At 64.0% G+C, this 115,343-nt stretch carries 99 protein-coding genes, 1 tRNA gene and 1 other annotated feature (2 of these 101 only partly in view); of the genes, 41 read left to right on the plus strand and 59 right to left on the minus strand.

Annotated elements, in window-relative coordinates:
- Together ACSYDV_RS05200 and ACSYDV_RS05205 are read right to left on the minus strand one after the other, a co-directional pair.
- Positions 1-8, minus strand: the start of a protein-coding gene (locus ACSYDV_RS05200; protein WP_438322666.1) for a flagellin N-terminal helical domain-containing protein. Its footprint begins 841 nt before the window's first position; 8 of the gene's 849 nt are visible here — the first part of the coding sequence; it begins with the start codon at positions 6-8; its stop codon lies off the left edge, out of view.
- A 238-nt stretch (positions 9-246) separates the two neighbouring features.
- Positions 247-1,062, minus strand: coding sequence for a flagellin N-terminal helical domain-containing protein (locus tag ACSYDV_RS05205; protein WP_438322667.1), 816 nt, complete (start codon positions 1,060-1,062; stop codon positions 247-249).
- Positions 1,063-1,307: 245 nt separating this feature from the next.
- Here ACSYDV_RS05205 and fliE point away from each other — a divergent pair, with 245 nt between their 5' ends.
- From fliE to ACSYDV_RS05290, 17 genes are read left to right on the plus strand one after another with little or no spacing between them, the layout of a single operon-like run.
- Complete coding sequence (gene fliE / locus ACSYDV_RS05210) at positions 1,308-1,649, plus strand: flagellar hook-basal body complex protein FliE (RefSeq protein ID WP_438322668.1); 342 nt, start codon at positions 1,308-1,310, stop codon at positions 1,647-1,649.
- A gap of 4 nt (positions 1,650-1,653) precedes the next feature.
- Positions 1,654-3,300, plus strand: coding sequence for a flagellar basal-body MS-ring/collar protein FliF (fliF, locus tag ACSYDV_RS05215; RefSeq protein ID WP_438322669.1), 1,647 nt, complete (start codon positions 1,654-1,656; stop codon positions 3,298-3,300).
- Complete coding sequence (locus tag ACSYDV_RS05220) at positions 3,293-4,333, plus strand: flagellar motor switch protein FliG (protein WP_438322670.1); 1,041 nt, start codon at positions 3,293-3,295, stop codon at positions 4,331-4,333. Before fliF ends, ACSYDV_RS05220 begins: the two co-directional genes overlap by 8 nt.
- Positions 4,326-4,928 (plus strand): FliH/SctL family protein, encoded by a 603-nt coding sequence (locus tag ACSYDV_RS05225; RefSeq protein WP_438322671.1) that lies wholly within the window; start codon positions 4,326-4,328, stop codon positions 4,926-4,928. The genes ACSYDV_RS05220 and ACSYDV_RS05225 overlap by 8 nt, the downstream gene beginning before the upstream one ends.
- The gene (locus ACSYDV_RS05230) at positions 4,925-6,256 is read left to right on the plus strand and encodes a FliI/YscN family ATPase (RefSeq protein WP_438322672.1); all 1,332 of its coding nucleotides are present in this window, start codon (positions 4,925-4,927) and stop codon (positions 6,254-6,256) included. Before ACSYDV_RS05225 ends, ACSYDV_RS05230 begins: the two co-directional genes overlap by 4 nt.
- Positions 6,253-6,699 carry a hypothetical protein gene (locus ACSYDV_RS05235; RefSeq protein WP_438322673.1) on the plus strand — a complete coding sequence of 149 codons (447 nt, stop codon included), beginning with the start codon at positions 6,253-6,255 and terminating at the stop codon, positions 6,697-6,699. Before ACSYDV_RS05230 ends, ACSYDV_RS05235 begins: the two co-directional genes overlap by 4 nt.
- Positions 6,696-7,844: a flagellar hook-length control protein FliK gene (locus ACSYDV_RS05240; RefSeq protein ID WP_438322674.1), complete on the plus strand. Its 1,149-nt coding sequence runs from the start codon at positions 6,696-6,698 to the stop codon at positions 7,842-7,844. Before ACSYDV_RS05235 ends, ACSYDV_RS05240 begins: the two co-directional genes overlap by 4 nt.
- A 17-nt stretch (positions 7,845-7,861) precedes the next feature.
- Positions 7,862-8,467, plus strand: a complete 606-nt coding sequence (locus tag ACSYDV_RS05245) for a flagellar basal body-associated FliL family protein (RefSeq protein ID WP_438322675.1) — start codon at positions 7,862-7,864, stop codon at positions 8,465-8,467.
- A complete protein-coding gene (locus ACSYDV_RS05250) occupies positions 8,464-9,411 on the plus strand; it encodes a FliM/FliN family flagellar motor switch protein (RefSeq protein WP_438322676.1) in 948 nt (315 codons plus the stop codon). The genes ACSYDV_RS05245 and ACSYDV_RS05250 overlap by 4 nt, the downstream gene beginning before the upstream one ends.
- A complete protein-coding gene (gene fliN, locus ACSYDV_RS05255; RefSeq protein ID WP_438322677.1) occupies positions 9,404-9,742 on the plus strand; it encodes a flagellar motor switch protein FliN in 339 nt (112 codons plus the stop codon). Before ACSYDV_RS05250 ends, fliN begins: the two co-directional genes overlap by 8 nt.
- Positions 9,742-10,023, plus strand: coding sequence for a FliO/MopB family protein (locus ACSYDV_RS05260; RefSeq protein WP_438322678.1), 282 nt, complete (start codon positions 9,742-9,744; stop codon positions 10,021-10,023). Before fliN ends, ACSYDV_RS05260 begins: the two co-directional genes overlap by 1 nt.
- A complete protein-coding gene (gene fliP, locus ACSYDV_RS05265; RefSeq protein ID WP_438322680.1) occupies positions 10,013-10,798 on the plus strand; it encodes a flagellar type III secretion system pore protein FliP in 786 nt (261 codons plus the stop codon). The genes ACSYDV_RS05260 and fliP overlap by 11 nt, the downstream gene beginning before the upstream one ends.
- A gap of 4 nt (positions 10,799-10,802) precedes the next feature.
- Positions 10,803-11,072, plus strand: a complete 270-nt coding sequence (locus ACSYDV_RS05270; RefSeq protein ID WP_438322681.1) for a flagellar biosynthetic protein FliQ — start codon at positions 10,803-10,805, stop codon at positions 11,070-11,072.
- A 7-nt stretch (positions 11,073-11,079) separates the two neighbouring features.
- The gene (gene fliR, locus ACSYDV_RS05275) at positions 11,080-11,859 is read left to right on the plus strand and encodes a flagellar biosynthetic protein FliR (RefSeq protein WP_438322682.1); all 780 of its coding nucleotides are present in this window, start codon (positions 11,080-11,082) and stop codon (positions 11,857-11,859) included.
- Between the two features lie 3 nt (positions 11,860-11,862).
- On the plus strand, positions 11,863-13,002 hold the full coding sequence (locus ACSYDV_RS05280) for an EscU/YscU/HrcU family type III secretion system export apparatus switch protein (protein ID WP_438322683.1): 1,140 nt from the start codon (positions 11,863-11,865) through the stop codon (positions 13,000-13,002).
- Between the two features lie 53 nt (positions 13,003-13,055).
- Positions 13,056-14,429 (plus strand): flagellar filament capping protein FliD, encoded by a 1,374-nt coding sequence (fliD, locus tag ACSYDV_RS05285; protein ID WP_438322684.1) that lies wholly within the window; start codon positions 13,056-13,058, stop codon positions 14,427-14,429.
- Positions 14,430-14,440: 11 nt separating this feature from the next.
- The gene (locus tag ACSYDV_RS05290; RefSeq protein WP_438322685.1) at positions 14,441-14,830 is read left to right on the plus strand and encodes a flagellar export chaperone FliS; all 390 of its coding nucleotides are present in this window, start codon (positions 14,441-14,443) and stop codon (positions 14,828-14,830) included.
- Positions 14,831-15,022: 192 nt separating this feature from the next.
- Here ACSYDV_RS05290 and ACSYDV_RS05295 read toward each other — a convergent pair whose 3' ends face one another.
- The 14 genes from ACSYDV_RS05295 to ACSYDV_RS05360 form a co-directional block, all read right to left on the minus strand.
- A complete protein-coding gene (locus ACSYDV_RS05295; protein WP_438322686.1) occupies positions 15,023-16,114 on the minus strand; it encodes a sigma-54 interaction domain-containing protein in 1,092 nt (363 codons plus the stop codon).
- A gap of 162 nt (positions 16,115-16,276) precedes the next feature.
- Positions 16,277-17,140 (minus strand): flagellar motor protein MotB, encoded by an 864-nt coding sequence (locus ACSYDV_RS05300; protein ID WP_438322687.1) that lies wholly within the window; start codon positions 17,138-17,140, stop codon positions 16,277-16,279.
- Positions 17,140-18,003, minus strand: a complete 864-nt coding sequence (motA, locus tag ACSYDV_RS05305; protein WP_438322688.1) for a flagellar motor stator protein MotA — start codon at positions 18,001-18,003, stop codon at positions 17,140-17,142. Before motA ends, ACSYDV_RS05300 begins: the two co-directional genes overlap by 1 nt.
- 103 nt (positions 18,004-18,106) lie before the next feature.
- Positions 18,107-18,937 (minus strand): flagellin, encoded by an 831-nt coding sequence (locus ACSYDV_RS05310; RefSeq protein WP_438322689.1) that lies wholly within the window; start codon positions 18,935-18,937, stop codon positions 18,107-18,109.
- A 13-nt stretch (positions 18,938-18,950) separates the two neighbouring features.
- Positions 18,951-20,282 (minus strand): flagellar hook-associated protein FlgK, encoded by a 1,332-nt coding sequence (gene flgK, locus ACSYDV_RS05315; RefSeq protein WP_438322690.1) that lies wholly within the window; start codon positions 20,280-20,282, stop codon positions 18,951-18,953.
- Entirely contained in the window at positions 20,279-20,575 is a 297-nt protein-coding gene (locus ACSYDV_RS05320) for a rod-binding protein (protein ID WP_438322691.1), read from the minus strand. Before ACSYDV_RS05320 ends, flgK begins: the two co-directional genes overlap by 4 nt.
- Entirely contained in the window at positions 20,572-21,678 is a 1,107-nt protein-coding gene (locus tag ACSYDV_RS05325; protein ID WP_438322852.1) for a flagellar basal body P-ring protein FlgI, read from the minus strand. The genes ACSYDV_RS05320 and ACSYDV_RS05325 overlap by 4 nt, the downstream gene beginning before the upstream one ends.
- 16 nt (positions 21,679-21,694) lie before the next feature.
- Positions 21,695-22,363 (minus strand): flagellar basal body L-ring protein FlgH, encoded by a 669-nt coding sequence (locus ACSYDV_RS05330; RefSeq protein WP_438322692.1) that lies wholly within the window; start codon positions 22,361-22,363, stop codon positions 21,695-21,697.
- A complete protein-coding gene (gene flgG / locus ACSYDV_RS05335; protein ID WP_438322693.1) occupies positions 22,344-23,132 on the minus strand; it encodes a flagellar basal-body rod protein FlgG in 789 nt (262 codons plus the stop codon). The genes ACSYDV_RS05330 and flgG overlap by 20 nt, the downstream gene beginning before the upstream one ends.
- Before the next feature lie 12 nt (positions 23,133-23,144).
- Complete coding sequence (locus tag ACSYDV_RS05340) at positions 23,145-23,888, minus strand: flagellar basal body rod protein FlgF (RefSeq protein ID WP_438322694.1); 744 nt, start codon at positions 23,886-23,888, stop codon at positions 23,145-23,147.
- A gap of 35 nt (positions 23,889-23,923) precedes the next feature.
- A complete protein-coding gene (locus ACSYDV_RS05345) occupies positions 23,924-24,751 on the minus strand; it encodes a flagellar hook-basal body complex protein (protein ID WP_438322695.1) in 828 nt (275 codons plus the stop codon).
- 4 nt (positions 24,752-24,755) lie between these two features.
- Positions 24,756-25,070: a flagellar hook assembly protein FlgD gene (locus ACSYDV_RS05350; RefSeq protein ID WP_438322696.1), complete on the minus strand. Its 315-nt coding sequence runs from the start codon at positions 25,068-25,070 to the stop codon at positions 24,756-24,758.
- 1 nt (position 25,071) lies between these two features.
- Positions 25,072-25,479, minus strand: a complete 408-nt coding sequence (gene flgC, locus ACSYDV_RS05355) for a flagellar basal body rod protein FlgC (protein WP_438322697.1) — start codon at positions 25,477-25,479, stop codon at positions 25,072-25,074.
- 2 nt (positions 25,480-25,481) lie between these two features.
- Entirely contained in the window at positions 25,482-25,823 is a 342-nt protein-coding gene (locus tag ACSYDV_RS05360) for a flagellar basal body rod protein FlgB (protein ID WP_438322698.1), read from the minus strand.
- A gap of 298 nt (positions 25,824-26,121) precedes the next feature.
- Between ACSYDV_RS05360 and ACSYDV_RS05365 the strand changes: the two genes are divergently transcribed.
- The 6 genes from ACSYDV_RS05365 to ACSYDV_RS05390 all read left to right on the plus strand — a co-directional run bounded on the left by ACSYDV_RS05365 (position 26,122) and on the right by ACSYDV_RS05390 (position 31,201).
- Complete coding sequence (locus ACSYDV_RS05365; protein ID WP_438322699.1) at positions 26,122-26,640, plus strand: flagella basal body P-ring formation protein FlgA; 519 nt, start codon at positions 26,122-26,124, stop codon at positions 26,638-26,640.
- Positions 26,641-26,828: 188 nt separating this feature from the next.
- Positions 26,829-27,131 carry a flagellar biosynthesis anti-sigma factor FlgM gene (gene flgM / locus ACSYDV_RS05370; RefSeq protein WP_438322700.1) on the plus strand — a complete coding sequence of 101 codons (303 nt, stop codon included), beginning with the start codon at positions 26,829-26,831 and terminating at the stop codon, positions 27,129-27,131.
- Positions 27,131-27,436, plus strand: coding sequence for a hypothetical protein (locus ACSYDV_RS05375; RefSeq protein WP_438322702.1), 306 nt, complete (start codon positions 27,131-27,133; stop codon positions 27,434-27,436). Before flgM ends, ACSYDV_RS05375 begins: the two co-directional genes overlap by 1 nt.
- Before the next feature lie 78 nt (positions 27,437-27,514).
- Positions 27,515-28,345 (plus strand): transglycosylase SLT domain-containing protein, encoded by an 831-nt coding sequence (locus ACSYDV_RS05380; protein ID WP_438322703.1) that lies wholly within the window; start codon positions 27,515-27,517, stop codon positions 28,343-28,345.
- Complete coding sequence (gene flhA / locus ACSYDV_RS05385) at positions 28,342-30,465, plus strand: flagellar biosynthesis protein FlhA (RefSeq protein ID WP_438322704.1); 2,124 nt, start codon at positions 28,342-28,344, stop codon at positions 30,463-30,465. The genes ACSYDV_RS05380 and flhA overlap by 4 nt, the downstream gene beginning before the upstream one ends.
- Entirely contained in the window at positions 30,455-31,201 is a 747-nt protein-coding gene (locus ACSYDV_RS05390; protein ID WP_438322705.1) for a sigma-70 family RNA polymerase sigma factor, read from the plus strand. The genes flhA and ACSYDV_RS05390 overlap by 11 nt, the downstream gene beginning before the upstream one ends.
- Positions 31,202-31,249: 48 nt before the next feature.
- On the opposite strand, the gene ACSYDV_RS05395 is transcribed toward ACSYDV_RS05390, so the two are convergent.
- From ACSYDV_RS05395 to ACSYDV_RS05410, 4 genes are all read right to left on the minus strand, one after another.
- A complete protein-coding gene (locus tag ACSYDV_RS05395) occupies positions 31,250-31,765 on the minus strand; it encodes a MarR family winged helix-turn-helix transcriptional regulator (RefSeq protein WP_438322707.1) in 516 nt (171 codons plus the stop codon).
- A gap of 30 nt (positions 31,766-31,795) precedes the next feature.
- Positions 31,796-32,209: a hypothetical protein gene (locus tag ACSYDV_RS05400; protein WP_438322708.1), complete on the minus strand. Its 414-nt coding sequence runs from the start codon at positions 32,207-32,209 to the stop codon at positions 31,796-31,798.
- A gap of 28 nt (positions 32,210-32,237) precedes the next feature.
- Positions 32,238-32,618, minus strand: coding sequence for a hypothetical protein (locus tag ACSYDV_RS05405; RefSeq protein ID WP_438322709.1), 381 nt, complete (start codon positions 32,616-32,618; stop codon positions 32,238-32,240).
- A gap of 61 nt (positions 32,619-32,679) precedes the next feature.
- Positions 32,680-33,159 carry a response regulator transcription factor gene (locus ACSYDV_RS05410; RefSeq protein ID WP_438322710.1) on the minus strand — a complete coding sequence of 160 codons (480 nt, stop codon included), beginning with the start codon at positions 33,157-33,159 and terminating at the stop codon, positions 32,680-32,682.
- 399 nt (positions 33,160-33,558) lie between these two features.
- Here ACSYDV_RS05410 and ACSYDV_RS05415 point away from each other — a divergent pair, with 399 nt between their 5' ends.
- Genes ACSYDV_RS05415 through ACSYDV_RS05425 form a run of 3 tightly spaced genes read left to right on the plus strand, consistent with a single transcriptional unit; the run spans position 33,559 to position 37,765 of the window.
- Positions 33,559-35,241 (plus strand): MFS transporter, encoded by a 1,683-nt coding sequence (locus ACSYDV_RS05415; protein WP_438322711.1) that lies wholly within the window; start codon positions 33,559-33,561, stop codon positions 35,239-35,241.
- Complete coding sequence (locus ACSYDV_RS05420) at positions 35,238-36,398, plus strand: HlyD family secretion protein (protein WP_438322713.1); 1,161 nt, start codon at positions 35,238-35,240, stop codon at positions 36,396-36,398. Before ACSYDV_RS05415 ends, ACSYDV_RS05420 begins: the two co-directional genes overlap by 4 nt.
- Positions 36,395-37,765 (plus strand): efflux transporter outer membrane subunit, encoded by a 1,371-nt coding sequence (locus ACSYDV_RS05425; protein WP_438322714.1) that lies wholly within the window; start codon positions 36,395-36,397, stop codon positions 37,763-37,765. The genes ACSYDV_RS05420 and ACSYDV_RS05425 overlap by 4 nt, the downstream gene beginning before the upstream one ends.
- Positions 37,766-37,775: 10 nt before the next feature.
- On the opposite strand, the gene ACSYDV_RS05430 is transcribed toward ACSYDV_RS05425, so the two are convergent.
- The 10 genes from ACSYDV_RS05430 to ACSYDV_RS05475 form a co-directional block, all read right to left on the minus strand.
- On the minus strand, positions 37,776-39,857 hold the full coding sequence (locus ACSYDV_RS05430; RefSeq protein ID WP_438322715.1) for a beta-glucosidase family protein: 2,082 nt from the start codon (positions 39,855-39,857) through the stop codon (positions 37,776-37,778).
- Between the two features lie 12 nt (positions 39,858-39,869).
- Complete coding sequence (locus ACSYDV_RS05435; RefSeq protein WP_438322716.1) at positions 39,870-41,279, minus strand: MFS transporter; 1,410 nt, start codon at positions 41,277-41,279, stop codon at positions 39,870-39,872.
- Between the two features lie 77 nt (positions 41,280-41,356).
- Positions 41,357-42,016, minus strand: coding sequence for a TetR/AcrR family transcriptional regulator (locus ACSYDV_RS05440; protein WP_438322717.1), 660 nt, complete (start codon positions 42,014-42,016; stop codon positions 41,357-41,359).
- Positions 42,017-42,100: 84 nt separating this feature from the next.
- Entirely contained in the window at positions 42,101-43,477 is a 1,377-nt protein-coding gene (locus ACSYDV_RS05445) for a sulfatase family protein (protein WP_438322719.1), read from the minus strand.
- Positions 43,477-45,723 carry a TonB-dependent receptor gene (locus ACSYDV_RS05450; protein ID WP_438322721.1) on the minus strand — a complete coding sequence of 749 codons (2,247 nt, stop codon included), beginning with the start codon at positions 45,721-45,723 and terminating at the stop codon, positions 43,477-43,479. The genes ACSYDV_RS05445 and ACSYDV_RS05450 overlap by 1 nt, the downstream gene beginning before the upstream one ends.
- 141 nt (positions 45,724-45,864) lie before the next feature.
- Positions 45,865-47,442 carry an alkyl hydroperoxide reductase subunit F gene (gene ahpF, locus ACSYDV_RS05455; RefSeq protein ID WP_438322722.1) on the minus strand — a complete coding sequence of 526 codons (1,578 nt, stop codon included), beginning with the start codon at positions 47,440-47,442 and terminating at the stop codon, positions 45,865-45,867.
- A gap of 136 nt (positions 47,443-47,578) precedes the next feature.
- Positions 47,579-48,142, minus strand: coding sequence for an alkyl hydroperoxide reductase subunit C (gene ahpC / locus ACSYDV_RS05460; RefSeq protein WP_438322723.1), 564 nt, complete (start codon positions 48,140-48,142; stop codon positions 47,579-47,581).
- A 157-nt stretch (positions 48,143-48,299) separates the two neighbouring features.
- Positions 48,300-48,593 carry a hypothetical protein gene (locus ACSYDV_RS05465; protein ID WP_438322724.1) on the minus strand — a complete coding sequence of 98 codons (294 nt, stop codon included), beginning with the start codon at positions 48,591-48,593 and terminating at the stop codon, positions 48,300-48,302.
- A gap of 90 nt (positions 48,594-48,683) precedes the next feature.
- Entirely contained in the window at positions 48,684-49,985 is a 1,302-nt protein-coding gene (locus ACSYDV_RS05470; protein ID WP_438322725.1) for an Hsp70 family protein, read from the minus strand.
- A 136-nt stretch (positions 49,986-50,121) separates the two neighbouring features.
- Positions 50,122-50,406, minus strand: a complete 285-nt coding sequence (locus tag ACSYDV_RS05475) for a hypothetical protein (protein ID WP_438322726.1) — start codon at positions 50,404-50,406, stop codon at positions 50,122-50,124.
- Positions 50,407-50,514: 108 nt separating this feature from the next.
- Here ACSYDV_RS05475 and ACSYDV_RS05480 point away from each other — a divergent pair, with 108 nt between their 5' ends.
- A complete protein-coding gene (locus ACSYDV_RS05480) occupies positions 50,515-50,988 on the plus strand; it encodes an Lrp/AsnC ligand binding domain-containing protein (RefSeq protein WP_438322727.1) in 474 nt (157 codons plus the stop codon).
- 21 nt (positions 50,989-51,009) lie between these two features.
- Here the strand turns inward: ACSYDV_RS05480 and ACSYDV_RS05485 are convergent, their stop codons facing one another.
- The 4 genes from ACSYDV_RS05485 to ACSYDV_RS05500 all read right to left on the minus strand — a co-directional run bounded on the left by ACSYDV_RS05485 (position 51,010) and on the right by ACSYDV_RS05500 (position 58,357).
- Positions 51,010-52,413 (minus strand): amino acid permease, encoded by a 1,404-nt coding sequence (locus ACSYDV_RS05485; protein ID WP_438322728.1) that lies wholly within the window; start codon positions 52,411-52,413, stop codon positions 51,010-51,012.
- Positions 52,414-52,527: 114 nt separating this feature from the next.
- Entirely contained in the window at positions 52,528-54,159 is a 1,632-nt protein-coding gene (locus tag ACSYDV_RS05490) for an amidohydrolase family protein (RefSeq protein ID WP_438322729.1), read from the minus strand.
- A gap of 83 nt (positions 54,160-54,242) precedes the next feature.
- Positions 54,243-55,895: an amidohydrolase family protein gene (locus ACSYDV_RS05495; RefSeq protein WP_438322853.1), complete on the minus strand. Its 1,653-nt coding sequence runs from the start codon at positions 55,893-55,895 to the stop codon at positions 54,243-54,245.
- A gap of 137 nt (positions 55,896-56,032) precedes the next feature.
- Positions 56,033-58,357, minus strand: a complete 2,325-nt coding sequence (locus tag ACSYDV_RS05500) for a TonB-dependent receptor (protein ID WP_438322730.1) — start codon at positions 58,355-58,357, stop codon at positions 56,033-56,035.
- Positions 58,358-58,826: 469 nt separating this feature from the next.
- Between ACSYDV_RS05500 and ACSYDV_RS05505 the strand changes: the two genes are divergently transcribed.
- Genes ACSYDV_RS05505 through ACSYDV_RS05515 form a run of 3 tightly spaced genes read left to right on the plus strand, consistent with a single transcriptional unit; the run spans position 58,827 to position 61,376 of the window.
- The gene (locus ACSYDV_RS05505) at positions 58,827-59,387 is read left to right on the plus strand and encodes a peroxiredoxin (protein WP_438322731.1); all 561 of its coding nucleotides are present in this window, start codon (positions 58,827-58,829) and stop codon (positions 59,385-59,387) included.
- Between the two features lie 37 nt (positions 59,388-59,424).
- Positions 59,425-60,876: an amidohydrolase family protein gene (locus ACSYDV_RS05510; RefSeq protein ID WP_438322732.1), complete on the plus strand. Its 1,452-nt coding sequence runs from the start codon at positions 59,425-59,427 to the stop codon at positions 60,874-60,876.
- Between the two features lie 26 nt (positions 60,877-60,902).
- Entirely contained in the window at positions 60,903-61,376 is a 474-nt protein-coding gene (locus ACSYDV_RS05515) for a nucleoside deaminase (RefSeq protein ID WP_438322734.1), read from the plus strand.
- Between the two features lie 22 nt (positions 61,377-61,398).
- On the opposite strand, the gene ACSYDV_RS05520 is transcribed toward ACSYDV_RS05515, so the two are convergent.
- Positions 61,399-62,529 carry an acyl-CoA dehydrogenase family protein gene (locus ACSYDV_RS05520; protein ID WP_438322735.1) on the minus strand — a complete coding sequence of 377 codons (1,131 nt, stop codon included), beginning with the start codon at positions 62,527-62,529 and terminating at the stop codon, positions 61,399-61,401.
- A gap of 19 nt (positions 62,530-62,548) precedes the next feature.
- Positions 62,549-66,016: an indolepyruvate ferredoxin oxidoreductase family protein gene (locus ACSYDV_RS05525; protein WP_438322736.1), complete on the minus strand. Its 3,468-nt coding sequence runs from the start codon at positions 66,014-66,016 to the stop codon at positions 62,549-62,551.
- 211 nt (positions 66,017-66,227) lie between these two features.
- Here ACSYDV_RS05525 and ACSYDV_RS05530 point away from each other — a divergent pair, with 211 nt between their 5' ends.
- Complete coding sequence (locus tag ACSYDV_RS05530) at positions 66,228-66,707, plus strand: Lrp/AsnC family transcriptional regulator (protein WP_438322737.1); 480 nt, start codon at positions 66,228-66,230, stop codon at positions 66,705-66,707.
- An 89-nt stretch (positions 66,708-66,796) separates the two neighbouring features.
- Here ACSYDV_RS05530 and ACSYDV_RS05535 read toward each other — a convergent pair whose 3' ends face one another.
- Positions 66,797-73,426, minus strand: coding sequence for an autotransporter-associated beta strand repeat-containing protein (locus ACSYDV_RS05535; protein ID WP_438322739.1), 6,630 nt, complete (start codon positions 73,424-73,426; stop codon positions 66,797-66,799).
- A gap of 272 nt (positions 73,427-73,698) precedes the next feature.
- Positions 73,699-73,754 (plus strand) — a sequence feature (sul1 is cis-regulatory element that is thought to sense ions involved in sulfur or methionine metabolism; They are found in Alphaproteobacteria).
- An 88-nt stretch (positions 73,755-73,842) separates the two neighbouring features.
- On the opposite strand from ACSYDV_RS05535, the gene ACSYDV_RS05540 reads away from it, so the two are divergent.
- Positions 73,843-75,339, plus strand: a complete 1,497-nt coding sequence (locus tag ACSYDV_RS05540; protein ID WP_438322740.1) for a SulP family inorganic anion transporter — start codon at positions 73,843-73,845, stop codon at positions 75,337-75,339.
- A gap of 182 nt (positions 75,340-75,521) precedes the next feature.
- Here the strand turns inward: ACSYDV_RS05540 and ACSYDV_RS05545 are convergent, their stop codons facing one another.
- From ACSYDV_RS05545 to ACSYDV_RS05590, 10 genes are all read right to left on the minus strand, one after another.
- Positions 75,522-76,949 carry a UdgX family uracil-DNA binding protein gene (locus ACSYDV_RS05545; protein ID WP_438322741.1) on the minus strand — a complete coding sequence of 476 codons (1,428 nt, stop codon included), beginning with the start codon at positions 76,947-76,949 and terminating at the stop codon, positions 75,522-75,524.
- Positions 76,946-78,196, minus strand: coding sequence for a putative DNA modification/repair radical SAM protein (locus tag ACSYDV_RS05550; protein ID WP_438322742.1), 1,251 nt, complete (start codon positions 78,194-78,196; stop codon positions 76,946-76,948). Before ACSYDV_RS05550 ends, ACSYDV_RS05545 begins: the two co-directional genes overlap by 4 nt.
- A 232-nt stretch (positions 78,197-78,428) precedes the next feature.
- Positions 78,429-79,787 (minus strand): HlyD family type I secretion periplasmic adaptor subunit, encoded by a 1,359-nt coding sequence (locus tag ACSYDV_RS05555; protein ID WP_438322743.1) that lies wholly within the window; start codon positions 79,785-79,787, stop codon positions 78,429-78,431.
- Positions 79,784-81,538: a type I secretion system permease/ATPase gene (locus ACSYDV_RS05560; protein ID WP_438322745.1), complete on the minus strand. Its 1,755-nt coding sequence runs from the start codon at positions 81,536-81,538 to the stop codon at positions 79,784-79,786. The genes ACSYDV_RS05555 and ACSYDV_RS05560 overlap by 4 nt, the downstream gene beginning before the upstream one ends.
- 74 nt (positions 81,539-81,612) lie before the next feature.
- Positions 81,613-89,013, minus strand: a complete 7,401-nt coding sequence (locus ACSYDV_RS05565) for a peroxidase family protein (protein ID WP_438322746.1) — start codon at positions 89,011-89,013, stop codon at positions 81,613-81,615.
- Positions 89,014-89,341: 328 nt separating this feature from the next.
- The gene (locus tag ACSYDV_RS05570; RefSeq protein WP_438322748.1) at positions 89,342-90,025 is read right to left on the minus strand and encodes a LuxR C-terminal-related transcriptional regulator; all 684 of its coding nucleotides are present in this window, start codon (positions 90,023-90,025) and stop codon (positions 89,342-89,344) included.
- A 207-nt stretch (positions 90,026-90,232) separates the two neighbouring features.
- Positions 90,233-91,255 (minus strand): sensor histidine kinase, encoded by a 1,023-nt coding sequence (locus ACSYDV_RS05575; RefSeq protein WP_438322854.1) that lies wholly within the window; start codon positions 91,253-91,255, stop codon positions 90,233-90,235.
- A complete protein-coding gene (locus tag ACSYDV_RS05580) occupies positions 91,255-91,932 on the minus strand; it encodes a response regulator (protein WP_438322750.1) in 678 nt (225 codons plus the stop codon). Before ACSYDV_RS05580 ends, ACSYDV_RS05575 begins: the two co-directional genes overlap by 1 nt.
- Positions 91,933-92,261: 329 nt before the next feature.
- A complete protein-coding gene (locus ACSYDV_RS05585; RefSeq protein WP_438322752.1) occupies positions 92,262-92,456 on the minus strand; it encodes a hypothetical protein in 195 nt (64 codons plus the stop codon).
- Positions 92,429-92,989 (minus strand): ABC transporter substrate-binding protein, encoded by a 561-nt coding sequence (locus tag ACSYDV_RS05590; protein WP_438322855.1) that lies wholly within the window; start codon positions 92,987-92,989, stop codon positions 92,429-92,431. Before ACSYDV_RS05590 ends, ACSYDV_RS05585 begins: the two co-directional genes overlap by 28 nt.
- Positions 92,990-93,101: 112 nt before the next feature.
- Here ACSYDV_RS05590 and ACSYDV_RS05595 point away from each other — a divergent pair, with 112 nt between their 5' ends.
- Complete coding sequence (locus tag ACSYDV_RS05595; RefSeq protein ID WP_438322856.1) at positions 93,102-93,572, plus strand: energy-coupling factor ABC transporter permease; 471 nt, start codon at positions 93,102-93,104, stop codon at positions 93,570-93,572.
- Between the two features lie 227 nt (positions 93,573-93,799).
- Entirely contained in the window at positions 93,800-94,939 is a 1,140-nt protein-coding gene (locus ACSYDV_RS05600; RefSeq protein WP_438322753.1) for an NAD(P)/FAD-dependent oxidoreductase, read from the plus strand.
- Positions 94,940-95,151: 212 nt separating this feature from the next.
- Here ACSYDV_RS05600 and ACSYDV_RS05605 read toward each other — a convergent pair whose 3' ends face one another.
- The 7 genes from ACSYDV_RS05605 to ACSYDV_RS05635 all read right to left on the minus strand — a co-directional run bounded on the left by ACSYDV_RS05605 (position 95,152) and on the right by ACSYDV_RS05635 (position 102,166).
- On the minus strand, positions 95,152-96,909 hold the full coding sequence (locus ACSYDV_RS05605; RefSeq protein ID WP_438322754.1) for a tetratricopeptide repeat protein: 1,758 nt from the start codon (positions 96,907-96,909) through the stop codon (positions 95,152-95,154).
- A gap of 502 nt (positions 96,910-97,411) precedes the next feature.
- Complete coding sequence (locus ACSYDV_RS05610) at positions 97,412-97,867, minus strand: aconitase X swivel domain-containing protein (protein WP_438322755.1); 456 nt, start codon at positions 97,865-97,867, stop codon at positions 97,412-97,414.
- On the minus strand, positions 97,861-99,093 hold the full coding sequence (locus ACSYDV_RS05615; protein ID WP_438322756.1) for an aconitase X: 1,233 nt from the start codon (positions 99,091-99,093) through the stop codon (positions 97,861-97,863). Before ACSYDV_RS05615 ends, ACSYDV_RS05610 begins: the two co-directional genes overlap by 7 nt.
- Positions 99,090-100,019, minus strand: a complete 930-nt coding sequence (lhpI, locus tag ACSYDV_RS05620; RefSeq protein ID WP_438322757.1) for a bifunctional Delta(1)-pyrroline-2-carboxylate/Delta(1)-piperideine-2-carboxylate reductase — start codon at positions 100,017-100,019, stop codon at positions 99,090-99,092. The genes ACSYDV_RS05615 and lhpI overlap by 4 nt, the downstream gene beginning before the upstream one ends.
- Before the next feature lie 8 nt (positions 100,020-100,027).
- Positions 100,028-100,933, minus strand: a complete 906-nt coding sequence (locus tag ACSYDV_RS05625) for a beta-keto acid cleavage family enzyme (RefSeq protein ID WP_438322758.1) — start codon at positions 100,931-100,933, stop codon at positions 100,028-100,030.
- Entirely contained in the window at positions 100,930-101,688 is a 759-nt protein-coding gene (locus tag ACSYDV_RS05630) for an SDR family oxidoreductase (RefSeq protein ID WP_438322759.1), read from the minus strand. The genes ACSYDV_RS05625 and ACSYDV_RS05630 overlap by 4 nt, the downstream gene beginning before the upstream one ends.
- 16 nt (positions 101,689-101,704) lie before the next feature.
- Complete coding sequence (locus ACSYDV_RS05635) at positions 101,705-102,166, minus strand: acyl-CoA thioesterase (protein ID WP_438322760.1); 462 nt, start codon at positions 102,164-102,166, stop codon at positions 101,705-101,707.
- Between the two features lie 133 nt (positions 102,167-102,299).
- Here ACSYDV_RS05635 and ACSYDV_RS05640 point away from each other — a divergent pair, with 133 nt between their 5' ends.
- The 3 genes from ACSYDV_RS05640 to ACSYDV_RS05650 are packed head-to-tail and all read left to right on the plus strand — an operon-like array spanning position 102,300 to position 107,766.
- Positions 102,300-104,426, plus strand: a complete 2,127-nt coding sequence (locus ACSYDV_RS05640; protein WP_438322761.1) for a TonB-dependent receptor — start codon at positions 102,300-102,302, stop codon at positions 104,424-104,426.
- A 50-nt stretch (positions 104,427-104,476) separates the two neighbouring features.
- Positions 104,477-106,471 (plus strand): S9 family peptidase, encoded by a 1,995-nt coding sequence (locus ACSYDV_RS05645; protein ID WP_438322762.1) that lies wholly within the window; start codon positions 104,477-104,479, stop codon positions 106,469-106,471.
- Positions 106,468-107,766, plus strand: coding sequence for a spinster family MFS transporter (locus ACSYDV_RS05650; protein WP_438322763.1), 1,299 nt, complete (start codon positions 106,468-106,470; stop codon positions 107,764-107,766). Before ACSYDV_RS05645 ends, ACSYDV_RS05650 begins: the two co-directional genes overlap by 4 nt.
- 16 nt (positions 107,767-107,782) lie before the next feature.
- Here the strand turns inward: ACSYDV_RS05650 and ACSYDV_RS05655 are convergent, their stop codons facing one another.
- Positions 107,783-108,541, minus strand: coding sequence for a GntR family transcriptional regulator (locus ACSYDV_RS05655; RefSeq protein WP_438322764.1), 759 nt, complete (start codon positions 108,539-108,541; stop codon positions 107,783-107,785).
- 9 nt (positions 108,542-108,550) lie between these two features.
- Positions 108,551-109,747, minus strand: a complete 1,197-nt coding sequence (argE, locus tag ACSYDV_RS05660) for an acetylornithine deacetylase (protein ID WP_438322765.1) — start codon at positions 109,745-109,747, stop codon at positions 108,551-108,553.
- A gap of 491 nt (positions 109,748-110,238) precedes the next feature.
- Between argE and ACSYDV_RS05665 the strand changes: the two genes are divergently transcribed.
- Positions 110,239-111,075, plus strand: a complete 837-nt coding sequence (locus ACSYDV_RS05665; RefSeq protein WP_438322766.1) for a 23S rRNA (adenine(2030)-N(6))-methyltransferase RlmJ — start codon at positions 110,239-110,241, stop codon at positions 111,073-111,075.
- On the opposite strand, the gene ACSYDV_RS05670 is transcribed toward ACSYDV_RS05665, so the two are convergent.
- A complete protein-coding gene (locus tag ACSYDV_RS05670) occupies positions 111,072-111,392 on the minus strand; it encodes a hypothetical protein (protein ID WP_438322767.1) in 321 nt (106 codons plus the stop codon). The genes ACSYDV_RS05665 and ACSYDV_RS05670 overlap by 4 nt on opposite strands.
- 384 nt (positions 111,393-111,776) lie before the next feature.
- Positions 111,777-111,853: transfer RNA gene (locus tag ACSYDV_RS05675), tRNA-Arg, on the minus strand.
- Positions 111,854-111,999: 146 nt separating this feature from the next.
- Between ACSYDV_RS05675 and ACSYDV_RS05680 the strand changes: the two genes are divergently transcribed.
- Positions 112,000-113,031, plus strand: coding sequence for a YeiH family protein (locus tag ACSYDV_RS05680; protein ID WP_438322857.1), 1,032 nt, complete (start codon positions 112,000-112,002; stop codon positions 113,029-113,031).
- Between the two features lie 32 nt (positions 113,032-113,063).
- On the opposite strand, the gene ACSYDV_RS05685 is transcribed toward ACSYDV_RS05680, so the two are convergent.
- A complete protein-coding gene (locus ACSYDV_RS05685) occupies positions 113,064-113,855 on the minus strand; it encodes a zinc-ribbon domain-containing protein (protein WP_438322768.1) in 792 nt (263 codons plus the stop codon).
- Between the two features lie 171 nt (positions 113,856-114,026).
- Between ACSYDV_RS05685 and ftsE the strand changes: the two genes are divergently transcribed.
- Positions 114,027-114,764 carry a cell division ATP-binding protein FtsE gene (gene ftsE / locus ACSYDV_RS05690; protein ID WP_438322769.1) on the plus strand — a complete coding sequence of 246 codons (738 nt, stop codon included), beginning with the start codon at positions 114,027-114,029 and terminating at the stop codon, positions 114,762-114,764.
- Positions 114,765-114,771: 7 nt separating this feature from the next.
- On the plus strand, positions 114,772-115,343 hold the 5' portion of the coding sequence (locus ACSYDV_RS05695) for a cell division protein FtsX (RefSeq protein WP_438322770.1). 334 nt of this gene lie beyond the right edge of the window; only the first 572 of its 906 coding nucleotides appear in the window; it begins with the start codon at positions 114,772-114,774; its stop codon lies beyond the right edge, outside the window.

Below are 115,343 nucleotides of genomic sequence, written 5' to 3' on the forward strand. Positions count from 1 at the left end.
ACGGTCATGTTGTTCCTTTCCGGCCTCGATGGCCATTCCCGCGGCGTGCGACTGTATGAGCTTTACCCATCCATTAACGGCACGCGGCGGCGCCGCTTAAGCGGCACATAAAAAGCCGTGCTGCCCCTCCTCGCCCGAGCGCGAGAGGCCCTGTCCCCCAAAGACGCCCCGGTCGTGGGGGACCGGAGCGTCGGATCAGACTATTAAAGGGACCAGCCAATTATAGCCTGAGATGGGGTAGTCGGCTTAGCCGCGGAGCAGGTTCATCACGCCCTGCTGGCTCTGGTTCGCCTGAGCGAGCATCGCGGTCGATGCCTGCGACAGGATGCCGGCAGCTGCGAGCTTGGTCGATTCAGCCGAGAAATCGGCGTCTTCGATGCGCGACTTGGCGTCTGCCAGATTGGTGACGGTCGATGTCAGATTGTCGACAGTCGCTTCGAGGCGGTTCTGCTGCGCACCGAGGTTGGCACGCTGCGTCGCAACCGTCTGGATGCCCGTGTCGAGCAGACCCAAAGCGGTCCCGGCGCCCGCTGCCGTCGACAGGTCGACCGCGCCGACGCCGAGGCCGGCTGCGGTAAGGTTGCCGATCGCGATCGTCACGCTCTCACCCGAGTTGACACCCGTCTGAATGGCGATCGACGTGCCGCCCGACAGCAGGTTGGTGCCGTTGAAGGTCGTGCGGGTCGCGATATCGCCGATCTGTGCGATCAGTGCGGTCACTTCGGTCTGGATCGCGGTGCGATCGGTCGTGCCGTTGGTGCCGTTGGCCGACTGAACAGCCAGTTCACGCATGCGAACGAGGATGTTCGAGATATTGCCCATCGCGCCTTCGGCGGTCTGCGACAGCGAAATGCCGTCGTTGGCGTTACGCACGGCCTGATTGAGGCCGCGAACATTGGCGTCCATGCGGGTTGCGATGGCGAGGCCGGCGGCGTCGTCCTTCGCGCTGTTGATGCGCTTGCCGCTCGACAGGCGTTCCATCGCCTGCGACTGCATCTTGTTGGCAACGCGCGAGTTGTTCTGGGCGCGGAGCGCGCTCACGTTGGTGTTGATGACGGTCATAATGATCCTTTCCGGCCTCGATGGCCATTCCCGTAATGTGAGGGCTCGAGGAGCGGTCACGAGATCAGTAACGACGGACTGCGGCATCGCTTAAGTTTGCCCGTCAAAAAAATGCCGGGCACGCGTGAAAGCCGGATCAGCCCCACTAAAATCGTTGAAAATGCGCCATTAGAAATTCTGGCACGGCCTTTGCATTGTTCTTTGCGAGCGGCGAACAGCTGCACCTTAGAACGGATGAAAAGATAATGAGCACGATTGACCAGAGCCGGCTGTTATTGATGCGCAGTTCAATCCTCAATCAGAATGTGGCGCTGCAACGCGCCGCTGGCCGCGGCGCGGCGGGGGGCGGCGAAGGCGCCGAGGGCGCTCCCGATTTCAGCGTCGCGATCAACAACGCGCTGCAACAGGTCAACGCCCAGCAGAGCAAGGCGAGCGAGCTGACCGAATCCTATGAGCGCGGCGACACCCACGACATCGTCAGCGTGATGATCGAACGGCAGAAAGCCTCGCTCGGCTTTGAAACCACGCTGCAGGTGCGCAACAAGCTGCTCTCCGCCTACCGCGACATCATGAACATGCCGGTATAATCCGATGGCCGACGCACAAATGCTCACCCCGATCGATGCCGGACATGCGAACCGCATGCCCGGCACGACGTTCGGCGATCGCCTGGCGCCGCTGCGCCAGTTTGCGCAGCAGCCCGCGGTGCAGCGTGCGCTGCCCGCCATCGCCACCTCCACCGCGATCGGCATCGCGGCCCTCGCTTATTTCCTCAGCCAGTCGGCACCGCAGGCCCAGCTGTTCGCCGGACTGGCCGACGCCGACAAATCGGCGGTCGCCGACGCGCTCCAGACCTCGGGCATCGCGCATAGCATCGACCCGGTGACGGGCGCGCTGACGGTCGACGCCGACAAGCTCCATCAGGCACGCATCGCGCTCGCCGGACAGGGCCTGCCCAAGGCACAGCCCGATGGCGACAGCCTGATCGCGGCGCTGCCCATGGGGTCGAGCCGCGCGATCGAGGGCGAAACGCTCCGCGCCGCGCGCGAAGCCGAACTGTCGCGCACGATCGAAACCATCGACGCCGTGAAAAGCGCTCGCGTCCATGTCGCCGCCGCCGAACCCAGCCTGTTCGTCCGCGAGGACAAGCCCGCAACCGCATCGGTGATGCTGACGCTGCAGAACGGCCGCTCGCTCTCCGAAGGTCAGGTACAGGCGATCCGCTTCCTCGTCGCTTCGTCGGTTCCCGGCATGAACGCCGATCAGGTATCGGTGATCGACCAGCGCGGGGCCCTATTGTCCGACACCGCGACCTCGACCGACATGAAGGCTTTCCAGCTTCAGACCCAGATCGAGGATCGCTTCCGCCGCGCGCTCGATACCTTGCTCGGCCCGATGCTCGGCGCCGGCAATTACAGCGTCGAGGTTCACGCAGATGTCGACATGTCGGAAAGCCAGGCGACGCGCGAAAGCTTCCCCGAAAATGATCGCGCGCTGACCAGCGAACAGATCACGCGTCAGGTCAGCGGTCAGACGCCGCCGCCCGCCGTCGGCATCCCCGGCGCCTTGTCGAACCAGCCGCCGCAGGCGACGACGGTCAGCGCGACCGCCCCGGTTCCGGCGCCCGCCGGTGCCCCCGAAACCCAGAGCAACGAAAATGCCCAGCGCGCCTACGAAGTCGGCCGCGAGATTTCGGTAACGCACCAGCCGCAAGGCCGCGTCCGCCGCGTTTCGGTCGCGGTCGCGCTCAATCAGGGCACGAAGGCGCTGACGCAGGCCGACATGATGAAGATCGACAGCCTGGTAAAGGGCGCAGTCGGTTTCGACGTCGCGCGCGGCGATCAGGTCGCGATCAGCCAGCGCCCGTTTGCCAAGGTCGAGGATACCACCCCCGCCTTTTACGACGAACCCTGGTTCATGCCGCTGATCACGCAGGTCGGCGCGCTCCTCGCCGCACTGCTCGTCTTCCTTTTCATCGGCCGGCCGATGATCCGCGCTGCCAAGGCCCGTGCCGCCGCACGCGCCGAACAGACCGCCGCGATCGAGGAAACGCTGCTTACCGCAACCAGCGGCCGTCCCGCACTCGAGAATGGCCGCCGCGAAATCACCCTCGACATGATCGAGGCCGCGCCGAGCTATGAAGCCCGCGCAAACCTCGTCCGCGCCTTTGTCCGTCAGGACTCGGCCCGCGCCGCGCTGGTCGTTCGCCAGCTGATGCAGGAGGGCGCCCGTGCCTGACGCCGCCGACACCCTGTTGGGCGCAGCCGCCAAGCCCAAGCCCGCCATCGAAGGATCGGCCGCCGCCGCCATCCTGCTGATGCTGCTCGACGAAAGCGAAGCCGCGACGATCCTGAAGCAGCTCGCTCCCGAAGAAGTGCGCCACCTTGCCAAGGCGATGTTCGACACCGCCAATGCCAGCGAACATCAGATCGAGCAGGCGCTCGACCGCTTTGTTCTGCGCAGCCGCGACGTCAGCGCGCTCGCAATCGGCGCCGACACCCGCATCCGCACCGTAATACACGAGGCGGTCGGCAACGTCCGCGCCGACAATATCCTCGCCGCCGTTGCACCGCAGTCGAGCGCCGCGTCGCTGGAAATGCTGCGCTGGATGGACGTCGATGCGATCAGCGGCCTGCTCGCCAGCGAGCATCCGCAGGTCGGCGCGCTGATCCTGTCGGTGCTGATCCCCGATGTCGCCGCCCGTGCGATCGAAACGCTCGACGAGGTGCTGCAGGCCGATCTGGTGCTGCGCGCCGCACAGCTCACCTCGGTTCCCGCTGCGGCGATCGAGGATTTGGAATCGGTCCTCGCCAGCGCCAATGCCGACGGTCAGCGTGTCGTCAAGCAGGCGATCGGCGGTCCGGGCGACGTTGCCAAGATCATGAAGAAAATGCCCAAGCAGCTTTCGGAACGCACGATCCGCGCGCTCAAAAAGACCGACAAGCTGCTCGCACAGGCGATCGAGGAAGAAATGTTCATCTTCGAGAATCTCCGCGATCTCGACAAGAAGAGCCTCAGCACGGTGCTGCGCTCGGTCGAAGCCGCCGAACTCGCAATCGCGCTCAAGGGCACCGACGAAGAAATGGTCGACCTCTGCCTCGCCACCATGTCGCAGCGCGCATCGGAAACGATCCGCGACGAAATGGCCGAAATGACGATGGTCAAGCGCACCGACGTCGACGAAGCGCAAAAGGCGATCATGCTGGTCGTGCGCCAGATGGCGGCCGCGGGCGAAATCATGATCGCGGGCGGGGGCGACGACTATGTCTGATCGTTTCCCCGAAACCGGCTTCGCCGCCGGCGCGCTCGGTGATGCGATGGCCCGCAAGGGCGGCTTTCGTCCGCTGAACTTCGCGCCCGAGGCGCCCGAAGCCGATGTCGAGCATGACCTTGCCGACGCCGTCGTCGCGGACGATCCCTATGCCCTCGGCCTCGCCGAAGGCCAGCGGCTCGCCGAATCGGCTTACGCCGCCGAACGCCATCAGTTGCTCGCCTTGCTGGCAGGCACCGAAGCGCTGCAGGACGAACCGAGCGAAGAACTGGCACAGCTGATCGCCGAAACCGTCGAACGACTGGTCCGCCAGATCGTCGAGACCGCGCCGATCGACGCCGCCTGGCTGCAGGCGCAGGCCGAAACCGCCGCGGCGCTCGTCGCCGAAGCCGACAAGGCGCGCACCCTGTGGGTCAACCCCGCCGACGCTGCGCTGCTCGTCGATTGCCCGCTCCGCCTGCCGGTCGAAGCCGACGCGACGATGAAGCGCGGTACGGTGCGCATCGAAACCTCGGCAGGCTGGATCGAACATGGCCGCGCCGTTTATCTCGACGAACTGCGCGCCGCGCTCGGCGGTGCCGGAGACAATGCATGACCCGCCGCCTGTCCCTGTCGGCGCGTCAGCTGCTCGACCCGATCGACCTCACCGACGCCAGCCCGCGCCGCATCGGCACGCTCGTCTCGCACGAGGGCATCATGCTCGAAGTGTCGGGTTTTCCCCAACCGCTCGGCAGCAATGTCCGCATCAAGTCGGCGAACAATGAATATGTGAACGGCGAAGTCGTCGGCTTTCGCGGTCACCGCAGCCTTGTCCTGCCATTCGACGCCAATATGCCGCTCGTCACCGGCGCGCCGGTCGAACCGCATGGCGCATCGGGCATGGTCGCATGCGGAAAGGCACTGCTCGGCCGCATCATCGACGCGCAGGGCCATCCGCTCGACGGCCGCCCGCCGGTCAAATCGCAATTCCAGTGGCCGCTCGCCGGACGCAAGACCAACCCGCTGCGCCGCGGGCGCGTGACCAAGCCGCTCAACATGGGCGTCCGCGCGATCAACGGCCTGCTCACCGTCGGCGAAGGCCAGCGCGTCGCGATCATCGCGGGGTCAGGCGTCGGCAAGTCCGTGCTGATGGGCCAGATGATCGCCGGCACCGAATGCGACGTGATCGTCGTCGGCCTGATCGGCGAACGCAGCCGCGAGGTCAGCGATTTCGTCGAAACCAAGCTGCCGCCCGAGGTCCGCAAGAAAGCGGTCGTCGTCGCGGTTCCCGCCGACCATCCGCCACTGCTTCGCCTGCGCGCCGCGATGCGCGCGACCGCAATCGCCGAGGCGTTTCGCGCCGACGGCAAAAAGGTACTGCTGTTGATCGACAGCCTGACCCGCGTCGCGCATGCGCAGCGCGAGATCGGCCTGACGCTCGGCGAACCGCCGACGATGAAGGGCTATCCGCCCTCGGTCTTCGCGTTGATCCCCTCGCTCTGCGAGCGCGCAGGCATCGACCGCGAAACCGGCGGCTCGGTCACCGCGCTCTACACCGTCCTCGCCGATGGCGGCGATATCGACGATCCGGTCGTCGACAGCGCCCGCGCCATCGTCGACGGCCATATCATCCTGTCGCGCACCATGGCCGAACAGGGCGTCTATCCCGCAATCGACGTCGCGCGATCGCTGTCGCGCACGATGGTCGATTCGGTCGATGCCCCCCATGCCGCCGCCGCCGCCCGCTTTCGCCAGCTGTGGTCGGCCTATGAAGAGAATCGCGATCTGATGCTGATGGGCGCCTATGTCGCCGGCACCGATCCGGTGCTCGACGAAGCCATTTCCCGTCGCGCCGACCAGCTCGCTTTCGTTTCACAACCCGCCGCCGCGCAGGTCGATTTCCAGGCCTCGCGCCAGACACTGATTGAAGGATATACCGCATGAACGCCCGCACCGAACGCCGCAAACGGATCATTCGCGTGCGCTCCGTCGAACATCAGATGGCCGAAGCCAATCTCGCGCGCGCCAATGGCGAACTTGCGAGCCTGGTCGAACTCGCGCGGCGCCTCGAAACGCTGCGCGTCGATCTGGCCATGGCCAAGGGCGCGGTTGCCGCCGGCGCGCTCAACACGATCGGCGAGCTCGCGATGCGGCTCGACATCGCGCAGGAAAATCTGACCGCACCGCTCAGCAACGCCAGCGCGCGGCGCGACCATATGGGCGCGCTCGCCCAGAGCGCGCTGGCCAAGGAAGAATCGGCGGTCCGCCTGTATGAGCGCAGCCGCAAGGCGGCCGAAGTCGAACAGGAACGGCGCAGCGACGCCAACCGCCCGTATCGCTCGGGCGTCGGCATGCGCCTGCGCCTGATCGAAGGCGGCGCGGCATGATGAGCGCCCTGCCCCAGCCTGCGGCCTCTCCGGCCCTTGCGAACTTTCTCGCAGCGATCGGTCAGGCACCCGCCACCGGCAGCGAAGGCGGCAGCTTCAGCCAGCTGCTCGCCGCCACGCCCCAGCCAACGCTGGGCGATGGCCCGATTCCGGTCATCGCCAAGCCCGAAATGCCGCAGGGCGTCGAAGGCATAACCCTGCCCACCACCGAAGCGATCGACGTCGAAGTCACCGCAAAACCGGTTGTCGCGAAGGACGCCGTGCCCGCCGACACCGCGGCTGCGACCGCCGCCAGCCTGCTGATCGCGATCGCGGGTGCCGGTGCCGCTGTTCCGGGAGCGAAGCCTGCACCGACCCAGGCTGCGGGGACCGCGCCGGAGATCGAAGCCGAAGTCAGCGATGGGCCCAACGCCGAAATTGCCGCTCCGGTGGCGACCTGGTCGCCGATCGTCGCGGCGCCGCTCCCCGCCGGAAAGCCGGTCAAGCCGGCCAACGCCGACGTGGGCAAATCCACAGCCGAAGGCATGCCGTCGCCTGTTCCGGCCACCGCGAAACAGGTTCCCGCGCCGCTTCCGACCCTCGCCGTCCTTTCGGTCGAACCCCCGGCCGCCAAAGCCGCGCCCGCCGATGCAGGCGCATCGATGACGGTCCTGTTCACCCAGCCGGGTACGCAGGGCGCCACCCCGCTTGGTGAAGCGGTGCAACCTGCGATCGTCACCGAACGCACGCTCGACATCGGCTCCGACGACGCCTGGATCGAACAGCTGGCGCACGATATTGCAGCGACCAAATCGACGACGGGCGACGTCAGCTTTCGCCTGATGCCGCGCCACCTCGGCCGCCTCGACGTCGCGATGCAAATGGGCGACGAGGGCGTATCGCTGAAACTCGACACCCAGCATGAAGCAACCGCAGTCATCGTCACCGCCGCGCAGACCCGCCTGGTCGAGGATCTGCGTCAACAGGGCGTGCGTGTTGCCGGGGCCGAAGTCACCTGCACACCGGGCGAAACCGGCCGTCAGTCGCAGCAGGGCCAGGGCCGCAGCGCCGCTCAGGAAGCCGCCCATCTTATCGAAACCGCCACCGAACGCGCCGAGCCGCGTGACGAAGACCGCGCCGCCGACCGCCGCGGCCGCTTCGCCTGATCAGGAAAGATCCCGTCATGACCAAGGATAAAGTCGAAGCCGCGCCCAAGAAGGGCAAGTTCAAGAAGCTGATGCTGATCGTCATCGGCGCCGCAGTGCTGATCGGCGCCGGCGCCGGTGCGGGTATGTATTTCGGCGTCGGCATGGCGGCACAGCCCCCGAAGCCTGAGGATAATTATCCCAAGCTGGTGGAACGCAGCAGCAAGGACGAGGCACCCGCCGCCGCCGACAAGAATGAAGAGGCGCCGCTGAAAATCGGCACCGTCAAGGTCCCCAACGACCGTTTCAAGGTCGATCCGCGCAAATATGAAGTCACCTATTATCCAATCGCCGATGCCTTCACGACAAACCTTGCCGACGGGTCGGGTTTCCTGCAAATAGGCATCAGCCTTTCCACCTTTTATGATGGCAAGGTTATCAATAATATCAAACGGCAGGCGGTGCCGATCCGCTCGGTTGTGCTTATGGTACTCGCCGAACAGGATCCGGTTTTGCTCTCGACATCGCAAGGAAAACAGCGATTACAGCGTCAGCTGACCGGCGCAGTCAATGGGGTTCTGCGCGAAAAGGAAGGCTTTGGGGGTATCGATAATGTCTATTTCACGAGCCTGGTGGTCCAGTGAAAGCTGAGGCCAAACCGGTCAAGGCGGTCAAGGCACCGGCAGCGAAAAAGCTCGAGGCGTCGGATGCATCCGACGCCAAGGCGTCGCTGCTGCTTCGCAAGACGGAGGGCAGCTATGCCTTTCCGGCGCTTGATGCCATCGCCAACCAGTTTGGGCGCAGCCTGCGCGACCTGCTGCGTGCGCTCGGCGCGCCGGCCATTCAGGTCGAGCGCGCCGGCACCGAACAGATGAGCTTTGCCGACTGGGCCGCTGAAGCCGCGCCGGCGATCTTCTGGCGCTATCACGCCCCGCCGCTCAAGGGTCCCGTGCTGCTTTCCGCGGCGCGGCCGTTGATCCTTCAGCTCGTCGACATTTTCTATGGCGGCAAGGGCAAGCTTTCGGGCGAGCGCGAAGATCTGACCGATGCCGAGGAGCGCTTTGCGGCGCGGCTCGGCCGCGACATGGGAATCCAGCTCGCCGCCGCCTGGGGCGACAAGCTGCCGATCGAACCCGAACTCGACTGCGTCACCGGCGACAGTAGCAAGCTCGCGGCGGTGCGCGCCGACGATGAATTGCTCGTCCAGCGCTTCATATTGCGCGGTGCGCCATTCGAAGGACGCACCGTCCTGTGCGCCTATCCGCTTGCGGCGCTGCGCGGTATCGCCGGCGCCGAACCCGTTCCCGAAGTGCGCGAGACGCATTCGGCCGATCCCGTGTGGAGCGCGACGCTGAACAAGGCGCTGCGCGATATCCGCCTGCCCGTCCGCTCGGTTCTCGCACGGCCCGAAATCAGTCTTGTGAAATTGCTTGGGCTCGAAGTCGGCGACGTCATCCCCTTCACCATGCCGCGCCATGTGCCCGTGACCGTTGCGGGCCGCAACTTTGCCGTCGGCAGCATCGGCGAGGCCAATGGCAACGCCGCCATCATGATCGAACATATCGAAGAAGGACCGGACCATGACTGACACCAGCGAAGCCCCCGCGGCCGCGCGACGCGAACGCCGCGATAGCAAGGACATCGCAGCATCGCCCAATTTCGACCTGCTCGCCGGCGTCTCGCTGCGGGTGTCCGTCGAGGTCGGATCGACGTCGATGACCCTCGCCGAGCTGCTTGCCCTGTCCGAAGGCAGCGTGATCGAACTCGACCGCGCCGCCACCGACCTGCTGGACATCTACGCCAACGGTACGCTGATCGCGAAGGGCGAGATCGTCAGCGTCGACGGCCGCTATGGCATTCAGGTCGCCGAAGTCGTCGCCCCCGACCGTGGTCTGGGCGGCCTCGACCGGAGGAAGTAATGCTCGAATATATCCTCCGCCTCCTGATCCTGCTGCCGATGATCGGCGGACTGGCGTGGGGTAGCCTGTGGTTGTGGAAGCGGGTCCAGATGGGCGTGCCGCTGGTCGGCGGCAATGCCAAGGAGCGCGCCATCCAGATGGTCGATATATTGCCCCTCGGTCCGGGGTCGAAGCTCGCTGTCGTCGAATTCGGCGGGCGGCAAATATTGATCGCGGTATCGCGGAACGGCATCACCCGCCTCGCCGACGACGACAGCCAGGGCGACTTCCATGTCGACTGATCGGCGCCCGATCTCCAGAAACAGCTGGCTGCGCGGCGCGGCACTGATCGGCGGCCTTGCGCTGCTCGTCGCCGCGCCCGCCGCCTATGCGCAGGCCACCGACGGGCTGAACCGCGCCGTCGCCGATATCGGCGGCGATGGCCGCCCGCTGTCGCTGTCGCTGCAAATATTGGTGATGATGAGCCTGCTGACGGTGTTGCCGTCGCTCCTGCTCATGATGACCAGCTTCACCCGTATCATCATCGTCCTGTCGATCCTGCGCCACGCGCTGGGGCTGCAGCAGACGCCGCCGAACCAGGTGCTCGTCGGGCTCAGCCTTTTCCTCTCGCTGTTCATCATGCAGCCGGTGATTACAGAGGTGAATCGCGTCGCGATCGAACCCTATGGCCAGGAACAGATCGACATTGGCGAGGCGGTGTCACGCTCCGGCGTCGCGCTTCACGGCTTCATGATGAAGCAGACGCGCAAATCCGACCTGATGATGTTCGCCAAGATCGCCAAGGCGCCAAGCTATGCGAGCCCGAAGGATGTTCCCTTCTCGATCCTGCTGCCCGCCTTCGTCACCAGCGAACTCAAAACCGCCTTCCAGATCGGCTTTCTGATCTTTTTGCCCTTCCTCGTCATCGACCTGATCGTCGCCTCCGCGCTGATGTCATTGGGTATGATGATGCTGTCGCCGATGATCATATCCATGCCCTTCAAGTTGCTGCTTTTCGTCCTCGTCGACGGATGGGCCCTGACGATGGGCTCGCTCGCCTCCTCCTTCGTGAGTTAGCGCGGTGGAGGCCGACTATTTCATCGGGGTCGCGCAGCAGTCGCTGTGGATCCTCGCGCTCGCCTCGGCGCCGCTCCTGCTGCCCGTGCTCGTCATCGGCGTGCTGCTCGGCATGGTGCAGGCCGCGACCTCGATCAACGAACAGACGCTGACCTTCGTCCCCAAGCTGATCGTCGCCGCAATCTGCCTCGCGATTTTCGGTGGCAGCATCCTCGTGCTGCTCACCGATTTCACGCGCGAGATCTTCGCGCAAATCCCGGCCTTGGTGAAGTAAGCCACGGATGAATCCCGCCGACATCCCGAATGTCGAGGCGATGCTTCAGCTGTGGATGCTGGGGATGATCCGCCCCGGCGCTGCCTTTCTCGCGGCGCCGGTGTTTGGCGCCTCCAATGTGCCGGTGCAGCTGCGCCTCGTCATCGCGCTCGCGGTCGGCGTGCCCGCGGTTGCGGCATCCGGGATGGCTCTGCCGGCGGAAGGCATTGTATCGGTCCCCGGACTGTTGTTCATCATCGGCGAGGTGATGATCGGGCTTGGCATCGGCTTCGTGCTGCAAATGGGGCTGGCGGCCGCCTTGCTCGGCGGCGAGGCGATCAGCAACGCGATGGGGCTTGGCTTCGCCGCGATGGCCGATCCGATGAGCGGGCAGATGAGCTCGGCAATCGGCCAATTCCTGTCGATGCTCGCGACCGCGCTCTTCCTCGCCGCCGACGGCCATTTGCTGCTGATCGATATCATCGTCGAAAGCTATAGCGCGCTGCCTCCCGGCGGCGGCGGCCTGTCTTTCGAGGCGATCGGCGGGATCTTGCGCTTCGGCAGCCTGATGTTCGCCGCCGGGCTGACGATCGCGCTGCCCGTCGGCTTCGTCCTGATCATGGTCCAGATCATCATGGGCGTGATCGGCCGTTCGGCCCCGGCGCTCAACCTGTTCGCGGTCGGCATCCCTGCGACCCTGCTGGCGGGCGTCGTCTTGCTCGCCATCGGGACGCCGGTGATGGCGGAGGCGATCGCGCGCATATTGTCGGACGCGCTCGACGCCGCGCGCCGGATCGCCGGCGGCTGAGCCATGGCGGGCCAGACCGAAAAAGACCAGAAAACCGAACAGGCGACACCCAAGAAGCGCGCCGATTCCGCGCGCGAGGGCGATGTACTGATGTCGCGCGAACTCGCGACCGCGCTGATGATGCTCGCCGCGGCAGGATGGATCATCGCCGCGGGCGGCTGGTTCGTCCAGTCGGCGGGCGATCTGCTGCGCCGCGGGCTGACGCTGACCGCCGCCGACGTCGCCGACTTCGCCCCGGCCGAGGCCTTGCTGCGCAACGGGGTCGAGATTTTGCTGCCGCTCGGCAGCCTTTTCGCGCTGGCGCTGGGCGCCGCGATCGCGGGGCCGGCCTTGCTCGGATCCTTCGGCTGGCGCGGCAAGGCGCTGGCGTTCAAGGGCAACCGCCTCAACCCTCTGACCGGGCTGAAGCGCATGTTCGGGACGCAGGGCCTCGCCGAACTCGGCAAGGCGATTGCCAAGGTCCTTCTGCTCGGCCTGATCGGCTATTGGCTCGTCGCACGCAGCCTGCCCGCGATCATGTCGATGGCGGCAAGCGACCTCACCTCCGCGATCGGCCTCGCCGGACAGGCGCTCGGCCATGCGATGCTCACCCTGTCCGGCGGACTGGTCGTCATCGCGCTGATCGACGTGCCGGTACAATGGTTCCAGCGCAACAAGCGGCTGATGATGAGCAAGCAGGAAATCAAGGAAGAGATGCGCCAGTCCGACGGCGCGCCCGAACTCAAACAGGCCCAGCGCCAGCGCGCGCATGAGATGATGAGCGGGTCGGCGCGCAAAGCGGTGTCGGACGCCACCGTCATCCTGACCAACCCCGCCCATTTCTCGGTCGCCCTGCGCTATCGTCCGGGGGTCGACGCCGCGCCGGTCGTCGTCGCGCGCGGGCGCGGCGATGTCGCGCTGGCGATCCGCGAACTCGCACGCACGGTCGATGTCCCGATTCTCGAATATCCGCAGCTCGCCCGCGCGATCTATTTTACCGCCCGCGCCGGGCGCGTGATCCCCGAAGAATTGTTCGTCGCGGTGGCGACGGTGCTCGCTTTCGTCTTCCGGCTCGAACGCGCGGTCGCCGACGGGACGCCCCCGCCCAGCGTCGATGTGCCCGCATCGCACCGCTTCGACCCCGACGGGCGTCGTCAAAGCTAAATCCGCTTAATGCCGTCCTCGCGCTGCCGTTAAGAGGTGCGAAGGAATTTACCATGAGCTCAATCATCAACAGCCTCGGCGCCGGTTCCGGGATCGACATCAAACAGCTGGTCACCGACCTGTCCAACGCGTCGCGCGCGCCCAAGGTCGCGCGCATCAACACGCTGGCACAACAAAATCAGGCGCGGATCAGCGCGGTCGCACAGGCACGATCGGATCTCGACGGCTTTGCCGATTCGCTGAGCCAGATGGTTGCCGACGGCACGCTCCGCAGCACGCCGACCGTGTCCGACGACAGCATTCTCGGCGCGACCGCTCGCGCCGGCATCCATGCCGACAGCTTTGCCGCGACCGTCGTGGTCAACCAGCTCGCGCGCGCGCAGAGCGCCTATACCGGCGTGGTTGCCGACCGCACCGCGGCGATCGGTACCGGCACGATGACGCTGACAGTCGGGGGCGTCGCCAAAACCATCACCATCGACGCCGCGAACAACAGCCTCGACGGACTGGCCAAGGCGATCAACGCCAGCGGCAGCGGCGTGACCGCGTCGATCATCGCCGACGAAGGCGGACATCGCATGATCCTGAAAGGCGCGTCGGGCGAGGCGAACGCCTTCACCCTGACGGCCGACGCCGGCGCAGAGCCCGGACTTGCGGCGCTTGGCTATGGCCCCGGCGGCGGCATGACCCTGGGGCAAAGCGCCGCCAACGCCGAATTCACCATCGACGGCGTGGCGTTCAGCCGCACGAGCAATATCGTCGACGACGTCGTTCCCGGCATGTCGCTGACGTTGAAAAAGGCGGCCCCCGGCCAGCCGGTCGACATTGGCGCCAGCCGCCCGCTCGACATGATCAAGCAGACGGTCGGCGATTTCGTCTCGGTCTATAACCAGATGAAAAAGAGCCTCGAATCCGCGTCCAAAATGTCCGGACCGACCAAATCCTTGCAGGAGCTGGAGCGCGAACTCGCTGCTTTGGTCAGCAAAGTGCTCTCGAGCCACGGCACCATCAACAAGCTGACCGACATCGGCATTTCGACGACGAAGGAAGGCACTCTCGCGATCGACAGCAAAAAGCTGGACGCGGTGCTTGCCTCCGACGCGGGTGCGGTCGAAGCGCTGTTCAATCCGCGTCGCGACGCGACCCACACCGAGGCGACCGATCCCGGCATTGCCTTCGCCCTCGATGCGATCCGCGACAAGGCAGTTGCCACCGACGGGGTCATTGATCGCGTGTCGAAATCGCTGACCGAAAGCCGCGAAACGCTGACCGAAACGCTCGAGAAGATCGAGGTGCGCGAGGACGCCTATCGCAAGCGGCTCGAGAAACAATATGGTTCGCTCGAAGCGCGGCTCGCGACGATCAAGGCGACGCAAACCTATCTCGAGCAGCAGATCAAACTCTGGACCAACTCGCGTAACGACTAAGGGCCCTGACCGTGGCAGCTACCGCTTCAACTGTCCGGGCGACCGGGCTTTATCGCCGATTGCAGCACGAAAGCCGTGCGGCGACCGCCAGCCCCGTCGAGCTGGTGACGATGCTCTATGACGAGCTGGAGACCGCGATTGGCGTACTGGGCGCGATGGTGCGCCAGGGACAGCGCATCTCGGCAACCGATCCGGCGCACCGCGCACGCGCGATCCTGATCGGGCTTGATGCTGGACTGGATCATGACGCGGGGGGCGATGTGGCAGGGGCCCTGTCGCGCGTCTATCGCAGCATGCGCCGCAAACTCGACGAGGCGGTAGCCGCAAACAGCGAAGAGGCACTGGCCGATCTGCTGGAGGGCATATTGACCATCAGTTCGGCCTGGCGGCAATTGAGCTAAGGCGCATCCCGCACAGATAAAATCCATCGGCCCGCACTGCATCGAAATGGCAGCGCGGGCCGATGGCGTTCGGGTAAGGCAGGAAATGTCCCGCTGGTTACCCGGCCACCCAGTGGGGTTGGGCGGCCGGGCGATAGGGGCGGACCAGAGCCCCCATTTTCAGCGGGTGCTGAAACTCTAAAGCAGCGCCGGTCAGGCGGCCTGCTGGTGAACCCCATATTTGCGCATCTTTTCGATCAGCGTCGTGCGCTTCAGCGTCAGCAGCCGCGCGGCTTCGGAAATAATGCCGTCGGCGAGGTCGAGCGCGACGTGGATCTGTTCGAGTTCGATCGTCTCGATCTCGCGCTTCAGGTCGATCGGGCGACCCGGCGCCGGCGTCGGCGCAGGCGCCTTGGCATGCGCGGCAGCCGGAGCGGCCATTTCGTTCGCAGCCGTCGGCGTCGGGACCAGGCTGATGGGCACGGCGTAGCGCGGGGCGAAAGCGGCGGTAGGGTTCAAAAGCATCGCGACATCATCGGCGCCAAGCGTCTCGCCGCCATGCAACACGCTGGCGCGTTCGACGAAATTGCGCAGTTCGCGGACGTTGCCGGGCCAGCGATGCTGCATCAGCAACGCCATTGCGGCATCGTCGAAACGGCATTTTGCGTCGGCAGGCATCTTGCGCTGGAAATGGCGGATCAGTGCGGGAATATCCTCGACGCGGCTGGCAAGGCTGGGGACCTGCAGCACAACCACGCCGAGCCGGAAGAACAGATCTTCACGGAATTTTCCGTCGGCGATCGCGCCATCCAGATCCTGGTGCGTCGCCGAGATGACACGAACATCGACGCCGCGCACTTCGCTGCTGCCGACGCGGACGATCGTCCGGTCTTCGAGCACGCGGAGCAGCTTGACCTGCATGTCGAAACGCATGTCGCCGATTTCGTCGAGAAAGATGGTGCCGCCCTCGCTCGCCTCGAAATGGCCGAGGCGACGGGCCGTGGCGCCGGTGAAGGAGCCTTTTTCATGGCCGAACAATTCGGATTCGATGAGCTCGCCGGGAATGGCGCCGCAGTTGATCGCGGCAAAGGGCTTGCCCGAACGGACGCCCTCGTCGTGGATCGCACGAGCGACCAGTTCCTTGCCCGAGCCCGACGGACCGCAGAGCATGACCGAGGCGTTGGAGCGCGCGACACGCCGGATCATCTCGCGCAGATGCTGCGCCGCCGGGCTGTGCCCGATAATCAGCGACTCAAGCGCCGTCATTGCGTTGTTATGCCCGCCCTCGATCATCTTGGTCTCCATCGCCCCCCCGGGCGTCTTTCGATGTCCCTGAGATTGACGAAATTGGTAAACAAAAGATTATTCGCGGAAATCTAACTCATTCAAAACAAAGGATTATTACCAATCTGGCAGTAATAGCCGCTGAACATCGTTGTCAGGGCTGCATTTACTGCCAAATTGGCACTAATTCCCGCCACCATCACCCCAGCCCAGCGTGATCGATATGCGGCGGTTGCGCGGATCGAATCGGTCGGCTGGGACATAGGGCTCGCGATCGGCGACCCCTTCGATCCGCGAAAAGCGGCTTGAGGTGATGCCGCGATACTCGAGGAAGTTGCGTGTCACTTCCGCGCGGTCGACCGACAGCCGCCAATTGTTGGTTCCGGCTTTTGCCGACCAAGGCGCTGAATCGGTGTGGCCGCGGATCATCAGCTGGTTGGGAGCTGCGGAGATCGGCACAGCTATCTCGCGAAACAGGCGCGCGCCGTCGGCAGTCAGCTGACTGGTGCCGATCGCGAACATCGAAAAATCGGCGTCATCGATAATATCGATCCGCAGGCCTTCGGCGGTTTCGGTAAAGCGCAAATTGGGTGCCAGCCGCTTGAGGTCGGCCTTGGCTTGCACGCGGTCAACCAGCGACTGGGCGAGCTGCCGGAAGCGCAAATTTTCCTTCACGCGCTCGCGCCCCGACGCCTCCCTCGGTCCACCCACCGCATCGCGGGGGATGGTCATCGAGCGCGTCCCGGTCTGCGCGGCGCCATGGGGATATTTGTCGGCCGCAACCAGCGAGTCACCGCCGAACATGCCGGTTGAACCGGCACTGTCGGTCTTGGTCTGGACGATCGTGGGCGCGAAATAGTCGGCGAGCGCCTTGCGCTGCTTCTCGTCTGTCGCGCCGAGCAGCCACATCAAAAGAAAGAAAGCCATCATAGCGGTGACGAAGTCGGCATAGGCCACCTTCCACGCGCCGCCGTGGTGGCCGCCGTGCGCTTCCTGAACGATCTTCTTGACGATGATCGGCCGCGGCATGTTGGGACGCGCGGCCATCAGCGGCCTCTCATTCCGTCGAACACTTCAGCAAAGCTCGGCTGGTTGACATGGTCGACGCCCGATCGCGCCGCCTCGATCACCAGCGGCTGCGGATGGCCGTGGAGAGAAGCGATGATCAGCTGCTTTACCGTGTGATAGATGGCGTTGTCGCTTTCGATCACCGCCTTGGCGCGTGTCGCAAACGGACCCACCAGGCCATAGGCGAGAAGCACGCCGAGGAACGTGCCGACGAGTGCCGACCCGATCATGCCGCCGAGGATCGCCGGCGGCTTGTCGATCGAACCCATCGTCTTCACGACGCCAAGCACGGCGGCGACGATGCCCAGTGCCGGCAGAGCGTCAGCGAGGCTCTGCAAACCCTCGGCCGGCTTCATCGAATGATGGTGATGACTCTTGAGCGCGCTGTCCATCACCTCTTCGACCGCATGCGGGTCAAGGGTGCCGGATGATACGACGACGAGGCGCAGCGTATCGCAGATCAGGTGGATGAGCGTATTGTCCTTGAGCAATTTCGGATATTGCTGGAAGATCGTCGAATTGCTCGGATCTTCGATATGCGGCTCGACCGCAACCGGGCCGTCGGTACGCATCATCTTCATCAGCGTCGATACAAGCAGGATGCAATCGAGATAGTCCTGCTTCTTGTATTTCGGCCCCTTGAACACTTTGGCAAGACCGCCGCCGAGCGCTTTCAGGTCAGCGCCCGAATTTCCGATGATCAGCGAACCGATCGCGGCGCCGCCGATGATCAGCATTTCGTGGGGCAGCGCGTGCATGACGGGGCCAAGATTGCCCCCGGTCAGCGCGAACCCCCCGAAAACCAGCAGGATCAGTACGATGATGCCGACAACGGGAAACATGCAGGGTCAACTCCATTCGGGCGCCCGGTTCCTGGAACCGGGGCCCGCAAAATTCAGATGCGTCTTGATACTTAACGGCAGCGATGCCGCGAACTTGAGTCGATCAGTTCAAAAGATCGAACAAACTCTGCCGGTTGATCTTGGCAAAGGCCGCCTGCGCGGCGTTCAGCGTTAAATCCTGCGCATTGAGCTGCGCGATCGCGACCGACAAATTCGTGTCCTCAACGGCCGAACGCTCGTCCGCCAGCGCAATGCCGCGGCTCTCCAGCCCGTCGCCAATCCGCTCGAGCCGCCCCGCCGAAAGGCCGAGCGCAGCATTCTGGTCGGCGACATGGCCGATCGCGGCGTTGAGCGTGGTGAGCGACGCACCCATCGCGGCCTTGTCACCCGCGGCGAGCGCGGCAGCGGCATCGCGCAGCCCCGTCGACAGGCTGTTGCCGCCCATCACAAAGGCGTCGCCCGCCGAAGGCACCGGCGCAAAGCTGACATCGGAATCAAAGCGCACGACCCTGGCGCTGCCTGCCGAAAACAGCGGCTCGCCATTCGAATCGCGCGTCGCCGCAAGGCCGTCGATCTCGGCAGCGATCGCATTCAGTTCGGCGGCGATCGTCACGCGGTCGGCGGGATTCACCGAATCGCTGGTCGCGGACAACATCAGTTCGCGCGCGCGGACCAGCATATTGCCGGTCGATTTCAGCACGCCATCGGCCTGCGAGACGAGCGCCTCGGCCGATTTGATGTTGGTCGACCAGGTCTTCATGCTCGCCTGCGTCTTGCCGATCGTCGCGATACGACGCGCGGCGACCGGATCGTCTGACATGCGCTGGATCAGTTTGCCGCTCGATATCTGCACCATCGTGCGCTCAAGCTGGGTGGCGAGTTTCTGCTGACGCGCAATTTCACGCGTCATGCGATTGCCCACGGCATTAATCATGGTCTTCGCCTTTCTAGATCGAGTTGAGCAGGGTTTGCATGGTTTCGCGCGCGACCTGGATGGTTCGCGCCGCCGCCTGATAGGCTTGCTGGAAACGGAGAAGTTCGGCCGCTTCCTTGTCGAGATCGACCTGACTGACCGAATCGCGCGCTGCCGCCGATGCATCGGCGCGCGTCGCCGCGGCGGCATCCTGCGCCCGCGCCGACGCGGTCGCCTGCGCCTGCGTCGCCAGATGGCCCGACCAGCGCGCCTCGGGATCATTCGCTCCGCGCAATGCGCCGAACGCCAGCATATTGCCGTTCACCGATGTCGCATCGGCGGCGGCGACCTGACTGGCGGTCAGCGGCGCCACGGTCAGCGATGCTGCGCCGCCGGTGCCGGTGAACAAGGCTGCGCCGGGATTGCCCGCCGCATCCAGCCCGCCCTGATGCGCCGCGTTGATCTGGTTCGCAAACTGCGTCGCCATGGCGTCAAGCCCGGCGCGCTGATCGGCGATATGGCTCGCCGCCTCGGCCAGACCCGCCAAAGAGCCGGTCGTGGTGGTGAAAGGCGCACCGCCGCCAACCGCATAAGACAGGCGGCCATCGGCCGCGGTGGTGACCGTAATTGGCGTCACGACGCCGCCGCCAACGAGCAGGTCGCCCGATCCGCTGACGCGGAGCGTCGCCGCGCCGCGTTCGTCGAAGGTCGCCTTGACCCCGCCCTGCGCCGAGAGACGGTCGAGGAGACGATCCCGCTCATCGAGCAAACTCGCCTCGTTGCTCGACCCCGGGCGCGCTTTGCGGAGGCCGATATTAATTTGTTCGAGCGCCTGAAGATTGGTGTTGAACTGGTCGACCTCGCTCTCCGCCGCGCCCGACACCCCCTCGGCCATATCCGATAACTGGCCCGCCGCCGTGCGAAAGCCCGAGGCGACATCGTCGGCGGCCTGCAGAAATTGCGTCCGCAGCGTCTGGTTCGACGGATCAGCGGTGAGCAGATCGGCGGTGGTGAAGAGCTTGGTCAGCCCGGTCTTGATGCCGTTGGTGTCGTCGCTGAGTGCGCCTTCGACCTTGTTCATCCAGTCGAGCCGCGTCGCCGAGCGTTCGGCGCCGCCGAACGAAATCCGCGAATCTTCGATCAACCAAGCGTCGACCGACCGGTCAATGCCGCGGATCTCGACCCCGCCGGGCCGGATGCTGCTGCGCGTCAGCGTGGTGTCGCCGCCCGCCAGTGCTTCCATCAATTCGAGCCGGCGGCGCGCATATCCGGGGGTCTGAGCGTTGGCGATATTGTCGCCGACGGTCGACAACGCACGCGAATACGCCTTGAGCCCGCTATAGCCGATGCTGAGAAGATCGCTCATGGCTTACCTCCAGCGAGACCGCGGAATTGGCGGTCGACCATGTCGGCGATGCCGAACTGGCGCATCGCCGCGATGCTGTCGGCGGTCCGCGCATCCGCCATTTCGCGAAAATTGTCGGTTGCGCTCGATCCGAAGACATCGTCGCCAAGTTTGGCCTGACGCATCGATGCCATCATCTGGCGCAGGATCACGGCCTCGAACGCTTCGGCCGCCTTGCGAAGGCCGGCATCGCCGCCGCCCGCACCCGCCACGGGCGCCGTCGCGGATATGGAAGAAGAAATGGGGGTCGTCATATGATTACCAATTCTGCGGTCAGGGCGCCGGCCTGGCTCAGCGCCTCGAGGATGGCGACAAGGTCACCGGGAGGAACACCCATGCGGTTGATGGCATCGACCAGTTCGGACAGCGACGCCGTGGGCTTGACGAGCATCACCGGACGGTAATCCTCCGTCACTTCGATCTCGCTCGACTGTTCGACCGCGGTCTGACCGCGACTGAAGGGAGCGGGCTGGACGACCATCGGCGATTCCTTGATCGACACCGATAGCTTGCCCTGCGTCACCGCAGCGGTGCCGACGCGGACCGCGCCGTTGATCACGACCGTTCCGGTACGCGCGTTGACGATCACCTTCGCAGGCGGTTCGGCGCGCTGGACGCCCAGATTTTCGATCTGCGACATCAACCGCATGCGCGTGTCGCCATTGCCCGTGGTCCGGATCGCGATGCTGGCGCCGTCGATCATCGATGCGCTGCCGGGGATCGCGAGGTTGATGGCATCGGTCACGCGCTTGGCATTGGTGGCATCGAACTGGTGGAGGTTGAAGGTCAACCAGTCGCCGGTCGCAAAGCCGGTATCGACCGCGCGCTCGATCGTCGCACCGCCGGCGATCCGGCCGCTCGACGGCACATTGACCGTCAGCTTCGATCCATCGGCACTATCGATGCCGAGACCACCGATGACGAGATTGCCCTGCACCATCGCGTAAATCTGCCCATCGGCGCCATAAAGCGGCGCGAGGACGAGCGTACCGCCGCGCAGGCTTTTCGCCTTGCCGATCGCTGACACGGTGACGTCAAGACGCTGACCGGGCTTGGCGAAGGGCGGCAGCTCGGCGGTAATCATCACCGCCGCAGCATTTTTGAGCGCGGGATTGACCCCGGCGGGCAAGGTCAGGCCAAAGCGCGATACCGCGCCCTTCATCCCGAGCGTCGAATAGTCGAGGCTGTCGTCACCGGTACCGGCAAGGCCGACCACGATGCCATAGCCGGTGAGCTGGTTAGCACGCAGGCCCTGGAACTGGCCCATATCCTTGATACGCTCGGCCGAGGCCGGCGCCGCAAAGCCAAGGCTGGCGAACAGCAGCGCCAGAAGCGCGAACAGGGTGGAACGCTTGATCACGTTATAATCCTCTTCAGAACGGGCTGATGATCGCGAAGAAACGCTGGAGCCAGCCTTGCTGGCTGGCACGTGCGATCTCGCCCTTGCCGACGTAACGAATGTTGGCGTTGGCGACGCGGGTCGACAGGACGCGGTTGTCGGGGCTGATGTCGATCGCGCGAACGAGACCCGAAATCTGGACCCGCTCGTCGCCGCGATTGAGCGTCAGCAGCTTTTCGCCGCGCACCAGCATCGTGCCGTTGGGATAGACTTGTGCAACGGTCACGCTGACTTCACCCGACAGGGCATTCGATTGCGAGGCGTCGCCCTTGCCCTTGAACTGCTGGCCGCCGCCCATCCCGATATCGCTGGGGTTGAACAGCGATAACGGGCCGGTCGCGGGCGGCGTCAGGCCGACGCTGCCGTCGCGCTGGGTGCCCGCGGCATTGCTCTTGGTCGCGGCGGTGCGCTCGACAAGCTGGATGGTGATGATATCGCCGACCTGCCCCGCACGCCCCCCCGAAGTGAGCGGCGTGTAGCCGCCCTGGAAGATCGAGCCATTGGCCGGCAGCGGCGCCGAAGGCATCGGCATCGTCGCGGCAAAGGCGTCGGGCGCCGGCGCGTCCTTCGCGCTCGCCCCCAATGGGGCCAGCGCGACGGACAGCATCAGCAGCCCTGCAAGATCAGAGCGTCTGCGCGGCATTTTTCATCATTTCATCGGTGGCCTGGATCATCTTCGAATTGACCTCATAGGCACGCTGGGTTTCGATCATGTCGACGAGTTCCTCGACGACATTGACGTTCGATCCTTCCAGCATTCCGCCGCGCAGGCTGCCACGGCCTTCCATATCGGCAGCGCCGACCTGCGGCGCGCCGGAGGCAGAGGTTTCCACGAGCATATTGCCGCCGATCGCCTGCAGCCCGCCCGCATTGGGGAAGCGCGCAATTTCGATCCGGCCAAGCTCGGTGGCTTCATTCTGCCCCGGCACACTCGCCGAAACGGTGCCGTCGGCGCCGATCGAAATGCCGGTGGCATCGTCGGGAATCTGGATCGCGGGGGTCAGCGGCTTGCCGTCGGAGGTCACAATCGTGCCGTCGGGCGATCGGCTGAAATTGCCGGCGCGGGTATAGCCGGTACGGCCGTCGGGGAGTTCGACCTGAAAATAGCCGGCGCCGTCGATCGCGATGTCGAGCGGATTGCCGGTCGTCGCAAAGGTTCCCTGCGTATCGATCCGCGCGGTGCCGCCGAGCGACACACCGGTACCGAGGTTGAGCCCGGTCGCATAGCGATTCTCGGCCGACGACGGCGCGCCCGGCGCGGTCATCATCTGATAGCTCAGCGTTTCAAAGCTGGCGCGGTCGCGCTTGAAGCCCGTCGTGTTCACGTTGGCGAGGTTGTTGGCGATCACCTGCATCCGGAAGCCCTGGGCATCCAGACCGGTTCGCGCGACGTGCAAGGCACCGAAGCTCATGTCATATTCTCCTTAACGGGGCAGCTGCATCAGGTTTGCGGTCGCGCTGTCCATGTCGCGTGCGTCGCTGACGAGTTTGATTTGATTGTCCCAACTCCGGCTCGCCTCGATCATCTCGACGAGCGCGGTGGTGGCGGCGACGTTCGATCCTTCGATCGAGCGGGTGACCAGTCGCGCTTCGGGATCGTCGGGCAAAATGCCCCCACCCTTGACGCGGAACAGATTGTCGAGGCCCTTGACGATGTCGGACCCGACCGGGGCCGCAAGCCGCAGCCGGTCGACCTCGATCGGATTTTCAGGATCGCCGCCGGCAGGAACCGCCCAGATGCGCCCTTCGGTGTCGATCTTGACCGAATCCGACGGCGGGACGGTCACCGGACCCTGGGTACCCTGAACCGGGTGACCGTCGCCGGTGGTAAGCAGGCCGCTCGACGACAGCTGCAGATCGCCGCGCCTTGTATAGGCTTCCTGACCATCGGGCGCCTGAACGACGAGCATCGCTTCGCCCTCCATCGCGACGTCAAGATCGCGTCCGGTTGCGGTGATCGTGCCGGAGCGCATGTCGGCGCCGATCACCTCTTCTGACGACACGGCGCGGGCGTCGAGCCCGCCGCCGTGCAGCCACAATGTCTGCGCTTCGGCCAGATCGCCGCGGAAGCCGGGCGTCTGGGCGTTGGCCAGATTGTTGGCGATCGCCGTCTGCCGGGCCGAGCTGCCCCGCATCGCAGTGAGGCTGGTATAGATAACGCGGTCCATCGAAATTCTCCTGGCAGGCAGCGATCAGCGAAGCGTCAGCGCATGCCGATGATCGTCTGGGTCAGCTGTGACGCGCCCTCGATCGCCTTGGCATTGGCCTGGAAATTGCGCTGCGCCGCCATCAGCATCACCAGTTCTTCGGTGATATCGACGTTCGAGCGTTCGAGCGCGCCCGAGCGCACCGCACCCATCGCGCCGTTTCCGGGCGCGTCGATTTTCGGCGGACCGCTCTCGCCGGTCGACTGCCAATGCGCGTCGCCGGTCGGGCGCAGCCCTTCCATCGCGGGGAAGGTCGCCATCGCAATCTTGCCCATTTTCTGATTGGATCCGTCAGCGAAGGTCGCAGTCACCAGCCCGTCGAGACCGACCGACATGTTGATCAATGCAACGTCGGGCAGGCCCGGCGCGTGCGGCGGCAGGACGAGGTCGAAAGCCCCCGCGAGCGTACGATTGGTAACGTCGCCATTGGCATCGACCGGAAGCAGCTGCAGCGTCGAACCGGTGGTGTCGACGACACGGCCGTCGGGAAGCGGCGTGAAGGCGCCGTTGCGCGAATAGCTGACGGCATTGGTCGGGGGTGCGCCCTTGACGATGAACATGCCCTCACCGACGATCGCCATGTCGAGCGTCTTTTCGCTCGCTTCATACGATCCCTGCGTGAATTGCTGGGTGATGCCGTTCAGGCGCGTGCCCTGACCCGCGATGGTCTTGGTCGACTGGTTCGGCGACGCAGCGAAGATATCGCCGAACTGCGCCTTGCTGCGCTTGAAGCCGACCGAACCGGCGTTGGCGATATTGTTCGAGACGACCGACATGTCGGTCTGGGCGCCCTTGAGACCCGAAAGCGAAGTATAGAATGACATAAGATTATCCTTCCGTAGGAGTGGGTGTCGGGGTTGGTGTCGGGGTGATGCCCCCGGCCTTGATGTCCTTGAGCAACTCGGTCTGCGCCGCGATCTGCTTGGAAATTTCGGCGAGCACCGTGTTGGTGTCGTTGATCCCGGCGAGGCTGGAAAACTGCGCCATCTGCGCGACCATCTGCTGGTTATCGACCGGGTTGAACGGATCCTGCTGGCTGAGCTGCGCGGTCATCAGGCGCAGGAAATCCTGCTGACCCATCTGGTTCGTGCTGCCCTTCGGGTGGATCACCGGGTTGTTATTGGTTACGCCATTGACGGCCATGTCATTGTCCCATCCTGAGAGTTTCGTTGATCAGGCCCTTCGCGGTTTCGAGGACCTGCACATTGTTCTGATATTGGCGGGCAGTTTCGACCATCTCGACCAGTTCGGCGGCGCTATCGACCGCAGCTTCCCAGACGTTGCCGTCCTTGTCGGCGAGGGGGTTGGTCGGATCGTGCCGCTTCGACGGCGCGATTTTCGCGGCCGTCACCTGATCGACCTGAACCGTCGCGCGCCCGAAATCGTCCATCACGGTACGAAAGACGGGCTTGAGCGAGCGAAAGGCGCCCGCTTCGCTGCCCGCAACCGTTCCCGCATTGGCGAGGTTCGACGCGGTGGTGTTCAATCGGACAAGTTGTGCCGACATCGCGCGACCGCTGATGTCGAAGACCGAAAAGGCATTTCCGTTCATCGTCATTCGCCCTTGATCGCGCGGGTCAGCGTGTTGACGCGGCCGCTGAGGAATGAGAGGCTCGAGCGATAGGCGAGCGCATTTTCGGCGAAGGCCGTCTGCTCGGTCGCCATTTCGACCGTATTGCCATCGAGCGACGACTGGACGGGAACGCGATACAGCACCGCCCCCTCGGTCGAGCCGCCCTGGCGCGCCAGATCGAATGCCTTGGAAAAGTCGAGGTCGCGCGCCTTGTAATTGGGCGTCGCGGCATTGGCGATGTTCGACGCGAGCATCATCATGCGCTGGCTGCGCAGCTGGAGCGCCGTCGCATGCACGCCAAAGAGTTTCTCGGATGCCATCATCACATTCCTTCATTTGCCGCCTGGCCGGCGACGGGCTTTATTCTGTCGCATGCTCAACCGGCCTGACCGGCCCGAGCGTGTGGGACACAGGGCATTATGCAATCGGCGTGCCAAATTGATCTTCTCCATGATTTTTCGTGGGTTTTGCTGTGAGCAGCGTCCCCATCGCCGCGGCCTGCACACCGCTCGTCAAAAGTTTGACGACGCGCGCCCGGCGCCCGCCATATCGACGCAGAACCGCGACTGGCACGCTTCCTGCTTCTCCTCGTGCGATCTATTCGGACCACAGGAGATGGACATGTATCGCAAGACAAGCGCCGCGCTCGCCGCCGCCCTGCTCGCCGCAGCAATCCCCGCCGAGGCCCAGCAGCCGCATGAGGATTGGCAGCGGATCGACGCGCTGACCGCCATGGTCGCGGGCGCGATGGGCCGGTCGGCAACCCCGATCGACCGCCGTATCAAGCTGGCGCGTTGCCCCGAACAGGCGGTGGTGGCCCCGATCGACGGCCAGGCCCTTGCGGTCCGCTGCCCCTCGCTCGGCTGGCGCCTGCGCGTACCGACGACCGGCCCCGCAGCCGGATCCGCCGATGCCGCACCCGTGGCCGCCAGCCCGGCCAAGCCCAGCGGCACCCCGGCGATCCGCCGCGGCGACAATGTTCGCGTAACGATCGAAACCGACAGCTATTCGATCAACTATGCCGCGGTCGCGACCCAGGATGGCCGCGTTGGCGAAACCATTGCGCTGCGCGGGAGCGACGCAAAGAGCATGCTCAGCGCCACCGTCGTCGGCCCGGGACGCGCCCGCCTCGACAATTAATACCGGCCGCAACGACGAAATATCTGCCCGGTTTGACCACCGGCATGCCCGGCGCTGTCGCTTTCCCGACGCCGCCGGGTTTATTTTTACCTTTTTCTTACTCTTCGCCTTAATCGCTAGCTGCGGCGTCCGTTAAACCCCTTCGAACAAGGTCGTCACTTTTCTGACGGCACGGCATGGAGGCGAAAATGTCGGGTGACAGCAAGATCGGGCTGCAAGCCGTCAGCGGATACGTCCGCACGGGCGCACCGCGCAAGCTCGCCGGCGAAGCGGCAGCGCCAATGCGCGCAACGGCCCCCGCGCTCGCTGCGCGGGATCCGCTGCCCGCCACCCGGCTGATCGGTCTTGCTGGCGAACTCGCCGACCAGGGTCCGACCGTCGACGTATCGCGTGTCGCGACGCTGCGAACTGCGATCGCGAACGGCAGCTATACCGCCGACCCCGCAGTCATCGCCAGGGCGATGGTGCAATTCCACCGGGGCAATGCCTGATGCTGACGCAAATGGACGACGTGCAGCAAAAGCTCGACCATCTGATCGCCGCGCTGGACGGCCATGATGCCGGCGCGATCATCGCGGCAACCGAAGAACTCGCCACCGCGGTCATCCTGATGCGCGGCGCAACCATCGCCGATGGTACCGAACATCGCGCCCGCGCGCTGATGACCCAGACTCTCGCCCAGCTCGAAGCGGCGGCGATGCGCGTCAACATATTGAAGCACTGGACGCGTCAGAGGATTGACAAAGGCCATGCCCTCCGCGGCTCCCAGCCCCGGGGGATCGCTTTAAGCTATTGATAATTCTCGTTTTAATGCCGTTATCTAAAAATGGCACGATGATTGCTTTTGGTCTGCTGAACCAGCGGGACCAAAATCATGTATGCAATCAACGACCCAGTACCCGGAACCCGCGTCGCCGCACCCGTATTGAGTGCGGTGCAAAATGCGTCGGCGCGATCGGGTATCGACTTCAACTATCTGTTCGACGTCGCGCGCGTCGAAAGCGCCTATAACCCCACCGCGAAAGCGGCGACGTCGTCGGCGCGCGGATTATTCCAGTTCACCCGCCAAACCTGGCTCGCGACGCTGCGGAAGCACGGCGCCGACCATGGTATGGCATGGGCCGCCGACGCGATCGGCCGCGACGCATCGGGCCGCCTGTCGATCGCCGACCCGGCGCTCCGCCAACAGATCCTCGACCTGCGCGACGATCCGGCAGCCTCGTCGAGCATGGCCGCCGCGCTGACAGCCGACAACCGCGACCATCTGGAAAGCCGGATCGGCCGCGCGGCCGAGCCCGTCGACCTGTATCTCGCGCATTTCCTCGGCAGTGGCGGCGCGGTCGAATTTCTGTCGGCGATGGCGGCGAATCCCGACCAGCCGGGCGCGACGATGATGCCCGAAGCCGCTGCCGCCAACCGTTCGGTCTTTTACGCTCCCGACGGCAGCATGCGCAGCCTGGCCGACATCCGCGAACGCTTTCGCGTCAAGCTGGAGGACGGCGGCAAGGCTGAAAATATCAAGATCGTGCCCAGCGCCGGCTGGCAGATGGCCTCGAGCAGCTCCGCAAGCAGCGCGCCCGGCGCTGGCCCCGGACGTCCGCCGCTGCCGATGATGGACATTCAGCCCATGCCCCGGAAATTGTCGATGGGCTTTGCCGCCGATGCCTATCGGCGACTTGCCAATCTGTCGGGAGGCGCAGCATGATCGCCGGCTTCAACTTCCGCAGCCTCGGGCCCATGGCGGGCGCCGCCGCGTTGCCCGCCGGGATGCTCATCCTCGTCGGCCTGATGGTGATCCCGGTATCGCCGCTGATCCTCGACATCAGTTTCGTCGCCAATATCATGGTCAGCCTCGCGATCCTGATGGTCGCGCTGTCGGCGGCCAAACCGCTCGACTTCTCTTCCTTTCCGACCGTGTTGCTGTTGGCGACGCTGTTCCGCCTCGCGCTCAACGTCGCCTCGACGCGCGTCGTGCTCGTCCACGGCCATGAAGGCACGGCGTCCGCGGGCCATGTCATCGAAGCCTTCGGTCAGGTGCTGATCGGCGGCGACTATGTCGTCGGCCTGTTCGTCTTCGTCGTGCTGATGATCATCAACATGGTCGTCATCACCAAGGGCGCCGGACGCGTGTCCGAAGTGTCGGCGCGCTTCACCCTCGACGCCCTTCCGGGCAAGCAGATGGCGATCGACGCCGATCTCAACGCCGGACTGCTCAGCCCCGAAGAGGCCAAGGCGCGCCGCGTCGAAGTTGCGACCGAAGCCGATTTCTACGGCTCGATGGACGGTGCTTCGAAGTTCGTGAAGGGCGACGCGATCGCGGGCTTGCTGATCCTGTTCGTCAATATCGTCGGCGGCCTGATCCTCGGTATCTTCAGCCACGGCCTCAGTTTTTCGGAAGCCGGCGCGACCTATATCACGCTCGCCATCGGTGACGCCCTCGTCGCGCAGATTCCCGCGCTTTTGCTGTCGATCGCCGCCGCTTCGATCGTCACCCGCGTTACTTCGCCGCTCAACCTCAGCGACCAGATCAGCAGCCAGTTTTCCTCGTCGCAGGTCTGGCTGGCGGTTGGCGCGATCCTCTTCCTGCTCGGTCTCGTCCCCGCGATGCCGCAGATGCTGGTCCTGCCCGCATCTTTCATTGCGCTGGGCCTCGGCTGGCACCTGAAGCGCGCCGCCGCCGAAATCGCCGCTGCGCCCGAACCCGCCGCTCCTGCGCCCGACCCGCATCATATCGATTGGGCCGACGTCAGCGACGCCAGCGCATGCCAGCTCGAGATCGGCTATGCGCTCGTCGCGCTCGTCGACGAACGCAAGGGCGCACCGCTGATGGGCCGGATCACCGGCATCCGTAAGCAATTGTCGAAGGAGCTCGGCTTTGTCGTCCCGGCGGTGAAGGTCAGCGACGATCTGTCGCTGCCCGGCAACGTCTATCGCATCTCGGTCGCCGGCGTGATCATCGGCGAGGATGAGGTGTTCCCCAATGAAATGCTCGCGCTCGATTCGGGTGACCTCGTCACCCGGGTCACCGGGCGGGCGTGCAAGGATCCGACCTTCGGTCTCGACGCGCTGTGGATTCCCAAGAGCTCACAAAATGACGCGATCGCCGCGGGCTATACCGTCGTCGATCCGGCGACAGTGGTCGCGACGCACCTCAACAACAGCATCGTCGGATCGGCGTCGGACCTGTTCGGCATCGACGACGCGCAGGCGCTGATCGACAATCTGAAGATTCATTACCCGCAGCTTGCGCAGAATCTGAGCCCGCAGGGTTACACGTTGCCGCGCATCGCCAGCCTGTGCAAATCGCTGCTGATCGAGCGCGTTCCCTTGCGCGATTTCCGCAAGATCGCCGAGGCGATGGTGGCCCTGTCGGCCCAGCAACTGGGCGAATCCGATCTGGTCGAGGCGGTGCGCCAGCGCATCGGTGCACTGATCGTCCAGACGATCGTGCCAAGCCGCATGCCCCTGCCCGTCGTCACCTTCAGCCCCGAGATCGAGATGCTGCTCAACCAGGCGGTGCGTGCGAACCCGGGCGCCGAGTGGCCGTTCGAACATGGTATGGCTATGAAGATCATCGGCGAGGTCGGGCAAGCCGTCGAGCCGCTGCTGCTCCAGACGCGCAGCTTTGCCCTCGTCGCCTCGCCCATCTGCCGCTCGGCCCTGTCGCGCCTCGTGCGCGCAACATTCCCCGATGTCGCGGTCATTTCCTACCTCGAAATCCCGGCAACCAAAGCGACCGAGATCGTCGCGACGATCGGCGGCGAAGTCCCGCGCCTCACCAGCAGTGAGAACGCCCAGATGGAGGACGAATTGCATGAGAATTGAGCCCGCCGAGCAATTCGCCGGCGCTGCAACCCGCGCCCTCCGCCCGCATGGCTATGTCGACAGCGTCGACACGCTGGTGGCGGAACATGCGCCGCTGGTACGCAAGATTGCATGGCAAGTATTCTCACGCGTGGCGCGGACCAGCGAACTCGACGATCTGATCCAGACCGGGCTGATCGCGCTGATCGAAGCGAGCCGTCACTATGAAGAACGCGGTTTTGCCTTCACCACCTATGCCACGACCCGCATCCGCGGTGCGATGATCGACCAGCTGCGCCGCGAGGCCGACGTCGGCCGATCGGCAATGGCCGCGAACAAGCGGATCCAGGCAGTGCGCAAGACGCTGGAACAACAGCTGATGCGCGCGCCGGCCACCGCCGAAATGGCGGCGGCGCTCGACATGTCGGCCGAAGATTATTTCACCCTCGAACGCAGCGCGACCCACGGCCGCTCGACCTCGCTCGACGAAATGATGGATGGCGGCGATTTTCTGATCGCGGATACGGACGGCGACGCGAGCGATCGGTTCGAGCAGGAAGACATGCTCAACGCGTTACAGAAATGCATCGGGCGACTGTCCGATCGCGAACAGATGGTGCTGCAGCTCTACTTCTTCGAGGAGTTGAATTTGCAGGAGATCGGCCTGACGCTCGACGTCAGCGCCGCGCGTATCTGCCAGATCAAGCGTGAGGCGATGGCCAAGGTCGATCGTATGATACGCGAGATGACCGACTGATCCGGCAGGACATCGGAGCGCCGCCAGTGCGGCGCCCGATGTGCAGGATCAAGCCGCGCGCGACTGGCCTTCCCGCCAGGCGGCGCCGATGATTTCAAAATAGGAGGCCATGCGTTCGGCACCAGTCTCGGTCAGCCGGACGATCGAACGCCGCCGGTCGCGCTCGTCGATGCTGCGCCGGGCAAGATCATGCGTTTCGAGCGCGGCGATCATCCGGAGGCCCGACGACAAGGGGACGTCTGCTCCGGTCGCAAGATCGCTGGCGCTCAGTTCGCGACCATGCGCTTTGGCCAGCATCAGGTCGAGCATCATGTCCCATGCCGGCCCGGTCAGCCGGGCGCCGCCGAAATGACTCTTGCGCATCCGCCGCATCTGGATGTTGAACGCGACCTGATTTGCCAGGACCGGACGTGACGCACCGACCCGCAATGCCTGCGCATCGCGAGCCTGGCCCAGTTCGTCCATGACGACCGGTGAATCGGTTCCGCGGTTCCCCAGCATTTCGTGGAGCTGGTCGATACGCGACTTGATTTCGGCAATTTCTTGGTTCGAAAATTGCTGCATATGATGAAGCCCCTTCGGCCGTAGCACCTGCTACGCCCTCACTTCACCCCTCCGTTTTGCCGACCCGGATGCATAAAGAATGACAAACAGGATCGGGTAGGAAATATACATTGAAAGCAGCGCATAAGGGCGCTCCAATATCTCCGAAAACATCAGCTTCTGAACATGGCCGAAAATCGCGATCAATTGCCAGCCGGTAATCCAGTACGGCCAGAAACGATGCGTTTTCAACGCGATGAACCAGAAACTCATCAACGCAAGAACGTCGATGACGAAGATATTGGTCTCAATGTTAGTCCATTTCGGATAGGGTACCAAAACACTGGTAAAGACCGAGGCGAGCAGCGCGGTATACGCCGCCCACCGCTCCAGCTGGCCGCCGCGCCATATGGCAACGGCGACCGTCATGAGCAGCACGCCATAGTAGGCCGCCACGGTCCACATCTAACTTATCCGCCTTCTTGCCGGTCAGTCAGGACACCTTGGCGAACGACCGCGCCGCAACGCCGGCCTGGGCCAGATCGTTGCTGCCTTCGTCGCTCAGCATCCCGCTCGGCGGCTTGACCCCGGCACCGAACATCCGCGTGCCCAAGCCAACTTCCTTTTGCGTGACGGTCAGCGCCAGATGCGCGTCGGTCAAAAGCTGACGCACCTCACCCGCCGCAGCGAGCGCATGCGCAACCTTGCCCATCGCGGTCTGACCGACGATCGCCGACATGTTGGTGTCACGCCGCGCCGTCGGCAATGTCGCCGCCAGCCGGGCGATGCAAATCATCGCCTCATCGAGAGCGTCTTCGGCCTGATGCAATTCGGATGCGATCTTCTTCGCTGCAGAAACCCGTTCGTTCAGCATGGTCTTATCCCTTGAAAAGAGAATGCTAACGGACCCCCCCGCAGCATCTCGACTCGAACATTCACTTCAGAACGCGGCCGAGTCCGACAAGGATTGAATAGAGAGCGGAGAAGGCCAAAATGGTCGCCAATGCGATCAGAATCGGCCAGATGATCCTTTCCAACAACCCATGCCGGTTGACCGGCTGGGACGCGGTCGGAAGTGGCGAACCTATATCAAATATTCGCTTAAACGAACTGCGCCCCGGATCCGCATCGGCGGGGGGCACGTCGCTGCCTAGGTCGATCAATTGATATGTCAAAGGTTGATAAGGGGTAACATCGTCGAAAACGCCATGCGCGGCGAGGATTCGCGATGCCTCGATCCTGTTGGAAACATTTAATTTTTTCAGCGAACGCCGTACCCGCTCATCGACCGTATGGGGTGACACGCCCATGATACGGGCAATTTGCTTGGAATTTTTATGCTCGAAAACATGCCGCAGCGTTTCAATTTGCGCGGCCGAAAGGAGACTGATGTAATTGTCCGGGTCGCCTTGCACGGGCCCCGGAATAGAGCATCACGAGTCGAAATCAAGTTGGGTGAACAGACGATTCACGCATAATATGCCATAACGCACTGTCCAACCTGCTGAAAAAGGCCGTGCCGCAGCGCAGGGCAAGCGCCATCGCGACCGATCGCCCCCTTTCAGAAAAGGCGTGCATCCTCGCCAGAAAACGAAAAACGAGGTTCCAAAAGACGCCGGCACAGGGTGGTCGGCGGCCCAGTCCGTCATCATTTCCTTGCAGTTTCGGCTCGAAACCAGAGCCATGCCGGGCTATTGTGCAAGCGCGCCAAAGCTGCGGTAAGCCGCATTCGATCGCGAGCTTGCGGAGGAGACGAAGGATTCAGCCGATACCTGTCCTGCCGTGCGCCCGCATCCACAGCGTGCATGTCCCCCATGGCTGATCCGTCCAACAGCGGCCCCACGTCGGGCGGCTATATTTTCAAGCCGCATGAACGACCGATGATGCCGGGATCGCCAGCGAACCCCGACCATCCGTCATCGCGCAAATTCGCCTATTTTCTGATCGGCGCCTATCTGGGCATCGTCGGCGGTTTTCAGAACGGCCTGCTGCTCGCGAACCTGACCGCGCTCCAGGGTCATCTTGACCTGACCCCGGTCGATGCCGGCTGGGTTACCGCCACCTATAGCATGACCAATGCGTGCATGAGCATCCTGCTGTTCAAGGCACGCCAGCAATTCGGGATCCAGCGCTTCGTTCGCGCGGTGATGCTGGCGCTGCTTCTCGCCAACTTCCTCCAGCTGTTCGACGCCGGTTACCGTATGGAACTGATCGCGCGCGGGGTATCGGGCGTCGCGGCGAGCGGGCTGTCCACGCTGGCGATATTTTATCTGATGCAGGGCGTACCCGCGAAGGCTCGCCTCGGCGGGCTGCTGATCGGCATCGGCCTGACGCAGGTCGCACTGCCCTTCGCGCGCGCCATCTCGCCGCTTTTGCTCGCGGACGGGGACGTCACCAATTTGTTCGTGTTGCAATTTGCGTTGTCGCTCGTTGCGGTCGGGCTGGTCAACATCCTCTATCTGCCGCCGGGCGAGACGATCCGCTCGTTCGAAAAGCTCGATCTTGTCAGCTTTCCGCTGCTCGCCGCCGGGGTCGGATTGCTGTGCGCCTTCCTGATCCAGGGGCGGATCATATGGTGGTCGACGCCGTGGCTCGGCGGGGCGCTGGCGGCGGCGCTCCTTCTGATCGGCGTCGCATTCCTGATCGAACACAACCGCGCCAACCCGATGCTTCACACGCGCTGGATGGGCAGTCGCGACCTGCTGAAATTTGCGTTGGCCGGCGCTTTGGTGCGCGTCCTCCTGTCCGAACAGAGTTTCGGTTCGACCGGACTGCTGTCCGCCCTCGGCATGGTGAACGACCAGCTTGTCACCTATTATACGGTGCTGACGCTCGCGACCTTGTTCGGCGCGATACTCGCCGTGGCCCGGCTCGATCCCAACGACCTCCGGCGTCCGACGCTCATCTCTCTGGCGATCATCGCCGTCGCCGCATTCGCAGACACCCATTCGGGTCTGCTGACCCGTCCCGCCAATCTTTACCTGACACAGGCCGCGCTCGCTTTTGCTGCCGTCTATTTCATGGGACCGATGCTGATGGAGGGTTTTGTTCGCGCGCTCGCCAAGGGACCCTCCCATGTGATCAGCTTTCTCGCGCTGTTCAACCTCTCGCAAACGCTCGGCGGTCTTGCCGGGGTCGCGGCGCTATCGGCCTTGCATACGCTGCGAACCAAGGCGCATCTGATGATGCTGGGACAAAGCGTATCAACCAGCAATCCCGGGGTCGCCAAAGCAATCAACGATCTGGCTGCCAGCATGAGCGGGACCATGACCGACCCTGCACTGCGCAGCGCAACGGCGGGCGCTCTGGTGGTACAGGAAGCCGCGCGCGAGGCGGCGATCCTGGCCTTTAACGACATATTTTTCGTGATCGGTACGGGGGCTTCGCTGGCGTTTCTGATCATGGCGGGGCGCTGGCTTTACGATCGCAAGCGCGGGGTCAATCCGCTGGCCAAGGAACTGGAGGCGCTTCAGAAGATGATGACGAGAAACCAATGAGCGACAAGCAGGAAGGCACGCAACCGCCCGCCGACACGGCCAAGGACGCTCCGGCTCCCCCGCCAGCCGAAGTGGAGCCGGCTGTCCAGGCCGAGGAACCTCCCGCCAGCGGATGGCGGCCGGACCGGTCGCGCAAGCAATTGCTCCTGTTCGGCGGCATCATCCTCGTCGGCGCGCTCGCCATTCTTTACGCGTGGGGTTTGCCGCCCTTCCGGCCCGCCAGCCAGTCGACCGACAATGCCTATGTCCGCGGCCAGACGACGATCATCGCGCCGCAGGTTGGCGGTTATGTCACCGCGGTTCTGGTGCAGGATTTCGAACGGGTAAAGGCCGGCCAGATCCTCGTCACCATCGACGACCGCATCTATCGGCAGCGCGTCGCACAAGGCAGCGCGAGCATCGCCGCTCAGTCGGCCAATCTCAGCAACAGCGAGCAAAGCCGCCGGTCGGCCGAAGCACAGGTGCAATTGCAGGAAGCCAGCATCGGCAATGCAAAAGCCCAACTCGCCCGCGCGCAGGCCGATATGCGCCGCGTAAATGAACTGGTCGACGCGGGATCGGTTTCGCTACGCGAGCGCGACCAGACGCTCGCCGCGCTGCGTCAGGCCGAAGCGGCGGTTCGCCAGGCCGAAGCCCAGCGGCAGATCGCGCTCGAGCAGGTCCGCTCGGTCGGGGTGGGCCGCGGTGGGCTGGAGGCCGGTGTGGCCAATGCCGAAGCTGCGCGCGGTCTCGCCGACATAGACCTGCAGAACACGATCATCCGTGCCCCGCGCGACGGAACGCTGAGCGAAGTGCCGGTGCGCGTCGGCCAGCTCGTCAATCCGGGCTCTCAGCTCATGTACCTCGTGCCTCAGCGTCATTGGGTGGTCGCCAATTTCAAGGAAGCCCAGACCGCCAAAATCCGCGTCGGCCAGCGCGCGACGCTGGTCATCGACGCCCTGGGCGGCGCCGAGCTGAAGGGGCATGTCGAAAGCATCGCCCCCGCTGCGGGCAGCGAGTTCAGCGTGATCAAGCCCGACACCGGATCGGGCAATTTCGTCAAAGTGCCGCAACGCATCGCGGTGCGAATCCGAATCGACAAGAATCAGAAGCTGAGCGAGCGGCTCGGTCCTGGCATGTCGGTGATCGCGAAGGTCCATACCGGGGACGGGAAATGACACGTCGCCCGATGCGCGCGGCCTTGCTGCTTCCGCTGCTGCTCGCCGGCTGCATGCCGGCGATCACGCCGCGTCCCGAAACCAGCATGATCGCGCCGCCCGCCGACTGGCGCACCGCGCCGCCCGCCACGGGAGAAACCGACCGCAGCTGGTGGACCGGCTTTGGCGACGCGCAGCTCACCGCGTTGGTCGAGCAGGCGCGCGTAAACAACGTCGATCTTGCGATCGCCGCAGCGCGCGTCGCCGAGGCGCGGGCGCAGGAACGCGTGTCGCGATCGCTGCTGCTACCCGGCCTCAGCGCCAATATCCCCGGCGCCGAATCGCGCAGCGTCAATGCCTTTGGAACACCGACCGAAAGCTTCGCCGCGCAGCCCGCCTTTCAGGCCTCCTATGAAATCGATCTGTTCGGCCGCAACGCCGCGCAGGTCGAAGCCGCGCGGGCCAATGCGGCGGCGGTACAGGCGGCGCGCGAAGCGGCAATGCTGTCGGTCAGCGCCGCGACCGCGAGCAGCTACATCGCCCTGCTCGCGCTCGATGAACGGCGCGAGTTGCTGACCCAGACGCTTGCCTCGCGCGGCGAAGCGCTGCGCATCGCCCGCGACCGCGCCGAAGCCGGCTATACCTCCCAGCTCGAACTTCGGCAGTCGGAGGCCGAATATCGCGCCACCGAACAGCAGATTCCCGCCATCGAAGCGGCGATCGCGCGGCAGGAAAATGCGCTGTCGCAACTGGTTGGCGACACCCCACACGCGATCGCGCGCGGGCGCGATTTTGCGGCGCTTGCGACCCCGCCGGTGCCCGGGGTCCTGCCGTCAGACCTCGTCCGCCGCCGCCCTGACATCGCGCAGGCCGAATATGCCCTCGCTGCGACCGATGCCAATTTGCGCGTCGCGCGCGCGCAATTCCTGCCGCAGGTCCGCCTGTCGGCGTCGGCGGGCGCCGCCATCTCCTCCGCTTTGCCCGACCCGGTGAGCGTCTGGTCGATCGGCGGCAGCATCCTTGCCCCGCTGTTTCAGGGCGGGCGGTTGCAGGGCCAGTTCGACGCCGCAACCGCACAGCGCGATCAAGCCGCCTTCGCCTATCGGCGAACCGTGCTGGCCGCCTTCCGCGAGGTTGAGGATCAGCTTGCGGTCATCGACCGCCTCGGCGCACAGGAAGTGGCCCTGCTCGCCCAGCGCGCCGCAGTTGCCGATACGCTGCGCCATGCAACCAACCGCTATCGCGCGGGCTATTCGCCCTATCTCGAGCAAATCGATGCGCAGCGCGCGCTGCTGGCGGTCGACCTGGCAATCATCCAGCTCCGCGCCGACCACCTCACCGCCTATGTCGCTTTGTATCAGGCTCTCGGCGGCGGCACGGCGGCCTAAGCGGCGCGGCCTATAACGTGACCATCGTGCGCAGGTCGTCGCCGTCGCCCGCGATGACGATCCTGTAGTCGCCCGGCTCGAGCCGCCATTGATGCGTCCGGTCATCACGATAACGCAAATCGTCGATGCGAACGTGCATCGTCAGCGTCCGGCTCTCGCCGGGTTGCAGCGATACGCGGGTGAAGGCTTTCAGGGCCAGCGGCCAGCGTTCGACGCCGCCGGGGCTACCGACATAGCAGAGGATGCTTTCGTCGCCCGCGCGGGTTCCGATGTTGCCCACCGTGACCGAAATCGCCAGTGCGTCGTCCAAGAGGGCGACGCGCAGCGCGCGGTGCTCAAAGCGCGTGTAGCTGAGGCCATGGCCAAACGCGTAGCGGGGTTCGACCCCGTCGCGGGCGAATTTGGCGTAGCCGTGCCAATAATCATAGTCGATCCGGTCGGCGTCGCGGTCGAAATACGGATAGTCGGCTGCTTCGCGCGCGACGGTGAAGGGCAGACGCCCCGAGGGGCTGACCTCGCCGAACAATATGCGCGCGAGCGCGGTGCCGCCCTCCATCCCCGAATAGAAGCTTTGCAGGATCGCCGAACTCCGGTCGCGCCAACGCTCCACGAGCACTGCCGAACCCGCGACGATCACGACGATCAACGGCGTACCGGTCGCGGCAACAGTCTCGATCATCGCAATCTGCGCTTCGGGCAAATCGAGCGACAGCCGATCGCCGCCAATCGGGGCGCGCTTTGCGCCGCCGTCTTCTTCCTGTCCTAACGTCAGGTCGCCGGGGATGAACTCGCCCTCTTCCCGGGCGGTATAGCCCGCGACAATGACGGCAACGTCAGCGCTCTCGGCGGCGGCAACCGCAGCGGAGATATCATCCTCATCGCCGGTCGCAATGGCATCGCGACCGAGCGCGGCTTGCAGCGCGGCGAGCGGCGTCACGACATGCGGCGGACGGACGCGGCTCGACCCTTTGTCGCCGGTGTTTTCGAGCGCTGCCAGTTTCCCGAGAACCGCCAGCTTGCCCACTGCGGCACGGTCGAGCGGCAGCACGCCATCATTTTCCAGCAGCACGATCGATTTTTCGGCGGCCTCGCGCGCCAATGCGACATGTTCGGGCGACGCGACCAGCGCGATCGGATAGGCCGCGAGCGGATCGTCGGCACAAGCGAAACGATATTGGGTGCGCAGGATGTTGCGGCATGCGCGGTCGATCACCGCAGGCGCAATATGCCCCGCCTCGACCGCCGCAACCAGATTGTCGCCGAACACACGCGGTTCGGGATTTTCGATATCGAGCCCGGCGGCAACGCCATAGGGCTTATAGACGCCCATCACCCAGTCCGAATGGACAAAGCCCGAAAAGCCCCATTCCTCGCGCAGGATATCGGTGAGCAGCGCGTGATGCTGACCGCAATATTCGCCATCAAACTTGTTGTACGCGCTCATCACGCTCGCGACGCCAGCGTCGAGCGCGGCCTTGAAATGCGGTAGGTAGATTTCGTGCAGCGCGCGTTCGCCCACGCGGATATCAACCTTGAAGCGCGCATTCTCCATCGAGTTGAGCGCGAAATGCTTGACCGTCGCGATCACATTATGCGTCTGGATGCCAAGCCCGAGCGCCGTGCCCATCGCACCCAGATGATGCGGATCCTCGCCATAGGTTTCCTGCGCGCGCCCCCACGCCGGATGGCGCAATATGTTGATGCAGACCGCGCCCGACAGGGTGCAATCCTGCGCGCGCGTTTCCGCCCCCATCGCTTCGCCGATCCGCATTTCAAGGTCGGTGTCGAAGGTAGCGCCGCGCGCCATCGTGCAGGGGAAGCAGGTGCTCTGGCCGCGCGCAACGCCGCGTGGGCCATCGGTGAACCAGAGCGGCGGAACCCCCAGCCGTTCGATGCCGCTACCGGCGCGATAGGGACGCGCTCCCCACAATTTATCATCGGCGACGAAATCGGCGAAGAAGCCGCGGCCCGACAACATGCCGATTTTTTCGGCCAAAGTCGCCTCGGCGATGATCGCATCGATCGTCTGCGCAATCCAATCGGCAGAAGCGCCGCGCCGGGGTGCGAAATCAAGCGTTTGCTGGTCGGTCATCGTTCTTCTGTCTCAATTCGGATGGGAGGGATTGGCGGCGGCACGGCGCGCATTGCGCCACGCAATCGCGCGGACGAGGCGGGCGTGGGTGCGCGCATCGAGGGGATAAAAATAGACGAACAGCCCGGCAAGGATCGCAAGTGTTGCGGGTACCAGCGTCGTCACGATCTGGATTCCCGACAGCGCGCCCGGCGTCTGTGCGACATTGGGGGCATATCCGATCAGGTCGAGCAATATGCCGACGAGCCCGGTTCCGATGCCGAGTGCGACCTTTTGCGTGAAGGCGATAAAGCCGACGAGCGCCCCCTCGGCGCGCAGGCCCGTGCGCCATTCGCCGACCTCGACCGTATCGGGCAGCATCGACCAGAAGGTAAGAACGAAGGCCGCATTTCCGATCCCGGTGAGCGCGAGCAGGCTATAGAGCAGCGGCCCCGCCGTCGGCGTGAAGATGAAGATCAGCAGATTGGCGGTGCTGCCGATGACGATCCCGCTCAGCCACACCGTGCGCTTGCTGGTCCGCCGCGTCAGCATCACCCACGGGACCATCGCCAGCGCCGCCGCAGTCAGCGACACCGTCAACCCGACGGTGATGCTCGCCTCTGACCCCGCATAATATTTCATATAATAGAGCTGCGCCTTGCCGCCCATCGTATAGCCGATCGACCCGACCAGCGTCGCGCCCAGCAGCAGCAGAAAGGCCGGGTTCGCGCGGATCGCCGCGAGCATTGCACCAAAGCCCGGATGCGCCGTCGGCGCCTCCCCCACTGCTTCGCGGGTGCGCGCGAAACAGTTGAGCAACACGATGCTGGCGATGACGGCATAAAGTGCCGCGATGCCGAAAAAGCCCTCGCGCCCGCCGCCGAAGCGCGCGACCAGCGGCAGGGTCAGCGCCGCCATCAGCAGGCCCGACGCGATTGCGAACAACATCCGCGCCCCGGCGAGGCGGGATCGCGCCTGCGTATCGCTGCTCATCCGCGCCGACAGCGCAATGTAGGGAATATTGACGACGGTGTAGATCGTGCGGAACAATATATGTGTCGCAAGGCAGAATGCCGCGAGCGCTCCGCCCGACAGATCGACCGGCGCGAACATCAGGATGAAGCTGAGCGCAAGTACCGGCGCGCCGTACAGAAGATAGGGGCGATAGCTGCCGAAGCGGCTACGCGTCCGGCTGGCGATCACGCCCATGGCGGGATCGGTGATGCCTTCCCACACCAGCGCCGCCATGATGATCAGCCCCGCAACCGACGCCGAAAGGCCCAATATGTCGGTGTAGAAATAGAGCAGGAACAGCGAGCAGAAGGTGAAATAGAGATTGAACGCCAGATCGCCCGAGCCATAGGCGATGACCTGACCAACCGGCAGATGGGGTGGGTCTGCGGGCGCGACGCGCTCTGCTATCCCGGCGCTGGCATGGGCCATATCGATCTCTCTCCCTGTTTTGGAGAGTGTTATCGCAGCGAAATTACCTTGTCTCTATTTTTTATCCGATTGGATAATTATTTTTCATCCGCGCCGGCCATCGCCTTTTTGCCGGGCAGGAACAACGCGACGATGGCGTCGGAATAGGCTTCGATCGTCTCTTCGGACAAAGCATCAATACCGTGCGTCAACCGCGCCTCGGCGGCGAGATTGAAGATCGACTGGGTCGCGCCGGTGATCGCATAGACCATCAGCACCGGGTCGACCTCCGGCATCAGGCCCTCGCGCATCAATGTCTGCCAGCCCGGGAAAATCCGGTCATGGCTCGGGCGAATGAAATTCTCGGCAGCCCACGCCAGCCGCTCATTATCGCGAAAACTTTCCTGAACCATCAGGCGCGCATGTTCGGGATGCTCGGCGCAATAGCGGACATAGCGCCTGAGCGAGATCTCGAACGCCTCGGCGGGAGGAAGGTCGGCCTCGCTCTCCGCGCGCCGCAAAATGTCGTTCGCGCGGGCGAACATCAATCGCACCGCCTCGCGCCACAATTCGTCCTTGGTACCGAAATGATATTTGATCAGCCCGTGCTGAACCCCAACCGTTTGCGCAATGTCGCGCACACCGATGCCGTCAAAACCGTGGCGCGCGAACAACAGGAGCGCCTCTTCGATAATCCGCTGCCGCGTCGCGACGCCGCGATCCTGGGCTTTTCTTTGTGTTTCAGGCTTCGTCGGCAAGCAATATATCTCCGCTGTTCATATCAGGACTATCCGCGATAAGCGGCAACGTGCAACGCCCTATCCCGTCGCCGGTCCCGCGCATTATGGCAGGACTTTGCCACCGGGTATCCGGTCGGGCTCGCCCTTGACGCCAAGCGGTTCATAGGTCTTGCGATATTGTTCGAAGCGCACCCGCATATCCTTGACCACATCGGGATAGCGCGTCGCGAGATTATAATTCTCGCCCGCGTCGGCGCGCACGTCGAACAGCAGATTGGCGCCGATCCGCGCCAGCGGCAGGTCATATTCGCGGTAATAGCTGCGCGCGACGAACTTCCAGCGGTCGGTGCGAATGCCCGCGACCTTTTCATTGTCGAACAGGATCAGCGCATCGTGCGGGCTCGCCATGCCCTTGTGCATCACGCCGCTGATATCCTTGCCGTCGAGCGTGACGCCTGCGGGCAGCGGCTTGCCGGCAATCGCGGCAAAGGTCGGCAACAGGTCGATGTTCATCGTCAGCGCCGTGCTTTTGCTTCCCGCCGGGATGCGGCCGGGCGCCCAGGCGACGAAGGGGACGCGATAGCCGCCGTCCCATCCCGCGCCGCCCTTGCGGTCGCGCAGCTCGCCGCTCGATCCTTCGAACCACGGCCCATTGTCCGACGTGACGATGACATAGGTGTCATTCTCGAGATCGAGTTGCTCGATCAACTGGCGCAATTTGCCCAGCTCGCTATCGACCTCTTCGACGACATCGCCATAGTCGCCCGCGGGCGAGTGGCCGGCATGTTCGGGGCTCGGATGGAGCGGAATATGCGGCGCGGTCAGCGCCAGCATCAGGAAAAAGGGCCGGTCGCGGTTGGTTTCGACAAAGTCGCCTGCCCGCGCAAAGAAGCGCTGGGTCAGCTTGACCATATCGACGTCTTCCTGCGTGAACTCGACGCCCTTGCCCGCCGTATAGAGCGACAGCGGCTTCATATCGTGGCTGTACGGCAGACCGAAGAACAGATCGAAGCCCTGCACCGTCGGCGGCCAGTAAGGCGCGACATGGCCCAAATGCCATTTGCCGATCAGCGCCGAAACATAATCGGGTCCCAACGCCTCGGCGATGGTGACTTCGCCCGGCGGCAGGCCGTTCGTGTCATTCGCCTGGATCACCTGCCACGCCAGCCCGGTACGGATCGGGTAGCGCCCGGTGAGCAGCCCGGCGCGCGACGGGGTACAGATATTCGCCGAGGCATAGGCATCGGTCATCACCAGCCCGTCGGCGGCGAGGCGGTCGATGTTGGGGGTGCGGATGCTCCGCCCGCCATTCACCCCGACGTCGCCGTAACCAAGATCATCGGCGAGGACGAGGATGAAGTTGGGCGGGCGCTTGTGCGCGCCGCCCGTCTTCGATTTTGCGAGCGCCAGAGTGGACGCCCCGCCGGCACCTGCGATGGCGAGGCTGGCGAGGAGGCTGCGGCGATCGAATGTCATCATCAGAACCGGTACTCCACCGTAACGCCGAACTGGCGCGCGGCCGTCGACGGAAAGAATTGCGACTGGCCCTCGCTGTCGAGCGGGGTGTCATAGATCATCTCGACGAAGCTCTTGTCGGCCAGATTCTTGCCCCAGATCCATGCCCGCATCCGGTCCCCCGGCAAAGCGAAACCGAGCTGCGCATCGAGCAGTCCATAGCCCTTTTGCACCGACTGCGGGTCAAGGTCGAGCGCGGTGAAGGTGCGGCCGCGATAGGAATAGGAAAGCTGGCCGAAGACAGTCGATCCCGCCGCCGAAACCTCGGTTTCATAACGGACGGTGGCATTGCCGGTGAACTTGGGCGCCATGGCCAGCGGCTTGCCCGTCAGATCCTGGCTCCTCTGCCCACCAGCAGTGATGCACCCCAGCGCCAAATTCTGCACGGCATAGCAAGGCGCCCGTGCGAAATCGGTGTATTTGGCGTCGGTATAGGCGGCGCCGCCGCGCAGGCTCAGCCCGTTGTGCAGATCGATGTCGATGTCGGCTTCGACCCCGCGCGTCCGCAGCGAACCTGCGTTGATGACATCGAACACAATGGCGCCGGTATCCGACGTGCCGACCGCCTGCGCCTGGAAATCTTCGAAGTCGGTGCTGAACAGTGCGATGTTGAGCCGCACGCGGCGGTCGAACAAGACGGTCTTCGCGCCGATTTCATAGGACGTCGGAATTTCGGGCTCGACGGTGCGCAGCACGGTCGAATCCTGCAACGCGTTGAACCCGCCGCCCTTGAACCCGCGCGCCACGGTTCCATAGAGCGTGATATCTTCGGTCGGGCGCACCTGCGCGCCAAGCCGCCACGTCCACGCGCCATCGACGCGCTTCATCTTCGTGTCGACGAGCGGGCCGAGCCGCGTCGTCCCGGGGAGCCCGAAACGCGTGAAATGCGTGTTCAGCCGCTCGACGGTATAGCGCAAACCGCCAAAGACGTTGATCTGGTCGTTGAGATGCCAGGTCGCGTCGGCAAAGGCCGCCATATTCTGGGTTTGATTCTGGACGGAGATCGCGCGCGACAGCTGGACACCCGGCGGGACCGGCTGGTCGAACGTGCCCTGCTGCGAATTGCCGAGATCATAATCCTGATTGAACAGAAACATGCCGAGCACCCATTCGATCCGCTGTTTCGACGGCGACGCCAGGCGCAATTCCTGCGTGAACTGGCGCTGGCGGCTGTCGCCATTGTTGATATTGAGCACCGGCAGCGGGCGCTGATCGGAATCATTGTTGTCGACGGCATCCCACCAGCGCAAGCCGGTGATCGACGTGACGGTGACGCCGCCCGTTCCTTCGATATCGACCTGCACCGACCCGCCATAGGTTTCCTGACGAACGAAGGTATCACCGTCGAGCGCGACCTTGCGGTTGTTCGGCCCCGGGACGATGCCCGCCGCGGTCGCGGCATTCTTTACATTGGTGTTGGTGCCGAAGTTGCGCAGCGTCCACATGCAACAGGCCGCATCGCGCGACGTATAATCGCCTGCGACGACAACGCGAATATTGTCGGCGGGCTCCCAGAGCAATTTCGCCCGGCCACCCCATTCGTCGCGGTCGTTGAGCTTGCTGCCGTCGAAGACATTTTTGATATAGCCATCGCGCTTGGTCATATAGGCCGATGCACGGAAGGCCAGATTTTCGGTCAACCCGCCGGTCACCGCGCCGCGCAGGACAAATTCATTATCCTCGCCATAGCTCGCCTGAACGCGCCCGCCCCAGTCATAGCTGGGGTCGGTGGTGACGATGTTGAGCACGCCTGCCGAGGCGTTTTTGCCGAACAGCGTGCCCTGCGGGCCGCGCAGCACTTCGACGCGCTGGATGTCGAAAAGGTCGGTCATCCCGGCGCCCTGCCGCCCGATCGGTACCCCGTCGATAACGATGCCGACCGATCCCTCGATCGCCGACGAGAAATTGTTGGTACCGATACCGCGGATCGAGATACCTGCACCGCGCGGATTGTTGCTGCCCTGGAAGGAAAAGTTCGGGGTCGTCGTCTGGAGCTGCGAGATTTCAGTGATATTGCGGTCGCCCAGCTGCTCGCCGCTTAGCACTGCGACCGACAGCGGGACATCTTTCAGCGACTGTTCGCGCTTTTGTGCGGTGACGATGATCTCGCCGCTGTCCGCACCCATGTCCGTCGGGGCGCCCGCATCCTGCGCAAAAGCCGCGCTGGTGAGCAGCGTCGAGCCGAGCAGCGCCGTCAAGATATTCTTCATCCTCATCCCTCCCAATTTATTTATCCATCTGGATAGGAATTTGGATCACCTTTTGTCAAGAGGCCGTCGCCGGGAAAGCAAAAGCGCCCCGCGACGGACGATGCCGTCGCGGGGCGGGGCCGGCGCCCATCGCACTATGAATCAGCCGTCCGAGCGGATCAGATGGTCGAAGGCTGACAGCGCGGCGGTCGACCCCTGCCCCATCGCGATGACGATCTGCTTATATGGCACCGTCGTCACGTCGCCGGCGGCGAAAATGCCCGGCTGACTGGTCGCGGCGCGCGCGTCGACTTCGATCTCTCCGCGGTTCGACAATGCGATTGCGCCGTCGAGCCACTCGCTGTTCGGGATCAGCCCGATCTGGACGAAAATGCCCTCCAGCTCGACCAGATGCTCCTCGTCGCTGCTGCGATCGCGATAACGCAATCCCACGACGCGCTCGCCATTGCCGAGCACTTCGGTCGTCAGTGCCGAAGTGATGATGGTGACATTCGTCAGGCTGCGCAGCTTCTTCTGCAGCACCGCATCGGCGCGCAGTTCGCTGTCAAACTCGATCAGGGTGACATGGGTGACAAGGCCCGCAAGATCGATCGCCGCCTCGACCCCCGAATTGCCGCCGCCGATCACCGCGACGCGCTTGCCCTTGAACAAGGGTCCATCGCAATGCGGGCAATAGGCCACACCCTTGTTGCGATATTCCTCTTCCCCGGGGACCCCCATCTGGCGCCAGCGCGCGCCGGTCGACAGGATCACGGTCTTGCCGCGTACGCTCGCGCCGCTTTTCAGCTTCACTTCGTGGAGGCCGGTCGCACCGCCGGGGATCAGCTCGACGGCTTCCTGCAGGTTCATGATGTCGACATCATATTCCTTCACATGCTGTTCAAGCTGTGCGGCGAGTTTCGGCCCCTCGGTGTGCTGGACCGAGATGAAATTTTCGATCCCCAGCGTGTCGAGCACCTGACCGCCAAAGCGTTCGGCGACGACGCCGGTGCGGATGCCCTTGCGCGCGGCATAGATCGCCGCCGCTGCCCCAGCGGGACCGCCGCCGATCACGAGCACGTCGAACGCATCCTTGGCGGCGATTTTTTCGGCGGCGCGGGCGACGGCGCCGGTGTCGAGCCTCGCCATGATCTGGGCGAGGTCCATGCGGCCCTGACCAAAGGGTTCGCCGTTCAGATAGACGGCGGGGACAGCCATCACCTGACGGCGCTCGACCTCGTCCTGAAACAGCGCGCCATCGATCGCGGTATGCCGCACGTTGGGATTGAGCGCTGCCATGATGTTGAGTGCCTGCACGACATCGGGGCAATTCTGGCAGGTCAGCGAGAAGAAGCTTTCGAAGACAAATTCGCCCTCGAGAGCACGCACGGCATCGAGCAGCTCGGCATCTTCCTTCGGCGGATGACCGCCGACGTGGAGCAGCGCGAGGATCAGCGAGGTGAATTCATGCCCCATCGGCAGCCCGGCGAACACCGCTTCGGCGCGTGCCCCATTCTCGTCATCGGCGTCGGCGCGGATCGCGAAGGACGGCCGGCGGGCGTCGTCGCCGTCGAAGCGCGCGCTGACCAGATCGGACTGCGCCGCAACCTCTTCGACCAGGCCACGCATCTCGGCCGACTTGGGCGAGCCGTCGAGGCTCGCGACCAGCTCGATCGGACGACGCAAATTGCCGAGATAGGTTTTGAGCTGGGCGGTCGTGTTGGCGTCGAGGATGGGCATGGGAGAGGGCCTTTCCGGGCAAGCGCAAGGCTTCACGGCCGAACGGGCGGTCGCGGCGACTTGGCTACGATGTGTTCTTGAAGGGAGTGGAGGCCGGGCGGGCAGGCTGCCCGCCCGGCAATCCGATAGCTACGGCTTAGATCTTGCCGACGAGTTCGATCGAGGGAGCCAGCGTTTCGGCGCCTTCTTCCCACTTCGCGGGGCAGACCTGACCGGGGTTGGCGCGGACATAGACCGCAGCCTTGATCTTGCGGACGAGTTCCTCGGCATTGCGGCCGACGCCTTCGCTGGTGATTTCCATCACCTGGATCACGCCGTCGGGATCGACGACGAAGGTCGCACGGTCGGCAAGGCCCGAATCTTCACGCAGCACGCCGAAATTGTTCGCGAGGACGTGGTTCTGGTCGCCCAGCATGTGATAGTTGATCTTGCCGATCGCCGGCGAGCTGTCGTGCCATGCCTTGTGGCTGAAATGCGTGTCGGTCGATACCGAATAGACTTCGACGCCCAGGCCCTGCAGCGTTTCATACTGGTTGGCGAGGTCTTCGAGTTCGGTCGGGCAAACGAAGGTGAAGTCGGCGGGATAGAAAAAGAAAACGCCCCATTTTCCCTTGGTGTCGGCGTCCGACACGGGAACGAACTTGCCCTGATGATAGGACGTGGCGTTGAACGGCTTGATCGAGCTTCCGATGATACCCATGGGAGAGTTCCTTTGGTTTGTTGCACTGCAATAATCTCTTGCAAGGGGGCAGTTATGGATCGCGGCGCCGCCCGGCAAGTTCAAAATATCTTGCAGACTTATCGGCTAAATCGATCAAGACGCTTTTTCTAGCCTCAGCTGACCGATCAGCGGCCGCCTATTCGGGACCGGCTGGAGCTTCGGTCATGATGTCAATCACTTCGCGATCGAAGGCATCGGCTTCGCAGGGAGTGATCTTGCGAAAGCGCCGCGCGCAATAGGCGGCCCGGGGCCCCAGGTCGGGCGCGCCCCGAAAACGCAGCGCGATGCCATGATGCCCGGTCACCGCATCGACCATATCGCCGATGACTTCGCGCACGGTGAGAATAACGCCCGGATGCACTTCGGGCGGATAGCGTTCGTGGCGGCTGATACACAGCGCCAGATCGTCGACATTCCAGTCGTCGGCCATCATCTGCCCTCCTCTTCCCGATACGCAGGCTGGCAAGGCGCAGCATATCACACCGCTGGCGGTGCGAAGAGGATTAAATGCGGCGCTCGATCAGGCTGCCCAGGGCGTCATATCCTCTTCCTGCGCGATCAGCGCGAGCCCGTGCGCGATCGAGGTGAGTTCGTCGCCGCTCATGATCGCGTCCGCGCCGAAGCGCCGTGTGAACAGCGCGCGGATGGCGGGGGTCAGCGACGTACCGCCGGTCAGGAACACGCGATCGATATCGCGCTCCTGCGTCCCCGCCGCGACGAGCGCACGGTCGACGGTCGCCTCGACCGCCGCGACATCTTCGGCGATCCAACCTTCGAATTCGGCGCGCGTGACATCGGCCTCGATCTCAAGCCCCGCACCGGCGAAATGGAAATGCGCGGCCTCCTCTTCGGACAAGGCCCGCTTCAGTCGGCCGACCGCATCATAGAGCGGATAGCCCAGCTCATTTTCGATCACTGCGATCATCCGCCCGATCGCCGCGCCGTCGACCGCGCTCTGCTGGAGACGGTTGAGCTGGTCGAGCGTGCGGCGATTGCGCATCAGCGCCAGCCGCGACCAGTCGGCGAAATCGCGAAAATGCCCGCCCGGGATCTCCAGCAATTTGTCGAACGAGCGATAGAGACCACCCTTGCCGAGCATCGGCAGCACCAGCCGGTCGATGATACGGTAATCGAAACGATCCCCCGCAATCCCGATCCCCGCATGCCCCAGCGGCACGCAGCGCCGCGCGGCGCCGGGTTCGGCGACCTTCACCACCGAAAAATCGCTCGTCCCGCCACCGAAGTCCGCGACGAGCAGGGTCGCGGGCTCGGTCAGCCGCGAGGCATAGCTGAACGCCGCGCCGATCGGTTCATAGACATAGTGGATCTCGGTCCCGAGGTCCGCGAACATCGCATCATAACGCTGACGCGCAATGACCGGATCGGGCCGGGCCCCGGCATATTCCACCGGACGCCCAACCACGACCCGCCGTGGCCGCTCGGCGAGCGGAGCGCCCGCATGCGCGACCAGCTTGGCCAGGAACAGCCGCCCCAGCTCCTCGAAACGATAGCGTTTGGTGAAGATCGAGGCGGTTTCGAAACTCGCGCTGGCGGCGACTGATTTGAACGACTGCAGAAAGCGGCTGTCCTGCGGCCATGACAGATATTCGGCGATCGCCCACGGCCCGGCCTCGACCGCCAGCCCGCCGCGAACCGCCTCATCCTGCCAGAAGCAAAGCGCCGAGCGAAAGACCGGCCCGCTGGCGGCGGGGCCATCGAAGCCGACGAGTTCCGGCGCACCATCCTCGCCGGCAATCGCGGCAACGCTGTTCGTCGTGCCGAAATCCAACCCCAGGACCGGGCCGGCCGGGCGGGCCGTCATATGCTTTTCCATTCTTGAAACGCGCGGCGCCCGGATGACCGCACAAACCGTGCATGGCCAATGGGAGCGAATATTAGTGGGAGGGCAGCCCCATAGTCAGGTCCACAACGCGCATCAAGCTTCAGCTCATCTCGATTCAGGGCAAGAGAAACGCATCGTCGAGGGCGGCGCGGTCGATCCCGCCGCACGGCGACGGAAATTTCCGGCGAAAGCCTTCGACCTCTTCAGCGGTGGCCAGAACACGCGCCTTGAACCGGTGAGCCAGCGAATGCCGGACGGGCAAGCCACCGGTAATCTTGATCCAGCTGTTCCAGCTGATGCCGATTTTGGTCATGATTTCGCACTGGCCACCCACGAGGGGAACGATATCGTCCACCAGTTCCGGATTCACGATGCACATGCGCTGCTTCACTTCGCTCACTTCAACCACTCCTCCGTTCCATAGATTATTCGAATTTCACGCCATATTTCAAAAAATGTCCTTGGCTATTTCGTCATAACATGGGACCAATATCGGGAAATTATAAATATGACCGGAGAATCCTCGATGCTGACCGATGCCGACCGTCGCATTCTCAAGGTGATTCAAGCCGAGGGCCGGATCACCAATCAGGAATTGGCCAATCGCTGCGGTCTGTCGCCGTCGGCCTGTTTCGACCGGTTGAAGCGGCTGCGCGAACAGGGCTATATTCTTGGCTTCCATGCCCTGCTCGATCCGACCAAGCTCGACCGCGCGCTGCTCATCTTCATCGAAGTGCTGATGGATCGGACCACCGGCGACGTGTTCAAGGAATTTGCCGCCTCTGTGTCGGTGATGCCCGAAATCCTCGAATGCCACATGGTCGCCGGCGGCTTCGACTATCTGATCAAGGTTCGCGTCCGGGATATGGAAGCCTATCGGAGGTTTCTCGCCGAAACGCTCGTCCATATGCCCGGGGTCCGCGAGACCCGGACCTACGCCGTTCTCGAAGAGGTCAAGAATGTGAGCACCCTGCCCCTGTAACGTCATCCCAAAACGCCCGTCCTATCGGGCCAGGCGGCTTTTGCGCGCGCCATAGGCCAGATAGATAGCGACCCCGATCAGGTTCCAGATCAGGAAGCGATACTGGGTCACCCCGGGCAGGCTGATGAACAGATAGATGCAGCCGCCAATCGCGATCGACCCGACGACCCATGGCATCGGCGCGCGGAACACCCGCGGCAGGTCGGGTTTACGGACGCGCAGGATGATCAGGCAGAAACCGACCGCGACGAACGCCGCGAGCGTACCGGCATTGGCAAGTTCAGCGATCTCCGACAGCGGGAAAAAGCCCGCGATCGCCGATACGACAAGTGCCGTTCCGACCGTGACCGCGACGGGCGTGCCGCGCTTGTTCAGCTTGCCCAGCCGTTCGGGCAGCATCCCGTCGCGCGACATGACGAAGAAAATGCGGCTCTGACCGAACATGAAGGCGAGGATCACCGTCGGCAGCGCGACGACAGCGACCGCGCCTATGAAAGTCGCGACACCGGGGTGCTCCAATGTGCGCAGAACATGCGCGAGCGGCTCGCCCGACGCCGAAAATTCGAGGAAGGGCATGGCGCCGATCGCGGCGGCGGCGACCGCCATATAGACGATCGTGCATACGACCATCGAGCCGATGATCCCGATGGTGAGGTCGCGGCCCGGATTCTTCGTTTCTTCCGCCGCGGTCGATACCGCGTCGAAGCCATAAAAGGCGAAGAAGATGATCGCCGCCGCAGCCATGACCCCGCGCACCTGCCCATCGACCTCATGCGACGCGAAGCCATAAGGCATGAAGGGTTTGAAGTTCCCGGCGTCGAACGCCGGCAGCGCCAGTGCGATGAAAGCGGCGAGCGCGGCAAGCTTCAATATGACGAGGATGATGTTGAACGTCGCGCTTTCGCGTGTCCCGACGAGCAGCATGCCCGCAACCCCCGCGACGATGAAGATCGCGGGCAGATTGATGATCCCGCCCGCATGCGGCCCGGCGACGAACGCGTGGGGGATATCCAACCCCGCCGATTGCAGAAAGCCGACGGCATAGCCCGACCAGCCGACCGCGACCGCGGCGCAGACGACCGAATATTCGAGTACGAGGCTCCATCCGATCACCCAGGCGACGCCTTCGCCGATCACGGCATAGCTATAGGTATAGGCGCTGCCCGATACCGGCATCAGCGTCGCAAGCTCGGCATAGGCAAGCGCCGCGCAAACGCAGACCAGACCCGCGATGATGAAGGCGATGAGCACAGCGGGGCCAGCACGCTCTGCGCCGACGCCGATCAGCGTATAAATCCCCGTGCCGACAATCGCCCCGACGCCGAGTGCGATCAGGTGCCACCAGCTCAGCGTCCGGTGCAGCCGCTGGGATTCGTTCACCGCGGTGATCGATTCGATCGATTTTCGTCTGGTCAAAAAAGACATGGAGATCCCCTTGCCCGACCATCACGACGATCGGGGTCAACGCCCGGAAGTCCGGGACCACCACCCGCCGCGCATGCGGCGAGGGGTGATCCCGGTATCGGTTCGATATGCTGGTTATTGGCCCAGTCGGGCTTTTTCGGATTCGACCATCGCCGCGACTTCGGCGAGCATCTGCTTCGCGTCGTAAACGATGCCGTCCTTGATGGTGTATTTCACGCCGCCGACGACTTCCTGCTTGTTCGTTTCCGAATTGAGCCGCAGGAATCCGGTGCCATAAAGCGTCTTCAGATTTTGCAGCGGATTTTCCGGAACGATCACCAGATCGGCGAGCATGCCGGCGCGGACCGCACCGATCGGCGGGGTTTCGCCGCGCGGTTCGTACAGCGTCTTGGCGCCCATCATCGTTGCGGCGCGGATCGTCTCCAGCGGCGAGAAGCCTGCTTCGCGCAGCAATTCCAGTTCCTCGACATAGGCGAAGCCATAGGTTTTGAAGATGAAGCCCGAGTCCGTACCGACGGTGACGCGGCCGCCCATATTTTTATAATCATTCATCAGGCGCATGTAGAGTTTGTAGAAATTCTTCCACGCAAACTCATTCTCGGTCGTCCAGTCGAAGAAATAGGAACCGTGATTGTCGCGGGTCGACTGGAAATAGCTCCACATCTGCGGCGTCGTATATTTGCCGTGCCAGTCGGCGTTGCGCGCGCGCATCAGGTCGCGCGAGGCGGCATAGATGTTGAAGGTCGGATCGAAGGTGACGTGGTTCGCCTTCTGCGCCTCCAGATATTCCTGCCACTGCTTGGTTTCGGGACCGTTGACCTGGTCCCAGATCTCGGCGACCTCGCCAAAGCGGTGCTGCTCGTTGTTATAGTCGTAGTTCGCCGGGAAATCCTGAATCGCGCGGCCCTTCAGCAGCGATTCCATATGCCCGTAATAATGGGTGATCGTGTTCAGTCCGGCATCGCCGGCCTGACGCCCGTTGAAATTGGCAACGCCGATCTGGCTGAGATGCGCGGTGGTGCCGAGGCCCAGTTTTTTCGCTTCGTCGAGCGCGGCCGAGAAGACGTCCGGGGTTTCATTCTCGCGGTTGAAGAATTTGATCCCGTCGATGTTGTTCTTCGCAGCCCAGCGCACCCATTCGCGCGCTTTCAGCGGCGTATCGACGACCCCGCCGGGCCAGCCCGCGCCAAGTGTCTGATAGTTGAAGATGCGCGGCGCGGCGATTTCGTTGCGCGCCGAACGGTCCTTCTCGCGGCTGGCGACTGCAGGTGCGCCCAGAGGAACACCGCGCACCGTCGTCACGCCATGAGCAAGCCACAGCTTATAGGCATAGCTGGCGTCGGGCGCCTTGTCGGCACCGGGCAGGTGGACGTGCATGTCGGTGAAACCGGGCATGATATACATGCCGGTCGCGTCGATTTCATGATCGGCATCGTTCGGCGCGCGGTTGGCGGGCGAGGGAAGCCCCGGCCAGCCTGCCTGCTTGATCGATGCGATACGATTGCCCTCGATCACGATGTCGAAACGGCCGCGCGGCGGAGCGCCGGTGCCGTCGATGATCGTCACGTTCCGGATGACCATCTTGCGGAACGGGCCGGCGCCTTCGCCGGGCTTGCGCGCCGGCGCGCCGGCGCTGATCGGGAAGGTTTCCGCCGCGGCGGGCTTTTTGCCATCGCTCTGATGCGCTGCTGCCGGCACCGTAAGCAACGCCGCCGCCAGCGCGATTTTCGTCAAGTTCAACTTCATAATCTCTGCTTCCCCAGTTCGAATTATCTGCTTTGAAAAGCGAATGGGGAGGCGGCACCTTCCGGCACCGCCTCCCCATCGGCTCAGGGTAGTGAAACGCCTTCTTCGGGAAGGCCCATGCGCCGCTTTTCGGATTTCACCATTTCGGCGACATCGGCGAGCAGCTTTTTCGCATCATAAACGATGCCGTCCTTGATCGTGTAGCTGACCCCGCCGACGCGCTCGAGCTTCTGCGTCTGTTCGTTGAGGCGCAGCGCCCCGGTGCCGTATAGCGTCTTCAAGTTCTGAAGCGGGTTTTCCTTCACCAGCACCATGTCGGCGAGCTTGCCGACGCGCACCGTACCGATCGGCGGCGCGGCATTGCCCTTCGGCTCGTACAGCGTCAGCGCGCCGTTGAGCGTCGCGGCCTGCACCACCTGCGTCGGGTTGAAACCGGCTTCCTGAAGCAATTCGAGTTCCTCGACATAACCGAAGCCGTAGGTTTTGAAGATGAAGCCCGAATCCGAACCCGCCGTGACGCGGCCGCCGATATTCTTGTAGTCATTGATCAGGTGCATGAATTTCTTGTAGAAATTGCGCCACCGCACCTCTTTTTCGGTCGTCCAGTCGAAGAAGTAGGAGCCGTGATTTTCGCGCGACGACTGAAAGAAATTCCACAGCTGCGGCATCGTATATTTGCCGTGCCAGTCGGCATTGCGCGCGTGCATCAGGTCGCGCGACGCCGCATAGATCGTCATCGTCGGATCGAAGGTGACGCCATTTTTCTTCTGTGTCTGAAGATAATCCTTCCACTCGTCCGAACCCGGCTCGAAGCTCTCGCGATAGAGGTTCGCGACGTTGCTGAAGCGATCCTGCTCATCCATATAATTATAGCTCGGGTCCCAGTTCTGGACGGGACCTTCTTTCAGCAGCGATTCCATATGGCCATAGAAATGGGTGACGGTGCCCAGCCCGGTTTCACCCGCATGTCTGGCATCCATTCGCGCGACGCCGATCTGGCTGAGATGCGCGACGGTGCCGATATGCTGCTTCTTCGCCTCGTCATAAATGGCTTCGAGCACTTCGGGCGGCTGGGTCGGGTCGGCAGTGACTTTGATCCCGTCTATCCCGGCCTTGGCTGCCCAGCGCACCCATTCACGTGCTTTTTCGGGGGTGTTGGTCGTTCCGCCGGTCCAGCCGCGCCCGGTGCCGGGGCGGTGATAGGAAAAGATACGCGGCGCCGCGATTTCGTTGCGCGCCGAACGGGCACGCTCGCTCAGCGCGATTTCGAACGGCGCAAGGTCGACGCCGCGCACCGAAGTGACACCATGCGCCAGCCACAGCTTGTATGAATAGCTGAGGTCGGGCGCCTTGTCGTCGCTCGACCCGTGGACGTGCATGTCGATGAAGCCGGGCAGCATATACATGCCGGTTGCGTCGAGTTCATAATCGGCGTCGCGCGGCGCGCGGCCCTGAACCAGCGGCAGCCCGGGAGTGCCCGCAGCCTCGATCGCGGTGACGATATTGTTTTCGACGACGACATCGACCGGGCCGCGCGGCGGGGCGCCGCTGCCGTCGATCAGCGTCACGCCGCGGATAACCATCTTGCGGAACGGTCCGGCGCCCTCACCCTGCTGCCGCGCTGGTGCCGGAACCGCGCCGGCGCGCGCCTTCACCGGTTCGGGAGCGGGAGCGGCGGTCTGCGCCTGCACCGCCGTCGCCGCCAGCGTGCCCAGCAAGCCCGCACTTCCAACCATCAACGCGTGCCGCGCGACCAAGCCCAGTTTCTTCATGATGACCCCTCTCCGTTTCCCTTGGAAATCTTCGAAATATTGTAATTGCCGCCGCAACGGGCGGGCTGCGGGGAGCCCCCGCAGCCCGCCCGTCCCCATTGTCAGCGGAACCGCTTCGCGAGGCTGAGACCGATCGTCCGCGGCGGTGCGCCGTGGGTGACCGTCAGGCCGCCGGTGTTCGCGCTGCTCGATTTGGTCGTGATCGCCAGCGCATCGAACAGATTGTTCACATAGATATGCGCGCTCCAGTTGCCGTCGGGCGCCTCGACGCCGATCCGCGCGTTGACCAGCGCATATTCATCGACCTTGCGGCGATAGATGTCGGTCTTGGCGAGCGTCGAATAGGACGAACCCGAATAGCTGGCGTCAAGGCGCACCGACGCATCCAGGCTGTCGCTCAGCGACCAGCCATATTCGGCCGATCCGCTGACGTTCCACTTGGGAACGAAGGGCAGACGGTCGCCCTTGCGGCCAGCGGCGACGACAACCTGGCTGACCTGATCTTCGGTCAGCTTGGCATCGGTGTAGCCGACGTTGGCGATCAGCGAGAGGCCGTCGATCGGCGAGGCGTTGATTTCGGCCTCGACGCCCTTGATGCGCGCCGCGCCAACGTTGGAGATCAGCCCGAACACCGACCCGGTACCCGCCGTGCGGGCCGAGACCTGCATGTTCGACCAATCGATCTGATAGCCGGTCAGGTTGAAATAAATGCCCTGGATCGGCTGGCTCTTGAGGCCCAGTTCATAGTTCCAGAGGCTGTCGGCGCTGTATCCGGTGAGGGCGGCCGGCAGGCCGATCGCCTGATTGACGCCGCCGGGACGGAAACCTTCGGCCGCCTGCGCATAGATCATCAGGTCGCGGCTGAATTCATACGACAGGTTGAACTTGTGGACGAAGCCATTTTCGGTGGTCTGCGCCTGCGTATAAGCCGACGGGACCGACGCATAATGAATCTGGCCCTGATCGACGACGCCGCCAACGGTCTTGTCATATTCATACCAACGCGTGCCGACCGTCGCGGTCAGCTTGTCGAAGAATTTGTACGACAGCTCGGCAAACAGCGCCTTCTGCTTCAGATGATCGTCGATCGTGCGATCATAATAGATGTTCGCGGGGACGAACGGATTGAGTTCGCCGCTCGCCGGATTGGCACTGAGCAGCGTCGAACGCACCCAGGACTTGCGATCTTCCAGATAGCCGCCGAAGGTCCAGTTGAACGGGCCGCCGTCGGTCGACGAAAGCCGGATTTCGTTCGTCCAGTTCTTCACGCCCTGCGGCTGATAGAGGCTGGAGAATTGAATGGTACGCGTCAGGTCGAGATAGGGGGCAAGCTGTGCGGGCGTGCAGACACCCCCGGCCGGCTTCAGGTAGGTGACGCAGCCCGCAGCGGTGTCGCGGCCGTTGAAATTGTCGCTGACGTCACCGACGACCGTGCGGTCGCGGTCGAAATAGGTCGAAACCGCGGTCAGCGCGACCGGCCCGAAATCATAGCGCAGCGTACCGCTATAGATACGGCTTTCGTCATAATTGCCTGATTCCGAACGCGCGTTGGTCGTGTGACGCTCACCCGTTTCAAAGAACCAGCGCGACGCGTCGGTCGATACCTTGGTGTAATAAGCGCCCAGATCGATGGTCAGCGCGTCGGTCGGGGTGAAGCGCAGCAAGGCGCGGCCGCTATAGCTATAGCCGTCGTTGATATTCTTGGTGCCGTAATAGCTGTTGTCGATATAACCGCCGAACTGCTGATAGCTGCCGACGACGCGCAGCGCGAGCTTGTCCTCGACGATCGGCAGGTTGATCATCCCGTCGACCGACGCGCCCGGGCTGCCGCCCTTGACCGCCGACAAATTCACAGTGCCTGCGCCTTCGAGCAGGTCGGTCTTGGGCTTTTCATAGATGATGCGGACCGTGCCGCCCATCGAACCCGAACCATAAAGCGTGCCCTGAGGCCCGCGCAGCACTTCGGCGCGCTCGACGTCGAAGACGCGGAAGTCGGGGGTGCTGCCCGCCGCGTCGCTGGTCGTACCGACCGAGCCCGCCACCGGCGATTCGTCATAATAAACGCCAACCGTCGCTTCGCCCGCGCCGACGACACCGCGCAGGATGACGCGGCGGTTGCCCGGACCATTGTCGACGATGCGCAGGCTGGGGGTATTCTGGGTCAGCTCGGTGAAGCTGGTCGTCCCGGCACGCTCGAGCGAATCGCCCGTCACCGCCGAAATGGCGAGCGGCGTATCCTGAAGGCGGGTGCCGCGCTTCAGCGCGGTGACGACGATTTCACCGCCCGTCGCATGCGCATTGTCCTGAGTTTCCTGCTCTTCCTGGGCCATCGCCGGCGCGATGCCCATCGCGCACATGGCAGAAACCAGAAGCGCGGCGCGGGTGGAGCGACCGACGCAACGCACGGAAATTCCTGTCTTTTTCATTCTGTCTTCCCCTTTTTGCATTTTTGGCATTTTTTTCAAAGCTATCATCAGACCTCCCGAAGGTGCGTGGTATTTTGGGCAGAACGGCGTAGTTTATTCTCCCTATCTGTCATAAAACTGAAAAATCTTCGAATGCTATGGATAGAAATTCGATAAATCGTCTAGATTCCGGCCGGTAGACCCATGCATTGCCGGACGGAAATGCTGATCAGCCCGCGCAGGCGGAGATAATTCGTCAAACCGCACGCCCGGCCGGGCTTTTGTTTTCCGGGATATCGCCGTGCCGTCGGGCAATCGCGACCGCCTGTGGGCTCTGCGGACCCCGCGGCGCCTTGCGCTGCGATCCCGACTCCTGCCAAAAGCAGCGACGCCGTTTGTAAGACTGCTACCTTTGCGACCTACAGGCGAATATTTGGGTGGAGAATGTCCAGGCAGGGCGTATCTCCAGCGTTGACATGGAGAAGCGCAGATGAAAATCCTGATGAAGATTGCGATGTCGCTGGGCCTTGGCCTGTCGCTCACGGCCATTCCGGTACAGAGTCTCGCCGCCCTCCAACAGGGCGCGAAGGCACCCGACTTCACGCTGAACGCCGCGCAGGGAGGCAAGCCCTTCAGCCTCTCGCTGAAGCAGACGCTGAGAAACGGGCCGATCGTGCTCTACTTCTTCCCCGCCGCCTTTACGCCCGGCTGCACGATGGAGGCCCATCTTTTTGCCGAAGCGAACGGCGAGTTCAATCAGCTGGGCGCCCGCGTCATTGGCGTCACCGCCGGCAACATCGATCGTGTCGCGGAATTTTCCAAATCGGAATGCCGCAGCAAATTTGCTGTCGCAGCCGATCCGGGCGCCAGAGTCGCAGCGCAGTATGACGCCGCAATGCGCGGCCCGGGTCAGACGATGATCTCCAGCCGGACATCGTTCGTCATCGCGCCGAACGGCACCATCCTGTTGAGCTATACCGATCGCAGCCCGCAGGCTCATATCGAAAAGACGATGGCGGCGGTTCGCGCATGGAACGCCACCCACCGCTGATCCGCTCCGCAACACGATTATCCGGGATAGCTACCGCATGAAAACGCTTCTGGTTGCCGCCCTCGCGGCGCTTGCCCTCGCCCCGCTTTCGGCCACGGCAAAGGACCGCGGCGATATATTGATCCGTCACGCCACTATCGTCGATGTCGAACAGGGACGCCTGCTGCCTGATCAGGCCGTGGTGACGTCGGGTGACACGATCGTCGCGGTGGGCAGCGACGCCGAGGTTGCGAAGCAATGGACCGCAAAGCGGACGGTCGATGCCGGCAGCCGTTATCTGATCCCCGGCCTGTGGGACATGCACGTCCACTTCGGCGGCGGACCGCAACTGATCGCTGAGAATCAGGCGTTGCTGCCACTTTATGTCGCTCACGGAATTACGACGGTGCGCGATGCCTCGGGCGACTTGCCCGACGACGTGCTCCGCTGGCGCAGCTCCATCGCCGATGGCAGTCTGTTCGGACCCACCTTGCTCAGCTCGGGCCCCAAGATCGAGGGACTGAAGCCCGTCTGGAAAGGGACGATCGAAACGGGCTCGAAAGCGGAGGTCGATGCCGCGGTGGCACGGCTCAAGACACTCGACGTCGATTTTGTGAAGATAACCGACAGCACGCTGACGCCCGACCTGTTCCTCTATGCAGTGACCGCGGCGCGCTCTGCCGGTCTGCGCGTTTCGGGGCATATTCCGATGGCGCTGACGGTGGGGCAGGCCGTCGACGCCGGGATCAGTTCGATCGAGCATCTCGATTATGCGTTCAAGGCCGGGGTGAAGGACGAAGCCGCTATCGCCGCGGACTTTGCCGCAGGGCGTATCGACCGGGCCGAAGCCAATCGGCGCCTCGACGCCGGTTTCGACCCGGAAACCGCGATGGCCGCCTATCGCCAGCTCGCCGCGAAGCGCGTGTTTGTCACGCCCACCCTGAACGGCGGGCGGATCATCGCCTATCTCGATCGGGACGATCATAAGAATGACGATTATCTGGGGCTGATCGGCCCCGGGCTTCGCGCCACTTATAACTGGCGCGTCGAGCGCGCCGCCAAGGCCGACGCGGCAGCGATCGCGGCGCGCCACGCGCATTTCGAGCGCGAAGCGGCAGTGCTTCCGATGCTCGAGGCCGCAGGCGTAACGATCATGGCGGGAACCGACGCAGGTTTCCTGAACTCCTTTAACTATCCGGGCATTGGTCTCCATGACGAGCTCGCGCTCTTCGTCGAGAAGGGACTGACACCCGCGCAGGCGCTGGTGTCGGCGACGCGCGCAGGCCCCGACTGGTTCGGCAAGCTCGATCGCTATGGCTCGGTCGATCGCGGCAAGGCGGCCGATCTGGTGCTGCTCGATCGCAATCCGCTCGAGGACATCGCCGCGACACGGTCGATCCATGCGGTGATCCTGCGCGGCACCGTGCATGACCGCGCTGCGCTCGACGCCATGCTCGCGGACACGCGCGCCAAAGTCGCAGCATGGAATGCCACAGCGACGCCGCAGTAATCCGGCGCGGGACGGAGGAGCGCACCATGGATGAAACCGAACGCTTCCTCCGCGAAGCCATCTCCCTTGCTTATGCGAACGCCCGCAAGGGCGGACGCCCGTTCGGCGCGGTCATCGTCAAGGATGGCGCGATCGTTGCGACGGGCGTGAACGAAATCCTCGCCACCGGCGACCCGACCGCCCATGCGGAAATGGGCGCGATCCGCGCCGCGAGCCGGAAGCTGGCAGCCCCCGACCTGAAAGGCTGTTCGGTCTTTGCCAGCGGCCATCCTTGCCCGATGTGCATGGCGGCGATGCGCCTCGCCGGGATCGGCGAGGTCGTCTATGCCTATGACAATGACGACGGCGCGGCCTTTGGCCTGTCGACCGCGGCAATCTATGCCGATCTCGCAAAGCCTTTTGCCGAACAATCGATGGCGATCCGCCACGTCCCGGTCCGGCTGGAAACGGCAACGAACCTCTATTCCGACTGGCAAGCCATGCAGGATCAAAACCTGTAGCGAGGTCCGCCCCGGGGCCGCGTCAGAGGCTGCGCGCGATCACCATGCGCTGGATGTCCGACGTGCCCTCGTAAATCTGGCACACGCGCACGTCGCGATAGATTTTGGCGACGCCATATTCCTCGAGATAGCCATATCCGCCGAGCGTCTGGAGCGCGCCCGACACCACGGCTTCGGCCACCTCCGACGCGAACAGCTTCGCCATCGACGCCTCGGTCAGGCAGGGTTCTTTCCCATCCTTCACGCGCGCGGCATGCAGCACCAGCTGCCGCGCCGCCTCGAGCCGCGTCGCGAGATCGGCGAGGCGGAAACCCACCGCCTGATGCTCGATGATCGGCTTGCCAAAGCTCCGCCGATCCTTTGCATAGGCGGCCGCGATATCAAGCGCGGCCTGCGCCATGCCGACGCATTGGGCAGCGATGCCGATACGACCGGTTTCGAGGTTGGCGAGCGCGATGCGATAACCCTGCCCCGGCGCGCCGAGCAGAAGCTCGTCCTCGACGAACATATCATCGAAACGCAGCGCGCAGGTGTCCGACGCCCCCTGCCCCATTTTATGCTCGACCTTGTCCACCGCATAACCGGGCCGGTCGGTCGGAACGATGAAGGCCGAAAGACCCTTTTTGCCCGCCCCCGCATCCGTCACCGCGATGATCATGACGACGCCCGCGATCCGCCCCGAGGTGATGAACTGCTTGGCCCCGGTGATCCGCCATCCGCCATCGACCTTTTCGGCGCGGGTACGCACAGCAGAGGCGTCGGACCCGGCATCGGCTTCGGTCAGCGCAAAGGCACCGATCATGCGTCCGGCGATGAGGTCGGGAAGGAAGCGCGCCTTTTGTGCCTCACTGCCATCCTTGAGCAGCCCCGAGACGAGGATCGAATTCTGGATCGACACGATGGTCGAAAGCGCCCCGTCGGCGGCCGCAACCTCCATCAACGCCAGCGCATAGGACACCGCATCGGCATCGGCCCCGCCGAAAGCCTCGGGCGCGGTCATGCCCCACAGGCCGAGCGACGCCATCGCCTGAAACAGGTCGGGCGGATAGCCGCCTTCGGCCTCGAACCGCGCGCTGTGCGGGCGGATGACATCCTGCGCAAAGGCGCGCACCGAATCGCGGATGGCTCCCTGTATCTCGGTCAGACCCTTCATTATCCGTTCCTCTTTTCGTTCAGGCGGCGGCAGCTATCGTGATTGCGTCGTCGAGGCGCGCGAGCGCCTCCTGCAGGTTGGTGCGATACTGCGCCATCGCCTGCTCCTTGACCGGCCCATAGCCCCGGACCTCACCGGGAAGCGCCGCGATGGCAGCGATCGCGTCGAGGTTGCCCGCGTCGAGCCGCAGCAGCAGTCCGTCGATCATTGCCAGATAGTCGTCGCGCAGCGCGCGCTCGGCCCGGCGTTCGGCGGACCGTCCGAACGGGTCGGCCCAGCTATCCCGCAAGAGCCGCCCCTTGGCGAGAAGCGCCATCGCGCCGAATATCCACGGCCCGAATTTGCGCTTCGCGGGGCGTCCGGTACGCGCATCGATGCGCGACAACAGCGGCGGCGCCAGATAGATCGACAGCCGCTTCGTGCCGGAAAATTGCGCCGCCAGCGTCTGCCGAAAGGCAGGCTCGCTATAAAGGCGCGCGACCTCATATTCATCCTTATACGCCATCAGCTTATAGGCGTTGGCGGCGATCGCACGCACCAGCGCCGCGCCGCGCGCACCATGGGGCGCGGCGGCCGACGCAACGCGGCGCATCAGCACTGCATAGCGGTCGGCATAGGCCGCGTCCTGATAGGCGGTGAGATCGGTCGTGCGCCGCGCCACCAGTGCCGCGACATCCTCGTCTGCCAACGGGGATACAGCCTCGACGAGCCCCGCGATCGCATTCACCGCATCGGGATCGACCGCCGCCAGCCGCCCCCACGCAAAGGCGCGCTTGTTGAGCGCGACCGCAGCGCCATTGGCCTCGATCGCCGCGGCAAAGGCCTCCGCCGAAATCGGCAGCAGCCCCTTTTGCCAGGCATAGCCGACGATCAGCGTGTTCGCCGCGACAGTGTTGCCGAACAGCCCTTCGGCGATCCGTGTCGCGCGGAGCAGAAAGCCCCGGTCGCCCGCGCGAGACAGCAAAGTGTCGAGGATACGGGGGGTCGGCAGCACCGCGTCGCGGTCGGTGACGACGTCGGCGGTCGGCGTCTCGTCGGCATTGAGGACGATCGCCCCGCGCCCCGACGCCAACTTGCGCAGCGCGTCGGGACTCGCCGCCACGAGCGCGTCGGTGCCAAGGACCAGATCGGCTTCGCCGCCGCCGATACGCACCGCATGGATCGACGCGCCCGCCGCCGCGATCCGCACCTGACTGACCACCGCGCCATTTTTTTGCGCAAGGCCGGTGAAGTCGAGCACGGTCGACACCAGCCCGTCGATATGCGCCGCCATGCCGAGCAGCGCACCGACGGTCAGCACGCCCAGCCCGCCGATCCCCGCGACATAGATATTATAGGCTCCGTCGAGCGTCGGAAGCGCCGGCGCCGCAAGCGCGGCGAAGCGTTCGGCCTCGACCGCCGCGATCCGCGCGGCATCGGGCCCGCGCAGCACCGCACCCTCGATTTCGACGAAACTCGGGCAGAAACCCTTGAGGCACGAGAAATCCTTGTTGCACGCCGACTGGTCGATCCGGCGCTTCACCCCCTCCGGCGTCGGCAAGGGCTGCACCGCGATACAGTTTGATTGCACCGAACAATCGCCGCAGCCTTCGCAGACGCGCGGGTTGATGAACAACCGGCGGTCGGGATCGGCAAAGGCGCCGCGCTTGCGCCGCCGCCGCTTTTCTGCGGCACAGGTCTGTTCATAGACGATGGCGGTGACGCCGGGCGTGTCGCGCAGCGCGCGCTGGATCGCATCCATATCGTCGCGATGCGCGGCGACGACTCCGCCGGGCAGGTCCTGCCACTTCCCAGGATCGTCGCTGACGAAATTCACCCCTCCGACACCCTCCGCCAGCAATTGGGCGACGATGCGCGGCGGATCGATCACGCCTTCGGCCGGCTGGCCGCCCGTCATCGCCACCGCATCATTGTAAAGGATCTTGAAGGTGATGTTGGTCTTCGCCGCCACCGCCGCGCGGATCGCAAGCAGGCCGCTATGCTGATAGGTGCCGTCGCCGATATTCTGGAAGATATGGTCGGTTTTCGAAAAAGGCGCGGCGCCGACCCATTGCAGCCCCTCTCCGCCCATCTGGCTGAAGGTCGTCGTCTTCAGTTTCGGCACCGACAGCGCCATGACGTGACAGCCGATGCCGCCGCCCGAGATCGAGCCTTCGGGCGTCTTCGTCGAACTATTGTGCGGGCATCCCGAGCAGAAAAAGGGTTTGCGCGCCGGAAAGGGCACCACCACACCGCGCGACGCCATCGTCTCCAGCGCCTTCAATCGATCCGCGACGCCGACGGGGTCATGCGCCAGCCGGCCGGCCAGCGCCTGTGCCACCATCAATGGGGTGAACTCCATCACGACGGGCAGCAGCGGCTTGCCCTCGGCATCGCGCTTGCCGGTGACGCGGACGCGCTTGCCGCTCCGGTGGAACAGCGCCGTCTTGATCTGATCCTCGACGGTCGGCGCCTTTTCCTCGACGATGAAAATCTCGTCGGCGTCGCCCGCAAAGGCGAGCAGCGGATCGGCCGCAAGCGGCCAGCTCATCGCGACCTTATAGACCGAAACGCCGAGCGCCTCGGCTTCGTCCTCGCCGATGCCGAGATTTTCGAGCGCCTGCATGAAATCCTGATGCGCCTTGCCCACCGTAACGACGCAAAGCCGCTTCGCACGGCTTGCAAAGACCGGCGTGTCGATGCGATTGGCAACGGCCCAGCCGATCGCGGCAGGAATGCGCTCTTCGATCAGGCGGCGCTCATATTCGGCGCGCTCGGCGGGCCACTGGATCGCGGGGTCCCAGTTGAGCCCGTGCGGCGGGACCAGTCCGGCCGGCGCGATATAATCGGGATAAGGATCGGGAAGCGTGAAGGAAGCGGCACTTTCGACCACCTCGGCGATCGTCTTCATCGCGACCCATGTACCCGCGAAGCGCGACATCGCGATGCCCGCCATGCCGAGGGTCAATATGTCGGCGACATTGGCGGGCTGGAGCACCGGAATATGCGCCGACTGGAAGATGCCGTCGGTCTGGTGCGGAAACATCGACGATTGCGCGGCATGATCGTCGCCGCCGATCGCAAGCACGCCGCCGAGCGGTGACGTGCCGATCATATTGGCGTTGCGGAAGGCGTCGCCGCTGCGATCGACGCCGGGGCCCTTGCCGTACCAGATGCCGAACACGCCATCGACCTTCGACGGCCCGAACGCTTCGTGCATCTGCGCCCCCCACAGCGCGGTCGCCGCGAGATCTTCGTTGAGCCCGGGCTGAAAAACAACGTCATGCGCATCAAGATATTTCTGCGCTTTCCACAGCTGCTGGTCATAGGCGCCGATCGGCGAGCCGCGATAACCCGAGACGAGCCCGGCGGTGCTCAAACCGCGCCGCTGGTCGAAGCGGCGCTGCATCAGCGGCAGGCGAACAAGCGCCTGAATCCCCGTCATGAAAACAGGGCCTTCATCCGCATTGTAAATCGCCTCAAGGCTGACGACACGCTCCGGCTTCATCGCAATCTCCTTCGGCAGGAGGATAGGCGAGATGCGCCGAAAAAGGCCGCTAAACCCAACCGCGATCACGTTCGATATTAGAGAAATTTATCCAATATTTCTCATTTTACGATAATATTGACCATGACCGCTCATTCCGGCAGTGGATATCGATCGCTCCGGTCCACTTGGTCGGGCTCGAATCCCCCGCACCGAAGACCAGGAGACGAATATGACATCGGCGCCGTCGCTCGACGCTTACGACCTCAAAATATTGAAGAGGCTTTCGGTCGACGGGCGCATTACCTGGAGCGATCTGGCGGAAGAGATCGGCCTGTCGCTGACGCCGACGATCCGGCGCGTCCGGCAGCTGGAGGAAGCCGGCTACATCAGCGGCTATTTCGCGCGGCTCGATGAAAAGCGGCTGGCGGGCGGAATGATCGTCTTCATTTCGGTCACGCTGGAAAAACAGGTGCGCGAGGCGCTCGACGCCTTTGAGTCGGGGGTCGTCGACATGCCCGAAGTGATGAGCGGCTTCCTGATGTCGGGCGGCTCCGACTATCTTCTCCGCTCCGTGGTGCGCGATCTCGATCATTATCGCGACCTTCTCGACAAACTGACCCGATTGCCGGGGGTCGCGCATATTCAAAGCAGCTTCGCGCTCAATTCATTCGTCAATCGTGCGTCACCCCTCATCAATGCCGCGCGATAGGAAGAAAGGCCGATTGCCGACGGGCAGGCAGGATAGCTGCGGGTAAAGGCCCGCGCTTCCAACCTGCCCTTATCGGCAAGGCATAGCCGTCAGAAAGCCCAGGAGAATGTGGCCCTTCCGGCATGCGATTCTGCTCTGCTTGCGACGTCGCCGCTATAGGACAGGTCGAGCCGCGTGCGGTTTGACAGGGCGAGGCTGATACCGACGTCGGCCGCAAAGGCATCGCGCGCGATCGGGGCGCCCGCGATCCGGAACGACGGCGACGTATCGAACCCGCTGGCGGTGACGGCGACGCGATCGTCGAACGCATGCCGCCAACCGGCCGACAGCTTCAAATGGGCGCCCAGCGATCCCAGCGAGAAGCCCTGATCGAGCCGCGCGCCGAGGGTCGATACGCCCGTCGACATCTTGCCGCGCGCGACTTGCAGCGCCGCGGCGCCGCCCTGCTCGTTCATCCGCTCGCTATCAACCCAGATTTGCGCGATCTGCGCAAAGGGCTCGATCTGTGCCGAGCCGAAGTCGATCCGATAGCCGATTTCGGCGAACGCCTGCGCCGTCGAGGCGTCGAACTTGCCCGTCGTGACATCGCTGAAGTCCCCGAAGGCAATCCGGCGCGTGACATCGGCCTTGTGCCAGCTGAACGAATAGCCCGCCCGCAATGCCAGTGCCCCAAGCTCGGCGCCGGCGTAGACCCCGACATGATAGCTGTCGATGTCGGCCTCTGAAGACGCCGCACGAACGCTGGCGTCGCCCTGCTGATAGCCGCCGAAAGCGCCAAGCTGCACCGTCTCGCTCGCGATCGCATCGATCCCCATCAGGAAGCCCGCCGAGTCCTGCTTCATCCGGCGTGCATTGCCGTCCCCGTCCAGATGCCCGCGCGACCCAAGGCCTTGCATCCACAGGCGCGCACCCGGCTCGGCATCGGCCGCCGCGCCAAAGTGACGCATCCGGTCCAGCGCCGCACCGCGCACGAACCGGCTGTCCTGCACAAAGCCCGCCAGAAGCGACGGATAGATTTCGCCCGACAGCTGATCGAACGCGAGGCGCGCGCCATGTTCATCGAGCAGAAGCACGGTGTCGAACAGCGGGTTGCCGAAGCTCAGTTCCTCGACGCCGTTCGCGACCTCTCCCTGATTGGGCGTCACCGCGACATCCGAAAAATCGATGTCGTTGCGCGCAAGGGTCAGGGTTACCGCGTTGGCGCTATAGCCCAGCGTCGGGTCGAGGAAGGCGAAGCTCGACGTTATATTGGAAAATACGCCCTGAACGCCGCCCGCCGCGGTCAGGATCGTATAGGTGGTGAGCGGCCGGTAGTTGCCGTCGAGGCCGATGTGGACCACCGAACCACCGTTCAGCACAGCGCGGCCCGATGCCGCAATCAGGTCGGCCGTCGCTCCGGCGGGGTCGACCTCCACCTCATAGATCGAACCGGGCGCAAAGCTGATGTCGCCATTGACATTCAGCGTCCCGATCGAGTTGCCGGGCGCGATCGTCGCACCGCTGGCGACAGTAACGCTGCCCACCGTCCCGGTTCCCGACAGCCGCGTTCCAGCGGCCAGTGCCAGCGCGGATTGCGCCAGCGATCCGTTGACGGCAAGTTCGCCGCCCAGCAGCCGCGTCTGACCCGTAAAGCCCGACGTGCCGGTCAGGACAAGCCGCCCAGCACCGGTCTTTTCAAACACGCCGCCGCCGCTGATCGCACCGGCAAAGCTCCCCGCTGCCGCCTGCGCGAACTCGACCGCCCCGTCGGCACGGATCGCGTTGGCGCCGAACGCCGCGGCATCGCCGCGCAGCCTTCCGCCCGATATCTCGAACCCGCCGGTCAGGCTGCTTGGGCCGCTCAGCGTCGTCGTCCCGCCTCCCGCCTGAACGAAGCGGCCGCTGCCCGACAGCGCATTGCCGAAGACGATATTGTCGCTGCGGTTGATGACCAGCGTCCCGTCGTTGACCACCGCGCCGCCGATCGCACCCGACGTCCCGCCGTTGCCGAGCTGCAGCGTGCCGCCCGAAATCAGCGTGCCGCCCGAATGGCTGTTCACGCCGGTCAGCGTCAGCGTCCCCGCACCCGTCTTCACGAGCCCCCCGCTGCCCGCAATCGTCCCCGCGAACTGCGTCGATGTCGTATCGCCGACCGTCAGTACCGTCGCTGCGCTGCTGCCCGTCTGGACCGTACCGGCGCCGCTCAGCGATGCGATCGTTGTGCTGAACCCGGCGAGGTCGAAGGTCGCGCCGGCGGTCTGCGTCAGCGCTGCGATGCCGGTGGTCGTACCGGTGAGCGTGATGCTACCATTATTGCCGATATTGCCATTGAGTTGGCCCGCGAGGCTGGTGGTTCCGCTGTTCGTCAGCGCCCCGTCGATCCGTCCGGTCGAGACAAGCGACCCCGTGTTCACGACGCTGGTGGCAATCGTACCCGCGTTCGCCAGCGTCGCGTTGTTCGTCACGCCGCTGCCGCCGATCGCCCCGGTCGCGGAGATCTGGAGCGTGCCCTGCGCCACCGTCGTCGCACCCGAATAATCGCTGACGCCATTCAGAGTGAGCGCGCCGCTGCCCGTCTTGGTCAGCCCGCCCGCACCCGAGATCATGCCCGCAAAGCTCGTATTGCCGTTCGCGCCGCCGGTGGTCAGCGTCGCGCCGCCCAGTTCGATCGCACCCGCTCCGGAAATCGAGCCGATGCTGGTGTCGAACCCGCCAAGATCGAGGTTGCCCGCCGCATCCTGCGTCAGCGCTGTTATCCCGCTCGTCGCGCCGGTCAGCGTTACGCTTCCTGTGTTGCCGAGCGCGCCGTTCAGCTGGCCCGCAAGCGACGCCGTGCCGCTGTTCGACAGTGCGCCGTTGATGATGCCGGTCGAGGTCAGCGTGTCGCTGTTCGTGATACCGCTATTGATCGTGCCGGCATTTTCGAGACCGGCGTTGTTGACCACGCCTGCGCCCCCGATCGAGCCCGATGCCGCGATCCGCAAGACACCTTCGGACACGGTGGTGACGCCCGCATAGCCGTTCGCCGCGCCCAGCACGAGCGTGCCCGCACCGGTCTTGGTCAGCCCGCCATTGCCCGAAATGCCGACATTGACCGTCGCCAGCGGCGCGTCGACGTCGATGACCGAGAAGCCGCCGGTCGTCGCAAGCGCGCCGCCTGCCCCGGCTTGCAATGTGTAGCCCGCGGTGTCGAAGCGCAGTTCCTGAAAGACCTGTGTTCCCTCAACGGTGACATTGCCGCCGCTCGCGCCGCCAAAGACTGCGACCTGGCCTTGCCATGCGTCGTTGACGCCAAAGCCCGTCTGCGTGGTCCAGTTGGTCCCGGCTGCGTTCCACACGCCGCTGCCGCCATCGCCGTTCGCTACCACGCTGGCGCCCGTCGTATCGGCGCCATCCCAATATTGGACGATCTGCCCGGCCCCATCGCCGAGCAGCAGGTTCACCTGACCATTGATATTGGTGAGGACCGTCGGCGTGTAACCGCCCGCGATCGACCCGATGTTGAGACCATTGTCGGTCAGCGTCCCGCCATAGTTGAACAGGCGATAATAGCCGGGCCCGTAAGCCGGCGCGACAGCGATCGTGTTGAGCGTACCGTCGAGCGTCAGATCGCCGCCGACATTGACCAGATCGTTGTTCGCGCCGCCGACCGTACCCGCTTCACCCAGTTCGAAGTTGAGGGTCGTGCCGGCACCCAGCAGCAGATTGCCCGCAATGTTCAGCGTCCCCGGGCTGTTGCCCGGCGCCAGCGTACCATTGCGCGCATCGACGTCGCCGAAGAAGGTGCCGCTACCGCCCAGCGTGCCCGCCGCACCGACGACAAGCTGCGCGCTATTCCCCGCCACGTCACCAAAATCGCCATCAATCGCCAGACGCCCGGCATCGACGAACACGCTGCCGGTAAAGTTCTGGCCCGCGACATTGCTGCCCGTCAGAACCGTCGTGCCGGTCCCCAACTGACGCAACGTACCGTTGCCAGTGATCCGGTTCGTGACCGTGCCGAGGTCGCTGCGGTTGAAATGCAGTGCGGCATTGTTGACGATATTGCCCGCGAGCGCGCCCGTCGTGCCGCCATTACCGATTTGCAGGATACCGCTATTGATCGTCGTGCCACCGGCAATGTCGTTATTGCCCGTCAGCGTGAGTGTACCCGTTCCGCTTTTGACCAGAGCGCCGCCTGCCGGAAAGTCGGCAAGACTGCCGGAGAACAGCGTGGAGACGTTGTTGGCGCCAACCGTCAATGTCGAAGCCGAGTGTATGAAAACATTCCCTGCGCCGGCCAGTGAACCGATCGTCTCCGACGCGTAGACCTGCAGCATACCACCCGCGTTGACGGTGACCGCGACATTGTCTTCGATTGCCTGACTATTGAAAAGCTGGAGCGAACCGCCGTTGACAGTCAGCGGACCAGTGAAGCTGTTGGCTGCGAACAGCCCGACGACGCCCGATCCGTCCTTGGTGAGGCTCGTCAACTGGCCGATGCTGCCCGCAATACTCATACGGCCGGCGCCACCCAATGTCAGGTCGTTACCGCCCCCGTTTATTGCAGAAAGGAACAGCGAACCGGCGTCCGAGTTGATCCGCGCGCCCGCGCCGGTCGTGACGGTTCCGTCCCACGAGTTTGTGCCCCCGATATTCCGAAGCGCGCCGCCGCCCGCAACGCCGGCCCCGTTCAGCGTGAGTGCCTCGCCCGCTATGTTGACGTCGCCTGCAAGCTCGAGTGCGCCGCCGCTCTCCACGATGGTGCCGCCCGCGGCCGATCCAAGCGCATCGCTGTTGCTGACGCTCAGCGTACCCGCCTGAACGGTGGTCACGCCGGTAAAGCTGCTGGCCCCGGACAGCGTCAGCCGCCCCCCACCTGCCTTGACGAGCCGACCCGCGCCGGTGATCCGGTTGGTGGCCGTCATGTCGTTCGACCGGTTGAAGATGAGGCTGGCACCGCCACCGATGCCAATGTCTCCCCCGGCGAGCGATCCGGTCGCGCCGCCGTTACCGATCTGCAGCGTGCCGGCATTGATCTGCGTGCTTCCGCTGTAGCTGTTGGCGCCTGTGAGAGCGAAAACACCGCTGCCGTTTTTGATCAGGCTACCAACGCTTCCGGCAACGCGGTTTTCTTCGACGATCTGTCCGGAGAAGGTCGACGACATATTGTTGCCGCCGGTCGTGAGCGCCGTCGCCCCCCCGGTCGCGCTCAGGATGACCAGTCCCTTACCCTGGAGCGATCCGATCGTTTCCGAAGCGCCCATCTGATAGCTGCCGTTGACCGTAAGCGACGCGCTGTCGGCGATCGACGCGCCCCCCAACGTCTGCAAGGAACCGCTGCTGATCGTAACCGAACCGAGAAAGCTGTTCGCGCCGCCCATGAACAGGACGCCGGTGCCATCATAGGTCAGCGAGGTGATATCGCTGATCTCGCTCTGGAACTGGACGCGCCCCGATCCGCCGATGATCAGCGCGTTGCCGCCACCTGACACCGCGCCATTGACGTTCAGCGTGTCGACGAAATTGGCGCTGCCCTCCGCGTTGATCCGGGTAGTCGAGCCAAGCGTGATATCGCCATTGACGGTGTTGAGGCCGGAGATGTTGCGCAATGCTCCGAGGTTCGTGACCCCGAGGCCGGCCAGCACCAGATCGTCGTCGACGTTGATGCCGCCTCGAAGCTCCAGCGCCCCGCCGCTTTGCACCACCGTATTGCCAGCCGTAGTCCCGAGCGCGCTGCTGTTGCGGACATCCAGTATCCCACCCGATCGGACCGTGGTGACCCCCGAATAGCTGTTGGCGCCATTAAGCGTCAAAGTACCGAGCTGCAGTTCGAGGGTGCCTGTGCCGCTGATGTCGCCATTGATGGCAATGGTGCCAGTTCGATTAATTTGCAGCACGGAGTTGTTGACGATGTCGCCAGACCCCATCGTTCCGGTGGCGCCTCCATTTCCGATCTGCAATGTTCCCGCGCTGATCGTCGTGGTGCCGGAATAGTCGTTGGTACTCGCAAGGGTCAGCGTTCCGGTGCCAACCTTGACGATGTTTAGCCGCGAACCGCCAGTTTCCGTTATCAGCCCTGAAAAGCTCGTCGACAGATTGAGCCCGCCGACCGTGAGTATCTGGTTGGCCGCCCCGCCGTCCTGGGTCGTGGCGAAAACGGTGCCTGTCCCGCCAAGCGCGCCCAGAGTTATCGTTCCATCGCTGGCTTGAAGTGAGGTGCTGCCGCCGCCAACCATGATAGCGTTGGCGCGGCTGCCATTCGACTCAATGGCAAACTGCAGGAAACCATTGGAGACGTAAATGTCCGTCTGGGTTCCGGTGAAATCGCTGGTGCCCGTCATTTGCAGACTGGCCGGAGAGGTGCCGTCGACATTGATCCTCTGGATCACCCCAGACTGATTGTTGATGCCACTGCCGAGAAGATTGGTGATAGAGGAGATGTTGATGGTGCGCACAGGCGCATTGGCATCGAAGCGCAGACCGCCCAACACACTGACGCCGGAAAGAGAAATCTGGGCCGGCGCACCATTATTCTGAAAGACGGCCGTCTCGCCCGGTGCATCGGCTACATCGTTGCCGCTCCAGTTGGTTGCCGAGGTCCAGTCCGTGCCGGGGCCGACGTAAATGCGATCCTGCGCATGGGCCGGCGTTGCGATGGCGCCGAAGGACATACCCGCCGCGAGAAAGGTGGCGGCCAGAAACGGATGTTCTTGCCGCGCCGCCTTCAGAATCGACCGTTCACCCCGACGATATGCCATGACCACCCCCTATTTCCCGAAAATCGCACGGTTTCTGAAAGGCTTCCGCCGAAAGGTCAACCGGAATAGATGCCGAAAGCCTGTATATCCGGGCCGCACAACAGGCCGCATCGCTCCGCGCCCGACGGCACCGTGGCATGGCGGAAGATGGCGAATGTCGTTTCCGGCCCCATTGGCGGCCGGTCGCTCGGCCTTCGACCCGATATATGCGCAAGCGGGCGAAGCCGGGGCTTGCAATGGAAACCGGCATCACGATAGAGGGCCGACATTCGCAAGGACCCGGTGCAACTCCGGGTGGCTATTCCGGCCGCCGATCCGCCGGACAACATCGCACATGCAAATTTGAACGCGGCCTGCACGCGCCTTTGTCTTCGCGCCCTGTCCCTTCGCGCCATGTGTCTTGATGTGAGCATTTCATGTTGAACGGATTTCATTCCTACCGCCAGCAATGGTTCGCCGGCGGCGCAACCCTGCGCGCCGATATTCTCGCCGGCATCGTCGTCGCTCTTGCCCTGATCCCCGAGGCGATCGGCTTCTCGATCATCGCCGGGGTCGACCCGCGCGTCGGTCTCTACGCCTCGATCGCGATCGCGATCGTCATCTCCTTCACGGGCGGGCGGCCCGGAATGATCTCGGCGGCAACGGCCGCCGTCGCGGTGCTCGTCGTCCCGCTCGTGCGCGAACATGGTGTCGAATATCTCTTCGCCGCAACGATATTGATGGGCATCATTCAGATCGTTGCCGGCCTGCTGCGTCTCGACCTTGTCATGCAATTCGTGTCCCGCTCGGTGATCACGGGCTTCGTCAACGCGCTCGCCATTCTCATCTTCATGGCGCAATGGCCGCAGCTCGTGAATGTGACATGGCATGCCTATGCGATGATCGCCGGCGGACTTGCGATCATTTACCTGCTGCCGCGCGTGACCAGAGCCGTCCCTTCGCCTCTCGTCGCCATCCTGATCCTGTCGGCGATCAGCATCGGCTTCGGCCTTCCGGTGAACACCGTCGGCGACATGGGCAAATTGCCTGAGGGTCTTCCCAGCCTCGTCCTGCCGAACGTCCCGCTGACGTTCGAAACGCTCAAGATCATCCTTCCCTATTCGCTGACGATGGCGGCGGTCGGCCTGCTGGAATCGCTACTCACCGCACAAATCATTGACGACATGACGCATAGCGACAGCGACAAGCGGCGCGAGTGCGCGGGCCAAGGCACCGCCAACATCGCCGCCGCCTTCGTGGGCGGAATGGGCGGTTGCGCCATGATCGGCCAATCGGTCATCAATGTGACCTCGGGCGGCCGGACCCGCCTGTCCACCCTGACCGCCGGCGTGACGCTGCTCCTCCTGCTTGCCCTGCTCGGCCCCTATGTCGGTCGCATGCCGATGCCCGCGCTGGTGGCGGTGATGATCATGGTATCGATCGGAACCTTCAGCTGGAATTCGATAGCCAACCTGCGCCGCCACCCTCCCACCTCATCGATCGTGATGGTGGCGACGGTCGTCGTCGTCGTCGCGACCCATGATCTCTCGCTTGGCGTCCTCACGGGCGTATTGCTGTCGGGCATTTTCTTTGCCGCCAAGGTCCAGCGGATGTTCGAAGTGCGGCGCGAGCTATCCCAAGACAGCGCCAAGACCACCTATTTCGTGACCGGCCAGATCTTCTTCGCCTCGGTCGAGCGCTTCACACGGAGCTTCCAGGTCGACGAAAGCACATCGACCATCGTTATCGACGTCTCGGCTGCGCATTTCTGGGACATCTCCGGCGTCGGCGCGCTCGACAAGATCATTGCCCGCCTCCGCCGCGATGGCCGTGTCGTGGAGGTGATTGGCTATAATCGGGCAAGCGCGGATATCGTCGACAAGTTTGCACGGCACGACAAGACCGGGTTCGAGCTGGGAGCCGTGCCGCATTGATACGGGACCGCCATTTGATGCCCGCTTCGGGTCGGCGGCGTCTGGCACGACCTCATCTTTCCCTTCGGGACCCCGGACGCTGAACGGCGCACACACGGACGGTCCCTCTGGCGTTGCACGCAGATGGCGGACGTTGGACAGGGTCCGCAGCAGGCTCCTTCCGGCCCGGCACCGGCCGCGTGTCAGGCGGCAAGGTCTCGCGCATAGGTAAGGTCCGCGACGAACGCCTTGCGCTCCTCGGCGGCACGCGCCGGGTCGGGCATGCGGAGCAGGAAAGACGGATGGATCGTCGCGATCAGCCTGCTCCCTCCCGCCAGTTCATGCGCCGCGCCGCGCATCGACCTGATGCTCGCGCTCTTGCCCATAACCGCGCGCAACGCGCTGGCACCCAGCGTAATGATCAGGTCGGGCTGAACCAGCGCGCGCTCCTTGTCGAGCCACGAGCGGCAGATGTCGATCTCGCCAGCCGTCGGGTTCTGGTGGAGGCGCCGCTTGCCGCGCGGCTCGAACTTGAAATGCTTGACCGCGTTGGTCAGGAACAGCCGCGTGCGATCGAGCCCCGCTTCTTCGAGCGCGTCGTTCAGCACCTGCCCTGCCGGGCCCACGAACGGCCGACCCTGCAAATCTTCCTGATCCCCCGGCTGTTCGCCGACGACCATGATCCGCGCGCGCTCCGGCCCCTCGCCCGCCACGCCTTGCGTGGCGTTGCACCCGATCGGGCAGCGCGCGCAGCGATCGATCGCGCGCGCCAGCTCGCCCAGCGTCTTCCCGTCATCATCAGGGAGCGATTCGCCGGGCACGCGCGTCCGCCATTTGTCGGTCATCGGATTCGCCATGGAAACCGCGGCTTCGCGCATCCGTTCCACCCGCGCCTCAGCCCCCGCAAGCAGCGGCGCAATGTCCTGCGCCTCAGGCAGGTTCTTCCAATATTTCTTAGGCATCTCGGCGCGCATCGCGTCGATCTTGACCCGCGCGGGGTTGAAGATTGCGCCATAATAGGTGCGCCACTGATCCTCGACGACATCGCTTTCGGGCACCTCATCCTTCGTCCCGCCCGGGCCGTAGATCAGCTTTTCATCCCGCCAGATCGCGCGCGCATCGGGCGTCACGATCGCCCAGTCCATTCCGGTGAAGCGCCGCTGAAAGAAAGGCGCGGTCAGCCGCACGATGCGGTGGGTGGGTTCGAACCAGGCCGCGAAACTTTCGCGTCCCGCCTCTTCACCCAGCCGGCGAAAACGTACAAAGGCGTGCATCTTGTGAACGTCGCGGCGGATCGCCTTGTCCGCCTTGCGAAGCCAGTCGACCTCGGCATCGGTCGTTCGCATGAGCAGTTGCCGGTCGCGCGCCGCGCGCCAGATGATGCGGTAAAGCCGTGCCGGAACCTCGGGGTCGCGATGACAGATCACCCGCTCGGCGATCTCAAGCAATTCGCGCGGCAACGACACGGCACCCGCGGGCGCTGCGACCGCTTCGTCCCCGAAAAGCGATCCGCCCTCCTCGCTCCCCCGCCAGCTTACATCTTCGGGCGCGACCCCGCCCGCAAGCAGCCCCCGCGCCGCGCTCCGCCATTCGGCAAAATCGCCGGGCTCGGCGAGCACCACCTCTCTCACAGCGCGAGCGCCAGCTGCTCCGCCGGTGGCGCGAAACGCGCCCGCAGATCGGCGCTGTCGATGAGCTTGCCCGGCCGCCAGTCGGGCGTGACGATGAACGGCAAAACCTTCTTCACCGACGCTGTCAGCTTCGCCAGATCGCCGAGCCGCAGCTTGCCCAGCCGCCGCGCCGCAACGATGCGGTCGACCGCGCGCGTCCCCAGCCCCGGCACGCGCAGCAGCAGTTCGCGCGGCGCGCGGTTGATGTCGACCGGGAACGCCTCGCGCCGCATCAGTGCCCATGCGAGCTTCGGGTCGATCGCAAGATCGAGCATCCCGCCGCTCGCCCCCGCCATGATTTCGGCGCGCTCAAAACCATAGAAGCGCAGCAGCCAGTCGGCCTGATACAGCCGATGCTCGCGCATGAGCGGAGGTCGCACCGGCGGCAGGTCGCTGCTCGCATCGGGGATCGGGCTATACGCCGAATAATAGACGCGGCGGAGCCGGTAACCCGAATAGAGGTTCGTTGCGGTTTTCAAAATATCGTCGTCGCGCGCCGCATCCGCACCGACGATCATCTGGGTCGATTGCCCTGCCGGTGCAAAACGCGGAGGCATCGCCTTGCCGATCAGCCGGCTCTTCGCGGCCTCGATCGCATCCTCGGCACCGACGCGCACCGACGCCATTGTCTTGCGGATCGTCTCGGGCTTCTTCTCGGGCGCGAAGCTCGACAGGCCCGCTTCAGTCGGCAGCTCGACATTGGTCGACAGCCGATCGGCATAAAGCCCCGCGAGCGCGATCAGCGCGGGATCGGCACCCGCGATCGTCTTCAGATGAATATAGCCGCCGAAACGATGCTCCTCGCGCAGGATACGCGCGACCTCGACCAACTGCTCCATCGTATAATCTTCGGACCGGATGATCCCCGACGACAGGAACAGCCCCTCGATATAATTGCGCTTGTAGAAATCGAGCGTCAGCCGGACGACCTCCTGCGGGCTGAACCGCGCGCGCTCGACATTGCTCGACGCGCGGTTGATGCAGAAACGGCAGTCATAGATGCAGAAATTGGTCAGCAGGATCTTGAGCAGCGAGATGCATCGTCCGTCGGGGGCATAGCTGTGGCAAATACCCATACCTTCCGTCGACCCGATGCCCTTGGTTTGGGTCGAATCGCGCTTTACCGTCCCCGACGAGGCGCAGGAGGCATCATATTTGGCCGCGTCAGCCAGAATACCAAGCTTTTCGAGGGTCGTTTTACCGCTCATGCCATTTGAATAGCATCAAGAACAAACAATGAACATATAATTTTGCGAAGCGGATTTTTTTCCCACGAACGCCTCTCGCATCACCAATGGATCGGGATCCGGCGGACGGGGAAGCGCCAACCTCATGTCAACCTCAGTGGCGCCGCACCGTACAATGGAGGGAGAAGCATTCCCCAATTGGTCGCGGCAAGCCCCACGCCCCCCCCCCCCCCCCCGGGCGCGATGATCACGACTAATGTTCCCGGCCGGCTCGCCACAGCGTTTGGGTGAGCGGTTCGATCAGATAGCCGAGTGCGGTCCGTTCGCGCAGCGGCACCATCACCTCCGCCGGCATCCCCGCGCGCAGGCTGTTCTCGCCGCGCAGGGCCGCAATCTTCTTCATTTCCACAGGCGGGACGACGACCTCGATCTCGAAATATTCCATCCCGGTGCGATTATCCTCGAAGCTGTCGGCCGACACCTTGCTGATCTGGCCCTTCAGGATCGGTAGGCTGCGTTCCTGAATGCCCGAAAAGCGCACTTGAGTTTCCATGCCCGATGACAGGTCGTCGGCGTCGTTCGGCGAGGCTTTCGCCAGCACGACCAGCGCCTTGTCCTGCGGCACGATTTCCATCAGCATTTCGCCCGGTGCGACGACGCCGCCGACCGTGAAGACCTTCAACCCGACGACGCGCCCGTTGGACGGTGCGCGGACGACCGACTGGGTCAGGCGCTCGCGCGTGGCGAACAGGCGGGGCTGCAATTCGTCCAGCCGGACCTGGACCTCACGAAGCTGGGTCGCGACCTCCTCGATTACCTGGCGGTCGAGCGACACCATCTGCAGGCGCGATTCGCCGATCGCCTCCTCCAGCCGCGCGACGTCGGAACGCAGCGCACCAAAGTCGCCGTCGAGCTGCGCCGAGCTACGTTCCACCGCGCGAAGCCGGTTCGTCGAAACGAAACCGCGCTCGGACAGCGTACGGAGCCCGGTCAATTCCTCGTTGATCAGTCGCTGCTGGATCCGGTTGGATTCCATCTGGGCGCCATAGCCCCCGATCTGCTGGTTATGCTGCGCGATCCGCTGGCCCAGCATTCCCCGCTCAGTGACGCCCGACCGCTGCCGCGCGTCGAAAAGCAGGCGCTGGCCGCGCATCGCCTCGTCGGCAAGCGCCCGGTCGCCCGCCAGATAGGACGAAAATTCGACCGGCCGCACGATGTGCCGCGCGCCGTCGCGCTCGGCGGTCAACCGCGCCCGCTGTGCCAGCAGGGCCACGACCTCTCCGGTCAGGCCGCGTTCGGCGGCGACGATATCGGAGGCAGAGATTTTGAGCAGCACGTCGCCGCGGCGCACCTCGCTTCCCTCGGTCACCATCAACGCGGTAACGATCCCGCCATCCTTGTGCTGAACCGCTTGCCGATTGCCCGAAACCGAAACCGAGCCCTGCGCCATCGCCCCGGCGTCGAGCGGCGTGAACGCCGCCCAGCCCAGAAAGCCGACGAAGAACAGCACGGCGATCCACAAGCCCGTGCGGGTTTCGCCTTTCGGTGAATCGATCGTTTCGGCAGGCAGCGGCTCACCATGGAGATCGTCGCCAAAGCTCATCGCATTCATGGTTTCTTGCCCCTCGTCATCTTGATCACATTCGCGGCAGCCGCGGCGCTTTCGCGCAGCAGTTCAAAGACTTCGGCGCGCGGCCCCTGATGTTCGATCACACCATTTTTCAGCACCGCAAGCCGATCCGCGTCGCGGAGCGCCGACTGCCGGTGGGTGACGATCATGATCGCGGCCTGACGAACCTTCGCGGCGGCGATGGCGTCGTTCAACGCGTCTTCGCCCTGACTGTCGAGCGCGGCGTTCGGCTCGTCCAGAATGAGCACGCGCGGATCGCCGTAGAGCGCGCGGGCGAGCGCGATGCGCTGCGCCTGTCCGCCCGACAGGCGCAGTCCCCCATCGCCGATCTGGGCGTTGTAGCCGCCGGGCAGATGCAGGATAAGGTCGTGGATGCCTGCGGCGATCGCGGCCCGCGTCGCCTTGTCGTCGATGTCGGCGGCGTGCTCGCCGCGTGCTGCCGCAAAGCGCGAGATATTCTCGCCGATCGTACCCGGCAGCAGCGTCGGCTCCTGCGGCAGATAACCGATATGCGCGGCGAGACGCTCGGCGTCCCAGTCGCCATATTGCGCCTCGTCGATGCGCACTTCGCCCCCGTCGGGCGGGATCGCCCCCGCCGCGATCCGCGCCAGCGTCGTCTTGCCGGCACCCGAGGGACCGATCACGCCAAGGACTTCGCCGGGAATCAGCCAGGTCGATACGCCGCGCAGGATCAGCGCGCTGTTGTCGGGCGTGCGAAGAGAAATATTGGAGAGTTCGACATAGCCCTCCGGCGCCGGCAGCGCGACCCGGTCGCCAACGAGGCTCTCGGTCGACCGGAAGAGCGCCTCGATCGATGCCTTCGCCTGTCGCGCCTGCCCGATGGTGGGCCAGGCCTGCACCATCTGTTCGATCGGTTGAAGCGCTCGCGCGAGCAACACCGACGCAGCGATGATTGCGCCCACCGAAATTTCGGCATTGATCGCAAGCCAGGCACCGACGCCGAGCGCCAGCGACTGCAGGAACATGCGCGCGAATTTGACCAGTCCGGTATAGCGAGCTGCAGTCAATTGCGTGTTCGCACTCGCCTCCAGCCCCTCCCGGCGATCGGCGATCTGGCGGGCGACGAGTGCGCGTCGCATCCCCAGCGCGCGAACGATCTCGGCCATCGCGAACATCGACTCCTGCTTGGCATAGGCGGCCGCCATCGCCCGATGGCCCATCGCGGCCGACTTTCGGGTCGCCCGTTCGTTGAGAAGCGCGAGGCCGAGGAGCACAAGACCTGCGCCTAAGATCATCAATCCGAGAGCGGGATGAATGATGAACGCGACCACGAAATAAAGCGGCGTCCATGGCAGGTCGAACAGGGCAATCGCCGCCGGGCTTGCGACGGCGTTCCGGAAACTGTCGAAATCGCGCATGGCCTGCGCCGCCGCCGGGTCGGCATTGCCCTTTGCGCGGGCGAGCAGACGGTCCAGAACCGGCGCCGCAAGCTGGCGGTTGAGCCGCAACGACGCGCGCAGCATCAACCGGGTGCGTAGCATGTCGAGCGCGCTGAGGCAGCCAATCGCCAGAGCGACGATGACGGTGATCCAGAACAGCGTCAGCACGCCCCCGGTCGGAACGACACGGTCATAGACTTGCATCATGTAAATCGTGGGCGCGAGGTAGAGGATGTTGACGAGCGCGCTAAACAAGGCCGCCGCAACGAAGTGCTGACGGCACAGGGCAAACGCCTGTCTGATTTGCGGCGGAAGGGTGGGATCTGTTCTCATGACCCTGTTTCTTTCCTTTGCGGTCGCGTCCGGACCGGCGCGAGCCGGCCCGGACCTCCCGGGGGCGCGGGAACTTAGAAGAAGCTCCATTCGTAGCCCAACTCGTCGCGCCCCTCGTTTTCGAACCGCGAACGCGAACGCCAGCCAAGGTCCATGTCAAAGTCGCCGCCCCAGCGATCATGTATCAGTTCGGGAGGACGCGACGCGAGGCCAGGGTTAACCGGCTGTGTCGGCAGACCGGTCGTCGCCGGTTCGCTCTCGCCCGGTGAAGCGGCATTCGGACCGGTTGAGGCAAAGGCGAAGGACGCGGTTTGCATGTTGGCCGCAGCGACGCCGTCGAGGCGCAGCTCATTGCCGTCGATACGGACGATCGTGTCGGCCCCCGACTGGCTGATCACGACGCGCGAAGCGAAGCTCTGCGCGGTGATACCAAGGCCGCTCAGATCTATGCTGTCCTCGCCCATCCGGAAGTCGGTCACCCGATCGTCGCCTTCTCCGAAGACGAATATGTCGTCGCCGCTGCCACCGGTCATGACGTCATCGCCGCTGCCGCCATCGAGCCGGTCGTCACCCGATCCGCCCGCGAGCATATCGTCGCCGCCGCCGCCAAGCAGCACATCGTCACCCGATCCACCCGACAGGCTGTCGTCGCCAGCCTCGCCTTCGAGCCGATCGTCGCCCGAACCGCCGCCGATGACATCATCACCGCCGCGGCCGTGGATGACGTCGTCAGCCGACCCGCCGTTCAGCTTATCCTTCCCTGCGGTTCCCGTCAGCGTGTCGGTCCCCGACGGCGGCGAGACTGGAACATCATCGTCATCATGATCATCATCGTCATGCGATGGCCCGGCATTCTGCGCGTTGGCGGTGGTGCCGAAGAAGGTCACGCTATGGCCTTCGGACGCCAGCGTCGTGCTGCCATCGTCGTTGTCAGTCGCCGTATAGTCGGCGATCGTCTTGCCGTCGGCGAGTTCGAAGCGATCCTGCGCGCGCATTTCGCCGATGATCACATCATTGCCGCCGTTCGACCGGAAGACAACACGATGCGCCGACTGCAGCGCGCCGATATCGACCGTATCATCGCCCGCACCGCCGTTGATCGTGATCGTGTTCACGTCGAGGCTGGTGGGCGCGAAGTTGCCGATCACCTGCACCGTGTCGTTGCCATTGCCGGTGTTGACGACAATCTCCTCGATATTGTCGAGTTCGGCGATGATGAAGGCATTGGTCGTGCCGCCGCGCGTAATCACGATCTCCGTATCGGGATTGCGCACCGTAAGACCTGCCGCATTCGCCTCGGCGCGCGAGTAAATGCGATATGCTTCGGTCGTGTTGTTGCCGTTGACGGTGAACGTGTCGTCGGTGCCCGCGCCGCCATCGACGATATCGCGGCCATCACTGTTGTTGTTGCTCGTCGCGCTCGCCCCGTTGGCGTTCCACACGATCGTGTCGTTGCCGCCGCCCGCAAAGACGATGTCGTCGCCGGTACCCGCATCGAACGTGTTGGCGGCATCGCTGCCGATCAGAATGTTCGCACCGGTGGTGCCGTCGATATTGCCCGCCGTATCGCGGGTAACGGTGACCGTCGCATTGTCGTTGTCGCCCGGCGCTCCGGTCGCTGTGTAGGTGAATGAACCGCCCGCAGTGCCGGTCGCCGGATCGGTGAAGCTGACGGATGTCGCGTTATGCGCAAGGCCGTTCAGGCTGTTCGCATTGCTCACAGCAGTGATGCTGATCGGGCTGTCCGGATCGACATCGTTTAGCAGCAGCGCCCATTTGGGAACGACGATGGTCGCCCCGCTGACGTTCGTGATGATGGTGTCGTTGTTGGCGTTCACGTCATCGTCGACCGCGACGACATTGATGGTCGTCGTCGCGACATTGCTGTCGCTGAAGCCGCCATTGACGGTTACCTCGACCACGCGGTCAACGACGGCCGGATTATCTGACGTGTTCTCGAACTCGATCGCCTGGATCGCCGCCTGATAATTGGCGATCGTTTCCGCACCGGTCAAGGTGACGGTGATGCGGCCGGCCACCGACGTGTCCACCTGACTGTTGATATTGCCCGGCAGATTGTTCGGGATGACGAACTGATCGCCCGCCTGCGCATTGGTGAGTATGATCCGCGCCGATACGAGCTGACCGTCATTTTCCACAATGAACGGCCCGCGCGCGATCGCGACCTCGTTACTGTCCTCGGTAAAGGTCGTTTCATAATCCTGCACCGGAGACGTGGCGAAGTCGATCGTGACATTATCGATGCTCACCTGCTCGTTCGTCGCGTTGATCGCGCTGGCAACGAAGCGGATCGCCGCATTTGCCGTGAACGGCCCCGTCAATTGATGCTCATAATCCTGATTGCCGCCATTGCCGGTGATCGTGCGGAGCAAGGTGAAATTGGCACCATCGGCGGCAAACCACACCTCCACATTCTCGCCGGCATCCAGATTGTCCGGGTTTGCGGAAAAGCTGAGCGTCGCCGTGACCGCGCCCGCCAGATCGACGGTACGCTGGATCTGCGCGCCGTCTCCATTGTGGAAGCGCAGCACATTGCTGTTGCCTTCGTCGATGCGGATCTGGCCAGCCGTAATGCCCCCCGAATCGTTGCTTTCGACCCAATCCGGAACCCAGTTTGTTGCCCCGTGCGAATTGCCCAACGTGGCCTGAGTGAACTCGTCCTGATATTCCCCGGGGGTCGTTTGCAGCGCCAACGTCGGCCCTCTCAGGTCGACCACACGATCCGAAAACTGCAGCTTTTCGATGTTGAACAGCCGGTCGGTCCCATCGGACAGTGGCCGGTTCAGGACTTCTTCGGGCAGATCGTCATCACCGCCATCGTCGTCGAAGCCGGTGTGATCGACCGTAACACTGCCGTCCGCGTTGCGGGTGATCGTGTAATTCGCGAACACATCGGTGTAGACAGCAGTGTCAACGTCGCTGTTGTCCGCATCGCCGTCGAGAAGCTCGCGGACGATCGACAATTGCCCGGGATTGATCTCGCCAGCGACCATGCGCGCCGCGATTTCGGTCATGCTGTCGACGCTGAACGCCTGCCAGGTGTCGCCTTCCTTGGGAGTGACGAGGATACGAACGTTGAGCCAACGGTCACCGTCGATGATGTCGTTGCCGGCAAGGCCCTTCATCGTATCGCTGCCGCCGCCGCCGAGAAGGATGTCTCCAGCCTCTGACGTGCTGAAGATGATGCGTTCCTGCACGCCATTCTCGTCGAGCACGGGGATGGTCTGCCCGTTCACCACCTTGGTCACCGGGATGCCCGCGCCCAGATGCGCGACCAGCACGTCGAGCCCGTCGATCAGGTCGACATTCTTCGCCAGCAGATCGTTGGAATAAGAGTCGAGCGGCGAGTCAGGCCCGGGGATGGCTGCGGTATTCTGCAATTCGCCGCGCGCATTGGTGCTGCGGCTGCGTCCCGTCAGCGTGTCGTCGTGGATCCAGCCCGACAGCCCCTCGACCAGATCGAAGCGGTCGCGCAGGATGAATGCTTCCTGCGTCTCGAAAATCGGGATGCCAAGGTCGGAATTGGCCGCGGTGACATCGCCCTTGTGGATGCCCCAGTCGAAGCCCGCCTGCCCGTTCGAGCGCTGGATGCCCTCATTATTCTGGAACATGATGTCGTCGCCGGATTCGGCGTCATAGTCGGTATCGCCGCTGCCGCCATTCATCACGTCATGGCCGATGATCGAGGAGTTGAAGAACAGCTCCGAATTCTCGCCTGCCAGCGTGTCGAAACGCTGGCCGCCTTCCAGCCAGTCGTCGCCTTCGTTGCCGAGCAGGAAGTCGCCGCCCGAGCCGCCGAGGATGAAGTCGTTCCCGGTGCCGCCGAAAGCCTCTTTGCCGTCGGGCCCGGTGATGATGAAATCATTGCCCTGGTTGCCGAACAGCAACGACAGGCCCGACCCGCCGTGGATGACGTCATTGCCTTCGTTGCCGTGCAGGAAGTCTGCCTCGCCGATGTCGGTGCCGGCGTTGGTGATGATGTCGTCACCCTCACCGCCGAACACTTTGTCGACGCCATAGCCGGCCTCGATCCGGTCGTTGCCGCCCTTGCCCCAGATGGCATCGTCGCCGCCGCCCGAGACGATGACGTCATCATTCTCGGTGCCGCCTACGACGAAATGCTCGTTGCTGTTGATGCGGATATATTCGGCGACGCCGTCATTATTGGCGTCGATGCGCTCGACGAGGCTGGAGAAGCCGCCGAGGAAGGGATCGTCCGACACCGGATCGGCGCCCAATTGCTTGCTGATATCCATTTCCAGCTGCGGCATCTCGAACCCGGAAAAGAGATTGCCCGGCAGCGCGGTCGAATGATCGTCGCCCAGATCGGTGTTGCGCATCACCAGTTCGGCGAAGGTGTTGTTCTCCAACTCGTTGAGCAGGTTGAGGCCCTGCGTACGCGACAGATAATAGAAGCGGTCGGCGTCCTGCAGGTTCTCCATCGTCATCTGGAACACGAAGCTGAAGGTCGAACCGAGCATGCCACCGAACGCCATCTTCTTTTCGGCGAGGCCGCCGATCCAGAAATCGATGTCGTTGAGGCCGCCGAGCTTCGCGTCATTGGCATAGGCGCCCTCGGCATTGAGGAAGTCGAGCCGGTCTGCCGGTGCGCCCGCGCCGCCGAGGACGAGCAAGGTCGCCGCTTCACGCAGCTCCTCGACCGTTTTCGGGTTGGCGGCGGTGTTGAGCACCGATTCATGCGTGCCATAGGCCGCGATGAAGTTGATGATCGACGCCGGATTTTTGAGGTTGAGCGCGAAATCGGCCCAGCTTTCATAGGGCTTCAGCAGCGTGTCGCCGGTCGCCTCGAAGAAGCGTTCGCGCGCGGTCTGCAGCGAGGGCATGCCAACGTCGCGGCCACGCGCGAGGTTGATCGTCGCCAGATCGAGCGGAATGCCGAGCAGCTGGTTGCGCAGCACGTCGGTGACGAATTCGTCGATTTCGCTGCCGGTCTGACGGCTCATGCCGCGGATGATCGCCCCCGACGCCTCTTCGGCCGTACCGAGCGAGTCGTACATCACCGGATTCAGGAAGCCATCGAACAACGAAATGTCGTTCTGGACGGGATTGCCGTTCGCATCCATCTCGATGACCGCGATATCCTGCCGCAGCATCGAGTGGCCGAAACGATAGACGACATGTGCGAATTCGGCAGCGATGCTGGGGTTGATGTCGGCCGAGGGCTCGAACACGAAGGCGTCGATATCGGGCTGCATCATGCGGCCGAATTCTTCAAACACCAGATGCTGATATTCCATTTCGTTGGTGAAGCGCCCGACCTGGAACAGCCGTTCGCCGTCCCACGCCAGCGATTCCGACAGCGTCGCGATCGCGGCGGGATTGCCGCTCGTCAGCGTCGCGAACTGGGCATCGGTCAGGTCGGTCAGCAGCCATTCGTTGATGAAGGCGCGGTCCATCGAGGCGAGCGTCACATCCTTGGTGTGTTCGACGATGCGGTTATGCTCGGCGTGGAACACCTGATGGACGGCGGTCAGCGCGATATTCTCGTTCGCCCGGCCGTCGCCTGCGATGAAGTGACGGTCGAGCAGTTCATTGTCATAGGCCGTGGGACCGCGCTGGCCCTGCGGACCCGGCGAACCGTCGGCGTTGGCATAACCGAGTGCCGAATCGCTATCTTGCTGCAGCACACCGCTGCCGTTCACGATCGGCGCGGCGGCATGCGCGATATCGTCGAGGAAGGCATGACCGGTCAGCGCGACACCTTGGGCACTGACGGGTGACGTCGGATTGCCTTCGCGCATGACATCGTCCGCGGTGCCCAGTTGGCCGTCGGGGCCAAGTCCTGCGACCATCTGCGGATAGCCGTTCGCACCGGGGATGAAATTGCCATAGGGATCGGTCGCGATCAGCGGGATGTTGCCGACGTTGAGGTCGGTAAGCTCGATCCCCAACATGGTCCGCGCTTGCGCCTTGATGTCTGCCCAGGTCGCGAGCCCGCCATTGCTGCCTTCGAGCAGCAGGCCGGTTGCGATCGGCTTTCCGTCCGGCCCGGCGACATATTCGCGCATGAAGACCTGCTTCGATGCGGAGGAGGCATAGGTCTGATTCTGGTCGACCCACGGCGTCGTCAGATTCTTCGGCCCCGGGCCGTCGTCGGCGGTGCCGAGAATGCCATCGGCGCCGGGGTTCACGGACACGCGGGTGAGCGGAATATAATTCTGGCCGCCCGGCACGTAGAGCGGATCATCGGGCGACAACGGCACATAGACCGTGCCGTTGCCGCCCTTCGCGACCAGATCGAGGCCATGATCGAAGAATTGTCCAAAGATCGTCATCCAGCCGTTGAACGGCGACGATAGTCCTTCGTCGGGCGATACGTTGGGCAGATAGACGGTGTTGCCGTCCATCTCGACCCCATGTTCGGCGAGCGCCGCATCGAGCGCGGCGCTGGCGGCTTCGTCGGCACCAGCGGCAGCCTGCGCGTCCGCCAGCGCGGTTTCTGCACCGGTAAGCGCAGCCTGCGCCGCCAGAAGCGCGGCGGCGGCATCGGCAGCAGCCGCAGCCGACGCCGTCGAGGCAGCTTCCGCCGCCCCGGCATTGTCCTGCGCGAGCTGATAGGCAGCTTCCGCTGCGTCATAGGCATCTTCGGCAGCCGTGATTTCGGCGGTCTGCTGGTTGTTCGGTATCGCGTCGGCGAGAAGCGCCACAAAGGCAGCGAGGCTCACGTCGCGCACCACCATGGCAGGGGCGACTTCGGCATCGGCCGCTTCGGAGGCGGCGAGGTCGGTCGCGGCCTGAGCCACGGCTGCCGCATCGGCGGCCTGCGCATCGGTCAGCGCGAGCTGAGCCGCAGCGACAGCGGCAGTGAGGCCGCCGATCGTTCCGTTTGCGGCTGCAGCCGTCACCACGGCGGCTTCGAGCGCATCGCGCGCCGCAACGATCTGGGTCAGCGCGGTCATCAACGGCTGGCCCGACAGGCCGGCATGCGTCAGCGCTGCCGCAATGGCGGCCGGATTCTTCAGCGTCTGGTCGACGATCAGGTTGGAGATGATACGCGGATCGGCGTCGATCACCGTGCCGCTGCCGGGTCCCGGCTGCGACCCCGTGCGCGTGCCCGCATTTGCGTAATTGTTGTTGGTGTACCAGCTCACCCCCGTATCATCGGCCGTTCCCATGATACCATCGGCTCCCGGCCCGTTGGGTGCCGGGTTGAAATCATAGCGGTCGCCGTCGGCGTCGTTCATATATTCGGGTGTGAAGATGCCGGGGAAGGACTGATCCGCCGCGCCCCAATTCTCGCGGCCGGGCAACAGATTATTATAGCTGCCATCGACGGTACGCAGGCCATAGGGCAGCAGATGCGCCTGCGCGAACCCGTCGTTGCCATTATAGCCAGCGACCAGCGCGGCGAGATCGCCGCCTGCGGCATGCGCCTCTGCAATCTTGATCTGGGCGAGGATGAAGTTGAGGTCGTGTTTCGTAAGCTGTACCATGTCGCATCTCCGGTCCGGCCGAATGCGAAGGACGCACGCGGCCTCATCCGCAAAATCGTGCGGACGATAAGGTTGAACAGAAGCTGGTGCGGCCCCCCGCCAGCAAGGCCGAATGTCGTGAATCCAATCGACTCACCCGACGGCTTAAGATCAGGTTAAGAAAAATCTGTAATGGGAGTCTATTGGACTTTACGGACTAGCCCGATATGGGACTCGGTGAGTCTTACTCTTTACCTGTACGGCTAGAGTACTTAATACTTTTGGCCGATACATGGATGAACTTCATTCACCCCGGCCCGAAAGCAAGATATTCCGGTCCCGGTGAGGATTATCCGTAAGCGCGTGTTCTGAAATCGGTGTTCGGTCGACGGCCGAGGAACTGGTCCCGGACAAAAGCCGATGTGTCTCCGCGGCTCTGCAGCGCGGCCACCGCTCCGACGCGATTGTGCACGCCGAGCAGGCGGAATGCGGCGGCCACATGGACCTTGACCGTACTCTCCGAGATGCGCAGCGAGCGGGCAATTTCCTTGTTCGACTTACCCAAAGACATATGCGTCAGCACTTCACGCTGGCGTTCGGTGAGACTGGACAGCGACGCCTGATGCGAACCCGAAGCGCCCTTGACCCGCTGCTCGGTGTCGACGTCGCTGACGATCGGCGGAACATAGACCTGACCCGCCATCACCTGACGGAAGGCGTTGAGCATTTCGTCCTGCTCCATGTCCTTCGGAATGAAACCATGCGCGCCTTGGGCGATAGCCCCAAGCACATCGTCGCGATCGCGCCGCCAGTCGACGATCACCAGCGAAAGTTGCGGAAAGCGGTGACGCAATCCCCGAATACCGTCGGGCACCACCGAGGCCAGGTCGATCCCGCCATCGAGAACGAGCATGTCCCGCGCGCCGCTTGCGGCCAGCCAGTCGAGAGCCTGATCGGCATCTCCTGCGGTCGCAACGTCGCAACAACCGAACTCGCCCCGGATGATGGATGCGAGACCGCTTCGGCAAAGCAATTGCCGCTCCCAAATCAGTGCCCTTGATACAGCGGACAAAATATTTCCCCCAAGTTCATCAACGGTTGCGACCCGCTGTGAACGCCGGACAGCTGCTCCCCTTTTTTCTCTCAAGCTAGTCCGTCGGAAAGACTCGCCCTACCGAATCCTTCAGCCCCAGATGTAGCGGATTTTGCTTACAGAAAGCTGACGGGTCCGAAATCTGTATCAACTCACTACAATATCTCCGAAATCCAGCTCGATCGATGGCTGTTCCGGATGGCTTTTCATCGTTCCGCCATGCACTTCCATGATTCGCGCGACGATCGACAGGCCAAGGCCGGCGCCGCCATAACTCGCATGTTCGCCGCGCCGGAAGCGGTCCGACAAGGCCAGCAGCCTGGCAGGGTCGATCCCCGGCCCGCCATCGACGATGCGAATAGTGGGCCCCGGCCCGCGAACAATAACCACTTCCTTGCCAGCAGCGGTCACCCGAACGGCGTTTTCGACGAGATTGCGCAGCGCTGCGGTCACCGCTTCGATACGCCCCATCACCGGAGGCCCGCCCTCATCGCGATAGGCAAGCGCGACACCCTTTTGCGCCGCATCGACCGCGCAGAGTTTGATCGCGTCGAGCGCCGCATCCGCCAGATTAATGGGTTGGAACGGCTGGGGCGCCGCCGCATAGGCGTCGAGCTGGGCCAGCACCAGCAATTGTTCGACCAGGCGGTTCATCCCGGCAAGGTCGGCACTCACCCGATCGGTATCGGCCGTCTTCAGCCGCCCCAGTTCCAGCATAGCGACAGCAAGCGGCGTCTTGAGTTCATGCGCGACATCGGCGGCAAACCCCTCCTGCCGCCGCGCCGCGTCGTCCAGCCTCGACAACAGGGCATTGACGGCCTCGGCAAAGGGCATGGCTTCGGTCGGGAAGTCGGCAAGCGTCACGCGAAAGCCCCGCTCGCGGCCGGTCGCCTGGTGAATAAACTCCGCCGCGTCATGCAGCGGCCTCAGCGCCCGGGCGATCAGCCATCGTGTCGCGATCGCCAACGGGGCAAGCAGGACGATAATCGGGAAAATGACATGATCAATCACCTCGTGGGCGATGCCGATATGTCCGTATGTTTCGCGAATATCCTTCCGCACCAGCTCGAAATCGACAACCAGAAAAGCGGCGAGCACAACGCTGCCCCCTGCCGCCATCCACGCGAAACCCGTTCGCAGTTCGTCGATGATGGATCGCCCCTGCTGCATCAATCGACGGGCTCGAGCATCAGATAACCGACCCCCCGAAGCGTCACCAGCCGATCGTGGATTCCCAGATTCGCAAGCTTCTTCCGCACCCGCGATACCAGCACTTCGATCGCGTTCGGCGTTACCGGCTCGTCGAAGGAATAGAGCGACGCCTCGATCTGTTCGCGGCTGACGACACTGCCGGCCTTGACCATCATCAATTCAAGCAGCGCCGCTTCACGTTGGCTAAGGTGGAGCGGTTTGCCTTTACAGCTCCCCACACGCGCGATCGTGTCGAAATCGACCGGCCCCACGGAAAGCACAGAGCTCGAACGGGCGCCCGGCCGGCGAAGCAGCGCGCGCACGCGTGCCGCCAGCTCTTCGATGGCGAACGGCTTGACCAGATAGTCATCTGCCCCCGCATCAAGGCCGTCCACACGATCCCCCAACGCCGAACGCGCGGTGAGCATGATGACCGGAGTGATAAGGCCGCGGGCGCGTTCGACCGCCAGCCATGCGCGCCCGTCGCCATCGGGCATCCCCAGATCGAGCACGATGATGTCATAGCTGGTCGCCGCCAGAAGTTCCCACGCTTCGGATAGCGTCGGCGCGATGTCGCAGCAAAAACCCATCGCCGAAAGCCCTTCGGCGGTCAAAGCCCCAATCCTGGCGTTGTCCTCGACGATCAATATCCGCACGCCGTTCCCCCGGCGGGAGTGCAGCACCCCTCTGCCCGCTGGTCAAGCGCAACGACCTAATCCCTACGGCTTAACCCGATAGGTCGATGGACGACCGAACGCGATCGCGCTTGAATTGTTACAACAGGGGCGGCAGTTGTATCTGCGGGCGAGGGGGACAGAAAGTTATGCGCAAAGAAGGCTGGTTCCTTGGCGTCCTCGCTGCGCTGTCGCTGCTATGGCTGCTACTCCACGCGCTCGACATACTTTAGCCGCCCGCCTGCGAATATCCGCGACGCGCAAGCGAAGCTTCATCATCCAATACCGTGCACTGGGCCGCACGCGTCGTTTCACGATTGGCAAGCACGGCCATGCTGCGCGCCGCTTTGACATAGGCTGGACTTGCCGCACACGGTCCACGCCTGCGGAATGCTGATGCGCGGAATATCCTTGAGCGCCGGATGATGGAGCATTTCGCTCCCTTGGTCGGTGACCTCGTCGGTCGCGCTTTCGACGATCAAAAAGGCGGGCTGCGCCGCGACCATCTCCCAAGCCGAAGCTGCGACAGCGCCGGTTTGCCAAGCTTCGCGGCAAGATTGACCACGCCCACGCGCTTCATGAGATCGTCTATCAGCGTTCCCGTACCGGTCATGAACCCGCGCCGCTGATAATATGCAGCGACGCGTCCCTTCCCGGGACGCGGAATGGCCGCGAGCTGGCTCTCCCTATCCGCGATCAGCATACTCCCACGTTCGGGATGCCCTACGGCGGTGGCGGTCTCGCGTATCGACGCATAGATTTCCACAAGTGTGTTCGCGGTCTTGAGGTCGAGCGTGGTGTATTTCTGCCCGTTCAGCACTCCGATCGAGGCGCTGCGCCGTGCCGGAATGCCAACGACGAGATCGGGATCAAGCTCCAATATCTCTTCGGCCGAATTGCTCAAAATCCGAAGTCCGCGCGCCTTGCCGGCCTCTCCCGACATCTCCGGATCGGCGGCATTGCGCGTAAGCCCGGCAATCTGGCCGCGGTCCGCGAGGGCCAGCACCAGTTGGTCTGCACACAGGGTAAGCGAGACGATGCGTTCGGGCTTCCCGGATGGAGCCGGGTGACCGCGCTCCTCATGCCAAAGCGCCGCACCGCTTACGCCGACAGCTTGTTTTTGCTTCTTCGAGGTCCTCCCCCATTATCCGATCGGCGTCTCGGAGGTTCACCTGATTTTGGGATCGACCTTATTCCTGCTTCTCGGCGCGGGTCCCGCCGCGATCGGGCTTGCCGCAGCACTGCTTCTCCAGGCGATATTCTTCGCCCCCTTATTTGGCATGAACGTCACGACGCTGCTGGTGCCTCTATTCGCGCTGGCTGCCCTTGCCCGCCGCCTCATACCGCTCAAAACACTCTATGTAGATCTTCGTTACGGTCAGGCGCTGGCACTCTCGACCGCCTATCAAGCCGGCATAGTGAGCTGGGTCGCTTTCCGGGCATTCTACGGCCAAGGCTTCACGGCAACCAATGCCGTATCGATCGGCACATTTGGCGGAGCCTACATGCTGGTGATCATCGTCGAGCCACTCATCGACTTAGCAGTACTCGCCGTCGCGAAGGGCCTAAATGACCTCAGAGGAAACCGGTTTGTCAACCGCAGGCTGTTCGCGCTCGACTGAGTATGGCCGGGTAGCTTATGAGAGGAGCCCGCAGGAACCGTCATTGGCTTATACCGAGCTTCAATCATTCGGACGTTTGGTGCCGCCCGGACTCCCGGAAGATTCAAGCGTCTGTCGGTGCCTTTCGGCACTCGGGATCACGATTGTACAGGGCATCGGCATCGCCCGAATTGCCGCCATTCGGGACATCCAACCCGGCACGAAATATTGTGGAAGAGGAACGGGAATTGCAGACAACCGATTTTCTTATCGTGGGCGGCGGCATCGCCGGCGTATCGGCCGCCGCGCGGCTCGCCCCGCACGGACGGACCATCCTGCTCGAAGCCGAGAGTAGCTTCGGCTATCATTCGAGCGGTCGCAGCGCGACCTATTATCATTTCGGTATCGGCAAATCGGTGGTGCGCGGCATGACCGCATTCAGCCGCGCGCATTTCGAAACCCCGAGCGCAAGTGGTACCGCGCTGTCGCGCCCCTCCCCTGCGCTGTTTATCGCGCCGCCCGAGATGCTCGCGGGGCTCGATGTGCTCGAAGCGGACATGCGCCCCTATAGCGACGGGCTTGAGAGGCTCGACGCCGATGCCGTGCGCGACATGGTGCCGGTGCTCCGCTGCGGGGGCGACGGCATCGTTGCCGCCGTGCTCGACCGGACCGCCCGCCGTCTCGACAGCGAAGTACTGCAGCAGGATTATCGCGCCGCGATCAAGCGTGCGGGGGGCCAGTCGATCGCGGGTGCCAGTGTCGTCGCGATCGAACGCGAAGGCGCGAACTGGATTGCGACCACGGCTGCCGGGGACCGCTTTTCGGCACCGATCCTCGTCAACGCGGCGGGTGCCTGGTGCGACGAGGTCGCGCGCATGGCTGGTGTCGTGCCGCTCGGCCTTCAGCCGCTGCGCCGGACGATCATCGTTTTCGATGCCCCGTCGGACCAGCAGACAGGCGACTGGCCCTTCACCAAAACCGCGATCGACGATTTCTACATGCTGCCCGAATCGGGTCGCCTGCTGGCCTGTCCCGTCGATGAAGTACCGAGCGAACCGACCGACGCCCAGCCGGAGGAATATGACATCGCCCTCGCCGCGGCGAAGACCGAACATTATACCTCCCTCGCCGTCCGGCGGATCAGTCACAGTTGGGCCGGATTACGCACCTTCACGCACGACCGAATTCCGGTTGCAGGCTTCGCACCCGATGCAGAGGGGTTTTTCTGGCTGGCCGGTCAAGGTGGATATGGCCTGCAGACGGCTCCTGCGATGGCTGCCGCAACTGAGTCGCTGATCACGGGCGGCAGCTGGCCGACCGGCTTGGCGGATTGGGGCGTCAACCAGGTTGATCTTGCTGTAGAGCGCCTCCAGATCGGCCAAAAATAGCCTAACATTCGCCTTTGTAATGGGCCTCGATGGCTGCTCGGGAGCCCGTCGCGCGGCCTGACCAAATCCGCCCCGGCCTTCGCCAGATCGGTCAGCTTCAATCGAACCCATTGCCGAATTTTTTGGCCGGTTAGACTGCTTTCGGGATAAAATAAGAAGCAGACACGCAGGTAAGCTGATTCCTCGAGAGCCAGCTTTTGCACGTCGCCCATTCAGAACGTGACGAATGACAGCTTCGGTTGGTTTTCTCCCCGCGCCGGATTGAACGCTCTTGTCAGGGCATCGATTGATCCAACCTGATGAGAAACGCGCGAGGAAATTGCGGTCGCCTTGTCCGGCGATGACAGCTTCCAGTAGAGGTCGGCGAGCGCGACCAGTTCCGCATCGGCCTGGGGGCTGTCAGGAAGCAAAGTCTCCGCCAATCCCGCGATGATTATAGCGTTGGCGCTATGACCGGATTGCCGCGCCAGATCCGCCAATTGCGTGACCAGCCGGGCATTCTTTCGCCCTCTCTCCATGCGCGATATTGCCCCGGTGAGTAATTCGGGTCGCAAACCGGCGCGGGCGAACTCCACCATCGCATCAGCCGAGACGGCAAGCGGCTGGCCGCTGCCCAAACGACGCAAAAGCCGTTGTTCCAGGCTATCACGGACATTCGATGGTATCGAACCGACAACCGCCAGCGTATCGACAAGAATGTGATCGCGTTCCCTCGCAGGCGCTGCCTCGATCGCCATTATCGCCTCATCGAAATTTCCCGACAATGCAGCGCCCCGGGCGACCCCCAGCCTTACATAATAGGGGTCCTCGATCTTTGGTCGCTGTTCGGCCTCGCGCACGAGGTCTCTTGCAGCTTCCAAATGGCCGAGACGAGCAAGCGCCTGGGCCTGGCGCCCGCGACCGTAATGGTCGCCATCCGGAATCTTCAACGCGGCTCGCGCGGCACGCTCGGCGGCTTCCGGGAAGCCAGCACGGTCAAGCGCTTCAGAATAGCTGATCAGGCCGAGCTTGGCGTTGAAATCCGTGCCGAACATGCTTGGCTGTTCGACATAGGGAATGAATGCGGCGGGCCAGCTTTCCGTCAAACGGCTGACGGTTTTGCCCTTCGTAACCCAATCACCCCGCGCGATCAGTTCAACGGTATGTTGAATGTCACCTTGCCTGAGGGCCGCCTCGACAACCAAGCCCTCGCCATTAATATAGCGCACGCCGGTGGTTTCCAGGAGCCGTTCCGCGGACCGCCGCTCACCCGCCCCCAGAAGCACCAACGCAACCTCGATCCAACCGGTACTGGTCAGGAACTTTGGTTCCACGGCTGCGCGTTTCTCGAGCGATTTCGCCAACAGAAGTTGCAGCGGCGTTCCACGATAGTCCCAGAGACGGTTGATCAGCAGGGTTTCGCGGCGCCGTGGCGCATCGCCCAAAGAAATGTGCACAGTCAAACCCTCCAATTCCAACTCGCGCATACTGGCGGACTCGGGCACGGTATCGAGGTCTGAAAAATTGGCGGCCGGCATTTTATATGATCGGGTCGCCTGTCCCGCCAACATCAGCATTGTCTGCCCGCGGATGCGCAGCTCAGCACGCTGAGGGTCTGTCAGTGGCGCCTTGGTAAGCGCCGTTTCGATTCTGGTTGCCACCCATCTCATGCAGAGCGGGTCGCGCCCCGTCAGAGCGCCGGTTGCCAATCCTCCCAAGGCGACAGGATCAGCCACTTTGACGAGATATTTTGTCATTATGGGGAGCGCTTGCGGACAATCACCCCTCATCATCAACCGGAAAGCGACGAAGGTCGACGCTTGATCGCGGACCAGGCCTTCAGGCATCGTCGACACTTTTGCCAGTGCATCTTTGAACGCTTGTTTCTGGAACGCGCTCATTGGCTCCAGCAGCAGCGACACTGACTGTGCCCCGACCGGAAATGCATGTAAAAGCAGCGCAACGACAAGAATAGTTCCGCGGGCATCCATTCCATGATCATTGGCCATAGCGATTAAATAAAGGTCAACCTATCGCACATTCTTGCACAGCCAGCGCGGATACTGACGCCGACGGCTGATTGGAGAAGGCCGGGTTTTGAGATGCCAAGGGTAAAAACAGGATATGAACCGCAGAAATTTCACGGTCATGTTGGAGAATTCGTCCAAGCGGGACAGGGGACATTGAAATGTCGCAAATCTGCCTGATCCAGCGCATTTGATCATGTGAAATAATCTATACTGTCACGAAACCGGCCGGGTATTGAATTATTCAACAGCTCAACGGTTGGACAGGCACCATGACTGTCATTTCATTGCGAAGCGATGCCTGCGCGGAACGCGCATGTTTCGGCCATCCACATCGGTTTGGCTTCAGCCCCTCCCCGGGTAAACGAGACGCTCCAGGAACGGCTTGGGACCGCAAACCATAGCCGGTTTTTCGTTGGGGAGCGCGGCGAAGCAGACCGCGCGTCCGGCTTCAATCCCACATCATCTAGGTCGGCGAGTTCGCGAACCGGCCCGGCTCATCTTCCGGAAAGGTCAGCACGGCCTGGCTGGCTTCACACCATAAATGACCCGTCGCCCCGCACCGGAGTTTTCCGAAATCCTCGTCGGATACGATCAGGATCGGGATGGCCGCGCCATAAAGATAGTCGGCGACCAGCGCGCCGATGGTTAGGATCGGGTCACCCCGCGTCGTAATCACCCCGGCGGGCGCCCGCCCGGTCCGCGCGAGTTCGACGAGGGCGCTTGAGGAGGACGAAGATCCCCGGCTTCCCGGCATCGCGAGCAGCCGGTTGGCCAGCACCGCGCCCCGCTGGGGATGCGAGGCATCGACGATACCTCCCGTTTGCAGGTCGACCCCGCCCCACAGGCTCAGCGGTTCGGTGAGCTTCAACACGTCCCCGCTTGCCAGTCCCGCGATCAAGGCATGCCCATGGATCAGCATGGCGCCACCACCCTGCCCGTTTCGGCCGACCGGATGCAGCGTTCGAGCGTCATCAGCGCCACGCGCCGCCCGAGATTGCCGGGACCATAATGGGCGTATTTTCCCGACGTCGTCAGGATCAGGCCCGACGTCTGGCGAACCACGGGCGCCAGATAGGTGCAGGTGTCAACGATGATGTTGACGCCGAAGGCGCGCAACGCATCGCACGCCGGATCCGCCGTAACCGCGGCCGCAATCTCGCGCGAGGTCGAGACATAGATTTCGGTCTCCGGCGACCGGCGGCGCCCCTCGAGCGCGCGGTTGAGCTCAGCAAATTCATTGATCGAGTAATGCGGTGTGCCGAGACAGACCGCCGCGACGGCTTCGCCCTCCGCGGCGCGGCACAGCGATGCGATCGCCGCCACCGGCTCCGTCGGCGATACGACCTCGACCTTCACGCCTTCGGTCGGCATGTCCGCGGCCTCCGGCGTCACCCCTTCGGCATGGAACAGCGCGAGCGCGCCCGACGAGGCCCCTGTCGCCCCGAGCGCTTTCAACTCGTCCTCGTTCGCGTCGCATGGCAATCCGCGCAAATAGGGAACTATACCCGGTGCCCGGCGGCCCACGACATAGCCGATCGCGGCGAAATAAAGGTCGCGCGGCAAGCCGGTCGCCTCGACCGAGGGCAGTTCGAACAGGATCGTCGGCCACCGCGCTTCGTCGCGATGCAGCCCCGCGAGCGGCACGCGCCCGGTCAATGCCGCGCAAAGATCGGTGAAATCGCCATAGCGGTCGGTCCGCGCGCCGAGCACCGAATTGATGAAAACGATCGCATTGGACTCTGCCCACGCGACATGCTCGCCGCGCCGCGGACGCGCCATCCGCTGATAGGGCGCGCAGGTCAGCGTCGGCAGGCACCCGAGTTGTTCGTGCAGGCGGGTCAGCGTCTCCTGCTGCGCGATGATTTCAGGGGGGCCGCAATGCCAGCCCGGGTGGGTGACATCGACCGCCGCGACGTTGAGCGTCGTCGGAACACGCACCTTCCCGCCAAGATCGACAAAATGCTGCGCAAAATCGATGCTCGACGGCCCATGATAAAGGCAACCGTCGATATGCGCCGACTCGATGCCGATGAAGCGATCGGCGCCGCAAGCGGTGCCGTATCGGACCAGAAGCGCCATGGCGCGCGCGGCAGCGGCGCCATGCTCGCCTGCCAGCAACGCATGGTCGATCGGTTCCAGCTTCACGGTGCAACATCCCCCACGACGAGTTCCGCCGCCGCCAGATCCTCGATCGCGGTGCCCACCGATTTGAACAGGGTGATCGCCTCGTCTTCGTCGCCGCGGCCCGGATGCGCACCCGAACAAAGCGCCGCAAGATCGGCTTCGATCGCGTCCGCGCCGATCGCACCCGCAGCGATCGCCTGCAGCAAATCCCCCGCCTCTTCCATCGCGCCTTCGTGCGTATCGACGAAAACGCGCGCGCAGGCGAAGGTCTCGGGATCGGCCTCGCACATATCGGGGCGGAAAGCGCCGATCAGGTCGATATGCATGCCGGGCCGCAGCGCCGCGCCGGCGATCAGCGGTTCGGCCGCGAGCGTCGCAGCCGACACGATATCCGCCGCCGCCAGTCCGGCCTCCACCGTCGCAATGGCCGCAGCAGGATATCCCAGCGCACGCGCCGCGCACGCCGCCGCCTCGGCCTTGTCCGCATCGCGGCCCCAGATCAGGATATTTTTCAGCGGAAAAACGGAGGCATAGGCTTCGATGATCGGCGCATTGAGCGCGCCAGTGCCGATGACGAGCAAGGTGGCGGACGCGGGTCGCGCCAGCCGCGATGCGGCCAGAACCGACACCGCAGCCGTGCGGCGGCGGGTGAGCACGGCGCCGTCGATCGCGGCAATGGGCCGGCCGGAGGCACGATCGCTCAAAATATAGGTCGACTGGATGGAGGGACGCGCGCGCGGATCGACCGTGACGATCTTCGTCCCGACCCGCTCGCTCCCCTTCCATGCCGGCATGACGAGCAGCGACGCGCCGCCCATGTCGGCGGCCAGTCGCGGCGGCGCATGATAATCGCCGGAAGCAAAGGCACGCCGCAACGCCGCGATCAGCGCGGGCATTGGTGTTGCCCGCGCGACCGCTTCGCCGTCAAAATAGGGGATTGTCGCCATCGCCCCGGTCATGCGCCCGGGGTTCTGAGTTTCAGCATTTCGCGCGTTTCGGCGGGCGTCGCGACCTCATAGCCGCCGACCGCGTTGACGAGCGTATAGGCGCGCTCGACCAGCTGGCCGTTGGTCGCCCAGACGCCGCGCGACATATAGAGATTATCCTCCAGCCCGACGCGGATATTGCCGCCGAGCAGCAGCGTGTGCGCGAGCATCGGCATCTGTTCGCGCCCGATACCGAACGCGCCCCAGATCGTGCCCGGCGCCATCAGGCTCTTCTGATACAGGATCGTCTCGACGCCGTGCGGCGCAGCCCACTGCACCCCCAGCACCATCTGCATCATCGCCGGGCCATCGACCAGCCCTTCCTCGACCAGCTTGTTGCCGAACAAAATGTCGCCGGCGCCGAACACTTCGAGTTCAGGCTTAACCCCTGCCGCCTGGAACCGTTTCGCCATCGCGCGCAGCGTGTGCGTCGGGCTGAAATAAATATATTCGGTCGGCCCTTCGACCTGATTGTTGGTGACGATGTCGAGCGTCGCAATCTCGGGCAGCAACTCCTCGACATGCGCGACGCGCTCGTCGACGCCCACGACATCGCTGCCGGGCAGCATATGGCCTTCATTTTCGGGGTCGGGCAGAAAATAGGCGCCCATGCCGCACGTCAGGTTGAGCACGATGTCGGTACCGGTCTGCCGCACGCGATCGACGACTTCGCGGAAATGCCCGCGATCGCGATTGCCCTCACCAGTTTCGGGGTCGCGGACGTGGATGTGGACGATGCTCGCGCCGGCCGAAGCCGCCTCGATACACGCGTCGGCGATCTGCTTCGGCGTCACCGGCATCGACGGATGCTTCTTGTTATAGGGCGCGCCGCCGGTGACCGCGCAGGTCAGGATCGTCTTGTTGCTCATCGTCATTCTTCCCATTCCATATTGCCGCTCACGGCGATGATCTCGCCGGTGATCTTCTTGCCGGCGTCCGAGGTGATGAATTCGACCATGTCGGCGAACTCGCTGAGCTCGACCTTGCAGCGCAGCGACACATATTTGAGATAGTCGTTCTCGATGTCGTCAAAGCTGCGGCCCGTCGCGTCGACGTTGCGCTGGACGATGAAGCGGAAGCGGTCGTTGTTGATGATGCCGGGAAGGATCGCGTTGACGCGAATGCCCGACGGGCCCAGTTCGCGCGCGCTGTTCTTTGTCAGCCCCTCGACCCCGGCTTTCGACGCAATGTAGGGCGCGCGAAACGGGATCCCGGTGCGCGTCGAACAGGTCGAGAAATTGACGATCGAGCCGCCGCCGTTCGCCTTCAGCATCGGGACCGCGCGCTTCATCGTATAGAACATGCCCGACAGGTTGACCCCGATCGTCTTGTCCCACTCGTCCTCGTCGATATCCTCGATCGCCGCGCGCGGACCTGCCATGCCGACGACATTGACCAATATCGTGAGGTCGCCGACGTGCGTGCGCACATCGGCAAACAAGGCATCGACCTCGGCGCGCACGCCGACATCGGTGACGCTGCCGCTCATTCCGGGATTCGCCGCCAGCGTCGCCGCTACCGCATCGCCGCGCACGTCACAGATATGCACCTTGGCGCCCTTTTGCAGAAAACGCTCTGCAATCGCGCGGCCGACGCTGTCGCCCGCCCCCGTAACCAATACTCGTTCCATGAAGCCTCCCTTGATTTCAGTGTGTTTCGGCCGGCAGCATCAGCTGCGCGGCGATGGCGCGTTCGCGATCGGACAAGGGCGTCGCCTTGCGCGCGTCGAGATCGAAGCGGACGGTGACGCCTTCCAATATCGTGCAGGCCGTGGCGTCGGGGCGCCGCGACAATATCGTCCGGTGCCGCAGCGATGTGCGCCCGATCGACAATATGCCGCTCGAAAGGATCAGCAGGTCGCCCGCGACCAGTTCGTGAAGATAGCGAATCTCGTGCGAGACATCGGCCCAGCCGGCGTTGCGGCCATCGATCTGTCCCGCTGCCGGGCCAAAAAAGCCGAGCAAATGATAGACGGCATTGTCGAGCAGCGGCACCTGATGCTGCACCGACATGTGCCCCATCGCGTCGCAATGCCAAGGAAAGACGACTCCGCGAAAAGTTTCAACCGGAGCGCTTCCTGCTGATTCTGCGGTGATTTCCGGTCCCATGATGCGTCTCTCCGTTGCCGATGGCACCGGACTAATCACCCACGCTTGACTTGTCTACACAGATTATACACAATGTGTTCACTGGGTATTCGCACTCTCGTCACAATCCATAAAAAGTGCAAAAGGGGACATTATGCGTAGCAAGTTGAAGACTGGATCCGGCCTTGGCGTTCTCGCCGCTCTGCTGTGGGCGACGCCCGCTCTCGCGCAGACGGCTGAAGAGGCCGACGGCGCCGACAGCGCGAACGAAATCGTGGTCACCGCGCAGAAGCGCGCCGAACGGCTCCAGGATGTTCCGATCTCGATCTCCTCGCTCAGCGGCAAGGACCTCGATGCCCAGGCCAGCGGCGGCGTCAGCGAAGCCCTGCGTTCGGTCGCCGGCATCTCGATCACCAACTCGCCGCAGGGCGGCGGAACGCAGCTCACGATTCGCGGTGTCGCCGCGAACGGCGCGACGCTCGCCGGATCGAGCACCTCGGCCTTCTATATCGACTCGGTCCCCTTCGGCCTCGTCAAATCGGCGATCCTGCCCGACACCAACGCCTATGACATGTCGCGCATCGAAGTGCTGCGCGGGCCGCAGGGTACGCTTTATGGCGCCAATGCGCTGAACGGTGTCGTGCGCGTCCTCACCAACGACGCCAACCTCGACCGCTTCGAACTCAAGACCCGCGCCGGCGTCGCCGCGACCGAAGGCGGCGACCAGAGCTACCGCGGCGACATGGCGGTCAATATCCCGCTGGTCGAGGGCAAGCTCGGCCTCCGCGTCGTCGGCGGTTTCGAAAGCGCCGGCGGCTGGATCGACCAGCCCGGACGCGGCGTCAACAACGCCAACGACAGTCGTTCGCGCAACGTCCGCATCAAGCTAAACGGCCAGCCGACCGACAACTTCAGCTTCGGCCTGTCGGCATGGATCTCGCGCATCGATCAGGATGCGCCCGCCTATGCCAATGACGATGGCAACCAGCTCACCACCGTGCCGCTGCCGCAGAAGCTGAACTATGACGCGTTCAGCGCCAAGCTCGGCTATGATTTCGGCGCGTTCGAAGTGTCGAGCGCGACCAGCTACCTCAAATTTTCGAACCTCAGCGAGCGCGACTATACCAATCTCGCCGCGAACCAGACGCTCCACACCGAAATCAGCTCTAAAATCTTCACCGAAGAAGTGCTGATCAACTCGACTGGCGGCGGCGACTGGCGCTGGTCGGTGGGCGGCTTCTACCGCGACGCATCCGACCTTCTGAACCAGACCTTGTTCGTGCTTCCCGCGCCGATCAACTTCAAGGACAAGTCGCGCTCGTTCGCGGCCTTCGGCGAAGTGACGCGCAGTTTCATGGACGGCACGCTCGAAGTCACCGGCGGGCTGCGCTATTTCAAGGATCGCGTGACCCAGATCGAGCTCACCCCGACCACGGGCAACCCGGCACAGCCGCTCGCGCGCCGCACCGACACCTTCGATGCAGTGACCCCGCGCGCGGTGATCACCTGGCTGCCGAGCCGGCGGTTCACCGCCTATGCTTCCTATTCGCAAGGCTTCCGCAGCGGCTTCAACCAGAGCCCGACCATCATCCGCACCGCCCCCGGCATCCCGCCGGTCAAGGCCGACCGCCTGTCGAACTACGAGGTCGGCGCCAAGGGCAGTCTGCTGGGCGGCGCGCTCACCTTCGATGCCGCACTCTATTATATCGACTGGAAGGATATTCAGCAGAATCTGAACGTCGATATCGACGGCGTCGTCTTCGCCGCTTCGGTCAACGGACCGAAGGCCAGCGGCCTCGGCGCCGACCTCGCGCTGACCGCGCATCCGGTCGAAGGACTCGACATCGGCGGCACCTTCAGCTGGAACGGCCTCGACCTGTCGGGTCCGATCATCACGCAAACCGCCGGCGGCCCCGTCACCCTCTATAACAAGGGCGACCGCCTTGCCTTCTCGCCCGAATATACCGCGAGTGGCTTCCTCGATTACCGCTTCCCGGTCGGAGACGCAGGGCTGAAGGGCATCGTGTCGGGATCGCTGACCTACCGCTCGAAAATCCCGGCGCGCCTGCTCGTCGCGGGCGCCGCGCGGAGCTTCATCAGCGATGCACCCTTGCTCGCACGCGCCAGCATCGGGATCGAATCGCCCGACAAGTGGACGGCCACGCTTTACGCCGAAAATATCGGCGGCTGGGATGGCATCACGCAGCCGCCGACGGATATCAGCCAGCAGTATCGCGTGCGCCCGCGCACCTTCGGCCTGCAGTTCGAATTCCGCTATTGAGTCTTTGTGGGGGCCGGAGCAATCCGGCCCCCTCTTCAAAAGGTTTGCCCGTGACCTCCCCGGATAAAATCCCCTCCTCCCCCAACGCCGATCCGGTCGAAGCCCGGGTTCGCGATTATTTCGAGCGCCTCTATCGCCCCGGCGCTGCGCAATTCCACGGCATTGTCCATGTCGCGGCAAATCCGGTCAGCGGCGTGATCGCCTTTTCGGGCCCGATGATGTGCGCTGGCGGCGGCTTTCCCGTCACCCGCATCGGCCTTCTCGCCCCCGATGGCGCGGTCACGCTTCTCGGCAGCGACACCGCAAACGACAGCCAGCCGAAATGGTCGCCCGACGGCGCCCGCCTCGCCTTCCTGTCCGACCGCGATCATGGCGCGGGCAATTTCCAGCTGATGATCGCACCGGCCGACGCGCCCGAGGCCGCCACCGCACCCGCGCCCATCGCCGGTGAAGCCATCGAGAGTTTCGTCTGGGCGCCCGACAGCCGCCATATCCTGCTCCAGAGCGCCGACGCCGGCGCCGATGCTGCCGGATCGGCGGCGACCGCACGCATCGGAGGGGCCAGCAGCGAACGCCCGTCGTGGATGCCGACCGTCGAAACCGGCGGCCACGACGGCCTGTGGCGCCATGCGCATATCCTCGACATCGAAAGCGGCGCGCTCGCGCGCGTCGGCGCCGACGACCAGAATGTCTGGGAGGCCGACTGGTGCGGTCCCGACGCGGTCGTCGCGGTCATCTCGGCGAGTCCCACAGAGGGCGGCTGGTATCAAACCGAAATCGCGATCGCCCCGGCGGCAGGTGGCGCCTTCGAACGCTTCGCCGCACCCGAAGTCGAGATCGCGGGCGTAACGGCATCGCCCGATGGCAAGACCATCGCAGCAATCGAAGGCCGCTTCCACCGCACCGTCCAGCTTGGCTCACTGATCCTCTACGACCGCGCGACCGGCGCGGCGCGCGAACCCGATATCGGCGCGCAAGTCTCCGCGCTCGCCTGGCGCGACGCGAACCGCCTCTTCTTCGCCGGCTTCGCCGCGCCCGGATCGGTTGCGGGCACGCTCGATATCGCGAGCAATATCACCACGATCGCATGGCGAGCCCCCGGCACCGCGGGCCGCAAAGTGCCTTATGCGGTACCCGAAGGGCACGATGCCGTCCTCGTTCCTGGCCATGCCTTCGACCGCTATCCCTATCTCGCGCGCTCGAACGCTGTGGGCGAGCAGATGTTGCTCGATCTCACCCCGCCCGATCTCGCACCCATTCAGGCACGTATGAAACCGGCCGAGGTCGTACGCTGGCAGGGCCGCGACGGGCTCGACATCCTCGGCTATCTCGCGATGCCCGTAGGCATCGAGCGTCCGCCGCTGGTCGCCTTCATCCACGGCGGCCCCTCGCACCTGTTCCGCGACAGCTGGAGCTTCGACAACCCGCTCGCGGCGCTGCTCGTCAGTTCGGGCTATGCGGTCCTCTTTCCCAACCCGCGCGGCAGTTCGGGACGCGGGCTCGATTTCGCGAGCCGTGTGATCGGCGACATGGCGGGCGAGGATGCGAACGACATCTTGGCGGGGATCGACCATGTCATCGCCAATCATCCGGTCGACGGCAGCCGGCTGTTCGTCACCGGCGGCAGCTACGGCGGCTTCATGACCACCTGGCTCGTCGGTCAGACGGGGCGCTTTCAGGCCGCGTGCGCGATTGCGCCGCTGACCGACATGCGCAGCCAGTATTTCACCGCGCATCACCCCGAATTCCTGTCGCTCTATTCGCGCGGCGATCCCTATGATGTCGGCGGCACCTTCGATCAGCGGAGCCCGCTCGCCCATGCAAACAAGGTGACGACCCCAACGCTGCTTATCGCGGGCGAGATCGACAAGACCACACCGCCCGCACAGGCCGTGCAGTTCCACCACGCGCTCGTGCTCGGCGATGTGCCGACCGAACTGGTGCTTTATCCCGAAGAGGGCCACGCCGCGTTACGCTACGAGGCACAGATCGATCAGGGAACCCGCGTGCTGCACTGGTTCGCGCGGTGGGAAGGCCGCAATTGAGTACCGGCCCTCAACCCGCCGCCACGCAGGGCGGCAGCGCGGCGCATCTCTACACCCCCGCCCGGCGCTGGACCTTCCTCGCGATCCTGTTCCTCGTCGGCGCGTCGAGTTCGATCGACCGCGTCGTCATTTCGGTGTTGCTCGAACCGATCAAGCAAGAGTTCCAGGTTTCCGACACCCAGCTCGGCTTGCTGAGCGGCCTCTCCTTCGCCCTCCTCTATTCGGCGTTCGGCCTGCCGATCGCGCGCTTTGCCGATCGCGGCAACCGCAGGAAACTGATCGCGGTCGCGATCTCGGTGTGGAGCCTGATGACCGTGCTGTGCGCGGCCGCGGCCAGCTTCTGGCAGCTCCTGCTCGCGCGCATCGGCGTCGGGGTGGGAGAGGCCGGCGCGACGCCGCCCGCCCAGTCGCTGATCGTCGATTATTTTCCCACCGCGCAGCGCGCCCGCGCGATCGGTATCTTCGCGACATCGGGAACCGTCGGTTATCTGATCGGTCTGTCCGCAGGATCGCAGCTCGTCGCCGCCTATGGCTGGCGCGCGACCCTCGTTGCCTTCGGCCTGCCCGGTCTCCTCATCGCCGCACTCGTTTACTGGGTGCTCGACGAGCCGCGCGAGCGCGTCGATGCTGCGGTGTCCCGTGGCAGCACCGAGGATTTTCGCACTTCGGTCGGCCGCCTCGCCGGGAAGCGGTCGTTCGTGCTGATGCTCGCGGGCTTCACCCTCTATCATTTCGCCGCTTACGGCTCGCTCGTCTTCGTGCCCTCCTATATGGTCAGGGTGATCGAAAGCCCTATCGAGCAGTCCGGGCTTTATTATGGCGCCACTTCGGCGTTCGCGGTGCTGATCGGCAGCCTTGCCGGCGGCGCAATCCAGGATGCGCTGTCACGGCGCGATCCGCGCTGGATCGTCCGCTTTCCGGCCATCGCCTTCGGCCTCGCCGCTCTGCCCAATTGCGCGATGTTCCTGATCGACGACCTTCCGACCTTTCTGATCGTCAGCACGATCGGCGGCATCCTGCTCTACGCCGCCCTGCCCGCCGCCTTCGCCGCGATCCACGCCGTGTGCGGCAGCGCGCGCCGCGCAACGGCAATCGCCGTCGTCCTCTTCTTCGGAAACCTGCTGGGTTTCGGGCTTGGCCCGGTGATCACCGGCGCACTCAGCGACCATTTCAGCGCGATCCACGGCCCCGAAGGGCTACGCTATGCGCTGATCATCGTCATGGCGCTGACCGTCCCGACCGCATTTTTCTTCTACCGCGCCAGCAGTAAGGTCGCGGAAGATCTGGAGGATTGAAACAGGAGGCCGCGGCTCAGCCGCGGCCGGACAGCGAGAAATCGGCGGTGCTCGAACCGGCGATAAAGGTCTTCATCCGCTCGCGAAACTCGTCCGAATGCTCATAGACAAGCCGTTCGGCCTCGTCCGCATCGCCGCGGCGGATCGCATCGATCATCTGATTGTGCTGATCGATGACATCCGAATAGCTCAGCAGCGCCGCGCCATTCTGGCGAAAGGCGAGCAGCGACAGGCGCATCACGCCGCGCAGCATCTTCGAGCAGTCCGCGGCAAGAAACCTGTTTCCGCACGCCTGATTGATCGCGTCGTGAAACGCCCAGTTTGCCTCGACGATCAGGCGCGGGTCGCGCGTTTCGCTGGCGGCCGCAAACTCGCGGTTGCGCTGTTCGAGCAGTTCAAGATGGTGTGGTTGCCGGCGCAGGGCGGCCCAGCGCGTCGTCGCACGCTCATAAAGCTCGAGCGCTTCCAGGACCTGCGGCACCTGATCGAGATCGAGCGGCGCGACGCGCGCGCCGCGGTTCGGCGCCAGCACGACAAGGCTGTCGGACGCGAGCCGGATCAGCGCCTCACGGATCGGGGTGCGCGAAAAGCCCAGCTCGCGGCTGAACTGGACCTCGTCCAGCTCGGTGTTCGGCGGCAGGTCGAGGTTCAGTATCTGCTCGCGCAGCAAGGCATAGACCTTCTGCCCCGAAGACTGCCGGGCGATCTCGTCGCCTATGTCGACCGCCTCTGTTGATTCGGCGGTTTTTGCGGATTTGGTTCGGGCTGCGCACATCGCCGATCTCTACTCTGCATGGGTGATCGCAATCAACCTCGACATGAAGCGCGCGCCCGCCTCGATTTGCGCAATCTCGATAAATTCGTCGGGGCGATGCGCCTGCATGATCGAACCCGGGCCGCAAATCACCGTGGATACGCCCGCCCTCTGGAACTGCCCCGCTTCCGCGCCATAGGAAACCGCGCCCGGGGGCGCCGTGACTTCGCTCAGCAGCGCGGCAAAATGCTCGGCCGCTCCCTCCTCCTCGCGGCGCAGCGGCGGCACCTGTGCGATCGGGTGGACCATAACGCCGGTTTCTTCGCCCTCCCGCTTCAGGCGCGTCCGCGCCTCATCGACCGCGGCCCAGAAGGGGGCCAGCACGGCATCGATATCGCGGTCGGGCACGGTGCGCAGGTCGAAGGTAAATCGGCATTCGCGGGCGAGGATATTCGCCGCCGTGCCGCCATGGATCGTCCCCACCGTCAGCGTGGACCAGGGCGGGTCGAAGCGCGCGTCACGATGGTCCGTGCGCTCGCTTTCGGCGATCCGACCGAGCACCGCCAATATCTCGATCGCGACCATATTCGCCGAGACGCCCTCATGCACCAGGCTCGAATGCGCCTCCCGCCCGGTGACGACGACTTCATAAAGATGAATGCCCTTGTGGCTGTTGATGATCGCCATGTCGGTCGGCTCGCCGACGATCGCCGCCACGGGGCGGTGCCCCTCGGCCACCAGCGCGTCGATCAGGTCGGGCGCACCGAGGCAGCCGATCTCCTCGTCATAGGAAAAGGCCAGATGGACCGGACGCGTCATCGTCGAGGGGGAAAGATACGGCACCGCCGCCAGCGCCAGCGCGATGAAGCTTTTCATATCGGCGGTCCCCCGCCCATAGAGCCGCCCTTCATGCTCGACGAGGGTGAAGGGGTCGCGGCTCCATGGCTGTCCTTCGACCGGCACGACGTCGGTGTGCCCCGACAGCACAATTCCCCGCGCGCCCACAGGACCGATCGTCGCCAGCAAATTCGCCTTGCTGCCATCGGCGTTTGCGATCCGCCGCGCGGTGACGCCATGGCCCGCCAGATAGGTCTCGACATAATCGATCAGCGCAAGGTTCGAACCCGAAGAGGTGGTGTCGAACGCAATCAGGCGCCCGAGGATATCGATCGCCGACGCGGCAAGCGCGGGGGAAAGATTGTCGTCGTTCCGCGGCGCACCGGTCATCGCCCTTGCCCCTTCACGCCCGTCAACGACGCGAAAGACCTTCGAACGCATCTCTTCCGCGCGCGCCGTTCAAAACCTTCCTGCATGAATACCCCTGTTGCGGATGCCGATCACAAACTTTTGTATACATATTGTATTTTTCCTGTCGGCAGTCAACAGCGATTGCGCCCCATGATGGGCGATGTGCGTGAAGATAGATAAGTTTTGAAGGAGCATCTTCTGCCCCAACTCCCCTCATTGGCCGCAGCGAGGCGACCGGGCGCTTCGCGGCGATGCCAATCGCATCCAGCTCCGCGATGACCGAACATTCCATGCGAGGCCTATGCCTCTGGTGACGGTCGCTAACGCGGGCTTGAGGTCTTGTGCAGAATGCTTTGAAGGTTTCCGCCCGATTCTATACGGGCACCGGATTGATTGCTTCCATTGCCTCGCGCTCGGCTTCCGCGCCCAGCCGTTCGCATGAAGGCAGATCGCCGGGATTTTGAATTACAATGAATTATCGCCATAGCTTCCATGCTGGAAACAGCGCCGATGTTGTAAAGCACAGCCTGCTGATCGCCCTCGTGCGCGCCTTGCAGCAAAAACCGGGCGCGCTGACCCTGATCGACACCCATGCCGGTTGCGGGCTGTACGACCTTGGCGGCGAGGAGGCTCAACGCACCGGCGAGGCCGCACAGGGCGTGCTGCGAGCCTTCGCCGACACAAACCCCTTGTTGGACGACTACCGCGTCGCCGTACAGGCGGTAAATGCCGGGGCCGAGCCGCGCCTCTACCCCGGATCGCCGCGATTTCTGGCGCAGCTTCTGCGTCCGCAGGATTTGCTGATCCTGAACGAGAAACATCCCGAAGACGTCTATGCCCTGCGGGGCGCGATGCGCGACACATCCGCCGCCGTGCATCAGCGCGACGCCTACGAGCTTTGGCTGGCGATGGTGCCGCCGCGCACCGCGCGCGGCGTGGTGGTAGTCGACCCGCCGTATGAGCAGACCGACGAACGCGCCCGCATCACCGCCACCCTAGCCGCGGCTACCCGCAAATGGGCGCATGGCGTGACGGTGATCTGGTATCCGCTGAAGGACCGCGAGACGCATCGGCGGTGGAAGCAGCAGTTGCGGAACCTCGGCATCCCGAAGTTTCTGGTGGTCGAGCATTGGCTGTACGACAGCGATCAGCCCGACATTTATAACGGCGCGGGCCTTTTCATCGTCAACCCGCCCTACGCCTTCACGCAGGCGCTGCCGCCCCTGCTGGAAGCCCTGCGCGCCGCGCTGGCGCCGGAGGGGCATAGGGGAGAGATTATCTGCGATTGGTTGGGCGATCGCGCTTAGTCGCCGTTGGCATCAACCATGAAGACCGTGGGCTTGCCGCGAGAAGCCGGGTCCCATCCTGCCGACAATGCCGCTCGCACCCCGCGCAAGGCTATCGCGTCGTTGATGTGCGAACGCCCTTTCGGCAATCCTTTCAACAGGCGCTTGGGCGTCGGAAATTCCAGCACGGCTTCGCGTGGCATATCTCTCTGGCGCAAGGAGACCGTCATGCCCCTCCAGCCATCGGAAGAGGATAGTTGGGGCTCGCTCAGGAGTTCCCAGTCATATTTGGCACCATCGATTTCGACGGTGCCGCCGCGGCCGTGCATGTGAAGCATAGGATGCCCTTAGCATGTTAGGCGCGGCACTCCAGTCGGTTCACATCAAAGATTGGGTACCGGAACGTTTGTCGGCCAGGACAGCCACTCCGCGGGACGATATCGACCGAAAGTGGAAGGTTGAGAGTCCCCATTCATAGCCCGTAAGCATCCCTCCTATAGATGGTCTTCAGCATCAGCAGGGTGTGAACGGACGAAACTAAACCGCAATCAGGTGCTCGTTCCGCCAAAGCTGGGCGGCAGCGATTGGGCGGGCGACAATGACGAGCCGTTCAACCAGCCGTTTTGAGCGCGGCGAGCGGTGGACGCCTAGCGGCGTCCACACTGGCCTAACGCCGCTATATTTGACGAAAGCAGCGATGCGGTCGCTAAACCGTTGGGAAATGGCGCACCCGAAGGGATTCGAACCCCTGGCCTCTGCCTTCGGAGGGCAGCGCTCTATCCAGCTGAGCTACGGGTGCCGGTAGAGCGCGGCCTCTAGCAAGCTCCGGGCGCGCCAGCAATGGCCTTATCGCACGATCATTGCGCGCGCGCGCGCAGATGTGCAAAGCGAGGCACCGCCACGGCACAGGGAGCCGAAGTGAAACCATCCGAAACGGGCTGGCCGATGGCCGCCGATCTTTATGGCGAGATGCAACTCGAGGTGCATCCGCCCGCCCGGCACCGCGACTATCTGCCCGGCATTCTCGTCACCGGCATCGCCGCGCTCGCCGCGGCGTGGCTCGCCGATCATTATGCCGCGCCGCTGGTTTTGATGGGGCTTCTCATCGGCCTTGCGATGAGCTTTTTGTCGCAGGACAAGCGCACCCACGCCGGGCTCGACCTGCTGTCGCAGACCGCGCTGCGCATCGGTATCGTCCTCGTCGGCGCGCGAATCACAGCGCAGCAGCTCGCCGAACTCGGCCCGCTGCCCTTCGTCTTCCTCGTCCTGATCATGCTCGCCGTGATCATCGTCACCGTCGCGACCGCGCGGCTGTTCCGGCAGGACAGCCACGCCGCACTGCTCGCCGGGGGCGCGACCGCGATCTGCGGCGCATCGGCCGCGCTCGCGCTCTATTCGCTGATCGGCGACAAGCGCGTCGATCAGGCTCGCTTCACCCTCACCCTCGTCGGCATCACCGTCGCGAGCGCGCTCGCCATGTCGGCCTATCCGGTGCTCGCCGCCGAATTCGGGCTCACCGACGCGCAGGCGGGTTTCCTGATTGGCGCGTCCATCCATGACGTCGCGCAGGCGATCGGCGGCGGCTTTTCTTTCTCGCCGCAGGCCGGCGAGGTCGCAACGATCGTCAAGCTGGCACGCGTCGCCCTGCTCGCGCCGATGCTGACGCTGATCGCGATGTGGCTCAGCCGCGGCGTCACCCGGGAAGACGGCAAGCTGCGCATCCCGCTGCGGCTACCCTGGTTCATCACCGGTTTCCTGGCCGTCGCCGCGGTCAATTCGCTCGCCGTGATTCCCGCACCGGTTCAGCACGCCGCGAACGGCGGCGCACAGGCGCTGTTGCTGCTCGCCATCGTCGCGACTGCGATGAAGGCGCGGCTCGCGCTGCTGCTCGATCAGGGCTGGCGCAGCTTCGCGCCGATCATCATCGCGACATTGACCAGCTTTTTGCTGTCACTGGCGGCGGCGCTCAGCCTGTGACGCCGTGACGCCACATCAAACTGCTGTTTGCCCTAGCTTTTGGGTAACGCCCAGCTGACGGTCAGCTGCGTCGCGCGGCGCGGAATGTCGAGCTTCGCTTCACTGAAATTGACCTTTTCATTCGGCGGCAGCATCCGCACCGGCGGCTTGATCGTCCAGCTATAGACGATCGTCCCCTGCGCATCGCGCAATTCGGCGAGGATCGGCGGCACGCGCTGTTCGCGGTCGGTCGGATTGATGATCACCCCAGATGCGGCGAAATAGATCGTGCCGTCGGCAAGCTCGCGATGATCCTGGTTCGGCGGCAGTTCGATCACCAGATCGGGCTCGTCGGTTGCGCCGGGAAGCCCCAGCCCCTGCGCCCAGCTCGGCAACCCGAACCAATAGAGCGCGCCGGTCGCCCCCACCATCAGCGCCGCGGCGCCGGCGGCGATGATCGTCCAGCGCTTCGCCGGATTGCGGCGCGCGCGGCGGAACGGCAGCGGCGTATCGTTCACCGGCGTCCGCGCGGGACGCGGCGCGGGCTCTGCCGATGCGGGCGCCGCAAACGTCTCGGGCGGCGGGGGCGGCGCGGGGTCGGCGACCGCCGGAGCGGCAACATCGGCCTCCGCAGCGGCTATAGGTGCGGAAGAAACGGGCGTGGGAGCGGGCGCCGGTTCGGCAACCGCTTCCGGGGCCGGCGGCGCGGCCGTGGCAGCGCTCGCGGCGGGTTCCTGAAACCAGCTGTGGCGACAACTGGCGCAACGCACCGTGCGACCGTTTGGACCGATCGCCGTGTCGGGTACGACATAACGGGTGTGGCAGGACGGACAGGCGAGGATCATGGGACCCCTCTAAACACGCTGAGTCGCGGTGTTGCAAGCGCCGCGTCGTGCCATCACGATTACTCGCCGCTTTACCTCGCCGAACAGCCGTGCAACAGGCGTCGGGATGAGCGCGGAGGCTCCCCTGCTGACCCAATGGGCAAAGGCGCGAAACCGCGCCGGGGTGACACGATGACATTAACCGCAACCGCAATTCCCCGTCCCGGCGGCGCGATGGTCGAATTCGACGGCGTCGGCCTGCGCTATGGCCCCGATGCCGAAGTGCTCGCCGACATCAGCTTCAATCTGCAACCGGGCAGTTTCTATTTCCTCACTGGCGCGTCGGGTGCGGGCAAGACCTCGCTGCTCAAATTGCTCTATCTCGCGCAGCGCCCGAGCCGTGGCATCGTCCGCCTGTTCGGCGAAGATCTGGTGTCGATGCCGCGCCACCGTCTGCCCGGCTTTCGCCGCCGCATCGGCGTCGTCTTTCAGGACTTCCGCCTGATCCCGCATCTCTCAGCCCGCGACAATATCGCGCTGCCGCTGCGCATCGCCGGGGTCAGCGAAGAGGATTTGTCGGGCCCCGTCGGCGAAATGCTGAGCTGGATCGGGCTGAGCGAGCGCGCCCATGCGCACCCCGCGACGCTGTCGGGCGGCGAACAACAGCGCGTCGCGATCGCCCGCGCGGTGATCGCGCGCCCGCAATTGCTGATCGCCGACGAACCGACCGGCAACGTCGATCCCGAAATGGCGATGCGGCTGCTCGGGCTTTTCGAGGCGCTCAATCGCCTTGGCACCACCGTCGTCGTCGCGACCCACGACATCCATCTGATCAGCCGGATCGAAAATGCGCAGATGATGCGGCTCGAACGCGGCCGCCTCGCCGATCCGACCGGCGCGCTGCGCTATCCGCCGGCGAACAGGACGTGATTTGGGCATGATCATCCCGCGCGTCCCCGTCCAGCACCGCCGCCTGCTTCCCGATCGCCGCCTGTCGGGTCCGACGCCGTGGGTGATCGCGATCCTGATGATGCTCACCCTGCTCGCCGCCGCCGCCGGGGTCGGGCTGGCCCGCTCGGCGAACGCGATCGGCGATGCGATCGCGGGGCGCGTCACGGTGCAGATCGTCAACGCCAATCCGGTGATCCGCGCCGAACAGGCGCGGGACTTACGCCGCCGCGCCGCCGCACAGCCCTTCGTCCTGTCGGCGCGCTCGGTCGAACAGGAGGAGCTGCAGGCCACGCTCGGCCAATGGTTCGGCAGCGCCGAGGGCGACGACCCGGTGCTGAAGTCGTTGCCGCTCCCCGCGCTGATCGACATCGACTTCGTCGGAGAGAAGCATGCCGGCCATATGCGCGCGCTGCAAAAACTGGTCGCGCAAGAAGCGCCCGGCGCGCGGATCATCCCGCACGCCGAATGGCTGGGCCCCGTCGCGCGGCTGATCCGCTCGCTGGCGTGGGTCGCGGGCGGGCTGGTGCTGCTGATGGCGCTCGCCAGCGCCGCAGTGGT

The sequence above is a fragment of the Sphingopyxis selenitireducens genome (assembly GCF_051550705.1).
Taxonomy (GTDB): domain Bacteria; phylum Pseudomonadota; class Alphaproteobacteria; order Sphingomonadales; family Sphingomonadaceae; genus Sphingopyxis.

What these genes read in the sequence shown, in the direction of transcription:
- ACSYDV_RS05420 (WP_438322713.1), top strand. Translation starts at nt 35,238, where the DNA reads ATGAGCGACAAGCAGGAAGGCACGCAACCGCCCGCCGACACGGCCAAG.
- ACSYDV_RS05405 (WP_438322709.1), bottom strand. Translation starts at nt 32,618, where the DNA reads ATGCTGAACGAACGGGTTTCTGCAGCGAAGAAGATCGCATCCGAATTG.
- ACSYDV_RS05635 (WP_438322760.1), bottom strand. Translation starts at nt 102,166, where the DNA reads ATGGGACCGGAAATCACCGCAGAATCAGCAGGAAGCGCTCCGGTTGAA.
- ACSYDV_RS05565 (WP_438322746.1), bottom strand. Translation starts at nt 89,013, where the DNA reads ATGGTACAGCTTACGAAACACGACCTCAACTTCATCCTCGCCCAGATC.
- ACSYDV_RS05525 (WP_438322736.1), bottom strand. Translation starts at nt 66,016, where the DNA reads ATGAAGCCGGAGCGTGTCGTCAGCCTTGAGGCGATTTACAATGCGGAT.
- ACSYDV_RS05280 (WP_438322683.1), top strand. Translation starts at nt 11,863, where the DNA reads ATGGCGGGCCAGACCGAAAAAGACCAGAAAACCGAACAGGCGACACCC.
- ACSYDV_RS05485 (WP_438322728.1), bottom strand. Translation starts at nt 52,413, where the DNA reads ATGTCTTTTTTGACCAGACGAAAATCGATCGAATCGATCACCGCGGTG.
- fliN (WP_438322677.1), top strand. Translation starts at nt 9,404, where the DNA reads ATGACTGACACCAGCGAAGCCCCCGCGGCCGCGCGACGCGAACGCCGC.
- ACSYDV_RS05550 (WP_438322742.1), bottom strand. Translation starts at nt 78,196, where the DNA reads ATGAGCGGTAAAACGACCCTCGAAAAGCTTGGTATTCTGGCTGACGCG.
- ACSYDV_RS05300 (WP_438322687.1), bottom strand. Translation starts at nt 17,140, where the DNA reads ATGGCCGCGCGTCCCAACATGCCGCGGCCGATCATCGTCAAGAAGATC.
- ACSYDV_RS05480 (WP_438322727.1), top strand. Translation starts at nt 50,515, where the DNA reads ATGACCGGAGAATCCTCGATGCTGACCGATGCCGACCGTCGCATTCTC.
- ACSYDV_RS05245 (WP_438322675.1), top strand. Translation starts at nt 7,862, where the DNA reads ATGACCAAGGATAAAGTCGAAGCCGCGCCCAAGAAGGGCAAGTTCAAG.
- ACSYDV_RS05520 (WP_438322735.1), bottom strand. Translation starts at nt 62,529, where the DNA reads ATGAAGGGTCTGACCGAGATACAGGGAGCCATCCGCGATTCGGTGCGC.
- ACSYDV_RS05350 (WP_438322696.1), bottom strand. Translation starts at nt 25,070, where the DNA reads ATGGCCGTCAATGGCGTAACCAATAACAACCCGGTGATCCACCCGAAG.
- ACSYDV_RS05495 (WP_438322853.1), bottom strand. Translation starts at nt 55,895, where the DNA reads ATGGTTGGAAGTGCGGGCTTGCTGGGCACGCTGGCGGCGACGGCGGTG.
- ACSYDV_RS05655 (WP_438322764.1), bottom strand. Translation starts at nt 108,541, where the DNA reads ATGTGCGCAGCCCGAACCAAATCCGCAAAAACCGCCGAATCAACAGAG.
- flgC (WP_438322697.1), bottom strand. Translation starts at nt 25,479, where the DNA reads ATGAACGGAAATGCCTTTTCGGTCTTCGACATCAGCGGTCGCGCGATG.
- argE (WP_438322765.1), bottom strand. Translation starts at nt 109,747, where the DNA reads ATGACCGGTGCGCCGCGGAACGACGACAATCTTTCCCCCGCGCTTGCC.
- ACSYDV_RS05680 (WP_438322857.1), top strand. Translation starts at nt 112,000, where the DNA reads ATGGCCGCCGATCTTTATGGCGAGATGCAACTCGAGGTGCATCCGCCC.
- ACSYDV_RS05670 (WP_438322767.1), bottom strand. Translation starts at nt 111,392, where the DNA reads ATGCTTCACATGCACGGCCGCGGCGGCACCGTCGAAATCGATGGTGCC.
- ACSYDV_RS05395 (WP_438322707.1), bottom strand. Translation starts at nt 31,765, where the DNA reads ATGCAGCAATTTTCGAACCAAGAAATTGCCGAAATCAAGTCGCGTATC.
- ACSYDV_RS05310 (WP_438322689.1), bottom strand. Translation starts at nt 18,937, where the DNA reads ATGATTAATGCCGTGGGCAATCGCATGACGCGTGAAATTGCGCGTCAG.
- ACSYDV_RS05415 (WP_438322711.1), top strand. Translation starts at nt 33,559, where the DNA reads ATGGCTGATCCGTCCAACAGCGGCCCCACGTCGGGCGGCTATATTTTC.
- ACSYDV_RS05470 (WP_438322725.1), bottom strand. Translation starts at nt 49,985, where the DNA reads ATGACGGCCCGCCCGGCCGGCCCGGTCCTGGGGTTGGATTTCGGCACG.
- fliF (WP_438322669.1), top strand. Translation starts at nt 1,654, where the DNA reads ATGGCCGACGCACAAATGCTCACCCCGATCGATGCCGGACATGCGAAC.
- ACSYDV_RS05465 (WP_438322724.1), bottom strand. Translation starts at nt 48,593, where the DNA reads ATGGCCGACGACTGGAATGTCGACGATCTGGCGCTGTGTATCAGCCGC.
- ACSYDV_RS05625 (WP_438322758.1), bottom strand. Translation starts at nt 100,933, where the DNA reads ATGACGATGAGCAACAAGACGATCCTGACCTGCGCGGTCACCGGCGGC.
- ACSYDV_RS05450 (WP_438322721.1), bottom strand. Translation starts at nt 45,723, where the DNA reads ATGAAGAATATCTTGACGGCGCTGCTCGGCTCGACGCTGCTCACCAGC.
- ACSYDV_RS05365 (WP_438322699.1), top strand. Translation starts at nt 26,122, where the DNA reads ATGTATCGCAAGACAAGCGCCGCGCTCGCCGCCGCCCTGCTCGCCGCA.
- ahpC (WP_438322723.1), bottom strand. Translation starts at nt 48,142, where the DNA reads ATGGGTATCATCGGAAGCTCGATCAAGCCGTTCAACGCCACGTCCTAT.
- ACSYDV_RS05235 (WP_438322673.1), top strand. Translation starts at nt 6,253, where the DNA reads ATGAACGCCCGCACCGAACGCCGCAAACGGATCATTCGCGTGCGCTCC.
- ACSYDV_RS05260 (WP_438322678.1), top strand. Translation starts at nt 9,742, where the DNA reads ATGCTCGAATATATCCTCCGCCTCCTGATCCTGCTGCCGATGATCGGC.
- ACSYDV_RS05490 (WP_438322729.1), bottom strand. Translation starts at nt 54,159, where the DNA reads ATGAAGTTGAACTTGACGAAAATCGCGCTGGCGGCGGCGTTGCTTACG.
- ACSYDV_RS05225 (WP_438322671.1), top strand. Translation starts at nt 4,326, where the DNA reads ATGTCTGATCGTTTCCCCGAAACCGGCTTCGCCGCCGGCGCGCTCGGT.
- ACSYDV_RS05505 (WP_438322731.1), top strand. Translation starts at nt 58,827, where the DNA reads ATGAAAATCCTGATGAAGATTGCGATGTCGCTGGGCCTTGGCCTGTCG.
- flgK (WP_438322690.1), bottom strand. Translation starts at nt 20,282, where the DNA reads ATGAGCGATCTTCTCAGCATCGGCTATAGCGGGCTCAAGGCGTATTCG.
- ACSYDV_RS05205 (WP_438322667.1), bottom strand. Translation starts at nt 1,062, where the DNA reads ATGACCGTCATCAACACCAACGTGAGCGCGCTCCGCGCCCAGAACAAC.
- fliR (WP_438322682.1), top strand. Translation starts at nt 11,080, where the DNA reads ATGAATCCCGCCGACATCCCGAATGTCGAGGCGATGCTTCAGCTGTGG.
- ACSYDV_RS05585 (WP_438322752.1), bottom strand. Translation starts at nt 92,456, where the DNA reads ATGGTCGCGGCGCAGCCCGCCTTTTTGATCGTCGAAAGCGCGACCGAC.
- ACSYDV_RS05400 (WP_438322708.1), bottom strand. Translation starts at nt 32,209, where the DNA reads ATGTGGACCGTGGCGGCCTACTATGGCGTGCTGCTCATGACGGTCGCC.
- ACSYDV_RS05340 (WP_438322694.1), bottom strand. Translation starts at nt 23,888, where the DNA reads ATGGACCGCGTTATCTATACCAGCCTCACTGCGATGCGGGGCAGCTCG.
- ACSYDV_RS05390 (WP_438322705.1), top strand. Translation starts at nt 30,455, where the DNA reads ATGAGAATTGAGCCCGCCGAGCAATTCGCCGGCGCTGCAACCCGCGCC.
- ACSYDV_RS05515 (WP_438322734.1), top strand. Translation starts at nt 60,903, where the DNA reads ATGGATGAAACCGAACGCTTCCTCCGCGAAGCCATCTCCCTTGCTTAT.
- flhA (WP_438322704.1), top strand. Translation starts at nt 28,342, where the DNA reads ATGATCGCCGGCTTCAACTTCCGCAGCCTCGGGCCCATGGCGGGCGCC.
- ACSYDV_RS05240 (WP_438322674.1), top strand. Translation starts at nt 6,696, where the DNA reads ATGATGAGCGCCCTGCCCCAGCCTGCGGCCTCTCCGGCCCTTGCGAAC.
- ACSYDV_RS05640 (WP_438322761.1), top strand. Translation starts at nt 102,300, where the DNA reads ATGCGTAGCAAGTTGAAGACTGGATCCGGCCTTGGCGTTCTCGCCGCT.
- motA (WP_438322688.1), bottom strand. Translation starts at nt 18,003, where the DNA reads ATGTTTCCCGTTGTCGGCATCATCGTACTGATCCTGCTGGTTTTCGGG.
- fliE (WP_438322668.1), top strand. Translation starts at nt 1,308, where the DNA reads ATGAGCACGATTGACCAGAGCCGGCTGTTATTGATGCGCAGTTCAATC.
- ACSYDV_RS05575 (WP_438322854.1), bottom strand. Translation starts at nt 91,255, where the DNA reads ATGCAGCAGGGGCGATCCATCATCGACGAACTGCGAACGGGTTTCGCG.
- ACSYDV_RS05330 (WP_438322692.1), bottom strand. Translation starts at nt 22,363, where the DNA reads ATGCCGCGCAGACGCTCTGATCTTGCAGGGCTGCTGATGCTGTCCGTC.
- ACSYDV_RS05295 (WP_438322686.1), bottom strand. Translation starts at nt 16,114, where the DNA reads ATGGAGACCAAGATGATCGAGGGCGGGCATAACAACGCAATGACGGCG.
- flgM (WP_438322700.1), top strand. Translation starts at nt 26,829, where the DNA reads ATGTCGGGTGACAGCAAGATCGGGCTGCAAGCCGTCAGCGGATACGTC.
- ACSYDV_RS05530 (WP_438322737.1), top strand. Translation starts at nt 66,228, where the DNA reads ATGACATCGGCGCCGTCGCTCGACGCTTACGACCTCAAAATATTGAAG.
- ACSYDV_RS05230 (WP_438322672.1), top strand. Translation starts at nt 4,925, where the DNA reads ATGACCCGCCGCCTGTCCCTGTCGGCGCGTCAGCTGCTCGACCCGATC.
- ftsE (WP_438322769.1), top strand. Translation starts at nt 114,027, where the DNA reads ATGACATTAACCGCAACCGCAATTCCCCGTCCCGGCGGCGCGATGGTC.
- fliD (WP_438322684.1), top strand. Translation starts at nt 13,056, where the DNA reads ATGAGCTCAATCATCAACAGCCTCGGCGCCGGTTCCGGGATCGACATC.
- ACSYDV_RS05500 (WP_438322730.1), bottom strand. Translation starts at nt 58,357, where the DNA reads ATGAAAAAGACAGGAATTTCCGTGCGTTGCGTCGGTCGCTCCACCCGC.
- ACSYDV_RS05345 (WP_438322695.1), bottom strand. Translation starts at nt 24,751, where the DNA reads ATGTCATTCTATACTTCGCTTTCGGGTCTCAAGGGCGCCCAGACCGAC.
- ACSYDV_RS05445 (WP_438322719.1), bottom strand. Translation starts at nt 43,477, where the DNA reads ATGATGACATTCGATCGCCGCAGCCTCCTCGCCAGCCTCGCCATCGCA.
- ACSYDV_RS05535 (WP_438322739.1), bottom strand. Translation starts at nt 73,426, where the DNA reads ATGGCATATCGTCGGGGTGAACGGTCGATTCTGAAGGCGGCGCGGCAA.
- ACSYDV_RS05435 (WP_438322716.1), bottom strand. Translation starts at nt 41,279, where the DNA reads ATGGCCCATGCCAGCGCCGGGATAGCAGAGCGCGTCGCGCCCGCAGAC.
- ACSYDV_RS05360 (WP_438322698.1), bottom strand. Translation starts at nt 25,823, where the DNA reads ATGATGGCATCCGAGAAACTCTTTGGCGTGCATGCGACGGCGCTCCAG.
- ACSYDV_RS05560 (WP_438322745.1), bottom strand. Translation starts at nt 81,538, where the DNA reads ATGAGAACAGATCCCACCCTTCCGCCGCAAATCAGACAGGCGTTTGCC.
- flgG (WP_438322693.1), bottom strand. Translation starts at nt 23,132, where the DNA reads ATGAGCTTCGGTGCCTTGCACGTCGCGCGAACCGGTCTGGATGCCCAG.
- ACSYDV_RS05555 (WP_438322743.1), bottom strand. Translation starts at nt 79,787, where the DNA reads ATGAATGCGATGAGCTTTGGCGACGATCTCCATGGTGAGCCGCTGCCT.
- ACSYDV_RS05430 (WP_438322715.1), bottom strand. Translation starts at nt 39,857, where the DNA reads ATGACCGACCAGCAAACGCTTGATTTCGCACCCCGGCGCGGCGCTTCT.
- ahpF (WP_438322722.1), bottom strand. Translation starts at nt 47,442, where the DNA reads ATGCCCATCCTCGACGCCAACACGACCGCCCAGCTCAAAACCTATCTC.
- ACSYDV_RS05510 (WP_438322732.1), top strand. Translation starts at nt 59,425, where the DNA reads ATGAAAACGCTTCTGGTTGCCGCCCTCGCGGCGCTTGCCCTCGCCCCG.
- fliP (WP_438322680.1), top strand. Translation starts at nt 10,013, where the DNA reads ATGTCGACTGATCGGCGCCCGATCTCCAGAAACAGCTGGCTGCGCGGC.
- ACSYDV_RS05610 (WP_438322755.1), bottom strand. Translation starts at nt 97,867, where the DNA reads ATGCTGATCCATGGGCATGCCTTGATCGCGGGACTGGCAAGCGGGGAC.
- lhpI (WP_438322757.1), bottom strand. Translation starts at nt 100,019, where the DNA reads ATGGCGACAATCCCCTATTTTGACGGCGAAGCGGTCGCGCGGGCAACA.
- ACSYDV_RS05685 (WP_438322768.1), bottom strand. Translation starts at nt 113,855, where the DNA reads ATGATCCTCGCCTGTCCGTCCTGCCACACCCGTTATGTCGTACCCGAC.
- ACSYDV_RS05605 (WP_438322754.1), bottom strand. Translation starts at nt 96,909, where the DNA reads ATGGATGCCCGCGGAACTATTCTTGTCGTTGCGCTGCTTTTACATGCA.
- ACSYDV_RS05630 (WP_438322759.1), bottom strand. Translation starts at nt 101,688, where the DNA reads ATGGAACGAGTATTGGTTACGGGGGCGGGCGACAGCGTCGGCCGCGCG.
- ACSYDV_RS05320 (WP_438322691.1), bottom strand. Translation starts at nt 20,575, where the DNA reads ATGACGACCCCCATTTCTTCTTCCATATCCGCGACGGCGCCCGTGGCG.
- ACSYDV_RS05380 (WP_438322703.1), top strand. Translation starts at nt 27,515, where the DNA reads ATGTATGCAATCAACGACCCAGTACCCGGAACCCGCGTCGCCGCACCC.
- ACSYDV_RS05375 (WP_438322702.1), top strand. Translation starts at nt 27,131, where the DNA reads ATGCTGACGCAAATGGACGACGTGCAGCAAAAGCTCGACCATCTGATC.
- ACSYDV_RS05540 (WP_438322740.1), top strand. Translation starts at nt 73,843, where the DNA reads ATGTTGAACGGATTTCATTCCTACCGCCAGCAATGGTTCGCCGGCGGC.
- ACSYDV_RS05425 (WP_438322714.1), top strand. Translation starts at nt 36,395, where the DNA reads ATGACACGTCGCCCGATGCGCGCGGCCTTGCTGCTTCCGCTGCTGCTC.
- ACSYDV_RS05665 (WP_438322766.1), top strand. Translation starts at nt 110,239, where the DNA reads ATGAATTATCGCCATAGCTTCCATGCTGGAAACAGCGCCGATGTTGTA.